The organism is Burkholderia sp. BCC0397, assembly GCF_902832865.1.
Classification (GTDB): Bacteria; Pseudomonadota; Gammaproteobacteria; order Burkholderiales; family Burkholderiaceae; genus Burkholderia.
In genome coordinates this window covers 1-113,887 of the sequence record NZ_CADFDL010000008.1, presented here as the reverse complement: position 1 = coordinate 113,887, position 113,887 = coordinate 1, and the positions used below count along the sequence as shown (strand labels likewise).

Genomic DNA, 113,887 nt, shown 5'->3' with positions numbered 1-113,887 from the left:
AGCAGCGCGCGAAGAACGGTGAACCGCCGATCGCGAACATCAAGGACAACGCGGTACCGAAGGACAAGAAGGCCGATGCCGACGCGTCGTCGAAGGCTGCCGCGGCGATCGCCGCGCAGAATGTCTCGCGCACGTCCGCGCAAGGCAATGACGCGGCCGAAGCGGCCGTGCCGTCCGAAGTCACGCTCGGCGAGCCGTACGACCGGTCGTGGCTGCACGTCGGTCTCGCGCTCGATCGCGCGAACTTCACGGTCGACGATCGCGATCGCTCGAAGGGCCTGTATTTCGTGCGCTACGTCGATCCGAAGGATCTGACCTCGGCCGAGCAGGGTTTCTGGAGCCAGCTGTTCCACGGCAAGAAGGAAAAGCAGGCGAAGCAGTATCGCGTCAACGTGAAGGCGCTCACGGCCGATCAAACCCGCGTCGCGGTCGTCGACGATTCGGGCGCGATCGATACGTCGTCGGCGGCTCGCCAGATCATGGGGTTGCTCGTGAATCAGCTCCGCTGATCCCGGCGTTTCCCGCACCGTTGAAAAGCCCGCCATTCGGCGGGCTTTTTTCATGGCCGCTCGGCGGCGCGTACAGGTGTTCGAGTGGTCCGGCCCCGCCTCGTGACGTTACGTAACATCCGAGCGTTACGACGACAGAACACGTGTCACATTGTCGCCGATCTAAAAAAATGTCCTTATAAATCAATGGAATGTCGAGTTTGTGATGCCTGGCACGCAACCTGCTTTATAGGTTGGAATCGTTAGAACAGGGAGGGTGGCGTCAGAGTCCGGGGAATGCGCCGCGAGCGCCCGAACAACGGTATCGACGCCTTCACATGCCGACGCGACGAGCGTCGGCGCAACAGATGATGATCCGCGCCAGCGTGCGGGATCTCGATGGCCCCGTCGCCTATCCTCGTAGGGCGACGGTTTCGCCCGCGCTTCTCTGAAGCGCGGGCTATTTTTTTGGTGCCGTCGTCATGCCGTCTCGGCGTAGCCGATGCGCGGCGCGGGATTCGCGTATTCTCGGACTTTTTCGGATGAAGGAGGCGGGAATGGCGGAAATTGCAGTCGTGGCGCTGATCGTGGCGAAGCCGGGCGCCGAGGAAAAACTGCGCACCGTGCTCGAGGGAATCGTCGAGCCGACCCGCAACGAAGCCGGCGCATTGCAGTACGACCTGCACCGGGATCTGAAGGAGCCCGCGCGGTTCGTATTCGTCGAGCGTTGGGAGAGCGAGGAGGCGCTGGCCGCTCATGCGCGTTCCGCGCATATTCTCGCTTATCGCGAAGCGGCCGCGGACTGGATCGAGCGTTCCGAAATCCGCGTGCTGTCGAAGCTCGTCTGAGTCGAGCCGGATGGGGCGACCGGACGTGTCCGGTCGCGGCGGCGCGTCAGTGCGACGTGCTGGGTACGTCGAGGATCAGGATGATCGTCCAGTCGGCGTCGCCGTCATGGTGATACTGGCGCTCGGCAACGATGAACGGTTGCTGCTTCCCTTGCGGGCCGAGGAACAGCACGTCGCCCTCCATCGGCAGGCACTCGATCGGTGGCAGCGCGAGAAACGCGTCGGCCGAGCCGCGGGGCATCAGTTGCTTGATCTGGCGAGTGGCGGCTTCGGTCCACTCGATGTCGAGTTGAATGTTGCTCATGCTGTCCTCCGCACCGGGGTGCGCACGGGTGGAAAATTTCGGTGCGCGACTTTAGCACAGCGCGCGGGCGCCGCAACCAAAAAAGCCGAACCCGGTTGCCCGGATTCGGCTTGTCGCTGGAGCGGTGCCGCCGAACTTACTGGCTGGCAGCGTCTGCAGCCTTCGCCTTCTTGCCGGCCTTCTTCGCTGCTGCCTTGTGATGCGCAGCCTTCTTGCCGTGGTGATGCTCTTCCTGCGCCGCCGGCTGTGCCGCTTCGGCCGCTTGCTGCTGTTGCAGCGCTTGTGCGCGCTGCTCGATCTCGGCGATCTTGGCCGGATCGGTGATGGTCTGGATCTGCGTGCTCTCTTGCGCATACGCTGCGCCAGTCAGCGCCGACATCGCTACCAGGATAGCCAGGGACGTCTTCTTCATTGCTTTACCTCCGCTAAGTGGTGATGAACCCGAGTGTTGCCGTTTTGTCTGGCGACTGCAATCGAGTGCGTGTCGAGTGTAACAAAAGTGACGGATCAATGTGCACCGGATCGCCGCACGACGCAAGGCCCCGTTGAAGTCGCGCAACACTTCGCGCACGTCGTCACGCGTCTGCCATCCAGGGTGGTGCAGCGATTTTCGCGGAGGTTTTCGCGGCGTCGTCAAAACCAGCCGAGCCAACGATACACGTGGAATTGCGCGATCCCGACCAGCTCGTGCAGCGCCTGCTCGGCGTTGGCCACATTACGCCAGCGCGGCAGCCAGCCCGTCTGCGCGCGTCGGAGATTCGCGTAAACGGGCTGCGGATCGATGCCGAAACGGCGGAAATCGAGCAGCGCCCGGCGCATCTGGTACGACGACGTGACGAGAATGCGCGTGTCGTCATACTGTGAGCGTAGTATAGACGCAGTGAATTTCGCGTTTTCGTAGGTGGTGCGGCTGTTCGGTTCGAGCACGAGGTCGGCCGGCGCCACGCCTTGCGCGACGAGCTGGCGCCCGTAGACGGCCGCCTCGGTCTCGCCGTGATGCTGCGGGTCGCCGCCCGACATCACCACGGTGCAGCGTTCGGCCTGCTGCCGGCACGTGCGATAGAGCGCCGCCACCTTGTGAATGCGCGCGACGCCGTCGGGCGGCGGCTGCAATCCGGTGTCGGTGCGGCGCGTGCCGGCGCCGATGAGGATCAGCGTGGTTCGCCCGTGCATGTCGGGGTGCTCGACCGGCGTGACGCCGGCCTCGGTCCAGGCGATCAGCGGCGCCGCAAGCCAGCCCGTCGCCAGCAGCCAGAACAGCGCAGCGGCGGCGATCGAAATGGTTCGACGCTGCTTGCGGCAGAGCATGAAACCGATGAAGAGAAGTACAAATGAATCGAACAGAATCAATTTGATTGGGGTATGGTGTCTTTTTATGGACGGCTGACGATACGGCCCTGACGCGACGCCGAACAACGTCGGCCTCCAGAATCGGTGGCGGTTTCGGCGGGCGGAGACCCCGCCCGGCTCGCCGCTTCGCATTGTCGCTGCACTTTAAGAAAGAATCGAGATGGCCACGTATTCCAACGAAGCGGTGCTCGACGCATTGAGACGAGTGCAGTACCGCCAGGTACCGTGGGCACGCCGCCCGGGCGTGTTCGAGTATCTCCGTTCGCTTGGGCTGATGGACACGGTCAGGCAGAAAACCGTTGCCCCCGCACCGGGTTTTCATGCACCGGTCGACATCGCCATACTGACCGACAGCGGCCGAGCCGAATTCTCGCGCCTCGAGCGCGACGAGAAATTACTTTCCTGGACTGATCGCCGCATGGACGACTACGCATTGAGCGAAGCGAGCGCCGTGGCGATTCTCGAAAGTCGCCTGTAGCGGTTCTCCCTCCCGTCCCGTGCATCGCCGTGCAGGCCGGCGGGGCAAAAAAAAGCCCGTATCACGAGGATACGGGCGTACCGGATACTTTTGCTGCTGCCACGCTGTGCTCATGGCAACGATGTGACTCGTCGCATGCGGTGCAGTTCCCGGATGCGGGCATTTTCTTTGGCGAAATCTCGAAATTGGCAGGACTACGGATGACGCGGCACGCCCGGCGGCTGTGAGCCGATTCGCGCCCGCGCGTTGCTGGCGATGTCGCCGCGCAAGTCGCCGCGCGGCACGGTTTGTCGGCTGGACGCGTTTGCGGGCGGCGGCTGTCGAAAGGTGTTCCGGTGATCCTGCTGGCGATGGGGCGGCTTCGCGCGATCGTCGGCATGGACGGGAGTGCTCAGCGCCACGGAAACGACAATGCCGCATGCAACGAGCAGTGACATTGTTTTCATGGCGGGGCTCCCTTCAAGCCGTCAGTGCGGCCTGTTGATATGTCGCTAAGGTAAGCGCGGGAGTGCAGGCTTGCTGTAAATATTGGTAAATAGTTGTTTCGCGGCACGACAACGGTAATCGACGGCAAGGCATGCGTCGCGAAAAAGGTCGCGTCGCAGAAAGAAACCGGGCGGCCGAAGCCGCCCGATCGAGCATGCGTTACGCCATCTTGACGGGCGCGCGCCAGGATTCCGGATTGGTCCAGAAGGCGCCGCGCAGCCGGTCGCGGCTCGGCGGGGCGGGCGGCTTCGCCGCACTGGCGCCGATGCGTCCGCGCAGCGAGATCTGCCGGCCGCTGGTGCCGAGTCGTTTCACGATTTCGGCGAGCGTACCGTCCGCCTGCCATTCGTCGAAGCGGCGGCGGCAGGTCGGCGGGGACGGATAGCGGCCCGGCAGTTTCGACCAGCCTTCACCCGTCGACAGCACCCACAGCACCGCGTTGACCACCGATCGGGCTTCCACGCGGGGACGGCCGCGCCGCTCACTCCGTGCGGGCTCCGAGCAAAACAGACCCTCGACCAGCGCCCACTCGTTATCTCTCAAATCGTCGAACAGCATCATGTCCTCACCTCAGCGAAGCTAACTCCGGTGCGCTGCCCTGCGCCGCGCACTCTTCAAGCACTCGATCGTCGAGTGCCGGGTGGGGGCGTCCGGTTGGCCGGCAGCGGCGTTTCTGCTCTTCCGTCCGACGAACCTGCACCCTGTGCGCAAGGTTATGCACGAAGCGTGCCATGTCGGAGGTGAATCCCTCGAGAGCCGCTTGGCAGCGAGCTAACGGCTAAGTCAGCTAGGGGCGTATAAGACGCCAAAATAACCCGTGAGCAAATCGGGACAATCACCAATCTTGTGCAATTCGCCCATGTCACGTGCGTTTGCGAACATATTGCACCGCAGCGAAACATGTGCGACGGGTGCCGGATTGGTTCACCGAAGCCGGTTTCGCGCATTAAAATCGTGCATCGATAGCGACGATTGATGAGGTCAGGACATGAACGTCACGCTGCGCCAGCTTCGCGTATTCATCGAAGTCGCGCGGCTCAAGAGCTTCAGTCGGGCGGGTGACGAGATCGGGCTCACGCAGTCCGCGGTCAGCCGTTGCGTGCGCGAGCTCGAGGCCGAACTCGGGCTGAAGCTGATCGACCGCACGACGCGCGACGTGCAACTGACCGACGTCGGCGCGAACCTGATCGCGAGCGTGTCGCGCCTGCTCGACGATCTCGACGACACGCTGCGCGAGATTCGCGAGATCGGCGAGCAGCGCCGCGGGCGCGTGATCGTCGCGGCAAGCCCGACGATCGCATGCAGGCTGATGCCGCGCGTGGTGGCGTCGTGCGAGCGCCAGTTCCCGTTCGTGACGCTCGGCCTGCGCGACGACGTGCAGAGCGACGTGCTGCGCAAGGTGAAATCGAGCGAAGTCGACTTCGGCGTCGTGATCGGGCCGCTGACGGTCGCCGATCTCGTCTGCGAGCCGTTGATGACCGATTCGTTCTGCCTTGTCGCGCGCGCCGACCATCCGCTCGCGGCGCGGGCCGAGGTGCCGTGGACGGCGCTGGACGGCGAGCGCCTCGTGCTGCTCGATCATGCGTCGGGCAGCCGGCCGCTGATCGATGCGGCGCTGGCCACGCATCGCGTCAACGCGACGGTCATGCAGGAACTCGGGCATTCGGCGACCGTGTTCGGGCTGGTCGAGGCCGGTGTCGGCGTGAGCGTGCAGCCGTGGCTGTCGCTGCCGCTGCCCGCCGGCTCGACGCTCGTCGCACGGCCGCTCACGCCGCGCACCGAACGCACCGTCGAACTGGTGCGTCGCCGCGACCGGTCGTTGTCGCCTGCCGCGCAGGCGATCTGGGAGCTCGTGCGGCAGATGCCGGCGAGGGCCGAGGATCTCGACTGACGTGCGCCGACGTGCGCCGGTCCGGCTTGCCGGCCGGTACACTACGCGGATCGTGTTCCTGGGCGGTGGTTCTCGATGACGCATTCCGCAGGTTTTTTCCCGACGAACGATGAGCCGGCGGCGCGCACCGCGGTGCACGCGCTGCGTCCGTCGCTGATCCGCGAGGTCGCAAACGCCGGCTTCGGCGTGCCGGACATGCTGCCGTTCTGGTTCGGCGAATCCGATCGCGTGACGCCGGACTTCATCCGCGACGCCGCGGCGGCGGCGCTGCGCGACGGCGCGACCTTCTACACGCACAATCTCGGCACGGCGCCGCTGCGCGACGCGATCGCGGCCTATGTCGGCATGCGTCACGGTGCGACGGCGGCCGACACGGTCGCCGTGACGAGTTCCGGCGTGAGTGCGCTGATGCTGGCTACCCAGATGCTGGTCGGGCCCGGCGAGCGTGTCGTCGCGGTCACGCCGCTGTGGCCGAATCTCGTCGAGATTCCGAAGATCCTCGGAGCGCAGGTCGAGTGCGTGCCGCTCGGCTACGGCGACACGGGCTGGCAGCTCGATGTCGGCCGGCTGCTCGCGGCGCTGACGCCCGATACGCGGATGCTGCTGATCAATTCGCCGAACAACCCGACCGGCTGGACGATGTCGCGCGACGATCAGCAGGCCGTGCTCGCCCATTGCCGTCGTCACGGCATCTGGCTGGTCGCCGACGAGGTGTACGAGCGGCTCGCGTTCGACGAGGGCGGCGCGCCGTCGTTCCTCGATATCGCGTCTCGCGACGAGCGCGTCGTGGTCGTGAATTCCTTCTCGAAGGCGTGGGCGATGACGGGCTGGCGGCTCGGATGGCTGATTGCGCCGGCATCGGTGATGGGCGACCTGTCGAAGCTCGTCGAATACAACACGTCGTGTGCGCCGGGCTTCGTGCAGGCCGCGGCCGAGGTCGCGTTGCGCGACGGCGAGCCGTTCGTGCGGTCGTTCGTCACGGCGCTGCGCGACGCGCGCGATCACCTGGTCGCCGCGCTGCGGACGCTGCCGGGCGTCGAGGTGCCGCCTCCGCCGGGCGCGATGTACCTGTTCCTGCGGCTGCCGGGCGCGGCCGACAGCCTGGCGTTCTGCAAGACGCTGGTGCGCGACGCGGGGCTCGGCCTGGCGCCCGGTCGCGCGTTCGGCCCGGAGGGGGAAGGGTTCGTGCGCTGGTGCTATGCGTGCGATCCGGCGCGGCTCGACGCGGGCGTCGAGCGGCTGCGCCGGTTCCTGGCGCACGGCGCGGCCGCACGCTGAAGCGGGGTCGGAGCGGACGCCCGCGCCGTGCGGCGGCCTGTTCCGCTCATCTTTACGCACCGGGCAATTTTGCGTAATATGGCGTTCAGTCACGCGGTTCCGTCGTTGAGCCGTGCTGTTCCGTCCGGTTTGGGCCTGGCCTGAAGTTGGTTCGCCGCCCCCCGGTTCGTGCTCCCATCAATATGACCGATCAGAATCGGGCGAGCGCGTCTTCCGTTCCTTTCGTCTGTTTGTTGATCCGGTTCGTTTGACCACAGGGTCTGGCCTAGCTGCATGAATACCCAAGAGGCGAAGATCGTCCTCGAGACTGCTTTGATCTGCGCGCAGGAACCGCTGAAGCTCGGCGATTTGCGCAAGCTCTTTGCCGACGGCGTGTCGGCTGACACGGTCCGCACGTTGCTCGAAGATCTGAAACAGGATTGGTCCGGTCGCGGTGTCGAACTGGTGGCGCTGGCGACCGGATGGCGCTTTCAGAGCAAGCCGGCGATGCGTCATTATCTGGATCGCCTGCATCCCGAGAAGCCGCCGAAATATTCGCGTGCGGTACTCGAAACGCTCGCGATCATTGCGTACCGGCAGCCCGTCACGCGCGGCGACATCGAAGAGATTCGCGGCGTCACGGTCAATACGCAGGTGGTCAAGCAACTCGAGGATCGCGGCTGGATCGAGGTGATCGGTCATCGCGACGTGCCGGGGCGTCCGGCGCTGTATGCAACGACCAAGCAGTTTCTCGACGATCTCGGCCTGAAGGCGCTCGACGACCTGCCGGCGCTCGAAGAGCCGGCCGCGAACATCGAGGCCGCGCTGCTCGCGCAGCAGGCCATGGATTTCGACGGTGACATGCCGGTGGCCGACGATGCTGCGGCCGATGTGCCGCAGGCGCTCGCGGATGAAGCGCCCGCCGGCCAGTCGGTCGAGGTGCCGGCCGACGTCGCGTCGACGCAGGAAATTCCGGGTCGCGATACGCTCGATGCTGATCGCGAACATACGAAACATACGGAACAGGTTGGCGCCGAAGCAGTGCCGACCGGTGTGCAGCCCGAGCCGCAGCGTGCGGATTGGAGCGAGGAAGATCGCAAGCCGGCCGCCGAAGCGGCTGCCGGAGACGGGGCGGAAGCGGCCGGCGACATGCCCGGCGAGGCCGATCAGGCCGACGCCTCCCGTTCCCGTCCCGCGGACGACGAGACGCTGGACGACACGTCCGACAGTCTCGCGGATGCCGTACGAAGCGCCAGTGCGCCGATCGGCGCCGACGCGCTGCCGGACGACGAAGCAGAACCCAAACAGCGTCGCGCCTGATCGCGGCCAACTTCTTGCCGCGCCCCCGCCGGGCGCGAGACCTGACATTTTGAGGTTGTTTTGACAGATATCCACGATATTGAATCGTCCGCGCCTGCCGTGCAGGCAGCGCGTGCCGACGATGCGCCGGAGCAGGATGCTTCGGCCGCGGGTGGCGACGAGCGTCCCCGCCGCGGTCTGCGGCGCGGCCCGCGCAGCCTGATTGCGCGGCGTCGCGCGGCGGCCAAGTCGAAGGGCGCCGAAGGCGAGCCGCAGGGTGCCGAGGGCGCGGATGCGCAGCCGGTCGAGGCTGCCGACGCGCAGCCGGCGCGTGCGCCGCGCAAGGAAGGCGCGGCCAAGGGCGGTCGCAAGCCGGCCGGCAAGCGCGAAGGCGCGGCGAAGGGCGGCCAGGGTGGCCAAGGCGCCCAGGGCCGTCGCGGTGCACCGAAGGCCGAAGGCGGCTCGGCGAAGGCCGTGGAAGGCGATGCGTCCGAGGACGAACTGTTCGCGTACGTGACGTCGCCCGCCTTCGACGCGGACAACTCCGCGGGCGGCAGCGGCGTGCGTGCGCCGATGCTGCGCCGCGGCCGCAGCCAGCAGCCTGCGAACAAGCGCGTGCTGTCGCCGGACGACGACGCGCCGAAGCTCCACAAGGTGCTGGCGGAAGCGGGCATGGGTTCGCGCCGCGAAATGGAAGAGCTGATCGTCGCCGGCCGCGTGTCGGTGAACGGCGAGCCCGCGCACATCGGCCAGCGGATCATGCCGACCGACCAGGTGCGGATCAACGGCAAGCCGGTCAAGCGCAAGCTGCCGAACAAGCCGCCGCGCGTGCTGCTGTATCACAAGCCGACGGGCGAAATCGTCAGCCACGCGGATCCGGAAGGCCGTCCGTCGGTGTTCGACCGTCTGCCGCCGATGAAAACGGCGAAATGGCTTGCGGTGGGCCGCCTCGACTTCAATACCGAAGGTCTGCTGATGCTGACGACCTCCGGTGACCTCGCGAACCGCTTCATGCATCCGCGTTACAGCGTCGAGCGCGAGTACGCGGTGCGCGTCGTCGGCGAGCTGGCCGAAGGCATGCGGCAGAAGCTGCTGCACGGCGTCGAGCTCGACGACGGTCCGGCGAATTTCCTGCGCATCCGCGATGGCGGCGGCGAAGGCACGAACCACTGGTATCACGTCGCGCTGGCCGAAGGCCGCAACCGCGAAGTGCGGCGGATGTTCGAGGCGGTCGGCCTGATGGTGAGCCGGCTGATCCGTACGCGTCACGGCCCGATTCCGCTGCCGCGCGGCCTGAAGCGTGGCCGTTGGGAAGAGCTCGACGACGCGCAGGTGCGCAAGCTGATGGCGACCGTCGGCCTGAAGGCGCCGTCCGAGGAGAAGGGCAAGCGCGGCGCTGCCGCGCCGACCGAGCGTCGCCAGCCCGATCCGATGCAGACGTCGATGGGCTTCATCAGCCGCGAGCCGGTGCTGACGACGCACGGGCAACTCGACCAGCCGCGTCGCGGCGGTGGCCGACGCGGCGGGCCGGGCCTGCCGGGCTTGAGCGGCTACGGCAGCCTGCCGGTTGCGCCGTCGGGCTACGGTAACCGTCCGGGCGGCGGCCGTGATGGCAATCGTACGGGTGGCGGCCGCGACGGCAATCGCACCGGCGGCGGTCGCGATGTCGACGGCAATCGCGCGTCGTATGGCGCCGGCCCCAAGCGCGATGGCGCGGGCGGCAAGCGCGGCGGCAGCAAGGGTGGCGGCAACCGCAATCCGAACACCAATCGTGCCGAAGGCGCCGGCAACGGCGGCCCGCGCGGCGGTCAGCGTCCGCAGCGCAGTCGCACGCGCAGCCGCTAAGCGCCTATTGATTGGCGTACGGCGGCGCAAAGCCGCCGGCTCGTCGGCCTGGCCGGCGTCCGGCCGGTTTTGTCGACACGACGCATGGCGTTGATGGGTTTCGGCTGCATCGTTGTCGCGTGCCGCGGCAACGACGATCGCCGGTTCGGTAGGGTGGTATCGGTCGATCGGGCAGCCCGATTTCGCATTTTCGGTCCGTAAAGGCAGCCGACGCGCTGCTTTTACCGGCTGGCTTGGCGTTTGCGCCAAAAATCGCTATAATCGCGGAGTCGCTGGGCGTACGGATTCAATGTGCGGCTCAGGTGCGACCACCAGTAAGAGAAGATGGGCGTTCCGCCCATTTTTTTTTGCTGAAACGGTTAGGCATCTCGGGTAGCGCTTCCTGCGCCGGCTAAGGCGCGCGCCCGCGGGTGTAATCGCGAGCGGCGGGCGCGAACACCTGAGAGGACACAGTGCAACTGACGGAACTGATAGAAACCACGGTCACCGGGCTCGGCTACGAGCTGGTGGATCTCGAGCGCACCGGGCGCGGCATGCTTTGCATCTATATCGATCAGCCTGCCGGCATCTCGCTCGAAGATTGCGAAAAGGTCACGCGTCAGCTCCAGCACGTCTTGACGGTCGAAAACATCGATTACGAACGGCTCGAAGTCTCGTCCCCGGGGCTCGACCGCCCGTTGAAGAAGCTGGCCGACTTCGAGCGCTTCGCCGGCAGCGAAGTTTCCGTGACCTTGAAAAAGCCGCTGGACGGGCGCAAGACGTACCGGGGCATTCTGCACGCGCCGAATGGCGAAACGATCGGTTTGGAATTTGAGGGGAAGAAGGGCGAGGCAGCCATGCTGGATTTCACGCTGGCCGATATCGATAAAGCCCGCCTGATTCCGCAAGTTGACTTTAGGAGCCGCAAATAATGAGTCGCGAAGTGTTGATGCTGGTGGATGCGCTGGCGCGCGAGAAAAACGTCGACAAGGATGTGGTGCTGGGCGCCCTCGAGGCTGCGCTCGCGTCCGCTTCCAAGAAGCTGTTCGACGAAGGCGCCGAAATCCGCGTCCATATCGATCGCGAAAGCGGCGAGCACGAAACCTTCCGTCGCTGGCTCGTCGTGCCCGACGAGGCAGGCTTGCAGGAGCCGGATCGCGAGATCCTGCTGTTCGAAGCACGTGAGCAGAAGCCCGACGTCGAAGTCGGCGAGTATGTCGAGGAACCCGTTCCGTCGATCGAGTTCGGTCGCATCGGCGCGCAGGCCGCGAAGCAGGTGATCCTGCAGAAGGTGCGCGACGCGGAGCGCGAGCAGATCCTGAACGACTATCTCGAGCGTGGCGAAAAGATCATGACGGGTGCGGTGAAGCGCCTCGACAAGGGCAACTTCATCGTCGAATCGGGCCGCGTCGAGGCGCTGCTGCGCCGCGATCAGCTGATCCCGAAGGAAAACCTGCGCGTGGGCGACCGCGTGCGTGCGTACATCGCGAAGGTCGACCGCACCGCGCGCGGCCCGCAGATCGAGCTGTCGCGCACGGCGCCCGAATTCCTGATGAAGCTGTTCGAGATGGAAGTGCCGGAAATCGAGCAGGGCCTGCTCGAGATCAAGGCGGCTGCCCGTGACCCGGGCGTGCGCGCGAAGATCGGCGTCATCGCGTACGACAAGCGGATCGATCCGATCGGCACCTGCGTCGGCATCCGCGGCTCCCGCGTGCAGGCCGTGCGCAACGAGCTCGGTGGCGAAAACATCGACATCGTGCTATGGTCGGAGGATCCCGCCCAGTTCGTGATCGGCGCGCTCGCGCCGGCAGCTGTCCAGTCGATCGTCGTCGATGAAGAAAAGCATTCGATGGACGTCGTCGTCGACGAGAACGAACTGGCTGTCGCGATCGGCCGCAGCGGTCAGAACGTTCGCCTTGCCGGCGAACTGACCGGCTGGCAGATCAACATCATGACGCCGGACGAATCCGCCCTGAAGCAGGGCGAAGAGCGCGACCGGCTGCGTGCACTGTTCATGGCGCGTCTCGACGTCGACGAAGAAGTTGCCGACATCCTGATCGACGAAGGCTTCACGAGCCTCGAAGAGATCGCGTACGTGCCGCTCAACGAAATGCTCGAAATCGAAGCGTTCGACGAGGACACCGTGCACGAACTGCGCAACCGCGCACGCGACGCGCTGTTGACGATGGCCATCGCGAATGAAGAAAAGGTCGAGAACGCAGCGCTGGATCTCAAGAGCCTCGACGGCATCACGCCGGAGCTGCTCGCGAAGCTGGCCGAACACGGCGTGCAGACGCGCGACGATCTCGCCGAACTGGCTGTAGATGAACTGGTCGACATGACCGGGATGGAAGAGGATGCCGCTAAGGCGTTGATCATGAAAGCACGTGAACATTGGTTCCAGTGAGAAATGACCATGGCGCACTGATTTGATGGCGGCCGTATGGCCTGACCCGATGCTAACCGCAAGGAATCGGTCCTTGCACTAAGAGGAATGAATGGCGAGTAACAACGTAGCCCAATTTGCCGCGGAACTGAAAATGCCTGCTGGTGTGCTGCTCGAACAGCTGCAGGCAGCGGGCGTCCAGAAAGCGAGTGAAGACGATGCGCTGTCCGAAGCGGACAAGGCGCGTCTGCTCGATCATTTGCGCAAGTCGCACGGCGCAACTGACGGCGACAAGCGCAAGATCACGCTGACCCGCAAGCATACGTCGGAGATCAAGCAATCTGACGCGACGGGCAAGGCTCGCACCATTCAGGTCGAGGTTCGCAAGAAGCGTACGTTCGTCAAGCGCGACGACGTGAGCGACGGTGCGGAACAGGGTCAGGCGCAGGTCGCCGAAGCGGACGACGATGCAGAACTGAAGCGTCGCGAGGAAGAGGCGCGCCGCGAGGCCGAGCTGCTCGAGAAGCAGGCGCAGGAGTTGCGCGAGCGTCAGGAACGCCTCGAACGCGAGGAAGCCGAACGTCGCGCCCGCGAGGAAGCGGCCGAGGCCGAGCGCCGTCGCGCCGAGGAAGAAGCAGCGGCGAAGCGTACCGCGGCGGAAGCCGCGGCAGCGCAGCAGGCGGCAGCCCAGCAGGCCGCCGCAGCCGAGCAGGAAACGGCGCCGACGCAGTCCGCGCAGGACGAAGCACGCGCAGCCGCCGAACGTGCGGCGCAGCGCGAAGCGGCGAAGAAGGCCGAGGACGCTGCCCGCGAGGCGGCCGACAAGGCGCGCGCCGAGCAGGAAGAGATCAGCAAGCGTCGCGCGGCGGCGGAAGCCGAAGCACGCGCGATCCGCGAAATGATGAACACGCCGCGCAAGGCCGTGGTCAAGGCAGTCGAGCCGCCGAAGCCGGTCGAGCCGCCGAAGCCGGCTGAAGCGAAGGGCACGCTGCACAAGCCGGCGAAGCCGGAAGGCGCGCAGGCGCGTCCGGCCGTGAAGAAGCCGGCCGGCGCCGCACCGGCCACGACGCAGGCGCCGGCAGGCGCGGGCGACCGCAACAAGAAGCCGGGTGCCGGCAAGGGCGGCTGGCAGGACGACGCGTCGAAGCGTCGCGGCATCAAGACGCGCGGCGACTCGAGCGGCGGCGTCGACCGCGGCTGGCGCGGCGGCCCGAAGGGTCGCGGCCGTCACCAGGACAGCTCGACGTTCCAGGCGCCGACCGAGCCGATCGTTCGCGAAGTGCACGTGCCGGAAACCGTGTCGGTTGCCGATCTCGCGCACAAGATGTCGATCAAGGCCTCCGAAGTCATCAAGGTGATGATGAAGATGGGCCAGATGGTCACGATCAACCAGGTGCTGGACCAGGAAACGGCGATGATCATCGTCGAGGAACTGGGCCACCGCGCGGTTGCCGCGAAGCTGGACGATCCGGAAGCGCTGCTCGTCGAAGGCGAAACGGGTACCGATGCAGAGCAACTGCCGCGTCCGCCGGTCGTCACGGTCATGGGTCACGTCGACCACGGCAAGACCTCGCTGCTCGACCACATTCGCCGTGCGAAGGTTGCCGCGGGCGAAGCGGGCGGCATTACGCAGCACATCGGCGCGTATCACGTCGACACGCCGCGTGGCGTCATCACGTTCCTCGATACGCCGGGTCACGAAGCGTTCACGGCAATGCGTGCACGCGGCGCGAAGGCGACCGACATCGTGGTGCTGGTGGTGGCGGCCGACGACGGCGTGATGCCGCAGACGAAGGAAGCCATCGCCCACGCGAAGGCGGGCGGCGTGCCGATCGTCGTCGCGATCAACAAGATCGACAAGCCGGACGCGAACCTCGATCGCGTCAAGCAGGAGCTGGTCGCGGAAGGCGTCGTGCCGGAAGAATACGGTGGCGATTCGCCGTTCGTGCCGGTGTCGGCAAAGACGGGCGCGGGTATCGACGATCTGCTCGAGAACGTGCTGCTGCAAGCCGAAGTGCTGGAACTGAAGGCACCGATCGAAGCACCGGCCAAGGGTATCGTGATCGAAGCGAAGCTCGACAAGGGGAAAGGCCCGGTCGCGACGATCCTCGTGCAGTCCGGTACGCTGAACCGCGGCGACGTCGTGCTGGCGGGTACGGCCTACGGCCGCGTGCGCGCGATGCTCGACGAGAACGGCAAGCCGACGAAGGAAGCCGGCCCGTCGATTCCGGTCGAAATCCAGGGTCTGTCGGAAGTGCCGGGTGCGGGCGAGGAAGTGATCGTGCTGCCGGACGAGCGCAAGGCGCGTGAAATCGCGCTGTTCCGTCAGGGCAAGTTCCGCGACGTGAAGCTCGCGAAGCAGCAGGCCGCGAAGCTGGAAAGCATGCTCGAGCAGATGGGCGAAGGCGAAGTGCAGAACCTGCCGCTCATCATCAAGGCCGACGTGCAGGGCTCGCAGGAAGCGCTCGTGCAGTCGCTGCTCAAGCTGTCGACCGACGAAGTGCGCGTGCAGATCGTGCACAGCGCGGTGGGCGGCATCAGCGAAAACGACGTCAACCTCGCGACGGCATCGAAGGCGGTCATCATCGGCTTCAACACGCGTGCGGATGCACAGGCGCGCAAGCTGGCCGAGTCGAACGGCATCGACATCCGCTACTACAACATCATCTACGACGCAGTGGATGAGGTGAAGGCGGCGATGTCGGGCATGCTCGCGCCGGAGAAGCGCGAAGTCATCACCGGCATGGTCGAGGTGCGTCAGGTCTTCAAGGTGCCGAAGATCGGTGCAGTCGCCGGCTGTATGGTGACGGACGGTATCGTCAAGCGCTCGTCGTCGGTGCGCGTGTTGCGCAACAACGTCGTGATCTTCACGGGCGAACTCGAATCGCTGAAGCGCTTCAAGGACGACGTGAAGGAAGTGAAGCAAGGCTTCGAGTGCGGTATGTCGGTGAAGAACTTCAACGACATCGTCGAAGGCGACCAGTTCGAAGTCTTCGAAGTGACCGAAGTCGCACGTACGCTGTAATCGTCGCGTATCGGCTCATGGGCGGGGCAGGCTTGGGCTTGCCCCGCCCATTTTCATGGCGGCGTGCCGAACATGGCCGCCGCTTCATCCTGATAAACGGATCACGGATCGATCATGTCCAGGAAACGTACTTCCCCCAATCGCAACGTTCAGATCGCCGACCAGATTCAGCGCGACCTGTCCGAACTCATCATGCGCGAGGTCAAAGATCCGCGCATCGGCATCGTGACCATCCAGAGCGTGGAGCTCACGCCGGACTATGCGCACGCGAAGGTCTACTTCACGGCGCTCACCGGCGATCCGGACAAGACGCAGGAGGCGCTGAACCATGCGTCGGGTCACCTGCACAACCTGCTGTTCAAGCGCCTGCACATTCATACGGTGCCGACGCTGCATTTTCATTACGACCAGACGATCGAGAAGGCCGTCGAAATGTCGCGCCTGATCAAGGAAGCGAACTCGACGCGCGCGAAGGACGACGACGAGGCCGACGCGCCTGCCAAGGACGACTGAGCTCGACCGGCCTATGACGAATGCAGCACCCCAACGTCCGCGCGTGCCCCGGCGCGTGCTGGACGGCGTTCTCCTGCTGGACAAGCCGGTCGGCCTGTCGAGCAACGATGCGTTGATTCGTGCGAAGCGCCTGCTTCTCGCGAAGAAAGCCGGTCACACCGGCACGCTCGATCCGCTGGCTTCGGGCCTGCTGCCTCTGTGTTTCGGCGAAGCGACCAAGTTCTCGCAGGACTTGCTCGACGCCGACAAGACCTACGAAGCGACGATGCGTCTCGGCCAGCGCACGGCCACCGGCGACGCGGAAGGCGACGTGATCGACACGCGGCCGGTCGAGTGCGATCGTGCGGCGGTGGAAGCCGCGCTCGTGCGCTTCACCGGCGACATCGTGCAGGTACCGCCGATGTATTCGGCGCTCAAGCGCGACGGCAAGCCGCTGTACGAATATGCGCGCGCCGGCCAGACCGTCGAGCGGGAAGGCCGCAACGTGACGATCCACGCGCTCGAGCTGCTCGCCTGCGAGCTGCCCGACGTGACATTCCGCGTGACCTGCAGCAAGGGTACGTATGTGCGCACGCTGGCGGAGGATATCGGCGAGGCGCTGGGTTGCGGCGCGCATCTGACGATGCTGCGTCGCACGGGCGTCGGTGCGCTGACGCTCGAGCATGCGGTGACGCTCGATGCGCTGTCGGACGCTGCCGAGTCGGCGCGCGATGCATGGCTTCAGCCGGTCGATGCGTTGCTGTCGACGTTTCCGGCCATTCGGCTCGACGACGCGTCCGCGAAGCGGTTCCTGCACGGCCAGCGCCTGCCGCTGTCGGCGCTCGAGCCGATCGACGCGGCCGACGGCGAGCGCGTGCGCGTGTACGACGCAACGCGATTGCTCGGCGTGGCACGCAAGGCGAATGGCGTGCTCGCACCGGAACGGCTCGTCGTGACGGCGCAATGATGCAGCGGCGCACGCACGTGTACGCAGCAGAATGAAAAAAGCCCGGTCGATTTCGACCGGGCTTTTTGTTTGGCGTGATCGCGCAGTGATGCGCTGCCGGGTAGCGCTCAGTGCGCCGCCGACGCCGCCGCACCCGCATCGCCGCCGCCCGCGCGTTCGGGCTTGGTGATCCAGATCAGTGCGATCAGCAGCACGAAGATCGCCGCCGAGATATAGAACAGATCGTTCACGCCGAGCTGCGCGGCCTGTTGCGTGGCCATGTTGTTGATGAGGCCGTGCGCCTGATCCCGCGTCAGACCGAGGTTGCCCATTTGCGTGACGGCCTGATTGAACGTCGGGTTGTACGGGTTCGCCTGCTCGACCAGTTGCGCGTGATGGAAGTTGTTCCGATGATCCCACGCGGTCTGGAAGATCGACGTGCCGATGCCGCCGCACATGATCCGCACGAAGTTCGACAGGCCGGACGCTGCGGGAATGCGGTGGCCGGGCAGGCCGGACAGCGTGATCGACACGAGCGGGATGAAGAAGCCCGCCATCGCGATGCCCTGCACGAGCGTCGGCAGCGTCAGCGACCATTCGTCGACGCCGGTCGTGTAGCGCGAACGCATCCAGAAGCACAGCGCAAACGTCAGGAACGACGCAGTCGAAATGAAGCGCGGATCGGTGCGCGGCAGATACTTCCCGGTGAGTGGCGACAACAGGATTGCGAACAACCCGACCGGCGCCATCACGAGGCCGGCGTCGGTCGCGGTGTAGCCGATTTGGGTCTGCAGCCACAGCGGTAACAGCACGAGATTACCGAAGTACAGGCCGTACCCGATCGACAGCGCGACTGTGCCGCCGGTGAAGTTGCGCATGCGGAACAGCGACAGGTCGACGACCGGGTGCTCGGCGGTCAGCTCCCAGATCACGAAGAACGCGAACGCAATGACAGCGGTCAGCGCGAGCACGATGATGGTCGTCGACGCGAACCAGTCGAGATCCTTGCCCTTGTCGAGCATGATCTGCAGCGAGCCGACCCAGACGACCAGCAGCGCGAGGCCCACACCGTCGATCGGCGCGCGGCGCACGGCCGACTCCCGATTGCGGTAGATCACCCACGTCGCGGCGGCGGCGGCGATGCCGACCGGGATGTTGACGTAGAAGATCCACGGCCACGAATAGTTGTCCGAGATCCAGCCGCCGAGAATCGGGCCCGCGACGGGCGCGATCAGCGTCGTCATCGCCCATAGTGCGAGCGCCATCGGTGCCTTCGCGCGCGGATAGCTCGACAGCAGCAGCGCTTGCGACAGCGGAATCATCGGCCCGGCGACCGCGCCCTGGAGCACGCGCGACGCGAGCAGAAACGGCAGGCTCGGCGCCAGCCCGCACATCCACGACGAGATGACGAACAGGATGATCGACGCGAGGAACAGGCGGACTTGCCCGAAACGGTCGGTCAGCCAGCCGGTCAGCGGCACCGAGATTGCGTTCGCGACCGCGAACGACGTGATGACCCACGTGCCCTGGTCGGACGACACGCCGAGGTCGCCCGAGATGGTCGGGATCGCGACGTTCGCGATGGACGTGTCGAGCACGTTCATGAACACCGCGAGCGACACTGCGATCGTCCCGAGCAGGAGTTGTCCGCCCTGCAGGGGCGGGTAGGAGGCAGGAGCCTGTGCCATGTCGGTTGCCTTTCCGAAGTCGGAACGGTTACATCATTTTCGCGGCGCTGCTCTGCTTCGCCGCGACCGGCGCCGACGCGTTGCCGCCTGCGTTCTCGGCGATGATGCGCGTGATTTCGGCGTCGGCTTCGTCGCCGTATTTCGCGAACACGTTGGTCTCGTAGACGGTATTCGGCGCGTTGACGAGCTGGTCGCCGCGTTCGTCCTTGATGTCCACGTCGACCTGCATCGACAGGCCGATGCGCAGCGGATGCTTGTCGAGATCCTTCGGGTCGAGCTCGATCCGCACCGGCAGGCGCTGCACGACCTTGATCCAGTTGCCGGTCGCGTTCTGCGCCGGCAGCAGCGAGAACGCCGAGCCCGTGCCGGCCGAGAAGCCGACGACCTTGCCGTGGTACGTGACCGACGAACCGTAGATGTCGGCCGTCATCTCGACCGGCTGACCGATGCGCATGTGCTTCAACTGGACTTCCTTGAAGTTCGCGTCGACCCACACGGCATTGAGCGGCACCACCGACATCAGCGGGTTGCCGGGCGACACACGCTGGCCGACCTGCACCGAGCGCTTCGCGACGTAGCCGGTGACCGGCGCCGGCAGCACGTTACGTGCGTTCGCGAGGTACGCGTCGCGCACCTTCGCGGCGGCGGCCATCACGTTCGGGTGCGATGCGATCGTCGTGTTCGCGGTCAATGCGCGATTCGATGCGAGCTGCTGCTGCGCGGCGTCGACCGATGCCTGTGCGGCCTTCACCGCGTCGCGGGCGTGCGAGATTTCTTCCTGCGACACGGCGCCCGTCTGCGCGACGGCCACGCGGCGACGCAGGTCGTCCTGGGCCTTCGACAGGTCCGACTGGCGCAGCGCGACTTGCGCGCGGTACTGGTCATCGTTGACGAACAGGCCGCGCACCTGGCGCACCGTCTGCGCGAGGTTGGCTTCCGCCTGCTGCAGCGCGACCTGCGAATCGGCCGGGTCGAGCACGACGAGCGGATCGCCGGCCTTGATCGTTTGCGTGTCGTCCGCCTTCACGGCGATCACGGTGCCGGTGACCTGCGGCGTGATCTGCACGACGTTGCCGTTCACGTACGCATCGTCGGTATCTTCATGGAAGCGGGCGACGAGGAAGTAGTACAGGCCGTATGCGATGGCCGCGATCACGATGACCGCGATGAGCAGCGTCATCATTCGTTTGCGCTTGCCGTTATTCTGCGGCTGCGCGCTGGCGGCGTTTTGTTGGTCGCTCATGGCGATTTTCTCCGTCCGTTATTTCGAGTGTCTGCGTAATGGGTGGCGCCGGATCAGTTGGCGGCCTGTTTGGTCGGCGTGGCCGCATCGGGCGCGGCGAGCGGCGTGCCGGTCGCGTCGAACCCGCCGCCGAGCGCCTTGATCAGGGCGAGCTGCATGTCGCGCCGGCGCATCTTCAGGTTGGTCACCGTCTGTTCCGATGCGAGGCGGTTGCTGTCCGCCGTCAGCACCTGCAGTTGCGGCGACAGGCCGGCCTTGTAGCGGATGACCGCGAGATCGTACGCACGCGTCGATGCGTCGAGCGCACGTTGGGCGTCGCCCATCTGGCGATCGACCGCGCGGATCGACGCGACCTGCGTCGCGACGTCGTTCAGCGCGCTGATCAGCGTCTGGTTGTAGTTCGCGACCGACAGGTCGAAGTCGGCGTAGCGGCCCTTGAGCTGGGCGCGCAGCGCGCCGGCATCGAAGATCGGCAGGTGGATCGCCGGGCCGAACTGCGCCTGGCGGCTCGCGAAGTTCAGGAATTTGCCCCAGCCGAACGCATCGAAGCCGAAGCCGGCCGCGAGGTTCACGTCGGGGTAGAACTCGGCCTTCGCTTCCTTCACGTCGTGCATCGCGGCTTCGACCTGCCAGCGCGCGGCGACGATGTCGGGGCGGCGCGACACGAGATCGGCCGGCAGGTTGCCGGGCAGCACGACGTTGCCGCTCGGGTTCATCACGGGCGCCGCGATCTGCAGCCCGCGATCCGGGCCCTTGCCGAGCAGCGCGGCGAGCTGGTAGCGCACCGTCGTGATCTGGCCGTCGAGGTCCGACAGCGAGGCCTGGGTCGTCGCGATGTTGCCGCGGGCCGTCTGGCGTTCGACGTTGGTGTCGAGGCCGGCCGATACGCGGCCGTCGGTGATCTTGCCGACCGTCTCGCGGTTGCTGATCTCGCGTTGCGCGATGTCGCGCAGCGCATAGAGCTGTGCGAGCGAGTTGTAGGTGCGCGCGACCGACGACGCGAGCGTGATGCGAGCCTGTTGCATGTCGGCTTCGGCGGCCTTTTCCTGCGACACGGCCGTGTGCAGGCGCTCGCGGTTCTTGCCCCACAGGTCGAGTTCCCACGAGGCGCTCGCGAGCGCGTTGTTTTCGCTGTACCACTGGCCGCCGTACGGGGGCGGGAACAGCGCGTTCGACGAATACAGCTCGCGCGTCCACGAATAGCTGGCTTCGGCCTTCGGCATCAGGTTCGAGCGCGACGATTCGATGTATGACGAGGCCTTCGCGATGCGCGCCTGCGCCTGCGCGATCGACGGGTTGCCCTGCAGCGCTTCGTCGATCAGTTTCGGCAGTTGCGGATCGCCGAACTGGCTGGCCCAGTCGAGCGCCGGCCATTGGCCGCCCTGGGCCGGCAGGCTCTGGGCGGATTCGAATTGTGACGCGGGTGCGATCTGCTTGTCGCTCTTGATGCCGATGTAATTCGCGCAGCCCGCCAGCGCCAGCGCGGCGACCGCGGCGGCGACGGCGGCGCGGCACGACCCGGCGCGCACGGACAACGGGGAGGATTTCATCGCGCTAACCCCTGACTCGGAATGAATGATGGACACTGCAAGGATTTCCTTACATTAATCTGTCAAAAGTAATTGTTATGGCAACTATTACGTGATGCTACCGCCGGCCGTCTCGCAATAGTTGCTGAGAATGCGGCGCAGCATGCTCTTCAGGAACCCGACTTCTTCCGGCGTAAACCCGTCCAGCACCTGGTCGAGAACACTGCGAAAAATGGGCGGCAGCCGTTCGGCCAGCGCACGGCCTTCGTCGGTGAGCTCGAGGCGCACGACGCGTCGGTCCTCGACGCTGCGCACGCGCGACAGCAGGCCGCGTTTCTCGACCCGGTCGAGCAGGCGCGTGACCGCGCTTGCGTCGATCCCGTATTCGCGCGCGAGTTCGGCGGCCGTCGAGCACCTGCCGACGGCGATCATGAACAGCATGCTCGCCTGCGTGCCCGTGATGCCGAGCTCTTCCTGCGTGCGCTGCGTGACGAGGTTGGTCATCACCGACTTCACGCGCGACATCAGATAACCGACGCTGTCGTTCATCTGATACGAAGACAGCGGCGAAACGGGCGGTGGGGTAGGAGAATCCGACATAAAACCCTGAAGCTGCAATAGTTGACTAGGCAGCAGTATAGGTACAATTGCTTGCCGCGGCAAATGTTAATCGAACGGCAAAACGCGCGCTCCGTCTGGCGAGAATCCCTTATCGTGATAAGGTTTTTCGGCCGGCCGGCGGTGAGGCGGAAGAGGGTTGGCCTGTTCGGTAGCGCGGGGCGGAGCGGCCCGTTTTGCTGCGTTGCAACGCATGGATCAGCTTTCGACACTCGCACGTGCTATAATTTGAGGCTCTCCAAGCTGCAACGCGCGCCCGTGAAAACGAGCGCGCGCGTTTGCGCGTTCAAACGATTTCCAGGTTTCTATGACCCGCGCCCTTCGCAACATCGCCATCATCGCCCACGTCGACCACGGCAAGACCACGCTCGTCGACCAACTGCTCCGCCAGTCCGGCACCTTCCGCGAGAACCAGCAGATGGTGGAGCGGGTGATGGACTCGAACGACATCGAAAAAGAGCGCGGGATCACGATTCTCGCGAAGAACTGCGCGGTCGAATACGAAGGCACGCACATCAACATCGTCGACACGCCGGGGCACGCGGACTTCGGTGGCGAGGTCGAGCGCGTGCTGTCGATGGTCGACTCGGTGCTGCTGCTCGTCGACGCGGTCGAAGGCCCGATGCCGCAGACGCGCTTCGTCACGAAGAAGGCGCTCGCGCTCGGCCTGAAGCCGATCGTCGTCGTCAACAAGATCGACCGTCCGGGCGCACGGATCGACTGGGTCATCAACCAGACCTTCGACCTGTTCGACAAGCTCGGCGCGACCGAAGAGCAGCTCGACTTCCCGATCGTCTACGCGTCGGGCCTGAACGGCTACGCGTCGCTCGATCCGGCTGCCCGCGAAGGCGACATGCGCCCGCTGTTCGAGTCGATCCTCGCGCACGTGCCGGTTCGCCCGGCCGATCCGGAAGCGCCGCTGCAGCTCCAGATCACGTCGCTCGACTATTCGACGTACGTCGGCCGGATCGGCGTCGGCCGTATCACGCGCGGCCGCATCAAGCCGGGTCAGCCGGTCGTGATGCGCTTCGGCCCGGAAGGCGACGTGCTGAACCGCAAGATCAACCAGGTGCTGTCGTTCAAGGGCCTCGAGCGCGTGCAGGTCGAATCGGCCGAAGCGGGCGACATCGTGCTGATCAACGGCATTGAAGACGTCGGCATCGGCGCGACGATCTGCGCGGTCGACACGCCGGAAGCGCTGCCGATGATCACCGTCGACGAGCCGACGCTGACGATGAACTTCCTCGTCAACTCGTCGCCGCTCGCCGGCCGCGAAGGCAAGTTCGTGACGAGCCGCCAGATCCGCGACCGCCTGATGAAGGAACTGAACCACAACGTCGCGCTGCGCGTGAAGGATACCGGCGACGAAACGGTGTTCGAAGTGTCGGGCCGCGGCGAACTGCACCTGACGATTCTCGTCGAGAACATGCGCCGCGAAGGCTACGAGCTGGCCGTGTCGCGTCCGCGCGTCGTGATGCAGGAAATCGACGGCGTGCGTCACGAGCCGTACGAGCTGCTGACGGTCGACGTCGAAGACGAACACCAGGGCGGCGTGATGGAAGAGCTGGGCCGCCGCAAGGGCGAAATGCTCGACATGGCGTCGGACGGCCGCGGCCGCACGCGCCTGGAATACAAGATCTCGGCGCGTGGCCTGATCGGCTTCCAGAGCGAATTCCTGACGCTCACGCGCGGCACGGGCCTGATGAGCCACATCTTCGACTCGTACGCACCGGTCAAGGACGGCTCCGTGTTCGAGCGCCGCAACGGCGTGCTGATCTCGCAGGACGACGGCGCAGCGGTGGCCTACGCACTGTGGAAGCTGCAGGATCGCGGCCGCATGTTCGTGAAGCCGGGCGACGCGCTGTATGAGGGTATGATCATCGGCATTCACAGCCGCGACAACGACCTCGTCGTGAACCCGATCAAGGGCAAGCAGCTGACCAACGTGCGCGCGTCGGGTACCGACGAAGCCGTGCGTCTCGTGCCGCCGGTCCAGATGTCGCTGGAATACGCGGTCGAATTCATCGACGACGACGAACTCGTCGAAGTGACGCCGCAGTCGATCCGCCTGCGCAAGCGCTTCCTGAAGGAGCACGAGCGTCGCCGCGCGAGCCGCGAAGGCGCGGTCGACTAAGCATCGACTGTTCCCGAGCACGACGAAAAGGCTGCCTTCGGGCAGCCTTTTTGCATCTGCGCAGCGTGCAACCGGGCGGCCTGCAAAACACTGTTCCCGCAGGTCGCGGCAATCCGGCAAAACCCCGCCGCGCGGTGCTTTCACGCACATTTCGCCGTGAACTCCGGTATCGGTTCTGTGATATGCTGCGCGCACGCAAGTTTTAGGTCCTTCCAAGCAAGACTTGATTCGCAATCCGCTAAACGGTCAGGCCGTGTCGCGGAAGGTTGAGTAACCCGCTATTTCTCGAGAAGCTCGAAGAAAGGTGAGCGTAAAATGTCAGATGTAATGAAGCAGTTTCAGCTGAACTCCTATCTGTTCGGCGGCAATGCTTCGTACGTTGAAGAACTGTACGATGCATACCTCAACAATCCGGCGTCGGTGCCGGAGAACTGGCGAGAGTATTTCGACGCGCTGCAGAACGTGCCTGCAACGGACGGCTCGACCGCCAATGACGTCGCTCACTTCCCGATCGTCGAATCGTTCGCCGAGCGCGCGAAGGCCAATGCCTTCATTCCGCGCGAAAGCACCAGCAATCTCGCGACCGCACGCAAGCAGGTGCACGTCCAGTCGCTCATCAGCGCCTACCGCTTCCTCGGCTCGCAATGGGCCAATCTCGATCCGCTGAAGCGTCGCGAACGTCCGGCCATTCCCGAGCTCGAACCCGCGTTCTACGATTTCTCCGAAGGCGACCTCGACCAGACGTACAGCGCAAGCAACCTGTACTTCGGTTTCGACCAGGCTTCGCTGCGCGACATCGTCAAGGGCCTGCGCGACACGTACTGCGGCACGATCGGCGCTGAGTTCATGTACATCAGCGATCCGGAGCAGAAGCGCTGGTGGCAGGAGCGCCTGGAGTCGACCCGCGCGACGCCGGCCTTCTCGGCCGACAAGAAGAAGCACATCCTGAATCGCCTGACGGCCGCCGAAGGCCTCGAGCGCTACCTGCACACCAAGTACGTCGGCCAGAAGCGCTTCTCGCTCGAAGGCGGCGAAAGCTTCATCGCGGCGATGGACGAAGTCGTCCAGCACGCGGGCAAGAGCGGCGTGCAGGAAATCATCATCGGCATGGCTCACCGCGGCCGTCTGAACGTGCTGGTCAACACGCTGGGCAAGATGCCGGCCGACCTGTTCGCCGAATTCGAAGGCAAGCACGTCGACGACCTGCCGGCCGGTGACGTGAAATACCACAAGGGCTTCTCGTCGGACGTGTCGACGGAAGGCGGCCCGGTCCACCTGTCGCTCGCGTTCAACCCGTCGCACCTCGAAATCGTGAACCCGGTGGTCGAAGGTTCCGCGAAGGCGCGGATGGATCGCCGCGGCGACGAAGACGGCCTGCAGGTGCTGCCGGTGCAGATCCACGGCGACGCGGCCTTCGCAGGCCAGGGCGTCGTGATGGAAACGCTGAACCTCGCGCAGACGCGCGGTTACGGCACGCACGGCACGCTGCACATCGTCATCAACAACCAGATCGGCTTCACGACGTCCGACCCGCGCGACGCGCGCTCGACGCTGTACTGTACCGACGTCGTCAAGATGATCGAGGCGCCGGTGCTGCACGTGAACGGTGACGATCCGGAAGCCGTCGTGCTCGCGACGCAAATCGCGATCGACTACCGGATGCAGTTCCACAAGGATGTCGTGATCGACATCGTCTGCTTCCGCAAGCTGGGTCACAACGAGCAGGACACGCCGGCCGTCACGCAGCCGCTGATGTACAAGAAGATCGCGCAGCACCCGGGCACCCGTGCGTTGTACGCCGAGAAGCTCGTGCAGCAGGGCGTGATCGCCGCGGAAGACGTCGACGGCTACGTGAAGGCGTACCGCAAGGCGATGGACGACGGTCACCACACGGTCGACCCGGTCCTGTCAAACTACAAGAGCAAGTACGCGGTCGACTGGGTGCCGTTCCTGAACCGCAAGTGGACGGATGCAGCCGACACGGCCGTGCCGCTCGCCGAACTGAAGCGCCTGGGCGAACGCATCACGACGGTCCCGGAAAACTTCAAGGTCCACCCGCTCGTCGAGCGCGTGATCAACGACCGCCGCAACATGGCGCGCGGCGACCAGCCGCTCGACTGGGGCATGGGCGAACACCTCGCGTTCGCGTCGCTCGTCGCATCGGGCTACTCGGTGCGCCTGACGGGCCAGGACTCGGGCCGCGGCACGTTCACGCACCGTCACGCGGTGCTGCACGACCAGAACCGCGAGCGCTGGAACGACGGCACGTACGTGCCGCTGCAGAACATCGCCGACGGTCAGGCGAAGTTCACGGTGATCGACTCGGTGCTGTCGGAAGAAGCGGTGCTGGGCTTCGAATACGGTTACTCGACCGCCGAGCCGAATACGCTCGTGCTGTGGGAAGCGCAGTTCGGCGACTTCGTCAACGGTGCGCAGGTCGTGATCGACCAGTTCATCTCGTCGGGCGAAGTGAAGTGGGGTCGCGTGTCGGGTCTCACGATGCTGCTGCCGCACGGCTACGAAGGCCAGGGTCCGGAACACTCGTCCACGCGTATCGAGCGTTTCCTGCAACTGTGTGCTGACCACAACATGCAGGTCGTTCAGCCGACGACGCCGGCGCAGATTTTCCACCTGCTGCGTCGCCAGATGATCCGCCTGTTCCGCAAGCCGCTGATCGTCGCGACGCCGAAGTCGCTGCTGCGTCACAAGGAAGCGGTGTCGGACCTGTCGGAACTGGCGAAGGGTTCGTTCCAGCCGGTGCTGGGCGAAACCGACGGCGGCATCGACGCGAAGAAGGTCAAGCGCGTGCTGGCGTGCTCGGGCCGCGTGTATTACGACCTCGTCGCGCATCGCCGCGAAGCGAAGGCGAACGACGTCGCGATCATCCGTATCGAGCAGCTGTATCCGTTCGCGCACAAGCAGTTCGAAGCCGAAATGAAGAAGTACGAGAACGCGACTGAAGTGGTCTGGGTGCAGGACGAGCCGCAGAACCAGGGTCCCTGGTTCTACGTCGAGCACCACCTGAAGGAAGGCATGAAGGAAGGGCAGAAGCTGGCATACAGCGGCCGTCCGGCTTCGGCCTCGCCGGCGGTTGGCTACTACGCGAAGCACTACGAGCAGCAGAAGGCCCTGATCGAAGGTGCATTCGGCCGCCTGAAGAGCGCATCGCTCGCGAAATAACCGACGTCAAGCGAAACGGGAAGGCGCGCGGCGCTTTCCCGTTCCTTTTGGCCTGCCGGGCGCGTCGCGCGCCGCACCGGCCGAAGGAATCGCACGAACCTCGTCACACCCCAGATTAAGCATCCAGGAAAATCACATGGCTATCGTAGAAGTCAAAGTCCCCCAGCTTTCGGAGTCGGTGTCGGAAGCCACCATGCTGCAGTGGAAGAAGAAGCCGGGCGAAGCAGTCGCGCAGGACGAAATCCTGATCGAACTCGAGACCGACAAGGTCGTGCTCGAAGTGCCGGCGCCGGCAGCGGGCGTGCTCGCGCAAGTGCTGCAGAACGACGGCGACACGGTGGTCGCCGATCAGCTGATCGCGACGATCGACACCGAAGCGAAGGCGGGTGCTGCAGAAGCCGCGGCAGGTGCCGCCGAAGTCAAGCCGGCGGCAGCGCCTGCTGCAGCCGCGCCGGCCGCACAGCCGGTTGCCGCGACCGCATCGAGCTCGGCCGCCGCCTCGCCGGCCGCAGCGAAGCTGCTGGCCGAGAAGGGCCTGTCGACGGGCGACGTCGCAGGTTCGGGCCGCGACGGCCGCGTCACGAAGGGCGACGCGCTGGCCGCAGGCAGCGCGCCGAAGGCTGCTCCGGCGGCCGCACCGGCGAAGACCGCCGCCGCGAAGCCGGCGCTGCCGGAAGTGAAGGTGCCGGCGTCGGCAGCGACGTGGCTGAGCGACCGTCCGGAACAGCGCGTGCCGATGTCGCGCCTGCGTGCGCGTATCGCCGAGCGCCTGCTCGAATCGCAGCAGACCAACGCGATCCTGACGACGTTCAACGAAGTGAACATGGCTCCGGTCATGGAACTGCGTAACAAGTACAAGGACAAGTTCGAGAAGGAACACGGCGTGAAGCTCGGCTTCATGTCGTTCTTCGTGAAGGCGGCCGTCCATGCGCTGAAGAAGTTCCCGCTCGTGAACGCGTCGATCGACGGTAACGACATCGTCTACCACGGCTACTTCGACATCGGTATCGCGGTCGGTTCGCCGCGCGGCCTGGTCGTGCCGATCCTGCGCAACGCGGATCAGCTGAGCCTCGCCGAGATCGAGAAGAAGATCGCCGAATTCGGCCAGAAGGCGAAGGACGGCAAGCTGTCGATCGAGGAAATGACGGGCGGTACGTTCTCGATCTCGAACGGCGGCGTGTTCGGTTCGATGCTGTCGACCCCGATCATCAACCCGCCGCAGTCGGCCATCCTCGGCGTGCACGCGACGAAGGAGCGCCCGGTCGTCGAGAACGGCCAGATCGTGATCCGCCCGATCAACTACCTCGCGCTGTCGTACGACCACCGCATCATCGACGGCCGCGAAGCCGTGCTGTCGCTCGTCGCGATGAAGGATGCGCTGGAAGATCCGGCACGCCTGCTGCTCGACCTGTAAGCCGAGTCTCACCGCATCGACCCGTTCCGCGGGTTCGCGTCCACGCGCGAACCCGCGGGCGTACAAGTAGAAAGGATTGTCATGTCCAAGGAATTTGACGTCGTCGTGATCGGCGCCGGCCCCGGCGGCTACATCGCCGCGATTCGCGCCGCGCAGCTCGGCAAGACCGTTGCCTGTATCGAGAAGTGGAAGAACCCGGCCGGCGCGCTGAAGCTCGGCGGCACCTGCCTGAACGTCGGCTGCATCCCGTCGAAGGCGCTGCTCGCGTCGTCGGAAGAGTTCGAGAACACGTCGCATCACCTGGCCGACCACGGCATCACGGTCGACGGCGTGAAGATCGACGTCCCGAAGATGCTCGGCCGCAAGGATGCGATCGTCGAGAAGATGACGAGCGGGATCGAGTTCCTGTTCAAGAAGAACAAGATCACCTGGCTGAAGGGCCATGGCAAGTTCACCGGCAAGACCGACGCCGGCGTGCAGATCGAAGTGAGCGGCGAGGGCGAAGCCGAAGTCGTCACCGCGAAGAACGTGATCATCGCGACGGGCTCGAAGGCGCGTCACCTGCCGAACGTCCCGGTCGACAACAAGATCGTGTCGGACAACGAAGGCGCACTGACGTTCGAGTCGGTGCCGAAGAAGCTCGCCGTGATCGGCGCAGGCGTGATCGGCCTCGAGCTCGGCTCGGTGTGGCGTCGTCTGGGTGCCGAAGTGACGGTGCTCGAAGCGCTGCCGGCGTTCCTCGGCGCAGCCGACGAAGCGCTCGCGAAGGAAGCGGCGAAGCTGTTCAAGAAGCAGGGCCTCGACATCCATCTCGGCGTGAAGATCGGCGACGTGAAGACGACCGCGAACGGCGTGTCGATCGCTTACACGGACAAGGACGGCAACGCGCAGACGCTCGACGCCGACCGCCTGATCGTGTCGGTCGGCCGCGTGCCGAACACCGACAACCTCGGTCTCGAGGCGATCGGCCTGAAGGCGAACGAGCGCGGCTTCATCGACGTGGACGACCACTGCCGCACGGCGGTGCCGAACGTGTACGCGATCGGCGACGTGGTGCGCGGCCCGATGCTCGCGCACAAGGCGGAAGACGAAGGCGTGCTGGTCGCGGAAGTGATCGACGGCCAGAAGCCGCACATCGACTACAACTGCATTCCGTGGGTGATCTACACGTACCCGGAAATCGCCTGGGTCGGCAAGACGGAGCAGCAGCTGAAGGCCGAAGGCCGCGAGATCAAGTCGGGCAAGTTCCCGTTCTCGATCAACGGCCGCGCGCTCGGCATGAACGCGCCGGACGGTTTCGTGAAGATGATCGCGGACGCGAAGACCGACGAACTGCTCGGCGTGCACGTGATCGCGGCGAACGCGTCGGACCTGATCGCGGAAGCCGTGGTGGCGATGGAATTCAAGGCGGCGTCGGAAGACATCGCCCGCATCTGCCATCCGCACCCGTCGATGTCGGAAGTGATGCGCGAAGCGGCGCTCGCGGTCGACAAGCGCTCGCTGAACAGCTGAGCACGGTGTAGCGCCTGCCGGCCGTTGGCCGGCGCGGCCGTCTCATGACGAAGGCGGGCGGGGTTTCCCGCTCGCCTTCGTTCTTTCCGGTTTGCCCGATGAACGTCACCGAATACTACACGCGCGAACTGACCACGCGCGGCTATCAGTCCGATCCCGCCCAGCGCGCGGCCGTCGATCGCCTGCAGCGCTGTTTCGACGAATGGGTCGACTACAAGGCGCGCCGCTCCAACGCGTTCAAGAAGCTCATCATTCATCCGGAGCTGCCGCGCGGCGTCTACATGTGGGGCGGTGTCGGTCGCGGCAAGAGCTTCCTGATGGACAGCTTCTACGCAGTCGTACCCGTGCAGCGCAAGACGCGCCTGCATTTCCACGAATTCATGCGCGAAGTGCACCGCGAGCTCGAGGAGCTGAAAGGGCAGGCCGATCCGCTCGATGAACTCGCGCGACGCATCGCGAAGCGTTACCGGCTGATCTGCTTCGACGAGTTTCACGTGTCGGACATCGCCGACGCGATGATCCTGTACCGCCTGCTCGACCGCCTGTTCAACAACGGCGTGCAGTTCGTGATGACGTCCAATTACGATCCCGACGACCTGTATCCGGACGGCCTGCATCGCGACCGCATGCTGCCGGCGATCGCGCTGATCAAGGAAAAGCTCGACGTGCTCAACGTCGATGCGGGGGTCGACTATCGCCAGCGCACGCTCGCGCAGGTGAAGATGTATCACACGCCGCTCGGCGCGGAGGCCGATCGCGAACTGCGCCATGCATTCGGCAAGCTCGCGGCCGTGCCCGACGAGAGTCCGATCCTGCATATCGAGAAGCGCGAGCTGAAGGCGCTGCGCAAGGCGGACGGCGTCGTGTGGTTCGATTTCGCGACGCTGTGCGGCGGCCCGCGTTCGCAAAACGATTACCTCGAACTGGCGAGCCGCTTTCATGCGATCGTGCTGTCCGAGGTGCCGCAGATGTCGCCGCGGATGGCGTCCGAAGCGCGCCGCTTCACGTGGCTCATCGACGTGCTGTACGATCACAAGGTCAAGCTGCTGATGTCCGCGGCGGTGCCGGCCGAAGCGTTGTACGTCGAAGGCCCGATGGCCAACGAATTCGCGCGTACGGTCTCGCGCATCGTCGAGATGCAGTCGAAGGAGTATCTCGAAACTCCGCGCCGCATCGTCGATACGTCGTTGACCTGAGCTGATCGAGAGCTCTGGCAATTGGCGGGATTTAAACGTCAATTTCGGTTAAATTCAGCCAATCTTCGGGTATTTTCGGATTTGTCTTATATTCATCGTTGAGGTGAGCCGATATTGTGGTGTCATGGTTATTAAGGCTGGAGACGTCCATGACACCGTATCGCGATTTAACCGACCACGAATGGGGCTGCGTCGCGCCGCTTCTGCCCGAAATGCAGCCGCGCACCGAGTTGCGCGGCCGGCCATTAGCCAATACGCGGGCCGTGCTGAACGGTGTGCTCTGGGTGATCTACAGTGGCGCAACATGGTCGGCCATGCCGCGCCGTTACCCGTCGTATCAAACATGCCATCGCCGCTTCAAGGTGTGGCACGAAACGGGCACGCTGATGAACGTGATGCGTGAGCTCTATGGCGACGCCGGCATGAATCTGTGCAATGAACTGTCCGCGCGAATGCGCAAGCACACGCAATCGAAGGCGGCCGAGGCGCGTAGCAACGCGGCACCCGCGTATCGTGCACCGGGTAGCTATGCATCGGATACGATGAAGCACGCGGCGTGATGTTCATCGGTTTTCGTTGTGCACGCACTAAAAGAAATCGGCCTGGCGACGTCGTCGCAGGCCGATTTTTTCATTGAGCCGCGCTGAGCCACGCGTCTGGGCGCGTACTGCGTTATTGCTGGCGAACCCAGGTCTGCGACCGGCCCAGCAGCGACACGCCGATGTAGCCGCGCACCACGAGCTTTTGGCCGCCGTCTTCAAGCGTCATCTTGCACTTGTAGACCTTGCCGTTCTCCGGGTCGAGAATGTTGCCGCCGTCCCAGTGGTCGCCTTCCTTCTTCATCGCCTTGATGATCGTCATGCCCTTGATGAGCTGATCCTTGCGCTCGTCCGTGCACGCGGTGCAGCGGCGATCGGGCGTATCGTTCGCACCGAGGCCCTTGACGACCTTGCCCGTCATCAAGCCGTCGCCGTCCTCGGCGATCTGCACGAGTGCCTTCGGTTGATGGGTGTTGTCGTCGATCGTCTGCCACATGCCGATGGGGCTGTCGGCTTGCGCGAACGTGGGGGCTGCGCACGTGAGCAGGGCGCCGGCAATGGCGATTGCACGCAACGGGCGAGTCAGTTGAATCATTGTCATCCTCCTTGTTTTGCATGTCTGTTCGATTCGCCCGCACGACCGTCTGCATGGGGCGGGCCTGTTGCGAGCTTCGCCAGAATACGTGAAACCGCGCGCCACGTTTGATAGAGGGGACTCTAATCGAAACAGCCCGCGTGACGCGGGCTGTTGGGTGACTTTGGTGACCGATCAGTTGAGCTGATACGAGAACGCGGCGTTGATGCGCGGGCTGCGTGATGCGCTTTCGACCGGTGCGTCGCCCACCGGTTTGGCGACGTTCAGGTCGAGACTGTAGTAGCGGCTGTCCGTGAGCCGCACGCCGATGCCGACCGACGACATGCGGTTCGGCGATGGCGTGCCCGAGTGCAGATACACGCGCGCCATGTCGTACGCGATGTACGGCGTGATCGATTTCAGATACGTCCAACCCGGTGAGAAACCGCGGTTGACTTCCAGCGACATCCCCCAGCCCGAGTCGCCCGACGTTTCGCCCGGCTGATAGCCGAGCGCGTAACGGGTCGAGCCGAACGAGACCTGTTCGGACGTCGGCAGCGAGTCCGGACTGTATTGCCCGGTCAGCGAAACCGACGTGCCGATCCGGAACGGCCATTCGTTCGTCTGCGTGAAGGTCGCGCCGGTGCGAACGAAGGTCAGCGAGATCGGGCTGTCCACCGAGGTCGTCGTCGTACCGACGGTGATGTCCTGCGCTTTCGACGCACCGAGGATGTTGAAGCCTTTCGCGACGTTGACGCTCAGCTTCTGTACCTGTTTCGGCTGGACGCTCGTGTAGTCGAGCTGCATCTGCAGCACGCGGACTTGCGAGCGCGTATCGAGGCTCGCGCCGTTGATCTTGTTCTGGTAGCGATCTTCGTTATGCGACGCATAACCCGACACGGTGCCAAGCAGGCTGCGCTGGTTGTTCAACAGTATCGGATAGGATGCCGAAAGACCGAGTTTTTCGTTCTTCACCGTACGCTCGACGTACGATGGCAACCCCGGGTTGTCGGTCGGCTTGCCGCGATACGTGCTGGCATCGAGGCGCGTGATCAGGCCGCTGCTGCCGACGGGCACCGCGCCGCTGAACGCGAAGTAGGTTTGCTTGTCACGTCCCGGCGGCGCGAGCGCCGAGATGCTCAACTGCTCGCCGAACCGCGTGAGGCCGTTTTCGGTCGCGGTGATGAGGCCCTGGACGCCCGGGTGGTTGAAGTCGATACCCGTGCTGACGTTGAACGGCTTGCGATCGACCGCGAGTTCGAGCGTCGTCGCGCCGTCGGTGGTTTGCGGCGGCGGGACGTTCGCCTTCACAGTGAGGCCGGGCAGCAGGCCGAACGTGTTCACGTAGCGCTCGAACGTCGCGCGGCGCAGCGGGCGGTCGGCCGTGATGTGCGCGGCGATCGCGCGGATCTTCGGTTCCATCGCGCCGGGTTTGCCGGTGACCTTGACGTCCGACACATAGCCTTCGACCACCGTGATGCGCACGACGCCGTTCTCGAACGTCTGCGCGGGAACGAACGCGAACGACAGCGCGTAGCCACGTTCCTGGTACAGCTTCGTCACGCCGTTGGCGGTTTCGATCAGCTCGCCGATCGTGATGTCCTTGCCGACGAGCGGCGTGAAGCGGCGCGTGATTTCCTCGAACGGCACCGACTTCACGCCTTCGACCTGGAACGTCTTCGGCGTCAGGTGCCGCGACAGCAGCTCCTGCAATTGCGGCGCCTGCGGTGCGACCTGAACGGTGACGTTCGGGCCCGTCTTCGGTGCGTTGATCTGGGGAAGGGAGTCGAGCGGGTTACCACCCACGCGTGTTTGTGCCTGTGCCGTGCCTGCTGCCGCGATGGCGAGCAGCATCATCCATCTGTCGAGTCTGGATTTCATTGTTCTTCCTCGTAGGCCTTGCTTTTCGTCTTCTTTGTCATGCCGGCGCACGACACCAGGGTGTCGCGCGCCGCGTGCCGCAATGCCGGTTGTGTTCGTACGGCCGCGTCATTCGCTCCGGCTGCGATGACGCGACCGTCCTCCTTACTTGCCGACGCTACCCAGCGTACCCAGCAACCCCGTGACCGGTGCCAGCAGGCCCGTCGAACCGCCGCCCGACGATGCCGTACCCGACACGCTGCCGACTAGCGACGTGACCGGCGCGAGCGGGCTCGAGCCCCCGGACCCTGCTGCACCACCCACTGCTCCGGTGACAGTATTCAGCAAACCGGTAACGGGTGCGAGAGGGTTTGCACTGCCTGCGCCACCCGTTGCACTGCCGAGCGCACCGGTGACCGTCGACACGAGTCCGGTGACGGGCGCGAGCGGATTGCTGCCCGAGCTGCCCGTTGCGCCGCCGACTGCGCCCGTGAGCGAACCGAGCGGCGTGGAGCCGAGACCCGACAGCAGGCCGCCGAGTGGGTTCGTCGAACCGGAACCCGACGACGGGCCGTTCTGCACGGTAGCCGTCGAGCCGCCGACGAGGCTCGTGATCAGGCCGGGGATCGGTGCCGCGCCGTTCGGGCCGTTCGGATTGACGAGGCCGCCCGCGTTGGTCACGGTATTGCCGACCACGGTCACGAGCTGACCGACGTCGCCGACGAGCGGCTGGCTCGACGTACCGGCGACCTGCTTGCCGGCTGAGCTGATGGCGCCGCCGATCTGGCCGAGCAGGCCCGACACGGGTTGGCCGAGGCCGGTCGTCGTGCCGACCTGCTGCGTGACCTGGCCGGCGGTGATCACGAGCGGCGTGATCGCCGAGCTGATCGGTTGCGTGACCTGCTGCACGGCGCCCGACGACAGCGTCGAGCCGATCGTCGTGCCGGCGGCCGTCAGACCGTTGGCGACCGTGTCGAGCACGGTGCCGACCGGCGTCGTGACCGGCGCGAGCGGTGCCAGCGGGCCCGTGCCCAGCGCCTTGACCGTCGAGCTCAGGCCCGACACCGTGTTGCTGGTTGCGCCGACGACATTGCCGAGACCGGCAACGGTGGTGCCGACCGGGTCCTTCGTCGAGCCGATCTGCCCCAGCCCGTTGCTCAACGCATCCGCGGCCGCATTGATGATCGTGCCGGTGCTCGACACGGTGCTGCCGACACCCTTCGTCACGCCGTCGCCGAGGCCCGGCAGGCTGATGTTGCCGACCGTGCTGCCGAGGTCGCTGGCCGTCTGGCCGACCGTGCTGACGACGCCCTTGGTGCCGGTCGGCGAGCCGCTGGTGCCGCTCGTGCCGGGCGTGCCGCTCGTGCTCGGGTTGTTGTTGTCGTTGCTGCTGGTCGGCGGCGAGCTGACGCCGCCACCGCCGCAGGCGGCCAGCAGGCACGCTGCGGCGAAGGCGGTGAGGGGCGCGCGCCATTGGCGCAGGGCGACCGTCGTGATGGAACGTTGCTGGGACATGATGGACTCCTCGCTGTCTTTTCGATGAATGAAGGTCGGATTACTTGCCATGCGTGCCGCCGAGCAGGCCGCCGATCAGCGACGTGACGGGCGCGAGCGGATTCGACGACGAGCCCGAGTTCGCGACGGCACCCGTGCCGCCGCTCAGTGCCGGTACGCCGACCGTGCTCGTCACCGTGGAGACGGCGTTCGTCACCGGGGCGAGCGGGCTGCTGCCGCCTGCGCCGCCCGTTACGCCGCCGAGTGCGCCCGTGACTGCGCCGAGCAGACCCGTGACCGGCGCGAGCGGGCCGCCGCTGGTACCGCCCGTTGCGCCGCCGAGTGCGCCGGTGACCGTCGAGACGAGGCCCGTGACCGGGGCGAGCGGGCCGCCGCTGCCGCCTGCTGCGCCACCCAGTGCGCCGGTGACCGTCGAGACGAGGCCCGTGACCGGTGCGAGCGGGCCGCCGCTACCGCCTGCTGCGCCGCCGAGTGCGCCAGTGACCGTCGAGACGAGACCTGTGACTGGTGCGAGCGGGCTGCCGCTGCCGCCTGCTGCGCCACCCAGTGCGCCGGTCACCGTGGAGACGAGACCCGTGACCGGCGCGAGCGGGCCGCTGCCGCCGCCCGTTGCGCCGCCGAGTGCGCCGGTGACCGTCGAGACGAGCCCCGTGAGCGGGGCGAGCGGGTTGGTCACGCCGCCGGTGCCGCCCGTGAGCAAGCCGCCGACGGCCTTCACGGTGTTGCCCGTCGACGAGACGGTGTTGCCGAGGCCGGTGGTGACCGGATTGCCGCCCGTCGATGCGAGCAGGGCGCCGGCTTGGTTCAGCCCGTTGCCGACCGTGCCGAGCAGCGTATTGACTGGTGCGCCGAGGCCGGTTGCCGTGCCGATCGTCTGGGTCGTCTGGCCGACCATCGTCGTGATCGGCGTGATGGCCGAGCTGACCGTTTGCGTGACCTGCTGGATCGGGCCGGTCGACAGTACGTTGGTGAGCGTGGTGCCGCCGTTCGATACGGCGCCCCCGAGCGTCGAGACGAGGCCGCCGACGGAGCCCGTGACCGGCGCGAGCGGCGACAGCGGGCCGCTGCCGAGGCTCGTGACCAGATTGCCCGTTTGCGTGACTGCGCCGCCGAGCTGATTGACCACGCCGCCCGTGCTGGCGACCGTGGTGCCGACCGGATCCTTCGTTGCGCCGAGCTGGCCGAGACCGTTGCCGACGCCGTTGCCCAGCGCGGTGACGGCGCCGCCCACGCTCTGCACGATGCCGCCTGCGGCTTGCGTGGTGGCCGGATTGACACCCGGCAGCGTCTGGCTGCCGAGGGCGGAGCCGAGATTGGAGACGGCGCCGCCGGCAGTCGTGATGATATTGCTGGTGTTTGCGAGGACATTTCCCACTGGGTTCGACGACACACCCGAGGTGCCGGACGTACCGCTCGTACCCGAGGTTCCGCTGGTGCCGGACGTGCCGCTCGTGCCCGAGGTTCCGCTGCTGCCGGAGGTACCGCTCGTACCCGAGGTGCCGCTCGTGCCGTTGCCGCCCGACGTGGAGATCGTATCGCCGCCGCCCGAGCTGGAGCCGCCGCCGAGGCCCTGGCTGATGGAGCCGGAGCCGCCGCATGCGGAGAGGGAAAGCATGGCTGCAACGGTGGCCGCGATCAGAGTCGTCCGGAACACGCCATGAGGGATAACCTTAATGTCCATTTCTTCCTCGCATTAAAAATGTGTTGTGAACTGCGTTGTGTTGAGTGGTGCGAGGACTACTCTGCAACTGTCGTGCCATTTCGATGCCCGACGGTTCGACAACAGGTTTTAAACGAGGCAATTCCTTGTCAGAAAAGGCAGTTACGGAAACTGAAAGATTGTTGAATCTGTTTAAGTGCAGATGAATGAGAACGGTTTCGGCCGTTTCGTAACGTAACGTCACAACATTGGCGTTACGCGTGCGGCGTAACGTGGGGCCCACGCAGGCTTGGTGGACGAGGCAACGGTTTTACTGGTGGATTAGGTGTGCACATCTAACCTATCGTAAATCCTATGTGTAAGTCGTACCGAAACGCCGTACAAATACGTTGTGCTCCTGATCATTTTTTCCGTCAGAGTGGTTAAAAGAGGTTGGAATTTAAATAGGAACGGATATAGAATCGGCAGCAGATGTAAGGAAATGTACGGTTCGGTACACTACGTTCGAGGAGGAGCGCTATCGCGAATGTTAACTTGCATCAAATCGTGAGCAATGCCCTTCGGGGCGACCTATAAAGAAAGCGCACCCGGTTGTCGTTACAGCAGATGTAGCGAACGGTCGGGGCAAACGGCCAGATATGCGGGGACGTATACGTATAAAAGGCCAGAAAACGTAAATACAGGCACGAGGAATAAAATGAAAGCAATCATCAAGCGTTTCCTTAAGGAAAACGACGGGGTTACCGCGATCGAGTATGGGCTGATCGCGGGTCTGATCGCTGTCGCGATCGTCGCCGGGGTGACGAACATCGGCAGCAGTCTCGGTAACATGTTTACCAATCTCGGCACGTGCGTGTCGTCTCCTTCGTCTACGAACTGTTCCTCCACCGCGATTCGGGCAACCCCGGCGGGCTAAGCCGACTTCTTCTTTTCCGGAAGTCGTCGTGGCGCAGTAGCGGGCGGACTGCTTCGGTAATCCGCCCGCCCTTGTATCTGCTGCGGGCGTGGTGCGATGGGACGTCTCATTTTTAGCGGGGTATTTCTGACCTGGGCGGGTTTAGTCGCGGTCAGTGATATTCGTTTCCGCCGTATTTCGAACGCGCTTATCGTGGCCGGGGTGATCGCCGGGTTCGGCGGCGCGTGCGTGGCTGCGAATCCATTTGGTATTTCTGTGTATCAGGCAGCGGTTGGCATGCTGGTCGGCCTGATCGGATTGATGCCGTTCTTCCTTCTGCGTGTCATGGGTGCAGCAGACGTAAAAATATTCGCCGTCCTCGGCATCTGGTGCGGTGCGCATGCGCTGCTTTGGCTGTGGGTGGTTGCCAGTCTAGCTGCGGGACTGCACGCGCTCGCACTGATGCTGCTGACGCGCACGTCGTTCGGGGGCTTGCGGCGGCAGCGCGAGCCGGTGCTGATACTTGGCCGGTATCGGGCGACACCTTATGCCGCATGCCTCGCGGTGCCGGCTGCCGCCTGGCTGGTCTATCTAGTCGCAATCGTGGGCGTGCGATGAAACGACAGAACGCGTGCGGGGGACGGCGACGGCAACGTGGAGCGACGGCGGTCGAGTTTGCGATCGTGTTCCCGCTGTTCTTCGTGATTTTTTACGCGATTCTGAGTTTCGGGATGATTTTCGTCATTCAGCAGAGCTTGACGCTTGCCGCCAGCGAGGGCGCGCGTGCAGGGTTGAGCTACGCACCGGACCTCACGACGCGCGTCGCGAACGCCAAGGCGACTACGCAGAACGTTCTCGGTTGGCTGAACAGCAGTCCGCCCAACGTGGTGGCACAGCAGTGCAACTACAACGGAACACCTACACCGCTGTTGTACTGCCTGACGGTCACAGTGAGCTATACGCCTGATAGCTGGATGACGATCATGCCGTTCCTGGGGACGATCATGACCCAACCGCTGACCGGTACGGCAGTGGTGCAAATTCCACAGTCGATGTTGTGAGTTGGACATCATGAGGCGATAGGTATGTCACACACAAATCGCGCGGCAAGAAGAAGCTAACTGGATTTTTATTCCGGCATCCATACGACAACATGGCCAACAACTTAACGAAGATCATTGCGGGGCTGCTGATTGCGATCGCCGTTCTGCTCGGAATCTATGCATGGGTGCTCGGACGCAGCGCTTCAAGTCCCGCGCCGGCACAGCCGGTGACGGCGGCAACGGCGACTGCGGTGCCGATCGTGATTGCAACGCGTACTTTGCCTGGGGGGCAGCCGATTCAGGCCGATGCGCTGAAGATCCAATCGACGGTGCCGGCGCCGGCAGGCGCGTTCAACGATCCCGCTCCGCTTGTTGGCCGCGTGCCGATTCGTGATATTCCGGCCTCGGCCCCGATCGTTGCGGATGCACTGGTGTCGGGGCTTGCCGAGGACGTGCAGCCCGGCGAGCGCGCGGTTGCGGTTCGCGTCGACGAAACGAACGCGGTCGGCAACCGGTTGCGGCCCGGGAATTTCGTCGACGTGTTCCTGAACCTGAAACGCGAAGTCGGCAGCACGATGCTCGACGGCGAGGTTTCGCAAACACAGGCGCGGCTTCTGTTGTCGAAGGTTCGGGTGCTGTCGTTCGGCGATGCGACCGCCGAGCGCGACAGCGGCAACAACAACGGTGGTAATGGGCAGCCGACCGGCGCCCGCATCGCAGTGCTCGCGGTACCGATCGCCCAGGTCGATGCGCTGACGCTCGGCGAGGCCAGCGGCCGGCTGACCTTTGCATTGCGCAATCCGCGTGACGACGAGTTTGCGCTACAGACGGTTGCGGTACGTACGGACAACAAGCTGTCGCCGTCGGCGCTGGCCGCAGCAGGCGTCTCGCTGCAGCAACTGTCCGGCACACCGAGAACGCCGGTAGCCAACGCGAACCTGCCGCCGTTGCCGTCGCATCTGCCGCCGCCTGTGCGGCCGAGCGGAGGCGGCGGCAGCATCGAAGTGATTCGCGGCGGCCGGTCGGAAACGGTTGCCTATTGAACCAGATCGATGGCCATCGATATCAGCGACGACAAGTAAAAGGCCGCGCGACGGTCTACCAGACGATGAAAAACATACTGAGTGCATTCGCGATTGCCATCTGCTTCATGACCTTCGCCTCGTTCGCGAGCGCGAGCGCTACGATCGAACTCGCGGTTGGCGCACAACGGCAGATTTCGGCGGGCCGCACCCTGCAGCGCGTCGCGGTCGGCGATCCGGCAATTGCCGACGTGCTGATCATGAAAGGCAGCCGCTCGGGTTCCGTGCTGCTCACAGCGAAGGCTCCCGGCGCGACGAACGTGATGCTGTGGGAGCGCGGCCGCGATGAGCCAACGATCTGGAACGTCGAGGTGGTCGACGCGGCCGCGCAAGTGGTGCTCGACGGCGCTACGCCGCGGGTGAATGCATACGGCGGTACGGCCGTGCTGCAAGGCTCGGCCGCGTCGCTCGAGGCACATGCGCGTGCGGCCGCGGTCGGCAAGAACATGAGCGGAAAGGGCGTCGTAATCGACCGCTCGACGGTTCCCGGCAAGAGCGTCGTGCAAGTTGACGTTCGGGTCGTCGAATTCAGCCGGTCGGTGCTCAAGCAGGTCGGGTTCAATTTCTTCAAGCAAAGCAACGGCTTTTCGTTCGGATCGTTTTCGCCGGGTGGTGTGCAATCTTATAGCGGCGGTTCGGGCCCGGGGACCGGGGGATACGTTCCGACGCTCGGATCGCCAGTCGCGTCTGCATTCAACCTGGTCGTGAACGCGGCTGGACGCGGAATCTTTGCCGATCTATCTCTGCTGGAGGCGAACAACCTCGCCCGCGTGCTGGCGGAGCCGACACTGGTCGCGCTGTCCGGACAGAGCGCAAGCTTCCTTGCGGGCGGCGAGATTCCGGTGCCATCGCCGCAGGGGCTCGGTTCGACGGCGATCCAGTGGAAGCAATACGGCGTCGGGCTTTCGTTGACGCCGACGGTTCTGAGCCCGAGCCGGATTGCGCTGAAGGTCGCGCCCGAATCGAGCCAGCTTGATTTCGTGAACAGCGTGACGATCAGCGGCGTCGCGGTGCCTGGCATTACGACGCGCCGTGCGGACACGACCGTCGAACTGGGCGACGGAGAGAGCTTTGTAATTGGCGGCTTGATCGATCGCCAGACGATGTCGAACGTGAGCAAGGTGCCATTGCTCGGCGATCTGCCGATCATCGGGACGTTCTTCAAGAATCTGAGCTATCAGCAGAATGACAAGGAACTGCTGATCATCGTGACGCCGCATCTCGTCGCGCCGATCGCGAAGGGTGCGGTGTTGCCCGCGACGCCCGGCGAGTTGTCCGAGCAGCGCGACGGGCCGGTCTGGAAATCGTATCTGGGCGGAGCTGCGTCGCCGGACGCTGCTCCCGGATTTTCGAAATGAGTGGAATGTCTCGCGGCTTGCGAAGCATCGCCACGCCTTGTGTAATCGGGGGTGTTCGACATGAATGCGCGAATTCAATCGTTGTGTGAACCCGCCGTGACCGACTATTTCGTTTGTGCATCGCAGCATGAGGCGCATGTCCGCTGGCTGGCCGATACGCTCGTATCGGCCGGCGCGGTCGAGGCCGCATCGCTCGAACCGGGTGTACTGGCGCAGCGTATTACGGGCCTCAATCCGGCGCTCGTCTTCATCGATTTCTCGGACGGCAGCACGGCGGCGAGCATTGCCGCGGCTGCGATTCGCGCCACGCATCCGGGGCTGCCGATTGTCGCGCTGGGTTCGCTCGCACAGCCGGAGAGCACGCTCGCTGCATTGCGCGCCGGTGTCCGCGATTTCATCGACGTGTCGGCACCGGCGGAGGATGCGTTGCGCACGACGCGCGGATTGCTGGCGAACGTCGGCGAGCCGGCGAGCCGCCACGGTAAACTCGTTGCGTTGCTCGGCGCACGTGCAGGCATGGGGGTAAGCACGCTCGCAGCGAATCTGGCCGTATGGTTGCAGAAGCGCGGAGTGAACCCGGAGGGCGCCGGCGTGCCGAACGGTGGGACGCCGGCCGGTCGCCAGACCGCGCTCGTCGACCTCGGGCTGCCGGCAGGCGACGGCGCGCTATTCCTGAATACCCGCTGCGAATTCGATTTCATCGATGCGGTTCACAACCTGCGCCGCATCGACCGGACCTTCGTGAATACCGCGCTGACTCGGCATGAGAGCGGCGTCGCATTGACGACGCTGCCGGCGGATCTCGGTGGGCTGCGCGACGTGTCGTACGCGTCGTGCGCCGGTTTGCTGAACCGGTTTCGCGCATTCTTCGATCAGCAGATCGTCGACCTCGGCGGCTTTTCGAACCGCGAATTCGTTGCACAGATCACGAGCTCGGCCGACGAAGCGTGGCTCGTCTGCGATCAGGGCGTCGCGTCGATCGTATCGGCGGCCGATCTGCTCACCGGGTTGCGCGATGCGGGTGTCGAGACCGATCGCGTACGGCTCGTCGTCAACCAGTACGACCCCGCACTCGACTTGGTGCCCGCCCAGATTGCGGAGCGCCTCGGGCTGTCGCTGGTCGGCACGTTGCCGTCGCGCCGCGTCGCGATCGGCCATGCGGCAAATCAGGGCCGGCTCATCGTCGATATGGCGGAGCGCGACCCGTACGTGCACGCCCTCGAGTCACTCGCCGCGCGGCTGCCAGGCGTATCGGTCAGAACGGCCACACCACGTCCGGCGTTCGGCCTCTCCGCGCTGAAGCGCTTCATTCAACCTTCGTCCAAGCGGTCGTAAGCGATGGCACACGACATTCAATTTGCCGACGGCGCAGCGCCGTTCTCTCAGACGCAGCAATTCCACGACATCAAGAATGCCGCGCACGAACACTTGTTGACGCGCATCGAAGAATTGGGCGCCGAGTTCGGCAGATGGTCCCGCCAGGCGATCAACCAGTTCGTCGATCTCGAGATCGACAGCTTCGTGCGCTTGCGCCGCATTCCGCTCAACGAGAACGAGGTACGCACGATCGCGGAGGCGCTGACGAAGGAACTCGCGGGTTTCGGGCCGATCGAGGATCTGCTCGCGGACCCGGCGGTCGAAGACATCCTGATCAACGGCTACAACGACGTGTATGTGTCGCGTCACGGGATCCTTGCCAAGCTGCCGGTGCGTTTCACCGACAACGCGCACCTGTTGCGGATCGTGCGGCGGATCCTCGCGCCGATCGGCCGCCGTCTCGACGAGTCGAATCCGATGGTCGATGCTCGGCTGCCCGACGGCGGCCGCGTGAACGTGGTGATCGAGCCGCTGTCGATCGACGGCCCGGTCGTGTCGATCCGGAAGTTCCGCAAGGATCCGCTGAAGCCGTCCGACCTGCTCGGCAACGGGACATTCAACGAAGAGATCAACACGTTGCTTCAGGCGGCAGTCGAGGCGCGCTGCAACATTCTCGTGTCGGGCGGTACGAGTTCCGGCAAGACGTCGCTGCTCAACGCGCTCGCGTTCCATATTCCGGAGATCGAGCGTGTCGTGACGATCGAGGATACGGCCGAGTTGTCGCTGAACCACCCGCACGTCGTGCGGCTCGAGAGCCGGCCTGGCGGGTTCGACGGTACCGGGGTCGTGTCGATTCGCGATTTGCTGCGCAATACGCTGCGGATGCGTCCGGACCGGATCATCGTCGGCGAAGTGCGCGGCGGCGAGGTGCTGGAAATGCTGCAGGCGATGAACACGGGTCACGACGGCTCGATGGGCACCGTGCATGCGAGTTCGCCGCGCGAGTGTCTGTACCGTCTCGAGATGCTGGCCGGTTTTGCAGGTTTCCAGGGCACCGAGTCGAGCTTGCGCAGGCAGATCGCGAACGCCATCGACTTCATCGTGCAGATTGGACGCCTGTCGAACGGGCGGCGACGGATTCTGTCGATCACCGAAGTAACCGGGCTGTCCGACAACATCATCGCGACCCAGGAGCTTTACCGCTACGAAGCGCGTGTGACGCAGGAGGGCGAGGAAGTCGATCACTGGGAAACATTGGGCATCCATCCGCATTCACCGAAGCTCGCGCGCTTCCGTCAGGCGCTGACGAGCGGCGGGTTCGGCGATGGCGGATTCGGCGGCGGCTTTGGCGGTGGCGGGTTCGGCCGAGGCGGCGGGGGCTTCAATGTATAGCGCGATGGTATGGGTGCTGGCGATCGCGATGCTATGCGTCGCGGCTGCGATGATGCTGTGGCGTCACGCAGAGACCCGGCGCGTACGGACCGACGCGAAGCGCTTCATCGACAGCCGGCTCGAGCCTGGTGCACGCGTCGCCGCACAGGCGACACGTGCGCAGGCGGCTGGTGCCGTGCGTGCCGTGCAGCAACCGGGTGCGGCACGGAAGGTGTCGTCCGACGCCTTCTGGGCGCACTGGTATGCGACCGCATCCGAATATCTGGCCAACCTTGCGAGTCGTGCGGGGATAGACGATGCGCGCGGCAAGGCGCTCGTCGCGCTTGCAGTGCTCGTCGCGGCGGCATTCATCGCGGGCAGTCACGGCGGCGTGCTGGCGTGTTTTGCGGCGATCATTTGCGGCAGCGCGATACTCGGCGTCTGGCTCGCGTCGCGGATTCAGCGGCGACGGTTGAAGATCGTCCGACAGATCCCGTCGTTCCTCGACGGGATCGTGCGTCTCGTGACGCTGGGCAACAGCGTGCCGGCTGCTTTCCAGTCTGCGCTGTTGACGACCGAGGAGCCGTTGCGTGGCTGTCTCGACGTCGTGTCGCGGATGCTGCGCGGTGGTATCGAGATCGACCGCGCCATGATGCACATCGCGAAGATCTACCGAACCGAAGAGTTTGAGCTCGTCGGCTCGGTGCTGCGCTTGTCGGTCAAATACGGTGGTCGCGCGGATGTGATGCTCGAGCGGATGGCCGTATTCATGCGCGATCTCGAGCAAGCCGAGCGTGAATTGACCGCGATGTCGTCGGAGACGCGGCTGTCCGCGTTCGTCCTCGTCATGCTGCCGATTGCAATCGGGAGCTTCGTCGTGGTGACCAATCCGAAGTATCTGTACGGGATGTGGGGCGATCCGAGCGGGCGGTCGCTGCTCATGATCGCGTTCCTGGCTCAAGTGGTAGGCAGCATATGGCTGTATCGAATGGCTCGGCTCAGGTGAGGCTATGACAGCAACTCAAATCGGAGCGATTGCGTTGGCCGTGGGCGCGCTCGGGCTGCTGCTGCTCGGGATGGTCGTGACGTTACGTGCGAATGCCGCGGCGCGTGCCGAACGAGCGTTGGTCGATGCGCTCGATCGGCGCATGGCTGCACTGGAGGCGGCGAAAGCGCGGCCCGCGCAGGATGGCGATGCGCCGGCGAAAGCCAACGCGCGCGGCGGGCAACGTGTCGAACGTTGGCTGGATCGCCTGTCGGCGGCAGGCATGCGCTGGCTGGACACCGGATTCGGCAAATACGCTGTCGCGGAAGAGGATCGTCGCCTGCTGGAGCAATGCGGATATGTCGATGCACGCACGCGTGGGCTGTTTCTGAGTGCGCGGGTCGCGTGCGGGATCGCGTTGCCGCTACTGTTCGCGATCTTCGCGAGCGGGCGCATGAAAGGCAGTATCTGGATGGTCGGCATGTGCGCCGCCTTCGGGCTTGGCTTCATGCTGCCGAAACTCTATGTGCAGCGCCGTGCAGCGTCGCGGCGACAGAGCGTCGTTGACGAACTGCCGCTACTCGTCGACATGTTGCGTTTACTGCAAGGCGTCGGTCTGTCGCTCGATCAAAGCCTGCAAGTCGTGACGAACGATTTTCGCGGGATGCTGCCGGTCCTGTCGTCGGAGGTGGGAATCGCGCAGCGTCAGTTCGCCGCGGGCCGTACCCGCGAGCAGTCGCTGCAACGGCTGTCCAGTGGATTCGACAACGAGGATTTGCGCGCGATCGTGCGATTGATGATTCAGGTCGACAAGCATGGCGGTGCGGTGCAGGAACCGCTCAAGCAGTTCGGCGACCGTTTGCGCGAGACTCGTCGCGCGATGCTGCGCGAACGGATCGGTAGATTGACGGTAAAGATGACGGGCGTAATGGTGCTGACGCTGTTACCCGCTCTGCTGATCGTGACGGCGGGACCGGGCATGCTGGCGGTGATGCGCGCGTTGTCGTCGCAGCATTGAAGGATGGAAGGACAGACGATGAAGCGAATCGGCAAAGCGGTGACCCGGGTGGGCATGCTGGCGGTGGCGCTACTGCTCGGTGCATGCGCAACCAAGGAAAGCGGGTATGGCGTCGGCGCGCAGACCGAGCGTGCGGCACTGATGCAAGCAGCAGATCAGAAGCAGTCCGTGCCGGATACGCCAGGGATGTATCTAGGTCTGATTCAGCGCATGCAAGCGCAGGGTCTCTATTACGCTTCGCTCGCGCACATCGATGCATATGACAAGACATACGGTGTCATGCCGGAATCGATCCTGTTGCGTGCGGATGCGTTACGGACGACCGACCAGCCGGCCGCAAGCGCGGCCGTGTATACGCAGTTGCTGAAGACGCCGCTTGCTGCGCGTGGTTATCGCGGACTGGGGTTGCTTGCGGGCGCCGCGGGCGATTTCGACCGTGCCGTGCAGGCGCTGACGCAAGCGTCGGAGCTCGCGCCGACGGATCCGTCGCTGCTATCCGATCTTGCTTACGCGAAGTTGCGCAGCGGCGACGTCGTCGGCGCGCGAGTGCCGCTGATGAAAGCTGCCGAACTCGATCAGCGCAATCCGAAAATCGTCAGCAACCTTGCGCTGTATCTGTTTGCGGCAGGGCGTGCGCAGGATGCGCAACGGCTGATGAACCAGCAGCATCTGTCGACGGAGATTCGCAAGGACATCAACGCTGACGTCGCGAAGATTGCTGCGGCAGTGCATGCGCAGCAGCGTGCAATCGCGACGCCGCCGGTTGTGTCGCGGCGCGGCGCGACGGCGCCGATCACGCCGATGGCGAACAATTTCGGTTACGACCAGACTGTGCCGCTGCTGCAACGGTTTGCACAATGAACAGATATCCGGGGAACGACATGAACGACAACACACACAATCCAAGCGCATGTGCGGGCCGGATTGCGACGCTGGTCGCGATCGTTTGCATCGTAACGGGTTCTGGCGCGGCATACGGTCAAGACGCCGTGACACCGAGAACGTCCGACGTTGGACGCTCGACCAAAGACTGGCTCGCGATGCAGCGCGACAATCGCGCGGCGGCGCCGACGCAACCCGTGTTCGGCGACGTCGCGTCGCTTGCGTACCAGCGCTATCTCGATTCGTTCAAGAACAAGATTCCGGATTCGATGAGTTCGCAGCTCGGCGCAGTGGGCGGCATGTCGGGCGGCGGGCAGGGCGCGCAATAGGCGAGATGACCATGCGCGCAGATCAATCGCACGCGGCGCGGCGGGGGAGCGCCGGCAGTCCCGGAAGAAGTCGCCAGCGCGGTAGCGTCGCGCTCATGGCGACGATCTGGGCGCTGGTTGCGATCATTATCCTGGGCGCGATCGACGTCGGCCATTTCTATGCCGAAAGACGCCGGATGCAAGCGGCGGCCGATTTGGCCGCGTTGTCGGCAGTCTCTCAGGTTACGACCGACTCGACTTGCCAGGCCGCGAGGACCGCAGCCAGTCAAATCGCGAACCCGGCGACGAATGCATTGCCGACGGGTTCGAAAGTTTCCGTGTCGTGCGGCATCTGGACCGCACCTCAGGGCAGCGGTAGCGCGCAGTTCACATGGGTGTCCGGCGACCCGATCAGTGGCAACCAGTGCGCGGGTCTGCCGGCCGGAACGGTCAATGGCCAATCGACCAACGCCGTTTGCGTCACGGTGGCCGAGCCGGTCGACGGGATTTTTCGCGGTGGCGTCACGATTGACGGATCTGCCATTGCCAAGAGCGTACCCACCGATACTTTTACGTTGACCACGTCGGTTGCAGCGCTGAATGGGGGATTGGCCAACCAGTTGCTCAAGGCGCTGACTGGATCAAACGACAATGCGCTGAATCTCCAACTGGTTGACTATCAGGGACTCGCTCAAGTCAACTTGAAGCTAGCCGGCATTCTTGCCAATCTCCCTGTCGGCACCAGTACGGGCGTGCTGAATGGCACCGTGACGCTCGGTCAACTGGCCAATGCCGCGGTACAGGCCGCAACGCAGCAAAGCGTGGCCGCGGCGAACCTGAAGGTGCTGAACGCACTGGTTATCGCCCTTTGTCCGGGGGGAGTTTGTGGCGGGCCGCAGATCGCGCTCGGTCAACTGGTTTCCGCTGCGACCGCGACGGGAAGCTCTGCCGTCAACGCCAGCGTCAATGCGCTCGGCTTGCTGTCGACGGCATTGCAGATCGCGAACGGCACGAATTCGGTCAACATTCCCAGCGTCACGGTTCAGACGCCTACGGTGCTCTCACCGCTACTGAATGTGACCGTGTCGGGTTCAGTCAAGTTGGGGGCCAATCCGCCGTCTACTGCGAGCGGTCCGCCCGGGCCGTCGAGTTGCGGGACATCCGACTGCACGACCAACACGTCAACCGCGCAGGGCAACGTGTTCCTCAATACGTCTATCTCGCTGCTGTCGACATGCTCAAACGGCTCACTAGTCTTTCCGGGAGGCAGTTGTCCGTCCGGCACTGCGACGCCGCTTGCAGCGGTGCAATTGCCGATCACTGCCTATGTGGCGCCGGCGACGGCGGGTCTGATATCTGTCACCTGCACTGCGGACGGCACGAAAAGCGCGCGGGTCAACGTGCAGACTGGGGTGGTGGCCGTCTACATCGGCGGCACTGCGAATACGCCGATCAACCTCAGTGCGCCCACCGGTTATGTGCCCAACGGCAGCGCCACGCCGATTACGCTGGTGTCCGTCAACCTGCAGAGCCTGCTCAATTTGTTGAACCTTGGCGGCTTGGTTTCCGGACTGACGACGTTGGTCAAAACCCTGACGCTGGGAATCGTCGACCTGACCGATGTTTCGCTCAACGTCAACTTGTTGCCCGGACAGTTGACGGTTCCCGTTGCCAATCAAAGTCCGACACCGCTTGTGTTCACATATCCCGGGCCTGGATCGTCCGCTTCACCGAACCCGGCATCGCCGTATATGCTTGGCACGGGAACGGATCAGTTCCTGTCGCCTGCTGTTCAAGGTATCTTGAACAGCGGTCTGTCGTTGGAAGTCAAGGCCAACAGTGGCCTACTCCAGTGGCTGAGTGTCATCGCGAATCCTATATTAAACGTCGTGACCGGGCCGATCCTGAACGCGCTGGCAACCACGCTCGTCCCGCTCCTCCTGCAACCGATCGATTCGCTTCTGACTTCCGTCACGGGCCTGCTCGGTCTGAGCTTGGGGAATGCCTCTGTCACGAACACACCGGATTCGATCAAATGTGGCGATCCCATGCTGGTTCAATGAACACCTGAACGTTCCGTTATCGACGCAGGCGGTATCACTGTCGCCTGCATCCGGTCACTGATCTGCAATGCCAAGCAACCCGTCAATTACTGAAGCCGCATCCGAAACATGAGAACCACGCCCGCAATCGAAGAGCTCGACCTGTACGTCTGGGAAGGCAAGGCGGACATCGTCGACCGCGTCGCCCGGTGCATGGCGAGCTTCGACGTCGAAGTGATCCGCGCCGACAACGCGGTGGTCTCGCCCGAGCGCGCCGCGATGCGGCGGTCGCTGGCGATCATCAGCGTGACGATGATCGAAGGCGGCGCGGCATTCCTGCGCGACTGGCAGGCCAACATCGGCATGCCGGTGGTCTGGGTCGGCGCGGCGCGCGACCACGACGCGTCGCAGTATCCGCCCGAGTATTCGCACATCCTGCCGCTCGACTTCACGTGCGCGGAACTGCGCGGCATGATCGGCAAGCTCGTCACGCAACTGCGTGCGCACGCCGCCGAAACGTTGCAGCCGTCCGAACTCGTCGCGCACTCCGAATCGATGCAGGCGCTGCTGAACGAAGTCGATACGTTCGCCGACTGCGACACCAACGTGCTGCTGCACGGCGAAACCGGCGTCGGCAAGGAGCGCATCGCGCAACTGCTGCACGAAAAGCATTCACGCTACCGGCACGGCGAGTTCGTGCCGGTGAACTGCGGCGCGATTCCGGACGGCCTGTTCGAATCGCTGTTCTTCGGCCACGCGAAAGGATCGTTCACGGGCGCGGTTGTTGCGCATAAAGGCTATTTCGAGCAGGCGGCCGGCGGCACGCTGTTCCTCGACGAAGTCGGCGATCTGCCGCTGTATCAGCAGGTCAAGCTGCTGCGCGTGCTCGAGGACGGCGCGGTGCTGCGGGTCGGCGCGACGGCGCCGGTCAAGGTCGATTTCCGTCTGGTCGCGGCGAGCAACAAGAAGCTGCCGCAGCTCGTGAAGGAAGGGCTGTTCCGCGCCGATCTCTACTACCGGCTCGCGGTGATCGAGCTGAGCATCCCGTCGCTGGAAGAGCGCGGCGCGGTGGACAAGATCGCGCTGTTCAAGTCGTTCGTCGCGCAGGTGGTCGGCGAGGAGCGGCTCGCCGAGTTGTCCGATCTGCCGTACTGGCTCACGGATTCGGTCGCGGACAGCTATTTCCCCGGCAACGTGCGCGAACTGCGCAACCTCGCCGAGCGCGTCGGCGTGACGGTGCGGCAGACGGGCGGCTGGGATGCCGCGCGCTTGCAGCGGCTGATCGCGCACGCACGCAGCTCGGCCCAGCCGGTGCCGGCGGAGAGTGCGGCCGAGGTGTTCGTCGATCGCAGCAAGTGGGACATGAACGAGCGCAACCGCGTGATCGCGGCGCTCGACGCAAACGGTTGGCGGCGTCAGGACACGGCCCAGCAGCTCGGCATCAGCCGCAAAGTATTGTGGGAAAAAATGCGCAAATATCAGATCTTCGACGAAGAGCCCGAGACTCGCGAAAGCGAATAATTAATGAGATAAAATCGCGGTGAATTACAACGACTCGGGCGGGAATAAAACTTCATGAGCCATATGACGGGGTGGGGGCGGGTGAGCGTGTTGCTCGCGATGATGGGAGGCATGCAGGGCGCGTTCGCGCAAGGGCTGGCAGGCAGCGATTCGTCGGCGGTGCAGCAGGCGTCGGCACCGGTGGCCGCGATTCCGGTGATCGATTCGCAGGCGCAGACGTCTGTGCAGCCGCAAGCCGGCGAGTCGACGGGGCCGAGTACGGTCGACGACTTGCAGCGCCAGATCCAGGCGCATTCGCTGACGGAAATGCGCACGAGCTACAACGGCAGCTACGGCGCCAGCCTGCTGTTCAACGTCAAGGACGGGGCGTACTTCGTCGCGTTGTTCCAGCAGAAGGCGTTCTGGCGCGTGATCAAGACTTACGACGAAACGCGTTCGGAAGCGATCTATCGCGATTTCTCGCACCAGGCCGAGCGGCTGGCCGTCAACGAACTGCGCGCGGCGAAGCTGGAATCGCAGAAGGCGCAGATGGACAAGCAGATCGAAGTCACGCAGGACCGCGCGCGGCGTCTGCAGGCGGACATCTCGATCGCCCGCCAGCAGCAGGCGGCGGTGGCGGATCGCCAGAAGAGCGTGCGGAGCGAAACGGCGGCGCTGCAGGCGCAACAGGCCCAGCTCCAGTCGCAGCTGCGGGCGTTGCAGCAGCAGGTGCGTTCGCTGCAGCGCGAGGCCGACGCGGGCCTGCCGACGGCGGCACGCTGAACCGGGTAACGGCGGTGCGGCGACGTGCCGCGCCGGCCGTACCAGTGAAAAGGGCAAGCCGGTTGGCTCGCCCTTTTTGTTTTACTGGCCGTCCGGCACGATTCGCCGGCGGCGCGTCACGATGACCGGCCCGTTGCCGCCGCGGGAATCCGACGGCGCGGCGTTGCCGGACGCGTCGCCGGTGTCGCGCGGCGCGCCGTAGCTTTCGCGCGGTTCACGCGGCTCGCGCGGCGCGCCGTAGCCTTCGCGCGGCTCACGCGAGCCGTAACCCTCGCGCGGTTCGCGCGAACCGTAGCCTTCACGCGGCTCGCGGGAGCCGTAGCCGCCGCCGTCGCCGCGCGATTCGCGCGGGCCGCCGTGCGAGCCGTACGGGCTGTGACCGCCGCCTTCACGGCCGCCGGGGCGACCGCCGGTGCGCGGGCCGCGGGGGCCGCCGCCGCCGGGGCGCGAGCCGCCCGTGTCGAGCTGGATCGTGGAAATCGCACGCTTGTAGATGCCTTGCAGACCCACGGGGGTGCGCAGCATCACCAGATACTGGTCGAACGACTCGATACACCCCGTCAGACGAATGCCGTTGACGAGATAGATTTCAACACGCTTACGTTCCTTGCGCGCCGAATTGATGAAGTCGTTTTGCGGATGGGATTCTGCGGGATTGGCCATTGAGGTGCGGCAGGAGCCTGCGTCAGAGAATATGTTGTGCGTGTGTGTGGCGTGTTCGTCCACAAGGCGTTTGGCGGAATTCTACCCTGTTCGATAAGGAAGCGCGCAGTCGTGATTGTGTCGAACCGTAACCCACTATAGACGTTCCGGCGCATTTTCGCGATTAGGCCGAACGGCCTAAGTCGTTTCGTTACGCCGCGTTACGACTCTCGCAGCCCCGTATCACCTCGGCGCGCGCGTCGCGCTTACATTGGTCGCGCGAGCCGGGCGGGCCGGCTTATCAGGGATCCGGAGCATGAACAAGAGGCAAGTGGCAGGGGTGATCGGGAGCATGGCGTTGCTCGTTTCCGGTAGTGCAATGGCGGGGCATGTGGACCTGTCGGTCGGCATCGGCGTGCCGGTCGCGCCGGTCTATGTCCAGCCGGCGCCGGTCTATGTCGCGCCGCAGCCCGCCGTCGTCGCCTATCCGGGCTATGGATACGGCTATGACGGCGATGACGACGACGATCGCTACCGCAAGTGGCGCAAGCACTATTACAAGCACTGGCATCGGCACCACGGCGGCGACGATGACGATTGAGCCCGTGGCGAGCCCGCCAACGCGCGTCAGAACGCGTAGTCGGGGTTTTTCGGGTCGAATGCGGTGTCGTCGAGGGTCGCCGGCGCGATTGTCTCGATGACGATCCGCTCGAAGATCCTGCCGTCGTTGTCATAGGACTCGACGGTCCGGAAATAGGGTGCGTGCAGGTCGAGCCCCAGAACTTCCTTTTTCGCATAGAACTGCGGCCGGCCGGTCGGCGTTTCGTAGGTGAGCGCGACGACGCGCACGCCGCCGATCGTCCTGGCCTCCACGTCGGTCGGCCGCTGCACGCCGGCTTCCAGGTATTTCTTCCCTTCGGTCAGGTACAGGTTCGCGATGAACTCGGTGCCGAGATCCTTCACCTGGTGATTCGATTGGGCGCGCGCCAGCGCGCCGTCGATCGCCGTCCACAGCGGAATCTTGCCGAGCAGGCCGCCGAGATGGCCGTACATCTCGTCCTTGCGCTGCGTCGTGTCGTAGATCGTCTCCTGTCCCGCATGCGCACCGCCCGGCAGCCATTTCGCATACACGCGCAGCGGCTCGCGGGTCGTCTTCACGAGCATGCGGTCGGGCGTGTCGGACCATTTTCCGCTGATGCGCTCCTGGCGCACCATCGTGAACTGGTAAGACGGATAGCCGTTCGGGCCGTTACGGATATAGAGCGGCACGGCGAGCGGATCGAGCGCCTTGAAGAGCGCCGTGAGCGTCGCGTCGTCGAGTTGCGCGAGCGTGCCGCGCTGGGCTGCCGTGCGCAGCCAGCGCGCCTGTTGCGCGAGCGGCTCGTGCGTGACCTTGGCGAGATCCGCGGGTAGCGCGGCTGCCGGTGCCGCGCTCGCCGTTTCCTGTGCTTGCAGGCCCGCCTGAGCGAGCGACAGCACGCACGCGACGGCCGCCGTAGCGGCATGCCGCGTGCGGCGCTTCATTCCTTCGTTCATCGACAGCGTCTCCCGGAGCGATGGATCGTTCAGCCTTGCTTCGCGGCCTGGATTTTGGCGAGTTCCTCGTCGCGCAGCGCGCGGCGCAGGATCTTGCCGACGTTCGTCTGCGGCAGCGCGTCGCGGAACTCGACGAATTTCGGCATCTTGTAGCCGGTCAGGTTTTTGCGGCAGTGCGCGAGCACGTCCTCGGCCGTCAGCGACGGGTCGCGGCGCACGACGAACACCTTGATCCGTTCGCCCTGTACATCGTCCGGGATGCCGATCGCCGCGGCTTCGCTGATGCCGGGATGCATCACGAGCACTTCCTCGATCTCGTTCGGATACACGTTGAAGCCCGACACGAGGATCATGTCCTTCTTGCGGTCGATCAGGCGGATGAAGCCGCGCTCGTCCATCACGCCGATGTCGCCGGTGGCGAGCCAGCCGTCGGCGTCGATCACCTTGGCCGTCTCGTCGGGGCGCTGCCAGTAGCCGCGCATCACCTGCGGGCCGTGCACGCACAGCTCGCCCGGCTCGCCGATCGCGGCCCAGGTGCCGTCCTCGCGGCGAAAGCGCACGAGGGTCGACGGCGCGGGCAGCCCGATCGAGCCGCTGAACGCGGCCATGTCGTTCAGGTCCACGGGGTTCATCGTGACGATCGGCGAACACTCGGTGAGGCCGTAGCCTTCGACCACCGGCCGGCCCGTCACCTGCTGGAAGCGCTCGGCGACCGCGCGCTGCATCGCCATCCCGCCCGCCATCGCAAGCTTGAGCTTCGAGAAGTCGCGCTTGCGGAATTCCTCGTTGTCGAGGAACGCGTTGTACAGCGTGTTGATGCCAGTGATGCCCGTGAACGTCTCGTGGCGGATGATCTTCATCACCATCGTCATGTCGCGCGGGTTCGCGATCAGGATGTTGCGCCCGCCGAGCCCCATGAAGATGAACGCGTTCACCGTCAGCGAATAGATGTGATAAAGCGGCAGCGGCGTGAGCACGGTTTCGACGTCGCCCGACACCTGGTCGGCGATCCAGGCCTTCGCCTGCAGCAGGTTCGCGATCAGGTTGCCGTGCGTGAGCATCGCGCCTTTCGCGACGCCGGTGGTGCCGCCCGTGTACTGCAGGAACGCGAGATCGTCGCGCGTGATCTGCACCGGTTGCGGCTTGGCGCGCGCGCCGAGCGCGAGGGCCGAGCGCAGCCGGATCGCCTGCGGCAGGTGATAGGCCGGCACGAGCTTCTTCACGTACTTCAGCACGAAATTGATCAGGCGTCCTTTCGCGTTGAAACCGTCGGAGAGCAGGTCGCCGAGCGCGGTGACGACGATATTCTTCACCTGCGTTTCCGGCAGCGCGTCCTGCAGCGTGCGCGCGAAGTTCTCGAACACGACGATCGTCTGCGCGCCGCTGTCCTTCAACTGGTGCGCGAGTTCGCGCGCGGTGTAGAGCGGATTCACGTTGACGACGATCGCGCCGGCCTTCAGCGTGCCGAACAGCGCGACCGGATACTGGAACGTGTTCGGCAGCATGATCGCGACGCGGTCGCCGGGCTTCACGCCGAGGCTTTGCAGATACGACGCGAATGCGTCGACCTTCTGCGCGAGCGTGCGGTAGGTCATTGACGCGCCGGCGCTCACGTAGGCGACGCGGTCGGCGAAGCGGGTCGTGCATTCGTCGAAGAACTGCACGAGCGACGCATATTGCGTGACGTCGATCTCGTGCGGAACGCCGGGCGGGTACGACGCGTACCAGACGGCGTCGGTGTTCGGCGGAATCTGGGCCGAGGTGGGTGCTGCGGAAGATGACATGACGTGTCTCCGGTCTTGGCTCTCGGCGAGGGCCCGCGCGCCAGGCGCCTGCCCATGCCCCGTGCTTCGCGGCCGGCCGGCGCGGGCGTCTCGACGCCGCGCCTGACCGCGCGTATCAATCAAATCGTGAACAGGAAGCCGCGCGTGGCCTCGCGCGTTCAGTTCGTGGAATGCAGCGTCGCCGTCTCGGCGGTGGTCGCGCCCGACTGCGGCAGCCCGAACGCTTCGCTGGCGCCCGCATCGTCGAGCACGGCCGCGAAGATCGACAGTTGCGCGCTGTCGGGCATCGGCGCCTTCAGCGCGGCGACGATCAGCGACGACAGCCGCGCGATCATCTGCACGTCGTTCATCGTGCGGCCTTGCGAGAATTCGTCGATCAGGCTTTCCGTTTCGGCGCCCGCGAGCGCGCCGGACAGCGCGCCGATCGCGAAGTGCAGCCGCCAGCCGAGCTCGGTGCGCGGCAGGTGCGGCAGCGCGCGCTGGAAGGCGTCGAAGAAGCGGCCCGCGACGCTCGCGTAGTGCGCGGTCAGGAAGTTGCGCACGAACGGAGAAGGATCGGTGTATGCGCGGCCGATCAGCCGCAGGAACCCGGGCCCGCCGCGTTCGGGATTGCGCGATGCCTTCAGCGCGGGAATGAACATCGCGCCGAGCACGTGCTCGCAGGTGATGTGCGTGCCGAGCTGCGCATCGAAGCGATCGAGGATGCCGAGGCGTTCCTGGTTCAGCTGGTCGAGCCGGCGCGACAGCATCGCGTGGATCAGCGCTTCCTTGCTGCCGAAGTGGTAGTTGACCGCGGCGAGATTGACCGCCGCGCGCGACGTGATCTGCCGCATCGACATCGCTTCGAAGCCATGTTCGATGAACAGATCCTCGGCCGCATCGAGAATGCGCGCCTTCGTCCCGCCGGCCTGCCGCGGGCCGGATGACCGCGCCCCGGACGGCCGTCCCGCAGATGGCCGCCCCTCCTGACTTACTGCCATGTTCCGCCTCCCATGCCGGTTTCCCGGCCGCGAACAGGTGATTTGATTATTCGATTCAAACAGTCGTTTTTATTAAGATAAAAAAACGCGGGTGGAGCGGGCAAGCACGGAATCTGGACCAATTCCTCTAGTTCGATGTGCAGGTGCGGAAAGCGCGGCACCCACTCCCGGCGGGGCGGGGCGCGCGCGATGGTGCAGTGCCGCAACGCGGGGGTTCACCCGACGGTGCTACGCGTATTGACCGATTGCGTCATGTCGATGCCGCGCCGCTCGCGGCTGAACAGGATCAGCACGGCGATCGCGACGGCGACGATGCCGGCCACGAGCGCGAGCGCGAAGCTGTAATTGTCGTGGTTCGACACGGCGAGGGACGCCTGCATCGTCGCGTTGCCCGACGCGAGCAGGTTGCCGAGCTGGTAGACGACGCCGGGGAAGGTTGCGCGGATCTCGTCGGGCGAGATCTCGTTCAGGTGAACCGGTATCACGCCCCACGCGCCCTGTACCGAGATCTGCATCAGGAACGCGCCGGCGGCGAGCGCGATCGGGCCGCTCGAGAATGCCCACAGCGGCAGCACGGGCAGCGCGATCAGCGCGGCGATGAAGATCGCGCGGCGCCGGCCGATCCGTTCCGAGATCGAGCCGAACGACAGGCCGCCGACGATCGCGCCGATGTTCAGCACGATCGTGATCCACGACACGGTATGCGGATCGAAGTGATGCTGTTCGCGCAGGAAGGTCGGATAGAGATCCTGCGTGCCGTGCGAGAAGAAGTTGAACGCGGTCATCAGCACGATCGCGTAGATCGTGAGTTTCCAGTTCTGCTTCAGCGTGGCGCCGAGGCTCGGGCGCGGGCGCTTCTCCATCTGTTTCCATGCCGGCGATTCGGGCACGTGCGCACGCACGTACAGCACGAGCAGCGCGGGCAGCACGCCGACCATGAACATCCCGCGCCAGCCGATGTACTGGTAGAACAGGCCGAACACGACGGACGCGAGCAGATAGCCGCTCGGATAGCCGGCCTGCAGCAGCCCGGACACGAAGCCGCGCGCGTGGGTCGGCACGGTTTCCATCGTCAGCGCGGAGCCGACGCCCCATTCGCCGCCCATCGCGATGCCGAACAGCGCGCGCAGCACGAGCAGCGCGGTCAGGCTCGGCGCGAAACCCGATGCAAGTTCGAGCAGCGAATAGCACGCAATGTTGACCATCAGCGTCGGGCGGCGGCCGAAGCGGTCGGCGAGCCGGCCGAAGATCAGCGCGCCGAGCGGGCGCATCGCGAGCGTCAGCGTGAGCGCGAACGCGACGGCGGGAATCGTCGACGCGAATTCCGCGGCGATGTCCTTCAACACGAAAACCATCAGGAAAAAATCGAACGCATCGAGCGTCCAGCCCAGGTAGGCGGCGATCGTGACGTTGCGTTGCTCGCGGGTCCAGCTCATGTCCGGGGTCTCCTCGTTGGCTTGCGCGCTCGCAATAGGCATGCGGATGCCGGCCCGGCTCGCGCGCGGCGCGGGGCACTGATCGAGTGTAGGCTTCCGCGCTGCGCGATGTGGGGCGCGATAACCGCGAATCGGGAATAATCCCTACGAAATGCACTGTTTCGGAAACGGCAACGGAACCGCGCGAGGCTCGCGACAGGACTCTGTATCATTCCGGAAGGCTTTTTGTATCCGTTCTGTAATGCGCTCGATGCGCAACGCCACCGAATCAGGAGTCCGGATGAATGACCGTTCCGCCGACACATTGCCCGTGCTCGACACCGCGAGGCTGTGGCTGCGTCCGCGCGTGCTGGCCGATCTCGACGCATGCATCGAGATGGATCGCGATCCCGAGGTCACGCGCCACATCGCGGGCCCGTGGCATGACCCCGTCGAGCATCGCCGCTTCGTCACGCACCGGATCACGCGCGACTATCCACCGGGCCTCGGCTACTGGTCGATCTTCGAGAAGGCCGCGCCCGACGTGTTCATCGGCTGGATCCTGCTGATTCCCGACTATAAGGACGGGTCGCGCGACGTCGAGATCGGCTGGCGGCTCGTGCGTGCGACGTGGGGGCGCGGCATCGCGAGCGAAGCCGCGACGGCCGTCGTGCGGCATGCGTTCGACACCGTACGCCTGCCGCGCGTGATCGCCGATATCGCGGAGGCCAACAGCGGCTCGCTGAACGTGGCGCGCAAGCTCGGCATGCGTCGCGTGGGCGTCGTGCACGACGGCATTCCTTACATTCGTCATCGTCTCGAACGCAACGATTTGCGCGCGTAGCGCGGCGTCGTGCATGCGGCGGCGCGTATCGCGGTCATGACGGATTAACGGCTCGCGCGATCAGGCGTATCGTTGCCGGAATTTCGCAACATGGGGTACGACCATGGCACTCGGCAACGACGTTCATCTCATTCCCGTCAGGCTCGACGCGCTGCGTCCGACCCAGATGACGGTCGGCTATCGCGAAGTCAAGGCGAAGCGCAAGCACTGGAAGGCGCTGGACAAGCGCGCCCGCAAGGCCGCGATCGATTCGCACTGGTTCCCGGCCGTCCTCGGCCCGGACGGGCTGCACTACATCACCGATCACCACCATCTCGGCCTCGCGCTGATCGAGGAGGGCGAGGCGCGCGTGAACGCGATGCTGCTGAAGGATCTGTCGTGGCTCGACGACACGATCTTCTGGCGGATGATGGAACACAACCAGTGGGTGCATCCGTTCGGCCCGGACGGCGCGCGGCGCGACTACGCGAACTTGCCGAAGGCGCTGACGGGGCTCGAGGACGATCCGTACCGCAGCCTCGCCGGCGAGCTGCGCACGGCGGGCGGCTATGCGAAGGACGCGACGCCGTTCAGCGAATTCCTGTGGGCCGACTATCTGCGCCAGCACGTGTCGCTCGACCAGATCCGCAAGAACTTCTTGAAGGCGCTCGATATCGCGCTGCACCGCGCGCACGACCAGGATGCGCGCTATCTGCCCGGCTGGTCGGGCGTGATTGCCGTCAAACCCTGAGCGGCGCACGCTGCCGTCCGCCACATGACGACCGCCCCGATCCGCCCCGACGCCGGCCCGCAGCATCCCGACCATTTCGCTCCGCTCGATGCGGCTTCGCCGCCGCCCAAGCGGCGCGTCGGCCTCGATGCGCTGGCCGGCCTGTCGATTGCCGGCCTGCTGATTCCCGAGGCGGTCGCGTATGCGGGGCTCGCCAACCTGCCGCCGCAGGCCGGCCTGATCGCGCTGCTGTCGGGGCTCGTCGTCTATGCGCTGACGGGCAGCAGCCGCTTCGCGATCGTGTCGTCGACGTCGTCGTCGGCCGCGGTGCTCGCCGCGACCGTGCTCGCCGAATCGGGGATGGCGCTGGCCGCGCAGCTCGCGCTCGCGGCGGCGCTCGTCGCGATGACGGGCGTGCTGTTCATCCTGGCCGGCGTCGCGCGGCTCGGCGGCATGTCGGATTTCGTCGCGCGGCCCGTGCTGCGCGGCTTCACGTTCGGTCTCGCGCTGACGATCGTCATCAAGCAGCTCCCGAAGATTCTCGCGATTTCCGTGCAGCACAGCGATGCGCCGCACGTCGCGCTCGACCTGCTCGCCGGCGCGCCGCACGCGAATCTCGCGAGCGTGGTGCTCGGCGCGACCGCGCTCGCGCTGCTGTTCGTGCTCGGGCGCGGCTCGCGCGTGCCCGCGACACTCGTCGTGATCGTGCTGTCGATCGCGGCGGGCTACGCGATCGACTGGCAGCGGTACGGAATCGCGGTCGTCGGCCATATCGACTTCCGGCACCTCGAATTCGGCTTGCCGCATCTCGACCGCAACGCATGGATGCAGACGGTCGAGCTCGCATTCGCGCTGATGCTGATCCTGTATGCAGAGTCGTACGGATCGATCCGCAACTTCGCGCTGAAGCACGGCGATACCGTGTCGCCGAACCGCGACCTCGTCGCGCTCGGCTGTGCGAACCTCGTGTCGGGCCTGCTGCACGGGATGCCGGTCGGCGCCGGCTATTCGGCGACGTCGGCGAACGAGGCGGCCGGTGCGCGGTCGCGCTTTGCGGGCCTGTGGGCGGCCGGCGTGGTCGCGCTGATCGTCTGGCTGCTGCTGCCGCAGCTCGCGCGCACGCCCGAGCCCGTGCTCGCGGCGATCGTGATCTTCGCGGTCAGCCATTCGCTGCATCCGTCCGTGTTCCGGCCGTACTGGGCCTGGCATCGTGACCGGCTCGTCGTGATCGCGGCGCTGCTTGCGGTGCTCGTGCTCGGCGTGCTGCACGGGCTGCTCGCGGCCATCGGCGTGAGCCTGCTGCTGACGCTGCGCAAGCTGTCCGAGCCGAACGTCAGCGTGCTCGGCCGGCTGCGCGACAGCCACGATTTCGTCGACGTCGCGAGCCATGCCGACGCGAAGCCGGTGCCGGGCGTGCTGATCGTGCGGCCCGAGGCGCAGCTGTTCTTCGCGAATGCGGACCGGATGCTCAATCGCGTGCGGGCGCTGATGAAGGCCGCGCCGGACACGCATACCGTGATGGTGAGTCTCGAGGAAACGCCGGATGTCGACGGCACGACGATCGAATCGTTGCGCACGTTCGCGGCCGAATGCGCGGCGCGCGGGCTGCGGCTCGCGCTCGTCCGGCTCAAGATGCACGCGCTGCATGCGCTGCGCCGCGCGGCGGACGATACGCTGCACGACGACGCGATGTCGGAGCTGAGCGTCGACGAGAGCCTGCAACTGCTGCAGGCCGGCAGGCCGCCGGACGGTAGCGACGGCACCAGCGCCGCGTGACGGCGCGGCGCCTCGGCGCCGTCTATTGTGAAAGCGCGGCGCTGGCGGCGGTGCGCTCGATCATGTCGGCCACTTCCGCGGCCGTCGGCGCATAGGCGCCCGCATGCGCGCAGGCGACGGCCGCGCACGCGGCCGCGTAGCGCAGATGCTCGGCGGCCGACGCATCGGGCCGTGCAAGCTGGCTCGCGAGCCAGCCGCCGATGCTCGCGTCGCCGCAGCCGACCGTGTCGGCAACTTCGGTCGGGAACGCGGGCTGGAACAGCACGGTATCGCGATGCAGCAGCTGCATGCCGGCTGCGCCGCGCGTGACGAGCATCGTCGCGTCGGGCGCCCACGCGCGCAGTTGCGCGAGCGCGGCAGCTTCGTCGAGTTCGGGAAACAGCCCGCGCAGATCCTCGTCGGATACCTTGATCCAGTCGGCGAGCGCGGCCAGCCGGCGCAGCGTGTCGCGATACGACGGCGCAGCCATCGGCGCACGGAAGTTCGGGTCGAACGAGATTCGCTTGCCGGCCGCGCGCGCGGCCTGCGCGAGTTCGATCAGGCGCGACGCGAGCGGCTCGCGCACGACGCCGAGCGAGCCGACGTGCACGATGTCGGCCGCGTCGAAGGCGCCGGCGGGCAAGTCGGCCGGATCGAACGCGAGATCGGCACTGTTTTCGCCGATGAAGAAATAGTGGGGCGGCTGCTTCGATACGACCATCGCGAGCAGCGGTGCGCGGTCGACCTGCCGGATGAAACGCATGTCGAGCCCCGCGTCGGCGCTCTTGCGCATCAGCTCGTCGCCGAAGGTGTCGCGGCTGACCGTGCCGGCGAAGGCCGTCGGCGCGCCGAGTCGCGCGCCGACGCGCGCGACGTTCCAGCACGAGCCGCCGGCGATGCTGTGCCAGTGCTGGGCGTCGTCGCGGATGAAATCGGTCAGCGCTTCGCCGAAAACGATCAGGCGGGGAAACGTCGTCGTCATGTGGAAACCTTGTGCCGCGGCATCGCGCGCGGCCGTACAGCGGTTGATCTGAATCTGAACGGTCGGGCGATGCGGGCCGTCGCGCGCGGCGACGCGGCCCGGCACCGCCCGGCCTCGCGGGCGATCGCCGCGATCAGCGCGGGGCGCTCCAGCCCTTGTAGGTCTTCACGTTGTCGCGCGTGATGAGCGTCGGCTCGATCAGGATCATCGGATTGGCCGGCTTCTGGCCGTTCATGATCCCGTAGCCGACGTTGACGGCCTGCTGCGCCATCGCCCACGGATCCTGGCTCGACGACGCCTGCACGAGCGTGTTGGACTTCAGCGCCACCTCGATGTCGGGCGCGCCGTCGACCGACGTGATCACGACGTTCGGGCGGTTCAGCTGTTTCGCCGCGAGATCGCTGCCGATCGCCTGCGGGTCGTTGATCGTGAACACGCCGTCGAGCTTCGGAAAGCGCGTCAGGTAGCCCTGCATCGCGTTCATCCCGCCTTCGCGCGAGCCCTTGCCGTCCTGGTCGCTCGACAGCAGCTTGATGCCGGCGTTTTTCGCGAGCACGGCCTTGCAGCCGTTCACGCGATCGATCACGGCCGACACCTGCGGGCCGTTCTCGATGATCACGTTGCCCTTGCCGTTCAGCTTCTTCGCGAGGTAGTCGCACGCGAGTTCGCCGGCCTTCACGTTGTTGGTCTGCACGGTCGCGTTCGCGCCGGCCGCCGCGACGTCCACCGCGACGACCGTGATGCCGGCCGCCTGCGCCTTCTTCACCGCCGGCTCGATCGCCTTCGGGTCGGTTGCGTTGAGCAGGATCATGTCGACGTGCGCGGAGATGAAGTTGTCGATCTGCGTGAACTGCTTGTTCAGGTCGTAGTCGGCCGATACAGCCGTGACCTTCGCATTCGGGTTGAGCTGCTTCGCGCGCGCTTCGGCGCCTTTCACGATCGTGACGAAGTACGGATTGCCGAGCGACCCGACCGTGACGCCGATCGATTTCAGCGGCTTGTCGGCTGCATGGGCGGCGGCGGCGCCGAAGGCGAGTGCGCAGGCGACGGCGGTCAGGGCGGCGGTGTGCTTGAACATGTCGTTGTGTCTCCGTGAGGTCTGTTGGCGAACGGGCGCAGGAGGACCTGCCTGCGCCCCGATGGTGGAACGGTAAGGAATGCGCGGTGAGGGAAGGGTGTCAGGTCCGGGCCGAATCGCGCTGGCGATAGCGGTCGAGCGCGACCGCGCCGATGATCACCAGCCCCTTGATGATGTACTGCCAGATGTCGGACACGCCGAGCAGCACGAGCCCGTTGGTCAGCACCGCGATGATCAGCGCGCCGATCAGCGTGCCGACGATCGACCCGACGCCGCCGACGAAGCTCGTGCCGCCGAGGATCACCGCGGCGATCGCGTCGAGCTCGTACGACTGGCCGAGCTGCAGGCCGTTGGCCGCATACAGGCGCGCGGCCGACATCACCGCGCCGAGTCCGGCGAGCAGGCCCGACGCCGCATACACGAACATCTGGATCGCCCGCACGTTGATGCCGGACAGGCGCGCGGCTTCCGGGTTGCCGCCGACCGAATAGATCCGCATCCCGAGCACCGTGCGGCGCAGGATGAACCACGAGATCGCGATCACCGCGCATGCGATCACGACGAGCCACGGCACGCCGAGGATCGAGCCGTTGCCGATGAACGCGAACGGCAACTGCGGATTGAACACGGTCGTGTCGTTGCCGATCAGGCGCGCGACGCCGCGCACGGCCGTCATCGCGCCGAGCGTGACGATGAACGGCGGCAGGCGCAGGAACGAGATCAGCCCGCCGTTGATCGCGCCGAACACGAGGCCGACCGCGAGCGCGAACGGCACGCCGAGCCAGCCCCAGCCGGGAATGGTCGATGCGATGAGCGCCGCGACGGCCGCGGCGGCGAGCACCGAGCCGACCGACAGGTCGATGCCGCCCGTCAGGATCACGAAGGTCATGCCGGCGGCGAGCACGATGTTGATCGACGCCTGCTGCGTGACGATCGACAGGTTCTGCAGCGTGAAGAAGCCGTCGGTCAGGAAGCCGAAGCCGGCGCACAGGACCAGCAGCACCGGCAGCATGCCGGCCGTGCGGATCAGCGATTGCATGCGGGCGCGATGATCGGCGCCGCGCATCAGGGGCGTGCGGTTGGCGACCGGGTGGGCGGTCGCGGAAGCGAGGTTCCGCTGCTTGGTCGGGTTGATCATTTCGGTAGCCTGAATGTGAGAGTGAAATGAAAAGAGGCGGCGCTTACTGCACGTCGGCCAGTTCGGCCTGCGAGCCGGTGGCGAGCGCGATGATCGCTTCCTGCGTGATCGGCGTATGCGTGTGGCCGCCGAGTTCGCCCGCGATCTCGCCTTCGCGCATCACGAGCACGCGGTCGGCGACGCCGATGATTTCCGGCAGTTCGCTCGAGATCACGATCACGCCCACGCCGGCACGGGCCAGCTCGTTGATGATCCGGTAGATCTCGGATTTCGCGCCGATGTCGACGCCGCGCGTCGGTTCGTCGAGGATCAGCACGCGCGGCTTCGTCTCGAGCAGGCGCGACAGCAGCACTTTCTGCTGGTTGCCGCCCGACAGCGCGCCGACGTTGACGTTCGCGTGCGGTACGCGGATCGACAGCGATGCGATCGCGTCACGTGCGCGTGCGGCGCCGCGGGCGAGATCGAGCGCGCCGAGCCGGGCATCGCGGTTGCACACCGAGATGTTGATGTTGTCGCGCACGCTCATGTCGAGGAACAGGCCCTGGCGCTTGCGGTCCTCGGTCAGGTAGACGAGGCCCGCGTCGATCGCGTCGCGCGGCGAGTGCGCGCCGAAGGTGCGCTCGCCCAGCTTCACGTCGCCGCGCACGCGCGGCTCGGCGCCGAAGATCAGCCGCGCGAGCTCGGTGCGGCCCGCGCCGACGAGCCCCGCGATGCCGAGCACCTCGCCCGCATGCAGGTCGAGGCTGCAGCCGCGTACGCGCGCGCCGTCGGCGATGTTGCGGACCGACAGCAGCAGGTGGCCGGGGTCGTACGGCGCGTGTTCCTTCTTGTAGAAGCCGGAGATGTCGCGGCCGACCATCATCGCGACGAGCCGCTCGGCCGACAGCGCCTCGCGTTCGAGCGTGCCGACGTACGCGCCGTCGCGCAGCACCGACACGCGGTCGGACAGTTCGTAGATCTCCGCCATCCGGTGGCTGATGTAGATGATCGCGAGACCTTCCTCGCGCAACTGGCGGATCAGGCGGAACAGGTGTTCGGTTTCGCGCGACGACAGCGGCGTGGTCGGCTCGTCCATCACGAGGATGCGGGCGCGGGTGTGCACGGCGCGGGCGATTTCGACGAGCTGCTGTTCGGCGATCGACAGCGTGTCGACGAGCGTGTCGGGGCCGAACGGGGCGCCCAGGCGCGCGAGCACGTCCTGGCAGCCGCGCGCCATCGCCGCGCGGTCGATGGTGCCCCAGCGCCGGTTGCCGCGGCGCAGTTCGCGGCCGACGTAGATGTTTTCCGCGACGGTCAGGTTCGGCGACAGGCACAGCTCCTGGTAGATCACCGCGACGCCGGCATCGCGCGCGGCGAGCGGGCCGTCGATGTCGATGCGTTCGCCGTCGATCAGGATCTCGCCGCCGGCGTCGGCGCGGTATGCGCCCGACAGGATCTTCATCAGCGTCGATTTGCCCGCGCCGTTCTCGCCCATCAGCGAATGGATCTCGCCCGGATAGACGGTCAGGCTGACGTTGTCGAGCGCGCGTACGGCCGGGAACGTCTTGCTGATCCCGCGCATCTCGAGCAACGGACGGGGCGACTCAGATCGCGACATGGTTGACCTCCTGCGAATCGGTGCGGGCGCCCTTGAGGATGCCGGCCCGCGGGGAGAAATTGAAAAACATCGGCAGCGTGGCGGCGCCGATCGCGCCGGCGTCGGCGCCGAACGTGCCGCGTACGAGCACGGGCGTGCCGCGCGCCTCGGGCGCGGTGGCCACGAGCGCCGCGCGCAGGCGGGTCGTGACCGCGTCGAGCAGGCCCGCGTCGGTGTCGGCGTCGATCACGACCACCGGCGCGTCGATCACGCACAGCACCGCGCGCAACGCCGGCGCGAGCGCGTCGACGCAATCGTCGATCCATTCGTCGACGGCCGGCAGGCCGCGGGCGATGCACGCTTCGAGATCGGCGCGGTTCTCGACCGTCTCGCCGTGATGGCGCAGGTGGCGCACGAGCGCATGCAGCGATGCGCGCGCGAGCAGGATGTCCCACTGGCCGCGCGGCGGCGGCGCGGACGCCAGCCGGCCCGGCGGCACTGGAATCACCGCGATGTCGCCGGCATTGCCGGTCACGCCGCGCAGGCAGTCGCCGTCGATCGCGATCCCGCCGCCGATCGCCGGCCCGATGAACAGGTAGACGAAGTCGTCGCACTGCCGGCCGTACCCGTAGAACAGTTCGGCGATCGCGGCCGCGTTGCCGTCGTTTTCGCCGAATACGGGTAGCGACAGCGTGCGACCGAGGTCGGCCGCGAAATCGACGTCTTCCCACGCGCGGAACGTGTCGGGCGCGAGGCCGAGCTCGCGCATCCACGCGCCGAGGTTGTACGGCTGGGCGACGCCGATGCCGGTCAGGCGGGCGCGTTCATGGTCGGGGAGCAGGGCCTGCATCGCGTCGATGTCGTGACGCACGATCTCGAGCACGTCGGCGGGCGGGGGCAGCAGCGTGTCGTGCGAGCGGCGGCCGAGCACGTCGCCCGCGAAGTTGACGAGCGCCGTCTCGATGCGCATTCGGTCGAGATGGACGCCGATGCCGAACGCGCCGCGCGGATCGAGGCGGATCAGCGAAGCCGGCTGGCCGCGCTGGCCTTCGGTGCGGCCCGCGAATTCGATCAGCTTCGCGTCGGCGAGCGACGCGATGATGCTGCCGACCGCCGTACCCGTCATGCTCGCGAGACGGGCGAGATCGGCCTTCGACGCGCTGCCCGCGCGGCGCAGCGTCTTCAAAAGCAGGCGCTCGTTGTAACGGCGCACGTTGGCCGAGTTGCTTCCCTGGCCGAAGTGCGGGCTTCTCATGGCGTCTCCTTCCATGGTGCGTCAGGTGTCGACGCATTAAATAAATCACGTTGATTTATTTAACCGCGTGAGCGACGGCCTGTCAGCCTAGGGAAATCCCGGTTGTGTTCAGGAATGAAGCGCCGGATTGGGGTTTGCGGGCGCGGGCGGGCGGCTGCAGCGCACTGTGATGATGCCGGGAATTTCGAATTCGTCTGATGGATTTGCTGTCGGCCGTAGGTCACGATTGCCGGCCGGACTGTACGCGACAGGGCAGTCGGAAGAGGGCGATGTCTGCGGGCGCCGCGTGATGCGGGGCCGGCAACGTCGATCGTTCATTGGGCGCAATACGGCAGAAGCCGTTCAGCGTCCGCACTCGGGAGAAACGCCATGCATCGTCCGACGCGGCCTTCGGTATCGCTGCTCGATCCTTATACCGGCAGCGAACCGCTGCCGCTTTACACGACGACGGTGACCGTCACCGGCGGCGAAGCGGCCCACGGACGATCGTCCGGACGCGCGCGTTCGACAGCCGGCGAACTGGATGTGTCGTTGCGCTTGCCGGTTGAACTGGGTGGCGCGGGTGGCGGTACGAATCCGGAGCAGTTGTTCGCGGCCGGCTTCGCGGCGTGTTTTCATGGCGCGTTGACGCTGGTGGCGATGAAGCGTCGAATTCGCCTGCCGTCCGATCTCGCGATCGCGGCCAGCGCGACGTTTCAGCGCGATCCGGCAGATGGCCTGTTTGCAATCGCGCTCGATATCGAGGTCGGCATGCCGGGCGTCGACGCGGAGGCTGCGCGGGAGCTGGTCGCGGAGACGGAGGCGATTTGTCCGTACGCGAAGATGGCGAGGGACGGGATTCAGCATGTCGTGCGCGTCACCGGGACGGTGTAATCACGATGTCGCCGCGGGATCGACGCCTGCGGCGACGGAAATGAAAAAAGGCCGGCTAGAAGCCGACCTTTTTAGAAAACAGATGGTGCCCAGGAGAGGACTCGGTCACACATGCGCGACCCCGGCTGCGCTTGCAAGCGCAGCCTTTCGAGTCCTCGCGCAAAGCGCGCAGGCGCTTTGCTTCCTGGGCTTGAAATGAAAAAAGGCCGGCTAGAAGCCGACCTTTTCAAAAACAGATGGTGCCCAGGAGAGGACTCGGTCACACATGCGCGACCCCGGCTGCGCTTGCAAGCGCAGCCTTTCGAGTCCTCGCGCAAAGCGCGCAGGCGCTTTGCTTCCTGGGCTTGAAATGAAAAAAGGCCGGCTAGAAGCCGACCTTTTCAAAAACAGATGGTGCCCAGGAGAGGACTCGAACCTCCACGATGTTGCCACCGCTAGGACCTGAACCTAGTGCGTCTACCAATTCCGCCACCTGGGCACGTTTCGCTTGCTGCGATGCGAAGACCGCTATTGTAGCGTGCTGAGGGAGTCTGTCAACACAATTTCATCCGAAGCAGCAAAAATATTGCGCGCCTTAGGCGGCGAGATCGTCACGCGCCGACCGGTTCCGCGCGCTTCGCCGTGAAATTCCAGCGCTGCGCCTGGCTCGTATCGACGCGGGCGGGCAGCAGTCCGGCCGCCAGGAACGTATCGGCGATCTTCTGCTGTTCGCCGAAGTGTTGCGTGGCCACCGCGCGGACGAGGTAGCTGCGTCGCGCATTCGCCCGCGCGATCGTCGCGGCATCGAGCCCCCAGATCGGCGCGAGCGTGTTCGCGGCGTCCTGCGGATGGTCGCGTAGCCACGCGCCGGCCAGCGACAGTTGGTCGAACAGAATCTGGACGACGTCGGGGCGCGCGGCGGCAAAGCTGCTCGATGCGAGGTAATAGCGCTGGTACGACGCGAGTCCGTTGCCGTCGGCCAGGATCCGGACGTCGGGATTCCGGTCGACCGACGCGACATAGGGATCCCATGTGATCCATGCGTCCACGCTGCCGCGCTCGAATGCGGCGCGGCCGTCCGCGGGCGTCAGGTAATGGATCGCCACATCGGCGGGCGCGAGCTTCGCGCGTGCGAGCGCGGCAAGCAGCAGGTAGTGGCTGCCGGCCGCCTTCGTGACCGCGATACGCCGGCCCTTGAGATCGGCGAGCGTGCGCAGCGTGCTGTCCTGCTTGATGACGATCGCCTGCGCCTTCGGCGAAGGCGCTTCCTGCGCGACGTACACGAAACGCGCATGCGCGGCCTGTGCGAAGACCGGGACCGTATCGGCCACGTCGGCACTGAAGTCGATGGCGCCGACGTTGAGCGCTTCGGTCAGCGGCAATCCGCTCGCGAATTCATGCCATGACACACGCAGGCCGAGCGGCGTCAGCGCCTGCTCGAGCGTGCCGCGCGTCTTGAGCAGCGTGATCAGCGTCGACGACTTCTGGTAACCGATGCGCAGTGTGGCCGGCGCGTTCTCGGCGTGCGCGCGGACACCGGCGGCAGCGAGGCCCGCGGCCAGCATCGCGCGCGCGAATGCGCGGCGGTTCATCGACGTCATGAAGGGTGCTCCTCGTTGGATGCGTTGAAAGCGAGGCGGCTAACGTAACAACGGGGAGGGCGATTGATAACCGATAAATTCTGCTATCGATCGGAGCGGCAGACATAAGGGCCGAAGACAGGCACTTGCGATGCCAGTGCCGAAATGAAAAAAGGCCGGCTAGAAGCCGACCTTTTCAAAAACAGATGGTGCCCAGGAGAGGACTCGGTCACACATGCGCGACCCCGGCTGCGCTTGCAAGCGCAGCCTTTCGAGTCCTCACGCAAAGCGCGCAGGCGCTTTGCTTCCTGGGCCGGAAATGAAAAAAGGCCGGCTAGAAGCCGACCTTTTCAAAAACAGATGGTGCCCAGGAGAGGACTCGAACCTCCACGATGTTGCCACCGCTAGGACCTGAACCTAGTGCGTCTACCAATTCCGCCACCTGGGCACGTTTCGCTTGCTGCGATGCGAAAGACCGCAATTATAGCCGGTCCCAAGTGGCTGTCAACACAATTCCATGGGAGCCCGCAAAAAATATGCGTTCGCGCTCGATCGCCCGCTCGTGCTTCGACGGATCGGAAACGCCCCCGTTGCACGGCGAAGTTCCGTCGCAGCGGTCCCGTATCGACGCGAGCCGGCCCCGCGGCCCGTAGCCCGGTCGCGGACAACGGCGGCAGGTCTGCCATCCATCCTTGTCATCGGCCACACGCTCAATTTCGAGGGATAAGACGAGTACTAAAGTTGGGATAAATTCAATGGGACAAGAGATAATTGAATCTGGCGCTTGAAAAAAATCAAATCGATTCGAGCAACATGTCGGTCTGGTAACCGACAGCCGAATGCGGCGCGGTTGTGTGTTGAGGAACCCGGGCCCGCCTGCACGGTAGCAGCGTGGCGGGATCGCCTGTGCGACGAAGAATGCGGCCGGTCCGCCGCAGACAATTCAGGAAATGCGCACCCATCGAACTCGGGCAAATAAAACAATAACGAGGAATGCCATCCCATGCCTGACTGGCTCAATCGAGTCTGGAGAATCGCGACATCCGTGCGGCCCGCCGTCTGGCCGCTGTCGGCCGGCGTTGCATTGCTGGCGGCGCTGAGCTGTACGCCGGCGGCCGAGACGCTGCTGTCCCCACTCGACCGTCTGTACTGGAATCTGGTCGCGTCCCGTGTCGATCACGGCGCGCGCGACGATGTCGTCGTCATCTCGATCGACAAGAAGACGGTCGCCGAACTGGGTGGCGACGCAAGCTATACGCGAGCCGCCCATGCACAAGTGCTCGATCGTCTGGGCAGTGCATCGAGCGTCGTGCTCGACATGACGATGTTCAGCCCGGGGCGCGGCGACGACGTGCTCGCGGCTGCGCTCGCCCGGAACGGGCGGGTCGTGCTGCCCGCCCACGTGTCGCCGGAGGGCACGCGCGCCGACACCGTGCTGCTGCCCGCGCCGCGGTTGCGCGGCGCGGCGGCGGCCGTCGGCCAGCGCAGCGTCGTGCTCGGCAGCGACCATCTGGTGCAGGGTATCGTGCCGTACGTCCGGACTGGCGATTCGGATCACGAACTGTCGCATGTCGCGTTGCAGGCGATCCGTGTCGCGGGTATGTCGCTGCCGGCCGGCGATGTGCGCCTCCACGTGCAGGACCACGTGTCCAGGCTCGGGCATGTCGAAGCGAGCTCGCTCGCGCTGTTCCTGCCGGCGCGCTTCGATCTCGAGCACTATTCGTACGTCGATGTGCTGAAGGGGCGGATCCCCGAGTCGGCGTGGCGCGGCCGCATCGTCTTCATCGGCGACGCGATGGATCTGTCGGGCCTCTACGACCTGTCGACGTCGGCGGGCGGACGGCTGCGCCGCGTCGAGGTGGACGCGCTGGTGACGCAGGCGCTGATCGACGGCCACATCCTGTGGCGCGAGCCGATGGCGATCCAGGTCGCCGTCAGCATCGCGGTCGCGACGGGGATGCTGCTGATCTGCCTGCTGGTGCCGGGCTGGCGCATGTACGCATTTTCGATCGGGTGGCTGGCCGCATTCGTCGCCGCCGAAGTGATGCTGCTCGTGCATGGGTCGTACTGGGCACCGATCGGGCCGTTGCTTGCCGTGTGCGTATTGATTTTCGCAATGTGCGGTTGGCGGCGCGCCGGCAGCCTGCGGGCGTTCCTGCTGAGCGAATACGGGATGCTGCGCGGGTTGGCCGGCCAGCACGCGTTCGTCGGCTTGCCGCCCGCGGCCGACGTCGGCCGCGCACTGCCGACGACGGATGAAGTCGAACTCGCGATGCAAAGCATTCGCGAATGGCGGACGGCGTATGTCGACATGATCGAGACGCTGCCTTACCCGATCTTCGTCGAACAGCGTGGCGAGATGCTGATGTGCAACGCACGCGGCCGCGCGATGCTGGCGGCGCTTGACGCCGACGGCGACGCGGCGGTACGGCGCGTGCTGTCGATCGTGCGCGACGAAGTGCTGACCGCGAAGGCGAGCGGCAAGATCCATTCGGCCGAGCTGGCGCTGAACGGGCGCACGCAGATGGTGATGGTGACGCCGTTCGGCGATGGCGAACGGCACAGTTCGACCGCGAGCATGATCTGCCTCGTCGATATCCACAACATCAAGGCCGCGGTCGAAAGCGACCGGCGCACGCTGCGGCACATGGCGCACGATCTGCGCAACCCGCTGTCGACGGTGCTGTCGCTGCTCGAGGAGCGCAACCAGGCCGACGGCGCGAGCGACGAGGATTTCCTGGCCGACCTGCACAAGCTCGTCGACTACAGCCTGCGCGTCGCGCAGGATTTCACGCAGTTGTCGCGCGCCGAGCACCTCGATACGCACGCGTACGTGCCGATGTCGGCGAACGATCTTGCGACGGAAGCGGTCGATCACGTCTGGCACAGCGCGAACGGGAAGCGCATCCGCGTCGAGGGCCCGCATTACGAGGGCGACGACGTGTTCGTCCTCGGCAATCGCGACATGCTGCTGCGCGCGTTGGCCAACCTGCTCGACAACGCGATCAAGTACTCGGCCGAGGAGACGGTGGTCGACGTGTGGATCGACGCCGACGACCGGCAGGTTTCGGTGGCGGTGCAGGACCAGGGGATCGGCATCCCGGCCGACGCGATGCCACGGCTGTTCGAGCCGTTCTTTCAGGTCGCCGGCACGTATCGCGACGCAAGCCGCGGGGTCGGCCTCGGGCTGCCGTTCGTGAAGGCGGTGATCGAGCGCCACGGCGGATCGGTCGAGGTGACGTCGGCGCCGGGGCAGGGCAGCCGCTTTACCGTACGCTTGCCGAGAACCGCTGCGCAAATGCTCGACGACGCGTGACCGGCTGAGTACCGGAACGGCAGCGCCGGCGTGCGCTGCGCCGAAGCCGGGCGAGGATTGAAACCGGGGCGATGAAAGGCCGGATCCCGTGCTGCATGGGTCCGGCCTTTTTGCGTTCGGGCGGTGCGTTCGTCACGACGACGAATACCGAGGCCCCGATGCAGCGTCGAATGACGTGGCGTGTGCCCCGCTCGAGCGGCGGGAAGCGCGAAAGGGGTGCGTGTGTCTCGCTGTCGTGCCGCGTGCCGTGTACTGCGCGACGGCGATGCCGCGAATGCCACCTGGCGATGATGGTCCGCCGGCCCGGTCCTGTCGGCAATCGCGCGGACTACCCGGCGTATTTGCAGGCCGACTCTGCAAGCAGGCCCGGTGACGCACGCAAGCACGCGCAGTGGCAGGGCAAGAGCCGGAAACCGACACCTGAAACGGGCACGCATCGCCTGCTCCGGAAACGAAAACGCCCCCGCACGAGGCGAGGGCGATTCCGGCATTTGCCGTTGTGCGTCGATAGACGCGGGTTTCACATCGGCCGGGGCGCCGCGATGGCGCGGCCGGCCGGACCTGGCACGTCGTCAGTCTTACTCCTTGTGTTCCTCCCACGCCTGGTCCCATGCGGTGCCCTTGCCCGGCTCGTAAGCCCAGGCCGCCATCGAGCACCAGTTGGTGTACGGGAACGGCTTGCAGCGGAACAGCTTGCCATTGTTGGAGACGATGTCGCCGGCGTTGTACTTCGTCCCTTCCTTGTACTGCGGGTGGTCGCCGCCGCCGTTGTTGCCGCCTTCGCCACCACCGTTGCCGCCACCGTTACCACCGCCTTCGCCGCCGCCGTTGCCGCCGCCGTTGCCGCCGTCACCGTGAAGCGTCCACGCGTCGTTCCACGCGAAGCCCTTGCCCGGTTCGTATGCCGCAGGCGCGCCGGAGCACCAGCCGCTGTACGGGAACGGCTTGCACTGGTACAGCTTGCCGAGGTTCGACACGATGTCGCCGGCGTTGTATTGCGTACCAGCCTTGTATGCCGGGTAGTCGCCGCCGCCATTGCCGCCACCTTCGCCGCCGCCCGCATCCTTCGCCTTCACGAGGACCGTGTGTTTCGCGGTGCTCGACAGCTTACCGTCGCTGGCCGTGACCGAGAACGTGAACGACTGGTCCTTCGCGAGCTCGGGCGCGGTGAAGTTCAACGTCGCGCCGTTCGGCGTTGCGTTGATGCCGGTCGGGACGCTCCACCTGAAGCTCAGCTTGTCGCCGTCCGGGTCGGTCGACTTCGCGGCCGACAGCGTCACGGCCTGGCCGGCTTCAACCGTCGCCGGGCCGCCGAGGTGCGCGACCGGCGGACGGTTTTCGCCCGGCGGCGGCTCGACCGTCGCTTCCGCCTGCGCGGTCACGACGACCTGCGCCGTATCCTTCAACCCGGCCGGGTCGGTGACCGTCACGCGGAACGTGTACTTCGTGTCCTGTTTGACCGACGGAACGTCGACGCTCGCCGTCGCGCTCGTCGTATTGACGAGCTTCAGCGGATCGCCGCCGACCTGTTCCCACTTGAAGCTCAGCTTGTCGCCGTCGGGGTCGCGCGACTTCGACGCATCGAGCGTGACCTTCTGCGGCCCGGTGACCGTCAGGTCGGCGCCCGCGTTCGCGACCGGCGGATGGTTTTCGGCACCGCCGCCGCCGCCTTCGTCGCCGTGGCCGAGACCCTTGTGCATCGCATTCAGGATGTCGCCGTTGTCCGCGTCGATTTCCCACGAGAACAGGCCGCCCAGCTGATGCGCGCGCACGTAGTCGCCCTTTGCGAGGACCGAACGCTCGTCGTCGAACGTGAGGAGTTCGCCGGTGCCCTTGTTGAAGACGTACGGCGCTTCGGCCGTCTGGTCGTAGTGATATTCGTAGCCGTTGATGCCGGTGTTGTTCGGCCCGATCATCTCCGCCTTGAGCTTCTTGTAGTCGAGGATGCCCGGTTCCCACTGGCCCTTGTGCGGGCCCGTCGCCGTGCCGGTGAACGGATTGCCGTCGGCATAGCCGTGCACGCCGTTCCAGCCGCGCGCATACGCCGCCGCGCCGACCACGAGCTTCTTCGGATCGACGCCCTGCGCGAGCAGCGCCTTGATCGAGTTGTGGGTCGTGTACGCGGTGTCCGGCTTCCAGTTCGGCGCGTACAGCGCGGTTTGATGGCCCAGATCCGTCAGACTGAACGCACCGTAGAAGTCGTACGTCATGTCGAAGATGTAGTCCATGTACTTCGTGGCTTCCTTGTAGTTCACCACGTCGATCTTGTCCTTGCCCGCGCCGATCGCCGACGTCAGCTCGTAGGTCCTGCCGCTTTCCTGCGACAGCTTGTCGAGCATCTGCCGCAGTTCCTTCATCAGCGTTACGTACAGCGGGCCGTCCTTCACCGGATCGCCGAGCGACGGATTCACGCCCTTGCCGCCGGGGAATTCCCAGTCGATGTCGACGCCGTCGAAGAACTTCCACGTGCGCAGCAGTTGTTCGGTCGAATCGACGAACACCTTGCGCTTCGCCGGATCGTGCATCTGGAAGAACGGGTCGGATAGCGTCCAGCCGCCGATCGACGGCAGGATCTTCAGGTTCGGGTTGCGCTTCTTCGCCGCCATCATCTGGCCGAGCACGCCCTTGAGCTTCGAATTCGCGGTCTGGCCCGGCAAGGTCTTGGCCATCTCGCCGTAGGTGTCGTGGATCGCGACGCTGTAGTCGGGCAGGCCCTTGCAGCTTTGCATCAGCGTGTTGAACGAGCCCGGCAGGTCCTTCGCGAGCGACGCGTTCACGTCCGTGCCGCCGCAGATCGGGATGAAGCCGTACAGCATGTGCGTGAGGTTCTCGACCGGCACGTTGTCGACGTTGAACTTGCGGTCGTAGATCGACCAGGTCGCGAAGTAGGTGCCGACCACCGAGCCGGTCGTGTTCGCATACGGCTTGTGGTTCTTGCTCGCGTTGTTCGGCAGGTCGTCCGCCAGTTCGGAAATCGTGTCGAATACGACCACGTCGAGCGGCGCGCTGTCGGTCGCCGCGCCGTTGGCGTCGATCACGCGGACCTGCATCTTCTTCACGCCGGGCGTCTTCACGTTCGCGACCACCTGGCCGCTTTGCGTGCCGCCGGGCGTCATCCTGACCTCCGACGCCGGATCGACGACGCCGTCGACCACCGCGACCGCCTTCACCGCGGTGCCGTTGCTCCAGATGTCGAACGGCAGCGGCACGTCGACCTTCTTGTTCAGCTTGACGATGTCCTTGTACGGCGCGACGCCGGCCTTCTGCATGTCGATCTCGACGAAGCCGTGCGGCTGCGACGTGATTTCGTACTGCTTCAGGCTGGGCTTGCCGGGCGCGGCCAGCGCGGCGTTCGCGAAGCTCAGTGCGCTGGCCGCCGCGAGCGCGGCATAGGCAACGTGCGCACGGCGCAGCGAGCGGCGGCGGATCACGATGTCGGGAGTGCGTTTATGCGATTTCAATTTGATAATCATCCATCCAGGTGTTGAAAAAAAGTGCGGGAAAGCGAGCACATTCTTTTTCCTGGGCGGCATGGCGGCAACGATTCTCAACGCAATCTAAAAACGAGCGGGCAGGGGGGAAGCGGATAACGGGCGGGGGACGACGAATCTTTGAGAGATCGTTCAGGAAGGTACGCCGACGCGCGGCGCCTGACGATACTGCACCCAGCGTTTCGTCAGCAGGACATGCGTCACGCAAATTCCGGCGGATCGCTCGCGATTCGCTTAACGAGGCAACCCCATTCAACGTTCAATCAAACGGAATCAGATGAGAACCCGATCAGCTAAAAAGACCCTCTTTACCGTGTCGCCGCTCGTAGCCTGCGCGTCGATGTTCTTCGCGCAAGCCGCATTTGCCCACGGCTACCTGTCGGAGCCGCCGTCGCGCAACCTGCTGTGCAGCGCAAAGGCGGGCAAGATCGAAAACTTCAACTGCGGTTCGGTCACCTACGAACCGCAAAGCGTCGAAGGCAAGCAGGGCTTCCCGGCAGCCGGCGCGCCGGACGGCGAGATCGCGAGCGGCGGCGTGACGCAGTTCAGCGAGCTCAACGAGCAGTCGGTCGATCGCTGGAAGATCACCGACATCAAGCCGGGCGCGCAGAAGTTCAAGTGGACGTTCACCGCACCGCACGTGACGAAGGAATTCAAGTACTACCTGACGAAGCAGGGCTGGAATCCGAACGCGAAGCTCACGCGCGAGCAGTTCGACCTGACGCCGTTCTGCACGATCGACGGCGGGATGAAGAAAGCCGACGAGATCGGCCCGCACGGCTGCACGATCCCGTCGGACAAGAAGGGCCATCACGTGATGCTGACGACGTGGCACGTCGGCGATACGGCCGGCATGTTCTATAACGTGGCCGACCTGAACATCACCGACGCCGGCGGCCCGACCGATCCGGGCAAGCCGAACTGGTCGAACGTCGGCAGCATCGCGCCGACGATGGACCTGAAGACGGGCGACAAGGTCACGAACCGCGTGTTCAAGTCGGGCGGCGAAGTGCCGTCGATGAAGACCACGGTGACGATCGGTTCCGCGCAGCAGGGCGAGCGCAACATGTGGCCGATGCTGCTCGCGAAGGAAATCAACCGCACCCAGGCGGCGAGCCTGATTGCCGGCGTCGAGCGCGATGGCCGCATCGAGCCCGCGCTCGGCAAGAACGACGTGTTCTCGAAGAGCACCAGCGGCATCGTGCGTACCGAGACGACGATCGATCATCAGCCGGAAGGCGGCCTCGACGAAGGCTTCAGCATCTCGAACAACGGCGAGTTCAAGATCCAGAACGGCAAGGCGACCGCGAAGTTCTTCCTGAAGTTCAACCACGCGAAGGACACCAACGTCACGGTGAAGGTTTACGACGCGGCGAACTCGCTGGTCGGCTCGAAGTCGTCGACGATGCGCATGCAGGGCGACGTGAACGTCGACATCGCGAACGCGAAGGCGGGCGACCACACGGCCGTGGCGACGTCGCAGATCGACGGCGGCACGCTGAAGCAGGAAACCACCACGTTCAAGCTGACCGGCGAATCGGGCGGCGGCGAAGGCGCGCAGTGCCAGGCCGCATGGAAGCAGGGCACGGCCTACACGGGCGGTGCGAAGGTGCAGCACAACGGCCGCACGTACGAGGCGCGCTGGTGGACCCAGAACGAGGTCCCGGGCGATCCGGCGTCGACGGGCGCCGACCATACCGGCAAGGTGTGGAAGGACGTGGGCGCCTGCAGCAAGTAACGACCTGAAAAGGCGATGAGGCGAGCCGCGCGCAGCAATGCGCGCGGCTTTTTTATTGACGCGCGGCCGCGGATCGACCGATTCAAAACAGCCGTTGATATTTCGTTGATGAAGGTGGTGGCACTTCCCTTCGCCCGGGAAAATGACCTCATCGATCGGCGCTTTCCTTCATTCGAACCAGCCTCTCCGAAAGCGCCTCATTCACCTGCCGTCTGCGACACGACGGCCCCCGGCCGCGACGCCGTGCCGGGATCTCTACAGAGGGCAAACGACGTGAAACAGAACTACCGGAAATGGGCAACGCGCCGCGGCCAGCAGGGTTTTACGCTGCTGGAGCTGCTGGTCGTGCTGCTGATCATCGCGCTCCTGGCCGGCTATGTCGGTCCGAAGCTGTTCTCGCAGGTCGACAAGGCCAAGGTCAAGTCGACTGAAGCGCAGATGAAGACGCTGGGTGACGCGGCCACGCAATTCCGGCTCGACACCGGCCGCTATCCGACGGCCGACGAAGGGCTCGACTCGCTGGTCGCGCAGCCGCAAGGCAGCGACGGCTGGAACGGCCCGTATCTCGCGAAGGCCGTGCCGAAGGACGGCTGGGGCCGCGCATATCAATGGAACGTGCCGGGCCGCGAAGGCGAGGCGGAGATCGTGTCGCTCGGACGGGACGGTCGTGTTGGCGGGAGTGGTCTCGATGCGGACCTCGTCTATGGCATGTAAGGGTCCGCGCCGCTGGATCGCGGGGGTGGCGCTGTTCGCCGCCTGCGTATCCGGCGCCGCGGCCAAGGATTGCTGGACCCGGGCGGGCGATCGGCACGGCATCGATCCGTTGCTGCTGGTCGCGATCGCGAAAGTGGAATCCGCGCTGAATCCGCGCGCGATGAACTGGAACCGGAACGGCACCTACGACATCGGGCTGATGCAGATCAACAGTTCGCATCTGCCGCGTCTCGTCAAGGTCGGCGTGACGCACAAGCGGTTGATCGACGAGCCGTGCACGTCGATCGACACCGGCGCATCGATTCTCGCCGGATTCATCGACCGGCACGGCTACACGTGGAACGCGGTCGGCGCGTACAACGCCGGGTCGTCGGCCAAACGGGAGCCGGCGCGCAAGGCTTATGCGACCAAGGTCTGGCGCGCGTACCGCGCGTTGACGAGCGATCGCGATGCGAGCCTCGCGCTGCTCGACGAATGGCGGAGGTAGCGATGGACGCATTTCGGGTACGCGTGCTTGCCGCCGGCAAGGTCACGCAGCAGGCGGTCGAAGCGGCGAGCGAGATGGACGTGCGCGCGCGGTTCGCGGCGCAGGGCGCGGTCGTGCTCGAGGTCCGGCGCGATACCCGCTTCGGGCGCCGCCGGCGCACGCCGAAGTTCGCGCTGGCGCTGTTCCTGCAGGAACTGTCGACGCTGCTCGACGCCGGCCTCGTGCTGATCGAGGCACTCGAGGCACTGCGCGACAAGGCGGATTCGGGCAGGGACGCGAAACACGTCATCGACCGGATCCTGGCGGTGATGGTCGAGGGCCAGCCGTTGTCGAAGGCGCTCGCGCAGCAGCCGACCATTTTTCCGGCGCTGTTCGTCGCGACGATCGAATCCTCGGAGGGCAGCGGCCAGTTGCCGGTTGTCCTCAAGCGCTATCAGCAATACGAAGTGCGAATCGAACAGGTTCGCAAGCGCGTGATCGGCGCGCTGATTTATCCGGCTGTCGTGATCGGCGTCGGCATCGCGATCCTGCTGTTCATGGCGTTCTTCGTGATTCCGCGTTTCGCCGTGGTGTTCGAGTCGCTCGCGACGCTGCCGGCGACGGCCCGGGCGATGCTCTGGTGGGCGACCCTGCTGCGCGAGAACGGGATGGCGGTCGGGCTCGCGGTTGCGGCGTCGTTCGTCGGCGCGGCGCTGGCGGTGCGCTCGGCTGCCTTGAAGCAAGCGATGCAGCGCCTGATGTGGCGTGCGCCGAAAGTGCGCGACATCTGCGCGCTGTTCGCCCTCACGCGGTTCTACCGGACCGTCGGCCTGCTGATCGCGGGCGGCACGCCGGCGATCGTCGCGCTGGAGCTGTCCGGCAAGGTGCTTCCCGAGCATTTTCGCGCGCGGCTCGCCGTCGCGCTGACCGGGATGCGCGCAGGGCGGCCGGTCGCGGCCGTGCTCGCCGCGCATGGATTGACGACGTCGGTCGCCGAGCGGCTGTTGCGCGTGGGCGAACAGAGCGGCGACCTCGGCGGGATGTGCGAGCACATCGCGCAGTTTCACGACGGCGCGCTCGACCGCGCGATCGAGATGCTCAGCAAGGTGTTCGAACCGGTACTGATGCTCGCGGTGGGCGCGACGGTCGGCGCGGTGGTCCTGCTGCTCTACATGCCGATCTTCGAATTGGCCGGCAGCGTCGGATAGCCGTGACGCCAAGGCGTTCGCGATTCCACTGTCCAACTGGAGAAAATTCAATGAAAACGGAACACATCGTTCAACGCTGGCAGTCGGAATCCGACGCGTCGGGCGTCGATTTCGCGCAGTATGTCGCCGGGTTGCTGAGCGCCGATGCGACGCTGCTCGCACAAGCGGCCGCGTGCCTCGGCATCGGCGCGGTCGATGCGGATGCGCTGCGTGCGGCGCGCACGCGCTTCGACCTGCTGCCGCTGCACGACGCGCTGACCTGGCGCGTGTTGCCGGTCGAACTCGATGGCGTGCCGTGCGTGGTCGTCGCCGATCCGTTTGCGCGCCACGTGCGCGACGAGCTGCTGGCGCGCTTCGGCACGCGGCCGGTCGAACTGGCGATGAGCGCGCCGGGCGAAGTCGAGCGGCTGCTCGGCGACATCGAGTCGAGCGAACGGCTGATGGATGACGTGACGATCGATACGCAGGGTGATTCGCTCGCGCAGGCGATCGAGTCGATCTCGCTCGCGAGCATCGCGAAGGACGAAAGCCCGATCATCCGGCTCGTCAACACGACGCTCTACGACGCACTGCAGAGCCGCGCCAGCGATATCCATCTCGAAGCGGTGCCGGACGGCCTGTCGATCCGCTACCGGATCGACGGCGTGCTGCAGTCGATCCGCCACATTCCCGGGCTCGAGGCGGCCGCGCAGACGCTGTCGCGTCTCAAGGTGCTCGCCGCGCTCGACATCGCGGAGAAGCGCGTGCCGCAGGACGGCCGCTTCAAGGTCGTGATGCAGGGCCGCGAAATCGATTTCCGCGTGTCGATCATTCCCGGCACCCATGGCGAAAACGCGGTGATGCGCGTGCTCGACAAGTCGCAGCGCGGCGACCGCGTGAGCCTCGACGTGCTCGGCTTCGATGCGCCGACGGCGCGGCGCGTGCGCGCGCTCGCGCATCGTCCGTACGGGCTGATGCTCGTGACGGGGCCGACCGGCAGCGGCAAGTCGACGACGCTGTACGCAGTGCTGTCGGAGGTCAACACCGGCGACGACAAGATCATCACGATCGAGGATCCGGTCGAATACGAGTTGCAGGGCGTGCTGCAGATTCCGGTCAACGAGCGCAAGGGGCTCACGTTCGCGCGCGGGCTGCGCTCGATCCTGCGTCACGATCCGGACACGGTCATGGTCGGCGAGATTCGCGACGAGGAGACCGCGTCGATCGCCGTGCAATCCGCGCTTACCGGCCACCGCGTGCTGTCGACCGTGCATGCGAACGACGGGTTCAGCGTGATCGACCGCTTCATCTACATGGGCGTGGAACCGTCGACGTTTCTCGAGGCGCTGAACGGCGTCGTGTCGCAGCGCCTGGTGCGCCGGATCTGCGCGCGCTGCGGCGACGCGGCGCACGGCGCCGATCTGCGCGACGCGCCGCTCGACGAGCTGAAGCGCGTGGTCGCGCCCGGCGCGGGCTGCGAGACGTGCCGCGGCACCGGCTATCACGGCCGGATCGGGCTCGCGGAAGTGCTGACGCTCGACGCGGCGATGAAGGTCGCGTTGCTCGAACGCTCGATCGAGAAGCGCACGCGTGCGCTCGCGGACAACGCCGATTATCAGTCGATGCGAGAGGCGGGGCTGGCGGCGATCCGCGCGCGGCTGACGACGTTCCAGGAGGTGCAGCGTGCGATCGCCGTGGAATAACGCCGTCGCGGTGCTCGACGCCGACACGCTGCGCGTGTGGACGAGCGACAGCTGGCGCGCGCGTCGCGCCGGCCCGCCGCACGTTGTCGTCGCGCACGAGGGACTGCCGGCCGAAGCGCTGGCGCAGGTGCTGGAAGATCTGCCGAAGCAGCGTCTGCCGATGTGCAACCGCCTGCAGATCGTCGTCGGCCACCCGTGGATGCATGGCGTCGTGCTGCCGTGGCAGGACGGGCTGGTGTCGGATGCCGCCTGGGACGGCTATGCGCGCGCACTGTTCGCCGCCCGCGCGCAGCGCGGTGCACTGCGCATCCGTATCGAAGCCGGGCGGCACGGCCGTGCACGCCTCGCGGTGGCGGCCTGCGACACGTTGCTCGCGTCGCTCGCGACAGTGAGCCGCGCCGCCGGCTGGCGGCTCGTCAGCGTGCGCGATGCGCTGTCGGCGTCGCTCGCCCTGCATGCGGGCCGCCTGAGCGCGGAAGACTGCCGCTACGCGCTGCTGCAGCCGCGCGTCGTCACCTGCGTGTTTCGTCGCGCGGGCGAGTGGGCCGACGTGGTCACGCTGCCGCGCGCGGGCGGCCGGCGGCTCGACGACTGGTTCGCTGCCGCCGCGCTGATGGCCGGGCAGCCGCTGGCCGGCGCGGCCTTCGCGAGTGCGCTCGACGGCGCGCCGCCGGACGCGGACGGCGTCACGCTGCTCGACGACGCGCGGGGCGACGTGCCCGCGTGCGCATCCGGGGAAGCGGCATGACACGCCTCGACGAGCTGGATTTCGCGGCGCCGCGCGCGCGCGTCACCCGGTGGGCGGCCGTCGCGCTGTGCTGCGCGCTGCTCACCGGCGCGTTCGCCGCGAGCGAGTGGTCGCGCGTCGACCAACTGCGCGACGAGGTCGATCGCATCGAAAGCCGTATCGACCAGCGCAAGCGCGCGATCGAGCGCGAGCAGCGCCGGCAGAAGAGCATGACGCCGGAGCAGCGCCGCATCGAGCGTGTGCTTGCCGAGCAGAAGACGAGCGCCGCGGGCTCGGGCCTGTCGGTGGTCGACTGGATCGAGCATGCGTGGACGCCGCAAATCGCGCTGAAGTCGCTGACGGTCGACAAGGCCGGCCGCGAGGCGCGCATCGAAGGCGGCGCGGCGGAGTTGTCGCACATCTACATCTTCATCGATCGCCTGAACGACCGTCACCCGGACCGCAAGATCGGCCTGCTGCAGCACCGCACGAAAGCGGAGGACGGCAAGAACATTTTTCACTTCAGCCTGAGTATCGAACACCCATGACGAACCTGAAAGCAATCGACACGACGGCGCTCGCCGCGCGGCTGCGCTGGGGCGCCTATGCGGCTAGCGCCAGGCTCGGCATGCCGGGGCTGCTGGCGGGCGGACTGGTCGTCGTGCTGATCGGCGCTCACGCGCTCCACCTGCAGCCGGACAGCGAGCAGCTCGAGGCCGAGCGTTCGGCGCGCACGGCGGAACTGGCCGCGCTGCCGAAGCCGGGCAAGCAGGCCGGCGACGGCGGCATGACGCTGCAGCAGGTGCAGCAACTGCGCAGCAGCGAGCAGGCGTACTCGATTTTCCAGATCCTGTCGCAGCGCGGCATGGACCGCAAGCACGCGACTTATCGCCGCGAAGTCGAGATGAAGGGCAAGCTGCGCCGGCTCACGATCAGCATCGCGCTGAGCGGCAGCTATGTCGGGCTGCGCGAAGCGATGCGCGAGATCGCGGACCAGCCGATGGTGCGCATCGAGGGCGTGTCGATCGAGCGCGACCGGATCGACAGCGCCACGGTTACCGCCGACCTGCGGGTCAGCCTGCTGGGGCCCGACACATGATGCGCCCCGTCCTGATCCCGCTTGCGCTCGCACTCGCCGCCGCCTGCATCTCCGGCGGCAGCGCGGCGCACGAGAGCGGCGGCCCGGCGCCGATCGTCGACGTCTTCCCGGCGCAGAGCTGGGCGTCGCTCGGCGCGGAGCCGGCGCGCGACGACCCGCCGCCGGTCGCGGCGCCCGAACCCGCACCCGAACCGGAACCGCCGTCGCTCGATACGCCGATCGACGCACCGCCGGCCGCCGCCATCCCGTTCGAGATCGCCGGAGAGTGGCGCGAGAGCGGCCAGCGCATCGTCGTACTGGAAGGCATCGGCAGGACGTTCCTGCTGTGCGGATCGCGCTGCGACGTGCGCGACGCGGTGCTGCCGGGCGACGAGATCGCCGAAGGCTACCGGCTGAAGAAACTGGGCGAACAGGGCACGGTGATCGTGACCCGGGACAGCACCGATGTCGAGCTGTCACTGCCCGTCCCGACCCAATGAACCCCGAATCCAACCTGTGCCGAACACCATCATGAAACGTAAAGTCAGTCTTTTGCTCCTGATCTCGGCGCTTGCGCTGACAGGATGCGCAAGTACCCCGTTCAATGCCGCGCCCGATGCCGCCGCGACGCCCGCCGAACGACTCGGCACGCTGCAGCAACAGAAGGCCGCTGCGCCGGACGACATCGCGCTCACGACCGCCGTCGAATTCAGCCGGCACGAGTATGTGCGCGCGGAACTGAAGGAAGCCGACCGCCAGGTTGCGCAGGGCAACCACGCGGCGGCGATCGATCACCTGGACAACGTGCTGGGCGAAGATCCGGGCAACCTGAAGGCCAGCCAGGCGCTCGAGCAGGTCAAGCGCCGCCAGCAGATGGCGGTCGACCTCGCGCGCGCGCAGCGCATCGGCGGCGAGAAACCGCAGGAGGCGCTCGAGATCGCGCGCCGCATCCTCGCCGAGCAGCCGAACCACGCGGGCGCGAAGCGCCTGCGCGACACGATGCTGCGCCAGTCGCAGGCCAGCCGCGCGGTGCGCCCGCAGCTGTCCGACGCGCTGCGCAAGCCGGTGTCGCTCAATTTCAAGCAGCAGCCGCTGGCCAACATCTTCGACGTGATCTCGCGCGTGTCCGGCGTGAATTTCGTGTTCGACCGCGACGTGGACACCAGTCAGGCCGCGACGCTGCTCGCGGAGCGCACGACCGCCGAAGACGCGATCAACCTGCTGCTGCGCACCAACCAGCTCGAGAAGAAGGTGCTCGACAAGCACACGCTGCTCGTCTACCCGTCGCAGCCTGAAAAGGCCCGCAACTACACGGAGTTCGCGATTCGCACGTTCTTCCTGTCGCATGCGGATGCGAAATCGGTGATGGCCGCGCTGCGCCAGATGATCAAGCCGAAGGACGTCTACGTGGACGAGCGCGTGAACGCGGTCGTCATGCGCGACACGCCGGAGACGATCCAGGTCGCGGAGCGCGTGGTGATGGGGCTCGATATTCCGCAATCCGAAGTGACGCTCGATGTGCAGGTGCTCGAGGTCAACATGAACGACAGTCTCGATCTCGGCGTCCAGTATCCCGGCAAGATTCAGTTCAACGCGCTCGGCGGCGTGGAGGGCGGCGCGCTGACGCTCGGCGACCTGCTGCGCCTGAATCGTGACCGCGTCGGCGTGTCGAGCGAATCGGGCGGCCTCGCGCTCGCGATCGATCTGCTGCAGAAACAGGGCAAGACGAAGACGCTCGCCAATCCGAAGATCCGTGTGCGCAACATGGAGAAGGCCAACATCAAGATCGGCGAGCGCGTGCCGATCGTTACGACCACCAACGCGAACGGCGTCGTGACCGAATCGGTCAGCTACCAGGACGTGGGCCTGATGCTGAAGGTCGAACCGCGCATCAGCCTGAACGAGGAGGTGAGCGTCAAGGTGAACATGGAGGTCAGCAGCATCCTGTCGAAGGAAACCACGAAGACCGGGCTGGTCGCCTATTCGCTCGGCACGCGCAACGCGGAGACGCTGATGACCGCGAAGAACGGCGAAACGCAGATCCTTGCCGGCCTCGTCAAGCGCAATGAAAGCGAGAGCGTTGCCGGGCTGCCGGGCGTATCGGGCCTGCCGGTGATCGGCCGGCTGTTCGGCTCGAACGGCCGCAGCAATGAGCGCTCGGAGATCGTGCTGCTGATCACCCCGCATATCGAGCGCAATCTCGACCTGCCGCTGTCGGCGGTGACGACCTTCCTGTCGGGCACCGAGTCGCGTGTGACCACCGAAGCGCTGACGCTCGAGTCCGCGCAGGCCGTGCCGGCGCGTCTGCCGTCGCCGAACGGCCCGGATCTGGACGCGCCGATCGAGCCGTCGCCGCCCGCGGGCAACCGCGCAGCCGCGGAGCCCGACGCGGCCGAGCCAGCCGAGTCGGCCGATGCGCAACCGCAGGCGCCCGCAGAGGCCCGTCAGGATGACGCGGCGAGTCCGGCAGTCGAGCGCGGCGCGCGCGGTGCGGGAATGATGCGTACGCGTGCCGCGGCCGGGCTGCAGCCGGCTGCTGCAGTCAAGGTTGCAGCGGTCGCCCCGGCCGACACGGCCGCGGCGCGCCCCCTGCCGGCGGCGTCGAGAGAGGAGGCGACGCGGGCGGCTGCCACGCCGGCGAAGACTGCCGGCCTGCGGGCGGAAATCGCCCTGGCGCGCATCGAGCTGGATCGCGCGAGCGACGCCGGCAGGGCGTCGCCGATCGCGCGACCGGCCGCGCTCGAGCGTGCCGAGGCGCCGGCACCGGAGGCGCAGGCCGCCGCTGCTGCTGCGCCGGCGCGCGGCGAGCACCCGGTCACGGCCGCGGTTCGCTCGCTGATCGCCACGCTGCAGGCGTTCGTCGATCGCTTCGTGGGCGAGCCCGAGCCGGCTGCGCCGCTGTACGCCGACGCGCCGATGCTGCTCTCGCGCACGCGGGGCTTCGCATGAGCGTCCGTCGACGCGCCCGCGCACGCGGCTTCACGCTGATCGAGCTGATGGTGGCGATGTCGCTGCTGGCGTTGCTCGCGACCGTCGCGCTGCCGTTGACGGATCTCGTCAAGCGCCGCTCGGACGAGGCCGAGTTGCGCCGTGCGCTGGTCGTGATCCGCTCGGCACTCGATGCGTACAAGGAGGCGGCGAGCGACGGGCGGGTCGAGCACAGCGTCGACGCGAGCGGCTACCCGGCCGACCTGCGCGTGCTCGTCGACGGCGTCGACGACAAGAAGTCGCCGGACGGTGCGCGACTGTATTTCCTGCGCAGGATTCCCGCCGATCCGATGTGCGAATGCGACGGCAAGGCGCCCGAAGACACGTGGGAAACGCGCAGCTACGCGAGCGATCCCGATTCGTTTTCGTCCGGCGAGGACGTGTTCGACATCCGCTCGACCAACCGCAAGGAGGGCCTCAATGGCGTCCCGTACAACCAGTGGTAGCCGTGCGCGCCGTGCCGCCGGCTTTACGCTGATCGAACTGCTCGTCGTGATGGCGATCATCGCGGCGCTCACCGCGTTCGTCGCGCCCGGCTACCTGAAGCAGAGCGACCGCGCGAAGGAAACGGTGCTGCGTCACAACCTGAACACGCTGCGCCAGTCGATCGACGACTACCGGGCGGATCACGGCCGCGATCCCGACACGCTCGATGCGCTGGTCGAGAAGCGCTACCTGCGCGAGCTGCCGCTCGATCCGGTCACGGGCAAGCGCGGCTCGTGGCGGTCGCAGGCCGGCGAGACGGGCGGCATCGCGGACGTGAAGAGCGGCGCGAAAGGGCGCGCGCTCGACGGGAGCGACTATGCGACGTGGTGATCGGCGGTGCGGCTTGCGCAGGCAGCGCGGCATCGCGTATCTCGGCGTGCTGATGCTGGTCGCGGCGCTCGGGCTCGGCATGACGCAGGCGGCGCGGATCTGGACGACGGTGCAGCAGCGCGACCGCGAGGCGCAGCTCCTGTTCGTCGGTGACCAGTTTCGCGCGGCGATCGCGAGCTACTACAATGCGGCGGGAGGCAGCCGCTACCCGGCGTCGCTCGACGCGCTGCTCGAGGATCGCCGCGGGCTGCCGACGTTGCGTCACCTGCGGCGCCTGTACGCCGATCCGCTGACCGGATCGACGCAGTGGGGGCTCGTGAAGGCACCGGACGGCGGCATCATGGGTGTGTTCAGCGAGGCGCCCGGGCAGCCGCTGAAGCGCCAGGGTTTCCCGGCGCGGTACGACGCGTTCGGCGACAGCGGCGCGTACGGCGAATGGGCTTTTGTTTACCTGCCGCCCGCTCCGGTCGACGGAGCGGCGAACGGGCCCGGAGACGGGGCGGCATACTGAGATCAGGACGAACATGATTGTCGCAATACTCGAAGACATCGTGACCCAGGCAGGCGTCGTGGCCGGCTGGCTCAACAAGGCCGGCTACGACACGGAGGTGCGGCACGACGGCGACGGCTTCATCGAACTGGTGCGCACGCAGCGCGTCGACGTGCTGCTGCTCGACTGGGACGTGCCGGGCAAGTCGGGGATCGAAGTGATGCGCTGGGCGCGCGAATCGTTCGCCGACGCGCTGCCGATCATCATGATGACGCAGCACGACGGCGAGAACGACATCGTGTTCGGGCTCAACAGCGGCGCCGATGATTACCTGATCAAGCCGCTGCGCGAGCGCGAGCTGGTCGCGCGCGTGAATGCGCAGGCGCGCAAGTACTACCCCGAGACGCAGCGCGCGAAGGTCGTCGAGGTCGGCAAGTTCGCGCTCGACGTGAGCGCGCATGCCGCGACCGTGGACGGTGTGCCGGTCGAACTGTCGCTGCGCGAGTTCGATGTCGCGCTGATGCTGTTCGAGAGCGTCGGGCGGATCGTGTCGAAGGACATGATGATCAAGCGCATCTGGGGCGTGGTCGACCGGAAGTACGACGCGACGCTCGCCACCTATGTGAGCAAGCTGCGTTCGAGTCTCGGGCTGCGCGCGAAGAACGGCCTCGTGATCACGACGGTCTACAACTACGGATATCGGCTCGAGCGGGCGTGAGCGGTCGGCCGGATAGCGGCGCGTCGCGTTTCATCTCCGGATCCGGCGAGGCGGTGGCGGCGCACCGCCTCGGCTCGCCGACCTTCAATCGCCGTTCGGCATCGCAACGATGCATGTCGTGACGCTGCCGCGACGCGCTTCACGCTCCATTCATCCACCTGTTTCCATCGGTCATTTTTCACCGGCTCGAGCGGCACGTTCGGCCATGCCGGTGCGAGGTCGCGTTCGCGCACGCGGACATGTTCACGCTCGGGCCGCTGCCGGGCATGAACCCGTGGGCGAGCAACCTGCCCGGAATTGCGCTTCGCGTGGCGCGCGATGGCGAGGATCTCGGCAGCAAGACTGACGGGTTGCCCGGCGTGCGCCCGAGCCATGCGATGACTTGCCGATCGAGATGCGCTGTCACAGGCCGGCGACGCGGGCGTTCGGCCGCACGCATCGTCGACGCCGAGCCGGGTGTTTTGAAATCGTTGAGGATGCTTATTCATACCGGAATCGACGTCGATAATTTCATCCACTTATCCATCGCAACACTGCCATGGCAATCGATAAAGGATGAATCATGCATACGGTTTCTCAGACCCATTTTCGGCAAGCGTCTTCGGATGACGGCCGCTACGATCGCTTTTCCCGCGCACTGCACTGGATCTTCGCGGTCGTGATCCTGTACACGATGGTGGCCGGATTCTCGCTGCACTTCATTACCCAGCCGGACGTCTGGCGTTTCGTTTCGACGCTCAACATGTCGCTCGCGAGCAGCCTGATCGTGCTGTTCCCGCTGCGCTACGTGTGGTCGTTCTTCCGCCGGACGCCGCCCGACATCGCGTCGATTCCTTCGAAGCAGCGATCGATCGCGCACCTCGTGCACTCGCTGATTTACGCGCTCGTCGCGTTCGTGCTGTTCAGCGGCTTCGTGATGGTGCCGGACGGCTACTGGCTGTTCTGGGCGGCTTACGTGAATACGCCGTTCAGCGCGGGGCCGGTTACCGAGCACTGGTTCGTCCTGCACAAGATCGGCTGCTATCTGCTGGCATTCCTGGTGGCGGCGCACGCGGGCGCCGCGCTCAAACACCATTTCGTGTCGAAGAACGGCGTGCTGAAGCGCATGCTCTGACGAGACTGCCGCCGTGAGCCGATGAAAGGGAAGGCTGGCGCGCCACCGCGCACGGTACGGTCGGCTGGCGGCATGCGCCAGGCAAACGAAAAAAGGTTGGCTTTCGCCGACCTTTTTGAATGCCGATGGTGCCGAGGAGAGGACTCGGTCACACATGCGCGACCCCGGCTGCGCTTGCAAGCGCAGCCTTTCGAGCCCTCGCGCAAAGCGCGCAGGCGCTTTGCTTCCCGGGCCGGAAATGAAAAAAGGCCGGCTAGAAGCCGACCTTTTTTATAAATCAAGTGGTGCCCAGGAGAGGACTCGAACCTCCACGATGTTGCCACCGCTAGGACCTGAACCTAGTGCGTCTACCAATTCCGCCACCTGGGCACGTTTTGCAGTAACTGCTTGCTGCAAAGAAGCGAAATTATAGCGCCCCAATTATTCCTGTCAACACTTTTTTGCGATGCATCGCAAACCGGCTGCTGCCGGGCGCGCCGGCGGCATTCCCATTATTTGGCGACACGGGCGGATGATAGAATGACCCGCCGCCGTCAATATAGAACTGTCAGACGGACACCTCTATGTTGATGCCGTGCACCATCAGTCAACGCAACGAGAACAATCATCGACAAACCCTTGAGCAAATATCCGTACCCCATTCCGAGCCGTGAAGAGATTCTCGGCGTGCTGCGGACGAGCGACGCGCCGCTGGCCGCCAACGACATCGCCGAAGCCCTGTCGATCAAGCGTCAGGAGCGCGAGGGGTTCTTCCGGCGTGTCGCCGCGATGGAGCGCGACGGCCAGATCCGCCTCGACAAGCGCGGCCATTACCAGTTGACCCATCCGTCGAATTTCGTCGCGGGGCGCGTGCAGGGGCATCGCGACGGCTACGGGTTCGTGATCCGCGACGACGGCCAGGACGACCTGTTCCTCCCGAACGGCGAAATGCAGAAGGTGATGCACAACGACCGCGTGCTCGCGCGGATCGTCGGCTACGATCGCCGCGGCCGGCCGGAAGGGCATGTCGTCGAAGTCACCGAGCGCGCGAACAAGCGCGTGATCGGCCGCCTGCTGAACGAGAACGGCGCGCTGATCGTCGCGCCGGAAGACAAGCGTATCGGCCACGACATCCTGATCACGCAGAACGTGAAGAAGGCGAAGGTCGGGCAGGTCGTCGTCGTCGAGCTGACCGATTTCCCGAGCCGCCATTCGCAGCCGCTCGGCCGCGTCGTCGAAGTGCTCGGCGACATCGACGATCCAGGCATGGAAATCGAGATCGCGGTGCGCAAGTACGGCGTGCCGCACGAATTCGGCCAGCGGGCGCTCGACGAAGCCGCCGCGCTGCCGGACGGGGTACGCCCGGCCGACCTGCGCTTCCGCGTCGATTTGCGCGACGTGCCGCTCGTGACGATCGACGGCGAGGACGCCCGCGACTTCGACGATGCCGTCTATTGCGAGCCGGTCAAGGTCGGCCGCGGCGACGGCTTCCGGCTGATCGTCGCGATCGCCGACGTGTCGCACTACGTACAGCCGGGTAGCGGGCTCGATGCCGACGCGCTCGAGCGCAGCACGTCGGTCTACTTCCCGCGCCGCGTGATCCCGATGCTGCCGGAGAAGCTGTCGAACGGCCTCTGTTCGCTGAACCCGCAGGTCGACCGCTGCGTGCTCGCATGCGACATGGTGATCACCGCGCGCGGCGAGATCAAGGCATACCAGTTCTATCCGGCCGTGATCCATTCGGCGGCGCGCCTCACGTACACCGAAGTCGCGGCCGTGCTGTCGAACACGAAGGGGCCGGAGGCCGCGCGCCGCGCCGACCTGCTGCCGCACCTGCAGGATCTGTACGGCGTCTACAAGTCGCTGTTTGCCGCGCGGCAAAAGCGCGGTGCGATCGACTTCGACACGACCGAGACGTATATCGTCTGCAACTCGCAGGGCAAGATCGAGCAGATCGTGCCGCGTCAGCGTAACGACGCGCACAAGCTGATCGAGGAATGCATGCTGGCCGCGAACGTCTGCGCGGCCGACTTCCTGAAGCGCCACAAGCATCCGGGCCTGTACCGCGTGCACGCGGGGCCGACGCCGGAGAAGCTCGAGAACCTGCGCGCGTTCCTGCGCGGCATGGGCCTGTCGCTCGGCGGCGGCGACAAGCCGCATGCGAGCGACTATGCGGCGCTGATGGCGCAGATCCGCGACCGGCCGGACGCGCAGATGCTGCAGCCGATGCTGCTGCGCTCGATGCAACAGGCGGTCTACAGCCCGGACAACATCGGCCACTTCGGTCTCGCGTACGAGGCGTACGCGCACTTCACGAGCCCGATCCGCCGCTATCCCGACCTGCTCACGCACCGCGCGATCTACGCGATCCTGTCGGGCAAGAAGTACGTGCCGAAGGCGCCGGAAGGTTTCGAGCTGAACACCGCGCTGTCGCCGCGCGCCCGCGCGATGCAGCAGGCCGACGACGAAGCGCGCGGCCGCTCGCGCTCGAACACGGCGATCTGGGAAGAGCTCGGCCTGCACTGCTCGGCGAACGAACGCCGTGCGGACGAGGCATCGCGCGACGTCGAAGCGTGGCTCAAGTGCTACTTCATGCGCGACAAGCTCGGCGAAGAGTACGGCGGGATGGTGAACGGCGTGACGTCGTTCGGCATCTTCGTGCAGCTCGACACGCTGTTCATCGAAGGGCTCGTGCACGTGACGGAGCTCGGCTCGGACTACTTCCAGTACGACGAGATCAAGAACGAGCTGCGCGGCGAACGCACGGGCATCCGCTATCGCCTGTCGGATCGCGTGCGCGTGCAGGTGAGCCGCGTCGATCTCGATGCGCGCAAGATCGATTTCCGCCTTGTGCGCGATACGCCGGTGAAGGCGCCGCGTCCGTCGCCCGCGCCGGCTGCCGGCGTCGATCGCAACGGCAACGGCCCGCGCGTGCGTGCGCTGCCGCCGGTGGAGGAAACCGTGCCGCGCCGCAAGACGGCCGCGAGCGCGCCGAGCGTCGCGGTGAAGGAAGCGCGCGCCGCGCGCGGCGTCGCGAAGAAGAAGGGCGGCGGCAGTGGCGGCGGCGCGCCGGCGAAGCCGACCGCGAAGAAGGCCCACGCCCGCAAGAAGTATTGAGCGTTCGGGGCGGCGCAAGCGCCCGCCCTGCAGTATCGAGAGACGCCGCGTCACCGGTCATCGGCCGGCCACGCGGCGCTTTCCTTTTCCATGGATCGCGGCCGCGCATGTCGCGCGGCCGCACGTTTGATCGAAGGTTGTTCCAGTCATGTCACGTCTGAAGGTTCTTTACGGTTTTCATGCGGTGACCGCACGTTTGCGGCACGATGCATCGACGGTGGCGGAGGTGCTGTACGACCAGACGCGCCGCGACCGCCGCATGCAGGACTTCCTGCACACCGCGAAGGAAGCGGGCGTGCGGCTGATCGCAGCCGACGAAACGCGTCTGTGGGGCCTCGCGCATACCGAGCGCCACCAGGGCGTCGTCGCGCGCGTCGAGGACATGCCGCTCGCGCAGAACCTGTCCGAGCTGCTCGACGGCATCAACGGGCCCGCGCTGCTGCTCGTGCTCGACGGCGTCACCGATCCGCACAACCTCGGCGCGTGCCTGCGGGTCGCCGATTCGGCCGGCGCGCACGCGGTGATCGCGCCGCGCGACCGCGCGGTCGGCCTGAACGCGACCGCGGCCAAGGTGGCGAGCGGCGCGGCCGATACGGTGCCGTACATCACGGTGACGAACCTCGCCCGCGCGCTGCGCGAGCTGAAGGAAGCCGGCGTGTGGATCATCGGCACGTCGGACGAGGCATCGTCGACGCTGTACGAAACGAAGCTCGACGGCCCGGTCGCGCTCGTGATGGGCGCGGAAGGCGAAGGCATGCGCCGGCTCACGCGCGACACCTGCGACGAAGTGATGAGCATTCCGATGGCCGGCAGCGTGGAGAGCCTGAACGTGTCGGTCGCCAGCGGCGTGTGCCTGTACGAAGCCGTGCGCCAGCGGCGCGTGAAGGGCTGACCTCCGGGGTTGACCCGAGGGCTGACCCGGCCCGTCCCGCGCGCGATGCGCGGGCGTCGAATGACCCGAACGACGCGTGCCGCGATACAACGCGGCACGCGGCTCTCCGGAACCCGCGACCGATGACCCTGTTCCGTGTTGGCGTCTCCTGCGCCGTGCTCGGCCTGCTGGCGGCCTGCACGGCGCCGTCGCTCGTCGAACGCGGCACCTACTACGCCGACACGAGCCTGCACGCGCGCAGCGCCGATTCGCGGATCCGCTTTCTCGTGATGCATTACACCGAAAGCGACGAGACGAAATCGCTGCGTACGCTGACCGGCGATTCGGTCAGCGTGCATTACGTCATCCCGCCGCAGCCGCGCACCGAGCGCGGGATGCCCGTCGTCTACCAGCTCGTTCCGGAAGCGCGGCGCGCGTGGCACGCGGGCATCAGCGAGTGGCAGGGCACGACCGAGCTGAACGCGGTGTCGATCGGCATCGAGAACGTGAACCGCGGTCCGCTCGACGCGCAGCAGCGCACCTGGCAGCCGTATCCGCCCGAACAGGTCGGCGCGCTGACCCGCTTGTCGAAGGACATCGTCGCGCGCTACGGGATTGCGCCGACGCGCGTGGTCGGGCACAGCGATATCGCGCCGCAACGCAAGATCGATCCCGGGCCGCTGTTCCCGTGGCATGCGCTCGCGCAAGCCGGCGTCGGCGCATGGCCGGACGACGCGACCGTCGCCGCGCGGCTCGGCGGCCGCGACCCGCACGCGCCGGTCGACGTGCGCGAACTGCAGCTCAAGCTCGCGCGCTACGGCTACGACGTACCGACCGACGGCGTGCTCGACGCGCGCACGCGGCGCGTGTTCGCGGCGTTCCAGATGCATTTCCGGCCGTCCGACTACGCGGGCAACCCGGACGCGGAAAGCGACGCGATCGCGCAGGCGCTGCTCGACAAGTACTTCCCCGGCACGCAAGCGGCGGACCCCGCACCGGCGGCCAATACACGCTGAATACGCGCTGAATACGCGGCGCATCGTCCGCCGAAAAACGCGGGACCGTCCGCCGACTCCGGTAAACTGGCGGTTTTCCGCAATCCCGCAGCATTACCACGCCATGACTCAAGACGAACTCAAACGCCTCGTCGGCCAGGCCGCCGCCGATTACGTGATCCAGAACGTGCCGGAAGGCGCCGTGATCGGTGTCGGCACCGGCTCGACCGCCAACTGCTTCATCGACGCGCTCGCCGCCGTCAAATCGCGCTATCGCGGCGCCGTGTCGAGCTCGATTGCCACGACCGAACGCCTGAAATCGCACGGCATCAAGGTGTTCGACCTGAACGAGATCGACACGCTGCAGGTGTACGTCGACGGCGCCGACGAGATCGACGCCGGCGGCGCGATGATCAAGGGCGGCGGCGGCGCGCTGACGCGCGAGAAGATCGTCGCGTCGGTGGCCGACACGTTCGTCTGCATCGCGGACGCCAGCAAGCGCGTGCCGGTGCTCGGCGCGTTCCCGCTGCCGATCGAGGTCGTGCCGATGGCGCGCACGGCGATCGGCCGGCGCGTGACCGCGCTCGGCGGCGTGCCCGTGCTGCGCGTGACGAAGGACGGCGCGCCATATATCACCGACAACGGCAACGAGATCATCGACGTGAAGGGCCTGCAGATCGCCGATCCGCGCGGTTTCGAAGCGCAGGTGAACGCTTGGCCGGGCGTCGTGACGGTCGGCCTGTTCGCCGAGCGCGGCGCGAATCTGTGCTTGCTCGGCACGGAAAACGGCGTTGAAACGATCGTTTATCCGGCTGGCTGAATCTGAATGAGAAGCAGTCCGTAACGGCGCGGTATCTGCTGTCATGGATTGGATATATAAATCTTGTGGAAACCGGGGTCCGGCAGGCGCGGCGCGCTTCCCGGGCCTTTTTTTTAGCCGTATAACTCACCTCGTTCAAAAGAGGGATAACCCTGTCAGGTGTTTACCAGATAGCGAAATATCGTCGAACTCATCAACTTATAGATCATAAGAACAGAGTAGTAACCAGGGCCGGCGGAACTGCGGAGCAGGTGTTCGCAAATCGACGCACGGGGAGGTGTCATGGAGCAGGGCAAAGACCGGTCACTGGTCGCCAAAGTGATGGATGGGCTTGTCGCGGGTATCGTCGAAGACAAGTACGGCGGCATCTTGCCGCCACAGGACGTGCTGTCGAAAGAGTTCGACGTGAGCCGCACGGTGATGCGGGAAGCGTTGTCGATGTTGCTTGCGCGCGACATGCTCGACGTGCGTCCGAAAGTCGGTACGCGCGTGCGGCCGATGCGCGACTGGCGGATGATCGACGAAGACGTCGTGAGCTGGCGATTTCGGGCAAAACCCGATCCGCAGTTCATGCGCGACGTCATCGAATTCCGGATGCTGATCGAACCACGTGCGACCGCGCAGGCGGCGGTGCGTGCCACGGCGGCCGACATCGCGGGCATTCGCGAAGCGTTCGATGCGTTCAAGGTGCTACAGCCGGGCGACCCCGGCTACGACACGGCGGACGAGTTGCTGCATACGCGGATCGTCCAGGCGAGCGGCAACCAGTTCTTCCAGCAGATGGCGGCGATCGTGCGCGGGGCAGTGCGTCTCGTGAATCCGCGCGTCGTGCAGAAGGAGGGCGCGCACGACACTGCGGTGAAGGCGCATGCGCGCGTGGTCGATGCGATCGAACGGCGCGACCCGCGCGAAGCCGAAGCGGCCTCGCTCGCGCTGATCGATTTCAGCGCGGACGAGATTTCGCGCGATTTCTCGGTCGACGTGCCGGTGCGTGCCTGACGCGGCGCGTGTCGCTCATCCGTGTGCCGCCGGGCCGTTTATCATGACGGCCGGCCGGCAGCGTGCCGGCCACCGTCATACGACCGACACGGAAGATCAGGATGAACGACAACGACCATCGCCCGGTGCGCTTCGGCATCGTCGGTGCGGGCAGCATTGCGCGCCGCTTCGCGCAAAGCCTCGCACACGTGCCGGGCGCCACGCTCGCCGGCGTCTGGGCCCGCCGCGCCGACGCAGCGGCCGCCTTCTGCGAGACCTGCGGCGGCACGCCTGCCGCGAGCCTCGACGCGCTCCTCGCGAGCGATATCGACGCGGTCTACATCGCGACGCTCCATGACAGTCACGCGCAGTACACGCTGGCCGCATTGGCCGCCGGCAAGGCCGTGTTGTGCGAGAAACCCGCGGCGCTGAACGCCGCGCAACTCGACACGGTGCTGCACGCGGCGCGCGATGCCGGGCGGCTCTTCATGGAGGCGATGAAGCCGCCATTCTTTCCGCTGTACCGTCAGCTGCGTGCGCACCTGCGTGACGATCCGATCGGCGAGATCCGGCTCGTGCGGGCGGGCTGTGCATCGTCGTCGGTGCCGGACGACCATTCCGTCTATCGTCTCGATCGCGCGGGCGGCGCGCTGCTCGATATCGGCATCTACGAGGCGTTTCTTGCCGTCGACTGGCTCGGCGCGGCGCGCGACGTGCAGACGCTCGGCCGCGTCGGTGCGACGGGTGTCGACCTGTTCGCGAGCCTGAACAGCGTGCATGCGAACGGCGGGATCGCGCAGCTCTTTTGCGGTCTCGACGTGATGGGGCGCGGCGACGCGCTGATCGCCGCGGCGGGCGGCCACGTGACGATTCACGAGAAGTGGTGGAACCCTGCGCGTGCGACGATCCGCTACGCGGACGGGCGCACCATCGAACTCGATGCGCCGGTCGACGGCGGCGGGCTGAACTACGAAACCGCGCATTTCTGCGACCTGCTTCGCGCGGGCGAGACCGAAAGCCCGGTCATGACGCACGACCATTCGCGGCAGATGATCGCGATGACCGATGCGGCGCGCGCCGTGCTCGGCGTGCGCTATTCGGGCGAATAGGTGGAATAGGCGGAACAGGCGGGAAGAAGGGTGCCGGGCCCGCGAGCGCGGCCCGGCGCAACTGCGCGGCTCAGTGCCGCGACGGCAGCGACAGGCGCTTTTCGTACCAGCGCTGCACCCATTCGAGGATCTGGCACAGGATCCAGTACACGGCCGCGGCGGCGAGATAGAGCGGCAGCGGCTGATAGGTCGCCGCGATCACTTCCTGCGCGCTGCGCAGCAGTTCGGTCACGGTGATCACGGACACGAGCGACGTGTCCTTGATCAGGCTGATCAGGCTGTTCGACAGGCTCGGCACCGCGATGCGCAGCGCCTGCGGGCCGATCACGTAGCGCAGCGTCTGCCCCCACGACAGCCCGAGGCTGTACGCGGCGAGCCACTGGCCGCGCGCGATCCCGTTGATCGCGCCGCGCATGCTTTCCGACATGTAGGCCGCGACGTTCGCGGACAGCGCGATGACGCCGGCCGGCGTCGGGTCGAGCGAGATGCCGAGGCTCGGCAGCCCGTAATAAATGACGAAGATCTGCACGAGCAGCGGCGTGCCGCGCATCAGGCTCACGTACGCGCGCGCCAGCCACGCGAGCGCGTTGACCCAGATGCGCTCGAAGCCGTCGAGCGCTTCGCTTTGCCGGATGCCCATCATCGCGAGCACGACGGCGCCAAGCAGGCCGAACACCATCGACAGCACGGCGAACTTGACGGTCAGTACGGCACCCTGGGCGAGCACCGGCAGCGATTGGACGAGCAGGGACGTTGTCGACATGAAATACGAAGCGAATGCGTGCGCGAAAGCGCAATCATAAACCGGACCGATAAAACAAAGGGCGGCATCGTTGCGGATGCCGCCCTTTCCGGCCCGCCGTCAGGCGGGAAATGCAGGCGTGCTTACTTGATCGGTTTCGTCACGTCGATGCCGAACCACTTGTCGGAGATCTTCGTGAACGTGCCGTCGGCCTCGAGTTGCGCCATCGCGTCGTCGATCGCCTTCTGGAACTTCGGGTTGCCCTTCTTGAACGGGATGCCCGACGGGTTCGCCGAGCCGACGTTCGCGCCTGGGCGCAGCGGCAGCTGGGAATTCTTCGTCAGGTACGCGAGCATCAGGCGGTCGTTCAGCGCCGCGTCGAGGCGGCCGGCCGCGAGATCGCGCAGGTACTCGGGCGCGCCCGGGTACGTCTTCACGTCGATGCCCGGCACCGATTTCGCCATGTCCATGTAGTTCGTGCCGAGCGCGACGCCGAGCTTCTTGCCCTTCAGGTCTTCCAGCGACTTGAACTCGCGCGTGTCGTCCTTGCGCTGGATCAGCTGCGCGGACGAGTACGTGTACGCCGGCGAGAAGTCGAGCGTTTCCTTGCGCTTGTCGGTGATGCCGACCTGGTTGGCGATCACGTCGAACTTGCCGGCCTGTAGGCCCGCGATGATGCCGCTCCATTCGGTCGTCACGAACTCGGCCTTCACGCCGAGCTTCGCCGCGACGGCCTTCGCGATGTCGACGTCGAAGCCGACGAGCTCGCCTTGCGGGCTCTTCGAGTTGAACGGCGGGAACGTGCCTTCGAGGCCGACGCGCAGCGTGCCGCGCTGTTTGACCTGGTCGAGAAGGTCGGCCGCGTGCGCGGTCGCCGCAGCGAACGACGTGCCGATCACGCCGGCAACCAGCAGCTTCTTCAGCAGCGAAAATTTCATCGTGTGTGTCCTTGCCCTGTCCGGGTCAATGATTCTGATAGTGAAGTCGATGATAGCGAAAATGCTATCGAAGGCTAAATATAGTTTGCTTATAGCTATATTACGCGGTGCGTTCGCGGGCGATCGCCTTCACGCATTCCGACACGAGCGCCGGGCCGCGATAGATGAAGCCGGTATAGAGCTGGACGAGCGCCGCGCCGGCCGCCAGCTTTGCACGGGCGTCCTCGCCCGAGAAAATGCCGCCGACGCCGATGATCGGCACGTCGTTGCCGACTTCCGCGCGCAGCTTGCGGATCACTTCGTTCGACGCGTCGAACACGGGGCGGCCCGACAGGCCGCCGGCTTCGTCCGCGTGCGGCAGGCCCTGGACGGCCGCGCGCGACAGCGTCGTATTGGTAGCGATGACCGCTTCGATCTTGTGGCGCAGCAGCGTGTCGCCGATTTCCTTGACCTGTTCGTCGTCGAGATCGGGCGCGATCTTCAGCGCGAGCGGCACGAGCTTGCCGTGCAGGTCGGCGAGGCGCTGCTGCTTGTCCTTCAGCGCCGCGAGCAGCGCGTCGAGCTCGCCGGCGCCCTGCAACTGGCGCAGGTTCTTCGTATTCGGCGACGAGATGTTGATCGTCACGTAGCTCGCGAACGGGTACACACGCTCGAGGCAGTACAGGTAATCCTCGGCGGCGCGTTCGATCGGCGTGTCGGCGTTCTTGCCGATGTTCAGGCCGAGGATGCCGCGATAGCGGGCGGCCTGGACGTTCTTCACGAACTGGTCGACGCCGTGGTTGTTGAAGCCCATCCGGTTGATCAGCGCTTCGGCCTGCGGCAGCCGGAACATCCGCGGGCGCGGGTTGCCGGGCTGCGGGCGCGGCGTGACCGTGCCGACCTCGATGAAGCCGAAGCCGAGCGCCGCGAGACCGTCGATGGCCGCGCCATCCTTGTCGAGGCCGGCCGCGAGGCCGACCGGGTTGCGGAACGTGAGCCCCATCACGGTGCGCGGCGCGTCGGGCACGCGGGCCGACAGCGCGCAGGCGAGGCCTGTGCGGCCGGCCGCGCCGAGCGCGCGCAGCGTAAGGTGGTGAGCGTCTTCCGCATCCATTTTGAACAGGGATGCGCGGGCCAGCGGGTAGAGGGAACTGAACACGGGAATGGGGCGGACAGCCGAAATGAATGACAACCCGCTATTTTACCGGGAGTTGCGCGGCACGGGCGTGCTTCGCTTCGTAGCCGCCGCGGCGCGCGTCAGCCCGAGCCGGAATGTCCGCCCGGCAATGGCGCGCGCGCCAGCGCCGCGTCGACGGGCGGCAGGTCGATCCGTTCCGGATCGAGCGTCTTCCAACGGCCGTCGATCAGCCCTTCGAGCGGATGGAAGTTCGCCTTGTAGGCCATCTTCGGGCTCTCGCGGATCCAGTAGCCGAGGTACACGTAGGGCAGCCCGAGGCTCTTCGCCTGCTCGATCTGCCACAGGATGTTGTAGGTGCCGTAGCTCGTGTGCCGGTCGTCGGGCTCGAAGAACGTGTAGACCGACGACAGCCCGTCGCCGAGGATGTCGATCATGCTGACCATCCGCAGCTTGCCGGGCTCGCCGCCCGGTGCGTCGAGGTCGCGGAATTCGACGAGGCGGGAGTTGATCCGGCTTTGCAGCAGGAACTGTTCGTACTGGTCGCGGCTGTCGCGATCCATGCCGCCGCCCGCGTGGCGCGCGGACTGGTAGCGCATGTAGAGCGCGTAGTGCTCTTCGTCGTAGTGCAGCGGCGACACCGTCGCGACCAGCGCGCGGTGCCGCTTCCACATCCTGCGCTGCGTGCGCGTCGGCACGAACTCGCCGACCGGCACTCGCACCGGCACGCATGCGCGGCAGCCGTCGCAGTACGGGCGGTACGTGAAGACGCCCGAGCGGCGGAAGCCGGCCTTCACGAGTTCGGTATAGATGTCGGAATTGATCAGGTGGCTCGGCGTCGCGACTTGCGAGCGTGCGATGCGGCCGTCCAGATAGCTGCACGGATAGGGCGCCGTTGCATAGAATTGCAGCGCCGAAAGCGGTGAAAGCGGCAGCTCAGTCGGATGAGTCATGGGCAGCTCTCGATGCAGGGAAGGAGTGCCGCGCTAGCGCTCGGTCCCGGAGGGCGCCGCCGTTTCGGCGGGGCCCGTCAGCGCGGCGAGCACGCGCTTGTCGAACTGCCACGGAATCGGCGGTTCGGCTACCGCGCGGCGCACGTGAGCGACAAAGGCCTTGCGTGCGATCTCGCGGCCGCCGAGCGACGCTAGATGCGACGTATTCTGCTGGCAGTCTATCATTTCCAGCCCCTGCTCGCGAAGGTGGGCGATGAGCGCGGCGAGCGCGATTTTCGACGCATCGGTCGCGTCCGCATACATCGATTCGCCGAAAAACATCCGCCCGAACGACACGCCGTACAGACCGCCGACGCGGCGCCCGTCGTGCCACGTCTCGATGCTGTGCGCGTTGCCGGAGCGGTAAAGCGACGTATAGGCGTCGATGATCTCGGCGGTGATCCAGGTGCCGCGCTGCCCGCGGCGCGGCGCCTGCGCGCAGGCGCGCATCACGCCGGGAAAGTCGTGATCGACGCGCACCTCCCATTCCGGCTCGCGCAGCACGCGCTTCAGCGTCTTGCGCAGCGATGGCGCTACCTTGAATTCGGCCGGCACGAGGATCATGCGCGGGTCGGGGCTCCACCACAGCACCGGCTGGCCGTCCGAGTACCACGGGAAGATGCCGCGCAGGTAGGCGTCGATGAGGCGCGATGGCAGCAGGTCAGCGCTCGCGGCGAGCAGCCCGGGCGCGCCGGTCGCGGGACCGAGCGCGCGTTCGATGGACGGAAACGGATCGTCCGGGCCGAGCCAGGGAACCATGGGTGCGGGGCTCAGCCGTTGCGCAGCGAGCGGAAGATATCGCCGGTGTGCACGCCGTAGTCGCCGGCGGCACGATCGGCGAAGAAGAAGCGCAGCGTCTGGCTGACGGTCGGGAACGCGATCTCGTCCCACGGGATGTCGGCTTCGTCGAATAGTTTCACTTCGAGGCTTTCCTCGCCGGCTTCGAAGCCCGGGTCGGTGAGCCGTGCGAGGTAGAACAGGTGCACCTGGTGCACGTGCGGCACGTTGAGCAGCGTGAACAGATTCTGCACCTCGACGCGCGCGCCGGCTTCCTCGAGCGTTTCGCGCGCGGCGGCTTCCGCGGTCGTCTCGCCCATTTCCATGAAGCCCGCCGGCAGCGTCCAGAATCCGTAGCGCGGTTCGATCGCGCGGCGGCACAGCAGGATCTGGTCGCCCCAGACCGGGACCGTGCCGACGACGTTGCGCGGATTCTGATAGTGGATCGTGCCGCAGTGATCGCAGACGAAGCGCTCGCGATTGTCGCCCGGAGGAATACGCGCGAGGACTTCGTGACCGCAGACGGAGCAGAATTTCATGTCGAGTGGAAGGGACGAGGTGATGCGAGTGTATCACCGGGCCGCGGCATTCTCGAACGCCCGCGCGTGCGGCGGCGTGTCGTGCGAAACGGCGGGCGCGCGAGCGAAGAGGGCGCGGCGCCCGGACGCGCAAAGACAAAAAGCCCGGCGCGAGGCCGGGCTTTTTGCGAAATTCTGGACGGTTGGTTGCGGGGGTAGGATTTGAACCTACGACCTTCGGGTTATGAGCCCGACGAGCTGCCAGACTGCTCCACCCCGCGTCCGTCGAAGAAATGAATTATATGGGCTAACCCGAATGCGTGCAAGCGTTTTCTGACAACCGCATCGCGAGCGCTGGTGGGGCCGGTACGGGGAGGCTCGTGCGCTAGAATCGAGCGGTTTGTGTCGTCATCCCGGCAGCGGCCCTGCGCGATCGCATCGGCGCCGTTGCGACTCTCATTACTGCATCGACGGATTCATGGACATCGCTCACGATCTGCAATCGATCGGCGCGCAGGAACAGGCGCTCGTGTTTCCCCATTTCGACCCGGCCCGTGCGTGGGCGCTCGGCAACCGGATGCATGCGCTCGCGACGTCGCGAGCGCATGCGATCGCGATCGACATCGTCACGTTCGGCCAGCCGCTGTTTTACGCGGCGCTCGCCGGCGCGACGCCCGACAACGCCGACTGGGTGCGCCGCAAGCGCAACGTCGTCGCGCATTTCCGCCGCAGCTCGTACGCGATCGGCCTGCGCATGCAGCAGGCCGGCGCGACGCTCGCGGACAAGCACGGGTTGCCGGTCGCCGAGTATGCGTCGCATGGCGGTTCGTTTCCGCTGACCGTCGCCGGCGCCGGCGTGATCGGCTCGATCACCGCGTCCGGGCTGCCGCAGCGCGCGGACCACGAGTTCGTCGTCGAGGCGCTGTGCGCCGAGCTCGGTCACGACTACGCGGTACTGGCCCTCGCACGGAGCTGAGCGATGCAACTGCCCGGTTACGCATGGCTCGCGATCGCGATCGTCGCGGAAGTGATCGGCACGTCCGCGCTGCGCGCGGCGGACGGCTTTACGCGCTTGTGGCCGTCGGTGCTCGTCGTCGCCGGTTACGGCGTCGCGTTCTACTGCCTGTCGCTCACGTTGCGCACGATGCCCGTCGGCATCATCTATGCAGTCTGGTCGGGCGCCGGCATCGTGCTGATCACGCTCGTCGCGATGCTGCTCTATCGCCAGGTGCCGGACGTGCCGGCGGTGATCGGCCTCGGGCTGATCATCGCGGGCGTCGTGGTGCTGAACCTGTTCTCGAAGATGCAGGCGCACTGAGCGTGCGGCTGCCGTTTGCCGGATGACCTTCATGACCGATTCCACTTCCGCCGCCGTTTCCGCCGAATCCGCCCAGCCCGACGTGCGCGCGTATGTCGCGAACCGCGTCGGCTTTCTCGAACTGAACCGGCCGAAGGCGCTGAATGCGCTGTCGGTCGGCATGATCCGGCTGATGCAGCAGGCGCTCGACGCGTGGCGCGACGATCCCGACGTCGTCGCGGTCGTCGTGCACAGCCCGCATCCGCGCGCGTTCTGCGCGGGCGGCGACGTGCGCTTCTTCCACGACGCGTGGCAGCGCGGCGACCGCGATGCGGTCGACACGTTCTTCATCGAGGAATACACGCTGAACCATGCGATCTTCACGTATCCGAAGCCGTACATCGCGCTGATGCACGGCGTCGTGATGGGCGGCGGCATGGGGATTTCGCAGGCGGCGCGGCATACGGGCGGCCTGCGCGTCGTGACCGACTCGACGAAGATGGCGATGCCAGAAACGCGCATCGGCCTGTTCCCGGACGTCGGGATGAGCTGGTTTCTCGCGCGCACGCCCGGCGCGATCGGCCGCTATCTCGCGGTGACCGGCGCGACGCTCGATGCGGCCGGCGCACTGTATGCGCAGCTCGCCGACGTCTACCTGCCCGATGCCGCGCTGCCGGCGCTGCTCGATACGCTGCGCGGCGCGCGCGTCGACAGCGGTGCGCAGGTCGTCGCGTGCGTGACCGAGGCGGCTGCCGCGCACAAGGTCGTGCCGACGCCCGACACGTCGGCGCTCGCCGGCGCGCGCGCCGGGATCGACCGGCATTTCGCGCAGCCCGACCTCAATGCGATCCTCGCGTCGCTCGACGCCGAGCAGGATTGCGCGGCCGTCGACGCGTGGGTCGAGAAGGCGACCCACGCGATGCGCGAGCAGCTGTCGCCATTGTCGATGGCCGTGTCGCTCGAAGTCGTCGAGCGGGCCCGCGGGGCGACGATGGCCGATTGCCTGCGGCGCGATCTCGATCTCACGCGCTCGACCTTCGCGCGCGGCGACGTGATCGAAGGCGTGCGCGCGCTGATTGTCGACAAGGACCAGCAGCCTGTCTGGCGCTTCAAGACGACCGCCGATATCGATCGGGCCGACGTGCTCGCAATGTTCGACAGCCCGTGGACGCCCGACACGCATCCGCTGCGCAAGCTGAAGGACTGACGTCAATCAGGCTGACCCGTGCGGCCGATCGACGCGCGACACGGAAGCGAAAAGGCCGCGTGCACATGCACGCGGCCTTTTTCATGAACGTCGGTCGGTCTGAAGGGCGCGTCGCCCGCGCCGGCGTTATTCGTCGCCCGCGTTGTCCGACATGAACGCGCGCATGAACACGAGCGCGCCGAAGCCCCACACCGCGTTCGCCGCGAAGCCGGCCGCGAGCACGGGCATCATGTTGCCCGACGGCCAGATGCCGCGCAGCGGATCGATCGCGAACACGCGGGCGGCCGTCAGCACGATGCCGCCGAACACGAGTGCGCCGATCCACGATGCTTCGCGTTCCGGCGAGACGCGCAACAACCACGCCATCGGAATCGCGCAGCACGCGCTGATCAGCGCATTCGCGACAAATTCAGGAATGCCGAGCGGCGCGAACGGTTGTGTCGAGAAGCCGGTTGCGGCGATCAGGTCGGCCGTGTGGAGAAGGGCGAGCGTGGCCTCGCGGAAGAACAGTGCGGCCAGGAAGCCGGACAGGAATGGCAGGATGACTTTCTGCATCGATGAGTGCACCGCAGGCGCGCACGGCCGGGGCCGGGCGCGCGGAGTTATTCGGATAGGTGCGTCATTATAGGGCCCGGCCGCGGCGATATTCGCTCCAGCGTCGTGCTAATCACGAAAGCGGAAAACCTAAGCTCAAAAAAATCGTTCCAAAGCCCTGTACCGATCCCTAGACTGATTTCCCAGAAACAGCCGTGCAATCGCGTCCTCGTCCGCTGCACGGCCCGACCGGCGAGCCATCCCGATTCGAATGCACACCATGCATGCGTCGCTCATCCGCGACGCGAGCAGGGCGAGGATTTTTCAAATTTCGGCAGTGACAGTCAAGCAGGAGCAGCAGATGAATGTGTTCTGGTTTATCCCCACGCATGGCGACAGCCGCTATCTCGGCACGGCCGAAGGCGCGCGCGCCGCGGACTACGATTACTTCAAGCAGGTCGCCGTGGCGGCGGACACGCTCGGCTACGACGGCGTGCTGCTGCCGACCGGCCGTTCCTGCGAGGATGCATGGGTCGTCGCGTCGAGCCTCATTCCGGCGACGCAGCGCCTGAAGTTCCTGGTCGCCGTGCGCCCCGGCATCGCTTCGCCGGGGCTGGCCGCGCGGATGGCCGCGACGTTCGACCGCCTGTCGGGCGGCCGTCTGCTGATCAACGTCGTCACGGGCGGCGATGCGGCCGAGCTCGAAGGCGACGGCCTCTTTGCCGATCACGATACGCGCTACGAGATCACCGACGATTTCCTGAACATCTGGCGCGGGCTGCTCGCCGCGTCGCACGACAACGGCGGATTCGACTACATCGGCAAGCACCTGCAGTCGAAAGGCGGCAAGGCGCTTTATCCGCCCGTGCAGCATCCGCATCCGCCGCTGTGGTTCGGCGGCTCGTCGCCGGCCGCTCACGCGATTGCCGCCGATCACATCGATACCTACCTGACCTGGGGCGAGCCGCCTGAGGCCGTCGCGAAGAAGATCGCCGACATCCGCGCCCGTGCCGAGGCGCGCGGCCGCAAGATCAAGTTCGGCATCCGCCTGCACGTGATCGTGCGCGAGACCGAGGACGAGGCATGGCGTGACGCCGAGCGGCTGATCAGCCGGCTCGACGACGACACGATCGCGCGTGCGCAGAAAGCGTTCGCGAACATGGATTCGGAAGGCCAGCGCCGGATGGCCGCGCTGCACGGCGGCAAGCGCGGCGGCCGCGAGGCGCTCGAGGTCTATCCGAACCTGTGGGCCGGCGTGGGGCTCGTGCGCGGCGGCGCCGGCACGGCGCTCGTCGGCAATCCCGAGCAGGTCGCGGAACGCATGCGCGAATACGCGGATCTCGGCATCGAGACGTTCATCCTGTCCGGCTATCCGCACCTCGAGGAGTCGTATCGCTTCGCGGAACTCGTGTTCCCGCTGATCAAGGGCAAGGGCGTCGAGAAGGCGGCCGGTCCGCTGTCGGGGCCTTTCGGCGAGATCGTCGGCAACAACTATCTGCCGAAGACGAGCCAGAGCTGAGCGACGGAGGCTTGCGATGACAACGAAAACGTCGACGACGGGCGCTGCCGTGGCCGCCCGCGCGTGGCGCGGCGTCGCGCCGTGGCTCGTGCCGCTCGCGTTGCTGGTGGTATGGGAAGTCGGTGCGCGCACCGGCTGGCTGTCGACCCGCGTGCTGCCCGAGCCGGTGGCGGTCGTGCGCGCGGCCTGGTCGCTCGTGACGTCGGGCGAAATGTGGGCGAATGTGAAAGTGAGCACGTGGCGCGCGCTGTTCGGCTTCGCGATCGGCGGCGGCGTCGGCCTCGCGCTGGGGCTCGCGACCGGGCTGTCGAAGGCCGCCGAGGTCGCGCTCGACTCGACGATCCAGATGATCCGCAACATCCCGGCGCTCGCGATGATCCCGCTCGTGATCCTGTGGTTCGGCATCGACGAGAAGGCGAAGCTGTTCCTCGTCGCGCTCGGCGTGTTCTTTCCCGTCTACATCAATACGTATCACGGGATCCGCTCGGTCGACGCGAACCTGATCGAGATGGCGAAGAGCTACGGCGTGCGCGGCTTCGCGCTGTACCGCGACGTGATCCTGCCCGGCGCGTTGCCGTCGATCCTCGTCGGCGTGCGTTTCGCGCTCGGGCTGATGTGGGTGATGCTGATCGTCGCGGAAACGATCTCCGCGCAGTCGGGCATTGGCTACATGACGATGAACGCGCGTGAATTCCTGCAAACCGACGTGGTGGTGGTCGGCATTCTGCTGTACGCGGTGCTCGGCAAGCTGGCCGATGTGCTGGCGAAATGGATCGAGCGCGTGACGCTGCGCTGGCACCCCGCTTATCAATCAGGAGCAAAGGCATGAATGCGACGACTTCGGCGGCCGCCTACGGCCCGCTCGCCGGCGCAGACCTCGAGGCCGAGCTGGCGCAGGCCCGCGTCGCGGACGGCGATGCGCGCGACGCGGCGATCCTCGAACGTGACGGCAGCGCATCGGTCGTGCCGCTTGCCCGGCGGCGCGCAGGCGGCCCGGCATCCGACGACGCGGTCACGCTGTCGGGCGTCAGCAAGCGCTTCGGCGCGCGCACGGTGCTCGACAACGTCGAGCTTGGCATCGCGCGCGGCAGTTTCGTCGCGATCGTCGGCCGCAGCGGCTGCGGGAAATCGACGCTGCTGCGGCTCGTGGCGGGACTCGAGCAGCCGAGCAGCGGCGCGCTCTTGACGCGCGGCGAGGGCGGCGGTGTGCTCGATACGCGGATCATGTACCAGGACGCGCGCCTGCTGCCGTGGAAGACCGTGCTGCAGAACGTGATGCTGGGCCTCGGCCGCGGCGCGCGCGACCGGGCCCGCGCGGTGCTCGACGAAGTCGGGCTGCTGGAACGCGCGAACGACTGGCCCGCGCAACTGTCGGGCGGGCAGCGGCAGCGTGTCGCACTGGCCCGCGCGCTCGTGCACCGGCCGCAACTGCTGCTGCTCGACGAGCCGCTCGGCGCACTCGACGCGCTTACCCGCATCGAAATGCATGCGCTGATCGAGCGCCTGTGGCGCGAGCACCGGTTCACCGCGCTGCTCGTCACGCACGACGTGCAGGAGGCCGTTGCGCTCGGCGACCGCATCCTGCTGATCGAGCAGGGGCGGGTGGCGCTCGACCAGTCGGTGCCGCTCGACCGGCCGCGTGCCCGTGCGTCGGCCGCATTCGCGGCGCTGGAGGATCGCGTGCTGAAACGCGTGCTCGCCGGCGGCCCCGGCGCGGCCGAGCAAGACGCGGAGCAAGAAGCAGACAAGGTTCGACCGGTCGGGCAGATCCGCTGGGCCGTTTAATTCCGGGCGGCTCCGGCCGCCCGTTCTGAGACTTTTTTCTTCGGAGCGATCATCCCGATGAGCATCACTGCAATCAACGTACGTAATCAGTTCAAGGGCAAGGTCAAGGAGATCATTCGCGGGTCCGTGGTCTCCGAAGTCGACGTCGAGACGCCGTTCGGCATCGTCACGTCGGTGATCACCACCCGTTCGGTGGACGAACTCGAACTGAAGGTCGGCGCCGAAGTCGTCGCGCTCGTGAAGTCGACGGAAGTCTCGATCGCGCGTCTCTGAGCGCGCGGGTCGCGCATCGGTGCGACGCCGCCGGGCAGGCAACGTGCCCGGCGGCGCATTGCATTCGCGCAGCGCGTTTGCCTCGGTATTCGACTTCCGGACGAAGTGCTAGGATGGAACGACACCGATGCCGGAGGCCGCGCATGACCCCCATCCTTTCCCCCGAAGCCATCGAGGCGCTGAAATGGATCGACCAGTTCGGCGACAGCCGGCCGGTTCCCGCCGCGTTCGACGACGTCGTCTATGCGTTGCTGAATGACGGGCTGATCTATCAGGCGACGGCCGACCGGGTCGACCTGACGGCCGATGGCCGGTCGTTTTTGTCCAACGAATACGATTGAGCGCGCGGCGCCGGCCGCGCAGGCGGCCTGGCGCGGCATCGCCACGGAGCGTGCGATGGAACCGAGAGGCAGCGACCTCGGCGATTTCAGCGAGCCGTACCGCGGTTTCGAGATCGAGGTGAAGACCGAGCAGGTCTGGGACGGCGAGCATGCGCATTACCGCGTGCTGCAGGGCGATGCCGTGCGAATCGACTGGCGGCTGGTCAAGGTCGACGGGATGTTGCTCACTGAACGGCGCGTGATCGAGCGCGTGCTCGACGAGGCGCGCCGGGCGGTCGATGCGGAACTGGGCGACGGCTAGCGCACGTGTCGGGCGGGCATGGCCGGTATTGCGGTAAAATGTCAGGTTGTTCCCGTGCCGCCTGGCCTGTACCCGAATTCCATGTCCGTTCCGTCCTCGCTTCCTCCCCGCCGTGTATCCGTCGCGCCGATGCTCGACTGGACCGACCGTCATTGCCGGTCGTTCCACCGCACGCTGACGCGCAATACGTGGCTGTATACGGAGATGATCACGACGGGCGCGCTGCTGTTCGGCGATGCCCAGCGGCATCTTGCGTTCACGCCGAGCGAATCGCCGGTCGCGTTGCAACTGGGCGGCAGCGAGCGCGACGATCTCGCGCGCGCGGCGAAGCTCGGCGAGCAGTGGGGCTACGACGAAATCAACCTGAATTGCGGATGCCCGTCCGAGCGCGTGCAGCGCGGCGCGTTCGGCGCATGCCTGATGAACGAGCCGCAGCTCGTCGCCGACTGCGTGAAGGCGATGCGCGATGCGGTGTCGGTGCCGGTGACGGTCAAGCACCGGATCGGCGTCGATGCGGTCGAGGACTACGCGTTCGTGCGCGACTTCGTCGGCACGGTGGCCGAGGCCGGTTGCGAAACGTTCGTCGTGCATGCCCGCAACGCGATCCTGAAGGGGCTGTCGCCGAAGGAGAATCGCGAGATCCCGCCGCTCAAGTACGACTATGCGTATCGGTTGAAGCGCGATTTTCCGTCGCTGGAGATCGTGATCAACGGCGGCATCACGACGCTCGATGAAGTTGCGCAGCATCTCGAGCACGTCGATGGCGTGATGCTCGGCCGCGAGGCGTATCACAATCCGTACGTGCTGGCGGAGGTCGATGCGCGCTTCTACGGGGCGACCGCAGCGGTGCCGACGCGCGAAGAGGCCGAAGCGCAACTGATCGCGTATTGCGCGGCCGAGCTGAAGCGCGGCACCTACCTCGGCGCGATCGTGCGGCACGCACTCGGGCTGTATCGTGGCATGCCGGGTGCGCGTGGCTGGCGTCGCGTGCTGTCCGACAACAAGAAGCTCGCACGCGGCGATCTGGCCGTGTTCGACGAGGCACGCGCGCATCTGAGCGAAGCCGAAGATTTTTTTGAAAAAAAGGCTTTGCAAGATTCAAAAGTCTTCGTATAATCTTGTTCTTCGCTGCTGAAACAAAACGGCGAAGCGAAGAAAGCAGTATCAGTGGTGGCTGTAGCTCAGTTGGTAGAGTCCAGGATTGTGATTCCTGTCGTCGTGGGTTCGAGTCCCATCAGCCACCCCACAGAATTCCTAGAAGTATCAAGCAGTTAGAAACGGCACTGAGATTTTATCCAGTGCCGTTTTTGTTTTGGAATTCCCAAATTGGGAATTACATGCCGCGGCGCTTTACGATTTTCGTTCGGTCGTAGACGCGCGCCGTCGTCGCCGGATTCGCATGCGGGTCCGGCAGTGCGCCGCGCTCTGCCTTATGCCGAGTCACGTAATGCGCGCGCAGGTCGTGGAACGTGAACCTCTTTCCAATGGTCTTCAGCTCGAGCGCCTTGCTCATCAGCTTTGACCATTCAGTCCTGAACCCGGCCGGCGTGTAGTGCGTCGCGTATCGATTCGAGAACACGTACAGGCAGTTGTCCTTGCGGGCCGCGCGCAGGCGTGCGATCAACTCCGTCAGCGCTGGCGTGATCTCGATATGCTCGATCACCTCGCCGCGCTTCTTGCCGCGCTGCTTCGCACGCTTCACCCGGATCTCGCCTGCTGCCTCGTCGATCTGCGGCCACGCGAGATCGAGAAACTCGACCTTCCGGTTAGCACCAGAAGCGGCGTTGCCGGAGGAAATGGCGGCACCACATCATTCGGAGCATTAATGTCTGCGCCAGGCGCCAGGCGCCAGCGGCGTGGCCGGCCCGAGTGCGCCGCCGTTTTCTCCGATCTCCGCGGGCGGCTCCGCCGCGGGTACCGGTGGCAATATCCTGAATGCTGGAGGTGGATCGCCGGCGTAGCCTTGGCCATCAATGCAAGCAGTTTCGCAGGAAGTGCCGGGGGCAATTCCGTATTTGGCGGCGGAGCGTCTCTCGTCGCAAATGGTGTCAACGGTGCGGCGTCACCATCTAAAGGAGGCGGCGGGACGGGGCAACAACCATCCAGCGCAGCGCTGACTGAGGGCGCTGCGGGGGCCGGCTATGCGATCATCGAAGAATTAGGAAGCGTCTGACCTTGAGGGGATGCAATGAGCAACGATGCAGTCGTTTCGAGCGGGGGCGTTGAAAATGTAGTTGTCTGGGACGGTGAAGCCGGTTGGCAGCCGCCCGGGACCTATCCGTCATTTTGTGGGCGGGGCATATCATGAGAGGCAAAAGTCATGGATATGTCGATGAAGAAGAAGAGGCAAACCGTAGCGCGTCAGGCAGCGGCCCGCGGGCCGCTGCCTGAACTGCCCAAGGAACTGCTGGACCAACTGGTCAAGGGGCCGATGACGCCGACCGAGGTCCAGGATTTGATGCTGGCGTTCAACAAAGCAGTCATCGAACGCGCGATGGGCGCCGAGATGAATATGCATCTGGGCTACCCGTCGGGCCAGTCCAAGCCGGCCGGGCAAGCCAACGAGCGCAACGGCGCCAGCGGCAAGACGGTCATCAGAGGTGGCCGCGCGAATTCAGACAACCGGATAAGTGGAACGGCCAGGGCCTGAGCCGGCGATAATGCAGGCAAAGGAATCCGAGAAATGAC

Annotated in this window: 102 protein-coding genes, 5 tRNA genes and 2 pseudogenes (1 of these 109 cut by a window edge); 71 read left to right on the top strand and 38 right to left on the bottom strand. The window is 65.9% G+C overall.

The annotated features are described in order from the left end of the window. Together bamC and HWX03_RS23640 are read left to right on the top strand one after the other, a co-directional pair. Positions 1–509 carry the final stretch of an outer membrane protein assembly factor BamC gene (gene bamC / locus HWX03_RS23645; protein ID WP_175872853.1) on the top strand. It extends 700 nt beyond the left edge of the window, so only the last 509 of its 1,209 coding nucleotides appear in the window; its start codon lies off the left edge, out of view; it ends in the stop codon at positions 507–509. A 536-nt stretch (positions 510–1,045) separates the two neighbouring features. Then, the gene (locus HWX03_RS23640; protein ID WP_027810280.1) at positions 1,046–1,336 is read left to right on the top strand and encodes a putative quinol monooxygenase; all 291 of its coding nucleotides are present in this window, start codon (positions 1,046–1,048) and stop codon (positions 1,334–1,336) included. Positions 1,337–1,382: 46 nt separating this feature from the next. Here the strand turns inward: HWX03_RS23640 and HWX03_RS23635 are convergent, their stop codons facing one another. The 3 genes from HWX03_RS23635 to HWX03_RS23625 all read right to left on the bottom strand — a co-directional run bounded on the left by HWX03_RS23635 (position 1,383) and on the right by HWX03_RS23625 (position 2,990). Beyond that, the gene (locus HWX03_RS23635) at positions 1,383–1,640 is read right to left on the bottom strand and encodes a hypothetical protein (RefSeq protein ID WP_011351788.1); all 258 of its coding nucleotides are present in this window, start codon (positions 1,638–1,640) and stop codon (positions 1,383–1,385) included. 136 nt (positions 1,641–1,776) lie between these two features. Further along, entirely contained in the window at positions 1,777–2,052 is a 276-nt protein-coding gene (locus HWX03_RS23630) for a hypothetical protein (protein ID WP_006486101.1), read from the bottom strand. 221 nt (positions 2,053–2,273) lie between these two features. Further along, entirely contained in the window at positions 2,274–2,990 is a 717-nt protein-coding gene (locus tag HWX03_RS23625) for a YdcF family protein (protein WP_175872852.1), read from the bottom strand. A gap of 160 nt (positions 2,991–3,150) precedes the next feature. On the opposite strand from HWX03_RS23625, the gene HWX03_RS23620 reads away from it, so the two are divergent. Next, the gene (locus tag HWX03_RS23620; RefSeq protein WP_059234696.1) at positions 3,151–3,468 is read left to right on the top strand and encodes a hypothetical protein; all 318 of its coding nucleotides are present in this window, start codon (positions 3,151–3,153) and stop codon (positions 3,466–3,468) included. A gap of 194 nt (positions 3,469–3,662) precedes the next feature. Here the strand turns inward: HWX03_RS23620 and HWX03_RS37005 are convergent, their stop codons facing one another. Together HWX03_RS37005 and HWX03_RS23615 are read right to left on the bottom strand one after the other, a co-directional pair. Beyond that, the gene (locus HWX03_RS37005) at positions 3,663–3,914 is read right to left on the bottom strand and encodes a hypothetical protein (RefSeq protein ID WP_244107156.1); all 252 of its coding nucleotides are present in this window, start codon (positions 3,912–3,914) and stop codon (positions 3,663–3,665) included. Positions 3,915–4,125: 211 nt separating this feature from the next. Continuing rightward, positions 4,126–4,512 (bottom strand): annotated as a pseudogene (locus HWX03_RS23615) (transposase); the annotation flags it as partial. Positions 4,513–4,942: 430 nt separating this feature from the next. Between HWX03_RS23615 and HWX03_RS23610 the strand changes: the two are divergent. The 9 genes from HWX03_RS23610 (at position 4,943) to truB (ending at position 17,095) form a co-directional block, all read left to right on the top strand. Then, on the top strand, positions 4,943–5,845 hold the full coding sequence (locus tag HWX03_RS23610; RefSeq protein WP_012328377.1) for a LysR family transcriptional regulator: 903 nt from the start codon (positions 4,943–4,945) through the stop codon (positions 5,843–5,845). 75 nt (positions 5,846–5,920) lie between these two features. Then, the gene (locus HWX03_RS23605; protein ID WP_175872851.1) at positions 5,921–7,123 is read left to right on the top strand and encodes a pyridoxal phosphate-dependent aminotransferase; all 1,203 of its coding nucleotides are present in this window, start codon (positions 5,921–5,923) and stop codon (positions 7,121–7,123) included. A gap of 273 nt (positions 7,124–7,396) precedes the next feature. Further along, positions 7,397–8,422, top strand: coding sequence for an SMC-Scp complex subunit ScpB (gene scpB, locus HWX03_RS23600; protein ID WP_175872850.1), 1,026 nt, complete (start codon positions 7,397–7,399; stop codon positions 8,420–8,422). Between the two features lie 60 nt (positions 8,423–8,482). Further along, on the top strand, positions 8,483–10,246 hold the full coding sequence (gene rluB, locus HWX03_RS23595) for a 23S rRNA pseudouridine(2605) synthase RluB (RefSeq protein ID WP_175872849.1): 1,764 nt from the start codon (positions 8,483–8,485) through the stop codon (positions 10,244–10,246). A 452-nt stretch (positions 10,247–10,698) separates the two neighbouring features. After that, complete coding sequence (gene rimP, locus HWX03_RS23590) at positions 10,699–11,157, top strand: ribosome maturation factor RimP (protein WP_011351796.1); 459 nt, start codon at positions 10,699–10,701, stop codon at positions 11,155–11,157. Then, positions 11,157–12,632: a transcription termination factor NusA gene (gene nusA, locus HWX03_RS23585; protein WP_174429487.1), complete on the top strand. Its 1,476-nt coding sequence runs from the start codon at positions 11,157–11,159 to the stop codon at positions 12,630–12,632. Before rimP ends, nusA begins: the two co-directional genes overlap by 1 nt. A gap of 91 nt (positions 12,633–12,723) precedes the next feature. Beyond that, positions 12,724–15,636, top strand: coding sequence for a translation initiation factor IF-2 (infB, locus tag HWX03_RS23580; RefSeq protein ID WP_175872848.1), 2,913 nt, complete (start codon positions 12,724–12,726; stop codon positions 15,634–15,636). A 114-nt stretch (positions 15,637–15,750) separates the two neighbouring features. Further along, positions 15,751–16,149: a 30S ribosome-binding factor RbfA gene (gene rbfA / locus HWX03_RS23575; RefSeq protein ID WP_006495346.1), complete on the top strand. Its 399-nt coding sequence runs from the start codon at positions 15,751–15,753 to the stop codon at positions 16,147–16,149. A gap of 13 nt (positions 16,150–16,162) precedes the next feature. Next, positions 16,163–17,095, top strand: coding sequence for a tRNA pseudouridine(55) synthase TruB (truB, locus tag HWX03_RS23570; RefSeq protein WP_059789764.1), 933 nt, complete (start codon positions 16,163–16,165; stop codon positions 17,093–17,095). A 107-nt stretch (positions 17,096–17,202) separates the two neighbouring features. On the opposite strand, the gene HWX03_RS23565 is transcribed toward truB, so the two are convergent. The 4 genes from HWX03_RS23565 to HWX03_RS23550 form a co-directional block, all read right to left on the bottom strand. Next, positions 17,203–18,762 (bottom strand): DHA2 family efflux MFS transporter permease subunit, encoded by a 1,560-nt coding sequence (locus HWX03_RS23565; protein ID WP_175872847.1) that lies wholly within the window; start codon positions 18,760–18,762, stop codon positions 17,203–17,205. A gap of 28 nt (positions 18,763–18,790) precedes the next feature. Beyond that, positions 18,791–20,005: an HlyD family secretion protein gene (locus HWX03_RS23560; RefSeq protein ID WP_175872846.1), complete on the bottom strand. Its 1,215-nt coding sequence runs from the start codon at positions 20,003–20,005 to the stop codon at positions 18,791–18,793. Between the two features lie 53 nt (positions 20,006–20,058). Beyond that, positions 20,059–21,555 carry an efflux transporter outer membrane subunit gene (locus HWX03_RS23555; RefSeq protein WP_175872845.1) on the bottom strand — a complete coding sequence of 499 codons (1,497 nt, stop codon included), beginning with the start codon at positions 21,553–21,555 and terminating at the stop codon, positions 20,059–20,061. Between the two features lie 87 nt (positions 21,556–21,642). After that, positions 21,643–22,134: a MarR family transcriptional regulator gene (locus HWX03_RS23550; protein WP_174429482.1), complete on the bottom strand. Its 492-nt coding sequence runs from the start codon at positions 22,132–22,134 to the stop codon at positions 21,643–21,645. Positions 22,135–22,459: 325 nt separating this feature from the next. On the opposite strand from HWX03_RS23550, the gene typA reads away from it, so the two are divergent. The 6 genes from typA to HWX03_RS23520 all read left to right on the top strand — a co-directional run bounded on the left by typA (position 22,460) and on the right by HWX03_RS23520 (position 32,148). Then, entirely contained in the window at positions 22,460–24,286 is a 1,827-nt protein-coding gene (gene typA / locus HWX03_RS23545; protein WP_175819961.1) for a translational GTPase TypA, read from the top strand. Between the two features lie 315 nt (positions 24,287–24,601). After that, the gene (locus HWX03_RS23540) at positions 24,602–27,466 is read left to right on the top strand and encodes a 2-oxoglutarate dehydrogenase E1 component (protein ID WP_175872844.1); all 2,865 of its coding nucleotides are present in this window, start codon (positions 24,602–24,604) and stop codon (positions 27,464–27,466) included. A 136-nt stretch (positions 27,467–27,602) separates the two neighbouring features. Continuing rightward, positions 27,603–28,880 carry a 2-oxoglutarate dehydrogenase complex dihydrolipoyllysine-residue succinyltransferase gene (gene odhB, locus HWX03_RS23535; RefSeq protein ID WP_175872843.1) on the top strand — a complete coding sequence of 426 codons (1,278 nt, stop codon included), beginning with the start codon at positions 27,603–27,605 and terminating at the stop codon, positions 28,878–28,880. 81 nt (positions 28,881–28,961) lie between these two features. Further along, positions 28,962–30,392, top strand: coding sequence for a dihydrolipoyl dehydrogenase (gene lpdA / locus HWX03_RS23530; protein ID WP_175872842.1), 1,431 nt, complete (start codon positions 28,962–28,964; stop codon positions 30,390–30,392). 98 nt (positions 30,393–30,490) lie between these two features. Continuing rightward, positions 30,491–31,588: a cell division protein ZapE gene (gene zapE / locus HWX03_RS23525; RefSeq protein WP_174386692.1), complete on the top strand. Its 1,098-nt coding sequence runs from the start codon at positions 30,491–30,493 to the stop codon at positions 31,586–31,588. A gap of 119 nt (positions 31,589–31,707) precedes the next feature. Beyond that, positions 31,708–32,148, top strand: a complete 441-nt coding sequence (locus tag HWX03_RS23520) for a transposase (protein ID WP_175872841.1) — start codon at positions 31,708–31,710, stop codon at positions 32,146–32,148. 112 nt (positions 32,149–32,260) lie between these two features. Here HWX03_RS23520 and HWX03_RS23515 read toward each other — a convergent pair whose 3' ends face one another. The 4 genes from HWX03_RS23515 to HWX03_RS23500 all read right to left on the bottom strand — a co-directional run bounded on the left by HWX03_RS23515 (position 32,261) and on the right by HWX03_RS23500 (position 37,757). Beyond that, positions 32,261–32,722, bottom strand: coding sequence for a DUF2147 domain-containing protein (locus HWX03_RS23515; RefSeq protein WP_175819957.1), 462 nt, complete (start codon positions 32,720–32,722; stop codon positions 32,261–32,263). Positions 32,723–32,896: 174 nt separating this feature from the next. Next, positions 32,897–34,582, bottom strand: coding sequence for a ShlB/FhaC/HecB family hemolysin secretion/activation protein (locus HWX03_RS23510; RefSeq protein ID WP_175872840.1), 1,686 nt, complete (start codon positions 34,580–34,582; stop codon positions 32,897–32,899). Between the two features lie 144 nt (positions 34,583–34,726). Then, positions 34,727–36,076 (bottom strand): collagen-like triple helix repeat-containing protein, encoded by a 1,350-nt coding sequence (locus HWX03_RS23505; protein WP_175872839.1) that lies wholly within the window; start codon positions 36,074–36,076, stop codon positions 34,727–34,729. A gap of 40 nt (positions 36,077–36,116) precedes the next feature. After that, positions 36,117–37,757, bottom strand: a complete 1,641-nt coding sequence (locus tag HWX03_RS23500) for a collagen-like triple helix repeat-containing protein (RefSeq protein WP_175872838.1) — start codon at positions 37,755–37,757, stop codon at positions 36,117–36,119. 676 nt (positions 37,758–38,433) lie between these two features. On the opposite strand from HWX03_RS23500, the gene HWX03_RS23495 reads away from it, so the two are divergent. The 14 genes from HWX03_RS23495 (at position 38,434) to HWX03_RS23430 (ending at position 52,320) form a co-directional block, all read left to right on the top strand. Continuing rightward, positions 38,434–38,652, top strand: a complete 219-nt coding sequence (locus tag HWX03_RS23495; RefSeq protein ID WP_089500004.1) for a Flp family type IVb pilin — start codon at positions 38,434–38,436, stop codon at positions 38,650–38,652. Positions 38,653–38,748: 96 nt separating this feature from the next. After that, positions 38,749–39,249, top strand: a complete 501-nt coding sequence (locus tag HWX03_RS23490; protein ID WP_175872837.1) for a prepilin peptidase — start codon at positions 38,749–38,751, stop codon at positions 39,247–39,249. After that, positions 39,246–39,692, top strand: a complete 447-nt coding sequence (locus HWX03_RS23485; RefSeq protein WP_175872836.1) for a TadE family protein — start codon at positions 39,246–39,248, stop codon at positions 39,690–39,692. The genes HWX03_RS23490 and HWX03_RS23485 overlap by 4 nt, the downstream gene beginning before the upstream one ends. A 92-nt stretch (positions 39,693–39,784) precedes the next feature. Beyond that, a complete protein-coding gene (cpaB, locus tag HWX03_RS23480) occupies positions 39,785–40,717 on the top strand; it encodes a Flp pilus assembly protein CpaB (RefSeq protein ID WP_175872835.1) in 933 nt (310 codons plus the stop codon). A gap of 65 nt (positions 40,718–40,782) precedes the next feature. Beyond that, positions 40,783–42,114: a type II and III secretion system protein family protein gene (locus HWX03_RS23475; protein WP_175872981.1), complete on the top strand. Its 1,332-nt coding sequence runs from the start codon at positions 40,783–40,785 to the stop codon at positions 42,112–42,114. Between the two features lie 60 nt (positions 42,115–42,174). Further along, positions 42,175–43,449: a fimbrial protein gene (locus HWX03_RS23470; RefSeq protein WP_175872834.1), complete on the top strand. Its 1,275-nt coding sequence runs from the start codon at positions 42,175–42,177 to the stop codon at positions 43,447–43,449. A 3-nt stretch (positions 43,450–43,452) separates the two neighbouring features. Then, entirely contained in the window at positions 43,453–44,823 is a 1,371-nt protein-coding gene (locus tag HWX03_RS23465) for a CpaF family protein (RefSeq protein ID WP_175872833.1), read from the top strand. Further along, the gene (locus HWX03_RS23460) at positions 44,816–45,808 is read left to right on the top strand and encodes a type II secretion system F family protein (protein ID WP_175872980.1); all 993 of its coding nucleotides are present in this window, start codon (positions 44,816–44,818) and stop codon (positions 45,806–45,808) included. Before HWX03_RS23465 ends, HWX03_RS23460 begins: the two co-directional genes overlap by 8 nt. 4 nt (positions 45,809–45,812) lie before the next feature. Further along, complete coding sequence (locus HWX03_RS23455; protein WP_175872832.1) at positions 45,813–46,805, top strand: type II secretion system F family protein; 993 nt, start codon at positions 45,813–45,815, stop codon at positions 46,803–46,805. 18 nt (positions 46,806–46,823) lie between these two features. After that, complete coding sequence (locus HWX03_RS23450) at positions 46,824–47,666, top strand: tetratricopeptide repeat protein (RefSeq protein ID WP_175872979.1); 843 nt, start codon at positions 46,824–46,826, stop codon at positions 47,664–47,666. Beyond that, positions 47,663–48,016, top strand: coding sequence for a DUF3613 domain-containing protein (locus tag HWX03_RS23445; protein ID WP_175872831.1), 354 nt, complete (start codon positions 47,663–47,665; stop codon positions 48,014–48,016). Before HWX03_RS23450 ends, HWX03_RS23445 begins: the two co-directional genes overlap by 4 nt. A 5-nt stretch (positions 48,017–48,021) precedes the next feature. Beyond that, positions 48,022–50,058, top strand: coding sequence for a pilus assembly protein TadG-related protein (locus HWX03_RS23440; protein WP_347879532.1), 2,037 nt, complete (start codon positions 48,022–48,024; stop codon positions 50,056–50,058). Positions 50,059–50,166: 108 nt separating this feature from the next. Then, complete coding sequence (locus HWX03_RS23435; protein ID WP_175872829.1) at positions 50,167–51,558, top strand: sigma-54 dependent transcriptional regulator; 1,392 nt, start codon at positions 50,167–50,169, stop codon at positions 51,556–51,558. Between the two features lie 54 nt (positions 51,559–51,612). Continuing rightward, complete coding sequence (locus HWX03_RS23430; protein WP_175872828.1) at positions 51,613–52,320, top strand: DUF2968 domain-containing protein; 708 nt, start codon at positions 51,613–51,615, stop codon at positions 52,318–52,320. An 81-nt stretch (positions 52,321–52,401) separates the two neighbouring features. Here the strand turns inward: HWX03_RS23430 and hfq are convergent, their stop codons facing one another. After that, positions 52,402–52,983 (bottom strand): RNA chaperone Hfq, encoded by a 582-nt coding sequence (gene hfq, locus HWX03_RS23425; RefSeq protein ID WP_175872978.1) that lies wholly within the window; start codon positions 52,981–52,983, stop codon positions 52,402–52,404. 295 nt (positions 52,984–53,278) lie between these two features. Here hfq and HWX03_RS23420 point away from each other — a divergent pair, with 295 nt between their 5' ends. Continuing rightward, entirely contained in the window at positions 53,279–53,563 is a 285-nt protein-coding gene (locus HWX03_RS23420) for a PXPV repeat protein (RefSeq protein WP_174429459.1), read from the top strand. A gap of 26 nt (positions 53,564–53,589) precedes the next feature. Here the strand turns inward: HWX03_RS23420 and HWX03_RS23415 are convergent, their stop codons facing one another. From HWX03_RS23415 to HWX03_RS23400, 4 genes are all read right to left on the bottom strand, one after another. After that, the gene (locus HWX03_RS23415; RefSeq protein WP_175872827.1) at positions 53,590–54,498 is read right to left on the bottom strand and encodes a DUF1571 domain-containing protein; all 909 of its coding nucleotides are present in this window, start codon (positions 54,496–54,498) and stop codon (positions 53,590–53,592) included. Positions 54,499–54,527: 29 nt separating this feature from the next. Beyond that, the gene (locus HWX03_RS23410; RefSeq protein ID WP_175872826.1) at positions 54,528–56,282 is read right to left on the bottom strand and encodes an AMP-binding protein; all 1,755 of its coding nucleotides are present in this window, start codon (positions 56,280–56,282) and stop codon (positions 54,528–54,530) included. 158 nt (positions 56,283–56,440) lie between these two features. Further along, a complete protein-coding gene (locus HWX03_RS23405; RefSeq protein ID WP_174429456.1) occupies positions 56,441–57,262 on the bottom strand; it encodes a TetR/AcrR family transcriptional regulator in 822 nt (273 codons plus the stop codon). Positions 57,263–57,477: 215 nt separating this feature from the next. Beyond that, positions 57,478–58,698 (bottom strand): MFS transporter, encoded by a 1,221-nt coding sequence (locus HWX03_RS23400; protein WP_175872825.1) that lies wholly within the window; start codon positions 58,696–58,698, stop codon positions 57,478–57,480. 280 nt (positions 58,699–58,978) lie between these two features. Between HWX03_RS23400 and HWX03_RS23395 the strand changes: the two genes are divergently transcribed. The 3 genes from HWX03_RS23395 to HWX03_RS23385 all read left to right on the top strand — a co-directional run bounded on the left by HWX03_RS23395 (position 58,979) and on the right by HWX03_RS23385 (position 62,006). Beyond that, positions 58,979–59,521: a GNAT family N-acetyltransferase gene (locus tag HWX03_RS23395; RefSeq protein ID WP_175872824.1), complete on the top strand. Its 543-nt coding sequence runs from the start codon at positions 58,979–58,981 to the stop codon at positions 59,519–59,521. Between the two features lie 103 nt (positions 59,522–59,624). Next, positions 59,625–60,251, top strand: a complete 627-nt coding sequence (locus tag HWX03_RS23390) for a ParB-like protein (RefSeq protein WP_175872823.1) — start codon at positions 59,625–59,627, stop codon at positions 60,249–60,251. A 24-nt stretch (positions 60,252–60,275) separates the two neighbouring features. Further along, positions 60,276–62,006: a SulP family inorganic anion transporter gene (locus tag HWX03_RS23385; protein WP_175872822.1), complete on the top strand. Its 1,731-nt coding sequence runs from the start codon at positions 60,276–60,278 to the stop codon at positions 62,004–62,006. Between the two features lie 22 nt (positions 62,007–62,028). Here the strand turns inward: HWX03_RS23385 and HWX03_RS23380 are convergent, their stop codons facing one another. From HWX03_RS23380 to HWX03_RS23360, 5 genes are all read right to left on the bottom strand, one after another. Beyond that, a complete protein-coding gene (locus HWX03_RS23380; protein ID WP_175872821.1) occupies positions 62,029–62,967 on the bottom strand; it encodes a carbohydrate kinase in 939 nt (312 codons plus the stop codon). Positions 62,968–63,100: 133 nt separating this feature from the next. Further along, a complete protein-coding gene (locus HWX03_RS23375) occupies positions 63,101–64,045 on the bottom strand; it encodes an ABC transporter substrate-binding protein (protein WP_174429450.1) in 945 nt (314 codons plus the stop codon). Positions 64,046–64,145: 100 nt separating this feature from the next. Beyond that, positions 64,146–65,183 (bottom strand): ribose ABC transporter permease, encoded by a 1,038-nt coding sequence (locus HWX03_RS23370; RefSeq protein ID WP_174386665.1) that lies wholly within the window; start codon positions 65,181–65,183, stop codon positions 64,146–64,148. Between the two features lie 43 nt (positions 65,184–65,226). After that, positions 65,227–66,780: a sugar ABC transporter ATP-binding protein gene (locus HWX03_RS23365; RefSeq protein ID WP_175872820.1), complete on the bottom strand. Its 1,554-nt coding sequence runs from the start codon at positions 66,778–66,780 to the stop codon at positions 65,227–65,229. Next, the gene (locus HWX03_RS23360; protein ID WP_175872819.1) at positions 66,767–68,014 is read right to left on the bottom strand and encodes an ROK family protein; all 1,248 of its coding nucleotides are present in this window, start codon (positions 68,012–68,014) and stop codon (positions 66,767–66,769) included. Before HWX03_RS23360 ends, HWX03_RS23365 begins: the two co-directional genes overlap by 14 nt. Before the next feature lie 369 nt (positions 68,015–68,383). On the opposite strand from HWX03_RS23360, the gene HWX03_RS23355 reads away from it, so the two are divergent. After that, positions 68,384–68,887, top strand: coding sequence for an Ohr family peroxiredoxin (locus HWX03_RS23355; protein ID WP_175872818.1), 504 nt, complete (start codon positions 68,384–68,386; stop codon positions 68,885–68,887). A 391-nt stretch (positions 68,888–69,278) separates the two neighbouring features. On the opposite strand, the gene HWX03_RS23350 is transcribed toward HWX03_RS23355, so the two are convergent. The 3 genes from HWX03_RS23350 to HWX03_RS23340 all read right to left on the bottom strand — a co-directional run bounded on the left by HWX03_RS23350 (position 69,279) and on the right by HWX03_RS23340 (position 70,894). Further along, a tRNA-Leu gene (locus HWX03_RS23350) sits at positions 69,279–69,365 on the bottom strand. A 112-nt stretch (positions 69,366–69,477) separates the two neighbouring features. After that, positions 69,478–70,467, bottom strand: a complete 990-nt coding sequence (locus tag HWX03_RS23345; protein WP_175872817.1) for an aliphatic sulfonate ABC transporter substrate-binding protein — start codon at positions 70,465–70,467, stop codon at positions 69,478–69,480. Between the two features lie 340 nt (positions 70,468–70,807). Next, positions 70,808–70,894 (bottom strand) — tRNA-Leu (locus HWX03_RS23340). A gap of 555 nt (positions 70,895–71,449) precedes the next feature. On the opposite strand from HWX03_RS23340, the gene HWX03_RS23335 reads away from it, so the two are divergent. Further along, a complete protein-coding gene (locus HWX03_RS23335) occupies positions 71,450–73,762 on the top strand; it encodes an ATP-binding protein (RefSeq protein WP_175872816.1) in 2,313 nt (770 codons plus the stop codon). Positions 73,763–74,340: 578 nt separating this feature from the next. Here the strand turns inward: HWX03_RS23335 and HWX03_RS23330 are convergent. Further along, complete coding sequence (locus tag HWX03_RS23330) at positions 74,341–77,223, bottom strand: glycosyl hydrolase family 18 protein (RefSeq protein WP_279612242.1); 2,883 nt, start codon at positions 77,221–77,223, stop codon at positions 74,341–74,343. 307 nt (positions 77,224–77,530) lie between these two features. Between HWX03_RS23330 and gbpA the strand changes: the two genes are divergently transcribed. The 14 genes from gbpA to HWX03_RS23260 all read left to right on the top strand — a co-directional run bounded on the left by gbpA (position 77,531) and on the right by HWX03_RS23260 (position 89,878). Next, positions 77,531–78,991 (top strand): N-acetylglucosamine-binding protein GbpA, encoded by a 1,461-nt coding sequence (gene gbpA / locus HWX03_RS23325; protein ID WP_175872814.1) that lies wholly within the window; start codon positions 77,531–77,533, stop codon positions 78,989–78,991. A 273-nt stretch (positions 78,992–79,264) separates the two neighbouring features. After that, entirely contained in the window at positions 79,265–79,705 is a 441-nt protein-coding gene (gene gspG / locus HWX03_RS23320; protein ID WP_174429441.1) for a type II secretion system major pseudopilin GspG, read from the top strand. After that, positions 79,680–80,192 carry a lytic transglycosylase domain-containing protein gene (locus HWX03_RS23315; RefSeq protein WP_279612241.1) on the top strand — a complete coding sequence of 171 codons (513 nt, stop codon included), beginning with the start codon at positions 79,680–79,682 and terminating at the stop codon, positions 80,190–80,192. The genes gspG and HWX03_RS23315 overlap by 26 nt, the downstream gene beginning before the upstream one ends. A 2-nt stretch (positions 80,193–80,194) precedes the next feature. Further along, positions 80,195–81,379: a type II secretion system F family protein gene (locus tag HWX03_RS23310; protein WP_175872812.1), complete on the top strand. Its 1,185-nt coding sequence runs from the start codon at positions 80,195–80,197 to the stop codon at positions 81,377–81,379. A gap of 50 nt (positions 81,380–81,429) precedes the next feature. Next, on the top strand, positions 81,430–83,061 hold the full coding sequence (locus HWX03_RS23305) for a GspE/PulE family protein (protein WP_175872811.1): 1,632 nt from the start codon (positions 81,430–81,432) through the stop codon (positions 83,059–83,061). Next, positions 83,042–83,809: a hypothetical protein gene (locus HWX03_RS23300; protein WP_244132752.1), complete on the top strand. Its 768-nt coding sequence runs from the start codon at positions 83,042–83,044 to the stop codon at positions 83,807–83,809. The genes HWX03_RS23305 and HWX03_RS23300 overlap by 20 nt, the downstream gene beginning before the upstream one ends. Continuing rightward, on the top strand, positions 83,806–84,336 hold the full coding sequence (locus HWX03_RS23295; RefSeq protein ID WP_175872810.1) for a hypothetical protein: 531 nt from the start codon (positions 83,806–83,808) through the stop codon (positions 84,334–84,336). The genes HWX03_RS23300 and HWX03_RS23295 overlap by 4 nt, the downstream gene beginning before the upstream one ends. Next, positions 84,333–84,887 (top strand): hypothetical protein, encoded by a 555-nt coding sequence (locus HWX03_RS23290; RefSeq protein WP_175872809.1) that lies wholly within the window; start codon positions 84,333–84,335, stop codon positions 84,885–84,887. The genes HWX03_RS23295 and HWX03_RS23290 overlap by 4 nt, the downstream gene beginning before the upstream one ends. Beyond that, positions 84,884–85,366 carry a hypothetical protein gene (locus HWX03_RS23285; protein WP_175872808.1) on the top strand — a complete coding sequence of 161 codons (483 nt, stop codon included), beginning with the start codon at positions 84,884–84,886 and terminating at the stop codon, positions 85,364–85,366. Before HWX03_RS23290 ends, HWX03_RS23285 begins: the two co-directional genes overlap by 4 nt. Positions 85,367–85,397: 31 nt before the next feature. Beyond that, complete coding sequence (locus tag HWX03_RS23280; RefSeq protein WP_175872807.1) at positions 85,398–87,815, top strand: secretin N-terminal domain-containing protein; 2,418 nt, start codon at positions 85,398–85,400, stop codon at positions 87,813–87,815. After that, positions 87,812–88,300 (top strand): type II secretion system protein, encoded by a 489-nt coding sequence (locus tag HWX03_RS23275; protein WP_175872806.1) that lies wholly within the window; start codon positions 87,812–87,814, stop codon positions 88,298–88,300. Before HWX03_RS23280 ends, HWX03_RS23275 begins: the two co-directional genes overlap by 4 nt. Further along, positions 88,275–88,670: a prepilin-type N-terminal cleavage/methylation domain-containing protein gene (locus HWX03_RS23270; protein WP_174429432.1), complete on the top strand. Its 396-nt coding sequence runs from the start codon at positions 88,275–88,277 to the stop codon at positions 88,668–88,670. The genes HWX03_RS23275 and HWX03_RS23270 overlap by 26 nt, the downstream gene beginning before the upstream one ends. 13 nt (positions 88,671–88,683) lie before the next feature. Next, entirely contained in the window at positions 88,684–89,181 is a 498-nt protein-coding gene (locus HWX03_RS23265; RefSeq protein ID WP_244107154.1) for a type II secretion system protein, read from the top strand. A gap of 13 nt (positions 89,182–89,194) precedes the next feature. Continuing rightward, positions 89,195–89,878: a response regulator transcription factor gene (locus HWX03_RS23260; protein WP_175872805.1), complete on the top strand. Its 684-nt coding sequence runs from the start codon at positions 89,195–89,197 to the stop codon at positions 89,876–89,878. Here the strand turns inward: HWX03_RS23260 and HWX03_RS23255 are convergent. After that, positions 89,851–90,396: a hypothetical protein gene (locus HWX03_RS23255; RefSeq protein ID WP_175872804.1), complete on the bottom strand. Its 546-nt coding sequence runs from the start codon at positions 90,394–90,396 to the stop codon at positions 89,851–89,853. The two genes, HWX03_RS23260 and HWX03_RS23255, sit on opposite strands and share 28 nt — an antisense overlap. Before the next feature lie 44 nt (positions 90,397–90,440). Here HWX03_RS23255 and HWX03_RS23250 point away from each other — a divergent pair, with 44 nt between their 5' ends. Beyond that, a complete protein-coding gene (locus HWX03_RS23250; RefSeq protein WP_175872803.1) occupies positions 90,441–90,992 on the top strand; it encodes a cytochrome b/b6 domain-containing protein in 552 nt (183 codons plus the stop codon). A gap of 282 nt (positions 90,993–91,274) precedes the next feature. On the opposite strand, the gene HWX03_RS23245 is transcribed toward HWX03_RS23250, so the two are convergent. Then, positions 91,275–91,361: transfer RNA gene (locus HWX03_RS23245), tRNA-Leu, on the bottom strand. Positions 91,362–91,610: 249 nt separating this feature from the next. On the opposite strand from HWX03_RS23245, the gene rnr reads away from it, so the two are divergent. From rnr to HWX03_RS23215, 6 genes are all read left to right on the top strand, one after another. Further along, positions 91,611–94,088 carry a ribonuclease R gene (rnr, locus tag HWX03_RS23240; RefSeq protein WP_175819914.1) on the top strand — a complete coding sequence of 826 codons (2,478 nt, stop codon included), beginning with the start codon at positions 91,611–91,613 and terminating at the stop codon, positions 94,086–94,088. A gap of 148 nt (positions 94,089–94,236) precedes the next feature. Next, on the top strand, positions 94,237–94,980 hold the full coding sequence (gene rlmB / locus HWX03_RS23235; protein ID WP_175819913.1) for a 23S rRNA (guanosine(2251)-2'-O)-methyltransferase RlmB: 744 nt from the start codon (positions 94,237–94,239) through the stop codon (positions 94,978–94,980). Positions 94,981–95,102: 122 nt separating this feature from the next. Beyond that, the gene (locus HWX03_RS23230) at positions 95,103–95,975 is read left to right on the top strand and encodes an N-acetylmuramoyl-L-alanine amidase (protein ID WP_175872802.1); all 873 of its coding nucleotides are present in this window, start codon (positions 95,103–95,105) and stop codon (positions 95,973–95,975) included. Between the two features lie 103 nt (positions 95,976–96,078). Continuing rightward, positions 96,079–96,774: a ribose-5-phosphate isomerase RpiA gene (gene rpiA / locus HWX03_RS23225; protein ID WP_174433336.1), complete on the top strand. Its 696-nt coding sequence runs from the start codon at positions 96,079–96,081 to the stop codon at positions 96,772–96,774. Between the two features lie 282 nt (positions 96,775–97,056). Continuing rightward, positions 97,057–97,773, top strand: a complete 717-nt coding sequence (locus HWX03_RS23220; protein WP_060260460.1) for an FCD domain-containing protein — start codon at positions 97,057–97,059, stop codon at positions 97,771–97,773. A 101-nt stretch (positions 97,774–97,874) separates the two neighbouring features. Then, positions 97,875–98,861, top strand: coding sequence for a Gfo/Idh/MocA family oxidoreductase (locus HWX03_RS23215; RefSeq protein ID WP_175872801.1), 987 nt, complete (start codon positions 97,875–97,877; stop codon positions 98,859–98,861). A 70-nt stretch (positions 98,862–98,931) separates the two neighbouring features. Here HWX03_RS23215 and HWX03_RS23210 read toward each other — a convergent pair whose 3' ends face one another. The 7 genes from HWX03_RS23210 to HWX03_RS23180 all read right to left on the bottom strand — a co-directional run bounded on the left by HWX03_RS23210 (position 98,932) and on the right by HWX03_RS23180 (position 104,223). Next, positions 98,932–99,624, bottom strand: a complete 693-nt coding sequence (locus tag HWX03_RS23210; RefSeq protein WP_006484207.1) for an amino acid ABC transporter permease — start codon at positions 99,622–99,624, stop codon at positions 98,932–98,934. A 122-nt stretch (positions 99,625–99,746) separates the two neighbouring features. Then, the gene (locus tag HWX03_RS23205; protein ID WP_174433338.1) at positions 99,747–100,541 is read right to left on the bottom strand and encodes a cystine ABC transporter substrate-binding protein; all 795 of its coding nucleotides are present in this window, start codon (positions 100,539–100,541) and stop codon (positions 99,747–99,749) included. Positions 100,542–100,641: 100 nt separating this feature from the next. Next, positions 100,642–101,679, bottom strand: coding sequence for a quinone-dependent dihydroorotate dehydrogenase (locus HWX03_RS23200; protein WP_175872800.1), 1,038 nt, complete (start codon positions 101,677–101,679; stop codon positions 100,642–100,644). Between the two features lie 98 nt (positions 101,680–101,777). After that, complete coding sequence (locus HWX03_RS23195) at positions 101,778–102,608, bottom strand: arginyltransferase (protein ID WP_175819908.1); 831 nt, start codon at positions 102,606–102,608, stop codon at positions 101,778–101,780. Positions 102,609–102,641: 33 nt separating this feature from the next. Further along, complete coding sequence (gene aat / locus HWX03_RS23190) at positions 102,642–103,406, bottom strand: leucyl/phenylalanyl-tRNA--protein transferase (RefSeq protein WP_175819907.1); 765 nt, start codon at positions 103,404–103,406, stop codon at positions 102,642–102,644. Between the two features lie 11 nt (positions 103,407–103,417). Continuing rightward, complete coding sequence (locus tag HWX03_RS23185; protein WP_006476111.1) at positions 103,418–103,963, bottom strand: NUDIX hydrolase; 546 nt, start codon at positions 103,961–103,963, stop codon at positions 103,418–103,420. Between the two features lie 183 nt (positions 103,964–104,146). Continuing rightward, a tRNA-Met gene (locus HWX03_RS23180) sits at positions 104,147–104,223 on the bottom strand. 197 nt (positions 104,224–104,420) lie between these two features. Between HWX03_RS23180 and HWX03_RS23175 the strand changes: the two genes are divergently transcribed. The 3 genes from HWX03_RS23175 to HWX03_RS23165 are packed head-to-tail and all read left to right on the top strand — an operon-like array spanning position 104,421 to position 106,446. Continuing rightward, the gene (locus HWX03_RS23175; RefSeq protein WP_175872799.1) at positions 104,421–104,918 is read left to right on the top strand and encodes a heme-degrading domain-containing protein; all 498 of its coding nucleotides are present in this window, start codon (positions 104,421–104,423) and stop codon (positions 104,916–104,918) included. A gap of 3 nt (positions 104,919–104,921) precedes the next feature. Continuing rightward, the gene (locus tag HWX03_RS23170; protein WP_011545307.1) at positions 104,922–105,260 is read left to right on the top strand and encodes a multidrug efflux SMR transporter; all 339 of its coding nucleotides are present in this window, start codon (positions 104,922–104,924) and stop codon (positions 105,258–105,260) included. 31 nt (positions 105,261–105,291) lie between these two features. Next, a complete protein-coding gene (locus tag HWX03_RS23165; RefSeq protein WP_175872798.1) occupies positions 105,292–106,446 on the top strand; it encodes an enoyl-CoA hydratase/isomerase family protein in 1,155 nt (384 codons plus the stop codon). Between the two features lie 126 nt (positions 106,447–106,572). Here HWX03_RS23165 and HWX03_RS23160 read toward each other — a convergent pair whose 3' ends face one another. Next, complete coding sequence (locus HWX03_RS23160) at positions 106,573–107,001, bottom strand: hypothetical protein (protein WP_174386647.1); 429 nt, start codon at positions 106,999–107,001, stop codon at positions 106,573–106,575. A 340-nt stretch (positions 107,002–107,341) separates the two neighbouring features. On the opposite strand from HWX03_RS23160, the gene ssuD reads away from it, so the two are divergent. The 8 genes from ssuD (at position 107,342) to HWX03_RS23120 (ending at position 112,445) form a co-directional block, all read left to right on the top strand. Next, positions 107,342–108,499: an FMNH2-dependent alkanesulfonate monooxygenase gene (ssuD, locus tag HWX03_RS23155; RefSeq protein ID WP_175872797.1), complete on the top strand. Its 1,158-nt coding sequence runs from the start codon at positions 107,342–107,344 to the stop codon at positions 108,497–108,499. 16 nt (positions 108,500–108,515) lie between these two features. Continuing rightward, on the top strand, positions 108,516–109,328 hold the full coding sequence (ssuC, locus tag HWX03_RS23150; protein WP_012328410.1) for an aliphatic sulfonate ABC transporter permease SsuC: 813 nt from the start codon (positions 108,516–108,518) through the stop codon (positions 109,326–109,328). After that, positions 109,325–110,284 (top strand): ATP-binding cassette domain-containing protein, encoded by a 960-nt coding sequence (locus HWX03_RS23145; RefSeq protein WP_175872796.1) that lies wholly within the window; start codon positions 109,325–109,327, stop codon positions 110,282–110,284. The genes ssuC and HWX03_RS23145 overlap by 4 nt, the downstream gene beginning before the upstream one ends. 57 nt (positions 110,285–110,341) lie before the next feature. Further along, the gene (locus HWX03_RS23140) at positions 110,342–110,557 is read left to right on the top strand and encodes a TOBE domain-containing protein (protein WP_006476104.1); all 216 of its coding nucleotides are present in this window, start codon (positions 110,342–110,344) and stop codon (positions 110,555–110,557) included. Between the two features lie 143 nt (positions 110,558–110,700). Continuing rightward, positions 110,701–110,898, top strand: a complete 198-nt coding sequence (locus HWX03_RS23135; protein WP_174433344.1) for a hypothetical protein — start codon at positions 110,701–110,703, stop codon at positions 110,896–110,898. Positions 110,899–110,953: 55 nt separating this feature from the next. Then, positions 110,954–111,199: a hypothetical protein gene (locus HWX03_RS23130; RefSeq protein ID WP_174391169.1), complete on the top strand. Its 246-nt coding sequence runs from the start codon at positions 110,954–110,956 to the stop codon at positions 111,197–111,199. A 129-nt stretch (positions 111,200–111,328) separates the two neighbouring features. Next, complete coding sequence (gene dusA, locus HWX03_RS23125) at positions 111,329–112,315, top strand: tRNA dihydrouridine(20/20a) synthase DusA (protein ID WP_244132761.1); 987 nt, start codon at positions 111,329–111,331, stop codon at positions 112,313–112,315. A 54-nt stretch (positions 112,316–112,369) separates the two neighbouring features. After that, positions 112,370–112,445, top strand: a tRNA-His gene (locus HWX03_RS23120). A gap of 87 nt (positions 112,446–112,532) precedes the next feature. Here HWX03_RS23120 and HWX03_RS23115 read toward each other — a convergent pair. Then, complete coding sequence (locus HWX03_RS23115; RefSeq protein ID WP_347879533.1) at positions 112,533–112,928, bottom strand: hypothetical protein; 396 nt, start codon at positions 112,926–112,928, stop codon at positions 112,533–112,535. A gap of 603 nt (positions 112,929–113,531) precedes the next feature. Here HWX03_RS23115 and HWX03_RS23110 point away from each other — a divergent pair. Next, a pseudogene (locus tag HWX03_RS23110) lies at positions 113,532–113,795 on the top strand (IS256 family transposase); the annotation flags it as partial. Positions 113,796–113,887: the final 92 nt, after the last annotated feature.

Coding starts and splice junctions, on each gene's coding strand:
- HWX03_RS23640 (WP_027810280.1), top strand. CDS start 1,046: ATGGCGGAAATTGCAGTCGTGGCGCTGATCGTGGCGAAGCCGGGCGCC.
- HWX03_RS23635 (WP_011351788.1), bottom strand. CDS start 1,640: ATGAGCAACATTCAACTCGACATCGAGTGGACCGAAGCCGCCACTCGC.
- HWX03_RS23630 (WP_006486101.1), bottom strand. CDS start 2,052: ATGAAGAAGACGTCCCTGGCTATCCTGGTAGCGATGTCGGCGCTGACT.
- HWX03_RS23620 (WP_059234696.1), top strand. CDS start 3,151: ATGGCCACGTATTCCAACGAAGCGGTGCTCGACGCATTGAGACGAGTG.
- HWX03_RS37005 (WP_244107156.1), bottom strand. CDS start 3,914: ATGAAAACAATGTCACTGCTCGTTGCATGCGGCATTGTCGTTTCCGTG.
- HWX03_RS23610 (WP_012328377.1), top strand. CDS start 4,943: ATGAACGTCACGCTGCGCCAGCTTCGCGTATTCATCGAAGTCGCGCGG.
- HWX03_RS23605 (WP_175872851.1), top strand. CDS start 5,921: ATGACGCATTCCGCAGGTTTTTTCCCGACGAACGATGAGCCGGCGGCG.
- scpB (WP_175872850.1), top strand. CDS start 7,397: ATGAATACCCAAGAGGCGAAGATCGTCCTCGAGACTGCTTTGATCTGC.
- nusA (WP_174429487.1), top strand. CDS start 11,157: ATGAGTCGCGAAGTGTTGATGCTGGTGGATGCGCTGGCGCGCGAGAAA.
- infB (WP_175872848.1), top strand. CDS start 12,724: ATGGCGAGTAACAACGTAGCCCAATTTGCCGCGGAACTGAAAATGCCT.
- rbfA (WP_006495346.1), top strand. CDS start 15,751: ATGTCCAGGAAACGTACTTCCCCCAATCGCAACGTTCAGATCGCCGAC.
- truB (WP_059789764.1), top strand. CDS start 16,163: ATGACGAATGCAGCACCCCAACGTCCGCGCGTGCCCCGGCGCGTGCTG.
- HWX03_RS23565 (WP_175872847.1), bottom strand. CDS start 18,762: ATGGCACAGGCTCCTGCCTCCTACCCGCCCCTGCAGGGCGGACAACTC.
- HWX03_RS23560 (WP_175872846.1), bottom strand. CDS start 20,005: ATGAGCGACCAACAAAACGCCGCCAGCGCGCAGCCGCAGAATAACGGC.
- HWX03_RS23555 (WP_175872845.1), bottom strand. CDS start 21,555: ATGAAATCCTCCCCGTTGTCCGTGCGCGCCGGGTCGTGCCGCGCCGCC.
- HWX03_RS23550 (WP_174429482.1), bottom strand. CDS start 22,134: ATGTCGGATTCTCCTACCCCACCGCCCGTTTCGCCGCTGTCTTCGTAT.
- typA (WP_175819961.1), top strand. CDS start 22,460: ATGACCCGCGCCCTTCGCAACATCGCCATCATCGCCCACGTCGACCAC.
- HWX03_RS23540 (WP_175872844.1), top strand. CDS start 24,602: ATGTCAGATGTAATGAAGCAGTTTCAGCTGAACTCCTATCTGTTCGGC.
- odhB (WP_175872843.1), top strand. CDS start 27,603: ATGGCTATCGTAGAAGTCAAAGTCCCCCAGCTTTCGGAGTCGGTGTCG.
- lpdA (WP_175872842.1), top strand. CDS start 28,962: ATGTCCAAGGAATTTGACGTCGTCGTGATCGGCGCCGGCCCCGGCGGC.
- zapE (WP_174386692.1), top strand. CDS start 30,491: ATGAACGTCACCGAATACTACACGCGCGAACTGACCACGCGCGGCTAT.
- HWX03_RS23515 (WP_175819957.1), bottom strand. CDS start 32,722: ATGATTCAACTGACTCGCCCGTTGCGTGCAATCGCCATTGCCGGCGCC.
- HWX03_RS23510 (WP_175872840.1), bottom strand. CDS start 34,582: ATGAAATCCAGACTCGACAGATGGATGATGCTGCTCGCCATCGCGGCA.
- HWX03_RS23505 (WP_175872839.1), bottom strand. CDS start 36,076: ATGTCCCAGCAACGTTCCATCACGACGGTCGCCCTGCGCCAATGGCGC.
- HWX03_RS23500 (WP_175872838.1), bottom strand. CDS start 37,757: ATGGACATTAAGGTTATCCCTCATGGCGTGTTCCGGACGACTCTGATC.
- HWX03_RS23495 (WP_089500004.1), top strand. CDS start 38,434: ATGAAAGCAATCATCAAGCGTTTCCTTAAGGAAAACGACGGGGTTACC.
- HWX03_RS23490 (WP_175872837.1), top strand. CDS start 38,749: ATGGGACGTCTCATTTTTAGCGGGGTATTTCTGACCTGGGCGGGTTTA.
- HWX03_RS23485 (WP_175872836.1), top strand. CDS start 39,246: ATGAAACGACAGAACGCGTGCGGGGGACGGCGACGGCAACGTGGAGCG.
- cpaB (WP_175872835.1), top strand. CDS start 39,785: ATGGCCAACAACTTAACGAAGATCATTGCGGGGCTGCTGATTGCGATC.
- HWX03_RS23475 (WP_175872981.1), top strand. CDS start 40,783: ATGAAAAACATACTGAGTGCATTCGCGATTGCCATCTGCTTCATGACC.
- HWX03_RS23470 (WP_175872834.1), top strand. CDS start 42,175: ATGAATGCGCGAATTCAATCGTTGTGTGAACCCGCCGTGACCGACTAT.
- HWX03_RS23465 (WP_175872833.1), top strand. CDS start 43,453: ATGGCACACGACATTCAATTTGCCGACGGCGCAGCGCCGTTCTCTCAG.
- HWX03_RS23460 (WP_175872980.1), top strand. CDS start 44,816: ATGTATAGCGCGATGGTATGGGTGCTGGCGATCGCGATGCTATGCGTC.
- HWX03_RS23455 (WP_175872832.1), top strand. CDS start 45,813: ATGACAGCAACTCAAATCGGAGCGATTGCGTTGGCCGTGGGCGCGCTC.
- HWX03_RS23450 (WP_175872979.1), top strand. CDS start 46,824: ATGAAGCGAATCGGCAAAGCGGTGACCCGGGTGGGCATGCTGGCGGTG.
- HWX03_RS23445 (WP_175872831.1), top strand. CDS start 47,663: ATGAACAGATATCCGGGGAACGACATGAACGACAACACACACAATCCA.
- HWX03_RS23440 (WP_347879532.1), top strand. CDS start 48,022: ATGACCATGCGCGCAGATCAATCGCACGCGGCGCGGCGGGGGAGCGCC.
- HWX03_RS23435 (WP_175872829.1), top strand. CDS start 50,167: ATGAGAACCACGCCCGCAATCGAAGAGCTCGACCTGTACGTCTGGGAA.
- HWX03_RS23430 (WP_175872828.1), top strand. CDS start 51,613: ATGAGCCATATGACGGGGTGGGGGCGGGTGAGCGTGTTGCTCGCGATG.
- hfq (WP_175872978.1), bottom strand. CDS start 52,983: ATGGCCAATCCCGCAGAATCCCATCCGCAAAACGACTTCATCAATTCG.
- HWX03_RS23420 (WP_174429459.1), top strand. CDS start 53,279: ATGAACAAGAGGCAAGTGGCAGGGGTGATCGGGAGCATGGCGTTGCTC.
- HWX03_RS23415 (WP_175872827.1), bottom strand. CDS start 54,498: ATGAACGAAGGAATGAAGCGCCGCACGCGGCATGCCGCTACGGCGGCC.
- HWX03_RS23410 (WP_175872826.1), bottom strand. CDS start 56,282: ATGTCATCTTCCGCAGCACCCACCTCGGCCCAGATTCCGCCGAACACC.
- HWX03_RS23405 (WP_174429456.1), bottom strand. CDS start 57,262: ATGGCAGTAAGTCAGGAGGGGCGGCCATCTGCGGGACGGCCGTCCGGG.
- HWX03_RS23400 (WP_175872825.1), bottom strand. CDS start 58,698: ATGAGCTGGACCCGCGAGCAACGCAACGTCACGATCGCCGCCTACCTG.
- HWX03_RS23395 (WP_175872824.1), top strand. CDS start 58,979: ATGAATGACCGTTCCGCCGACACATTGCCCGTGCTCGACACCGCGAGG.
- HWX03_RS23390 (WP_175872823.1), top strand. CDS start 59,625: ATGGCACTCGGCAACGACGTTCATCTCATTCCCGTCAGGCTCGACGCG.
- HWX03_RS23385 (WP_175872822.1), top strand. CDS start 60,276: ATGACGACCGCCCCGATCCGCCCCGACGCCGGCCCGCAGCATCCCGAC.
- HWX03_RS23380 (WP_175872821.1), bottom strand. CDS start 62,967: ATGACGACGACGTTTCCCCGCCTGATCGTTTTCGGCGAAGCGCTGACC.
- HWX03_RS23375 (WP_174429450.1), bottom strand. CDS start 64,045: ATGTTCAAGCACACCGCCGCCCTGACCGCCGTCGCCTGCGCACTCGCC.
- HWX03_RS23370 (WP_174386665.1), bottom strand. CDS start 65,183: ATGATCAACCCGACCAAGCAGCGGAACCTCGCTTCCGCGACCGCCCAC.
- HWX03_RS23365 (WP_175872820.1), bottom strand. CDS start 66,780: ATGTCGCGATCTGAGTCGCCCCGTCCGTTGCTCGAGATGCGCGGGATC.
- HWX03_RS23360 (WP_175872819.1), bottom strand. CDS start 68,014: ATGAGAAGCCCGCACTTCGGCCAGGGAAGCAACTCGGCCAACGTGCGC.
- HWX03_RS23355 (WP_175872818.1), top strand. CDS start 68,384: ATGCATCGTCCGACGCGGCCTTCGGTATCGCTGCTCGATCCTTATACC.
- HWX03_RS23345 (WP_175872817.1), bottom strand. CDS start 70,467: ATGACGTCGATGAACCGCCGCGCATTCGCGCGCGCGATGCTGGCCGCG.
- HWX03_RS23335 (WP_175872816.1), top strand. CDS start 71,450: ATGCCTGACTGGCTCAATCGAGTCTGGAGAATCGCGACATCCGTGCGG.
- gbpA (WP_175872814.1), top strand. CDS start 77,531: ATGAGAACCCGATCAGCTAAAAAGACCCTCTTTACCGTGTCGCCGCTC.
- HWX03_RS23315 (WP_279612241.1), top strand. CDS start 79,680: ATGCGGACCTCGTCTATGGCATGTAAGGGTCCGCGCCGCTGGATCGCG.
- HWX03_RS23310 (WP_175872812.1), top strand. CDS start 80,195: ATGGACGCATTTCGGGTACGCGTGCTTGCCGCCGGCAAGGTCACGCAG.
- HWX03_RS23305 (WP_175872811.1), top strand. CDS start 81,430: ATGAAAACGGAACACATCGTTCAACGCTGGCAGTCGGAATCCGACGCG.
- HWX03_RS23295 (WP_175872810.1), top strand. CDS start 83,806: ATGACACGCCTCGACGAGCTGGATTTCGCGGCGCCGCGCGCGCGCGTC.
- HWX03_RS23290 (WP_175872809.1), top strand. CDS start 84,333: ATGACGAACCTGAAAGCAATCGACACGACGGCGCTCGCCGCGCGGCTG.
- HWX03_RS23285 (WP_175872808.1), top strand. CDS start 84,884: ATGATGCGCCCCGTCCTGATCCCGCTTGCGCTCGCACTCGCCGCCGCC.
- HWX03_RS23280 (WP_175872807.1), top strand. CDS start 85,398: ATGAAACGTAAAGTCAGTCTTTTGCTCCTGATCTCGGCGCTTGCGCTG.
- HWX03_RS23275 (WP_175872806.1), top strand. CDS start 87,812: ATGAGCGTCCGTCGACGCGCCCGCGCACGCGGCTTCACGCTGATCGAG.
- HWX03_RS23270 (WP_174429432.1), top strand. CDS start 88,275: ATGGCGTCCCGTACAACCAGTGGTAGCCGTGCGCGCCGTGCCGCCGGC.
- HWX03_RS23260 (WP_175872805.1), top strand. CDS start 89,195: ATGATTGTCGCAATACTCGAAGACATCGTGACCCAGGCAGGCGTCGTG.
- HWX03_RS23250 (WP_175872803.1), top strand. CDS start 90,441: ATGCATACGGTTTCTCAGACCCATTTTCGGCAAGCGTCTTCGGATGAC.
- rlmB (WP_175819913.1), top strand. CDS start 94,237: ATGTCACGTCTGAAGGTTCTTTACGGTTTTCATGCGGTGACCGCACGT.
- HWX03_RS23230 (WP_175872802.1), top strand. CDS start 95,103: ATGACCCTGTTCCGTGTTGGCGTCTCCTGCGCCGTGCTCGGCCTGCTG.
- rpiA (WP_174433336.1), top strand. CDS start 96,079: ATGACTCAAGACGAACTCAAACGCCTCGTCGGCCAGGCCGCCGCCGAT.
- HWX03_RS23220 (WP_060260460.1), top strand. CDS start 97,057: ATGGAGCAGGGCAAAGACCGGTCACTGGTCGCCAAAGTGATGGATGGG.
- HWX03_RS23215 (WP_175872801.1), top strand. CDS start 97,875: ATGAACGACAACGACCATCGCCCGGTGCGCTTCGGCATCGTCGGTGCG.
- HWX03_RS23210 (WP_006484207.1), bottom strand. CDS start 99,624: ATGTCGACAACGTCCCTGCTCGTCCAATCGCTGCCGGTGCTCGCCCAG.
- HWX03_RS23205 (WP_174433338.1), bottom strand. CDS start 100,541: ATGAAATTTTCGCTGCTGAAGAAGCTGCTGGTTGCCGGCGTGATCGGC.
- HWX03_RS23195 (WP_175819908.1), bottom strand. CDS start 102,608: ATGACTCATCCGACTGAGCTGCCGCTTTCACCGCTTTCGGCGCTGCAA.
- aat (WP_175819907.1), bottom strand. CDS start 103,406: ATGGTTCCCTGGCTCGGCCCGGACGATCCGTTTCCGTCCATCGAACGC.
- HWX03_RS23185 (WP_006476111.1), bottom strand. CDS start 103,963: ATGAAATTCTGCTCCGTCTGCGGTCACGAAGTCCTCGCGCGTATTCCT.
- HWX03_RS23175 (WP_175872799.1), top strand. CDS start 104,421: ATGGACATCGCTCACGATCTGCAATCGATCGGCGCGCAGGAACAGGCG.
- HWX03_RS23170 (WP_011545307.1), top strand. CDS start 104,922: ATGCAACTGCCCGGTTACGCATGGCTCGCGATCGCGATCGTCGCGGAA.
- HWX03_RS23165 (WP_175872798.1), top strand. CDS start 105,292: ATGACCGATTCCACTTCCGCCGCCGTTTCCGCCGAATCCGCCCAGCCC.
- HWX03_RS23160 (WP_174386647.1), bottom strand. CDS start 107,001: ATGCAGAAAGTCATCCTGCCATTCCTGTCCGGCTTCCTGGCCGCACTG.
- ssuD (WP_175872797.1), top strand. CDS start 107,342: ATGAATGTGTTCTGGTTTATCCCCACGCATGGCGACAGCCGCTATCTC.
- ssuC (WP_012328410.1), top strand. CDS start 108,516: ATGACAACGAAAACGTCGACGACGGGCGCTGCCGTGGCCGCCCGCGCG.
- HWX03_RS23145 (WP_175872796.1), top strand. CDS start 109,325: ATGAATGCGACGACTTCGGCGGCCGCCTACGGCCCGCTCGCCGGCGCA.
- HWX03_RS23140 (WP_006476104.1), top strand. CDS start 110,342: ATGAGCATCACTGCAATCAACGTACGTAATCAGTTCAAGGGCAAGGTC.
- HWX03_RS23135 (WP_174433344.1), top strand. CDS start 110,701: ATGACCCCCATCCTTTCCCCCGAAGCCATCGAGGCGCTGAAATGGATC.
- HWX03_RS23130 (WP_174391169.1), top strand. CDS start 110,954: ATGGAACCGAGAGGCAGCGACCTCGGCGATTTCAGCGAGCCGTACCGC.
- dusA (WP_244132761.1), top strand. CDS start 111,329: ATGCTCGACTGGACCGACCGTCATTGCCGGTCGTTCCACCGCACGCTG.